This window comes from Rhodococcus sp. IEGM 1241, assembly GCF_033142365.1.
GTDB classification, from domain to species: Bacteria; Actinomycetota; Actinomycetes; order Mycobacteriales; family Mycobacteriaceae; genus Rhodococcus_F; species Rhodococcus_F erythropolis.
Map to the genome: position 1 here is coordinate 1816276 of NZ_JAWLSE010000001.1, position 113563 is coordinate 1929838.

Annotated in this window: 117 protein-coding genes and 1 tRNA gene (1 of these 118 cut by a window edge); 74 read left to right on the forward strand and 44 right to left on the reverse strand. The window is 62.9% G+C overall.

Translation table 11 applies throughout. The features are described from left to right. From R4P70_RS08730 to R4P70_RS08740, 3 genes are all read left to right on the forward strand, one after another. Positions 1-25, forward strand: partial view of an amidase gene (locus R4P70_RS08730; RefSeq protein ID WP_019744590.1) — the end only. The gene continues 1409 nt to the left of window position 1, outside the view; 25 of the gene's 1434 nt are visible here — the last part of the coding sequence; its start codon lies beyond the left edge, outside the window; its stop codon occupies positions 23-25. Positions 26-51: 26 nt separating this feature from the next. Then, complete coding sequence (locus R4P70_RS08735) at positions 52-768, forward strand: helix-turn-helix transcriptional regulator (protein WP_029255852.1); 717 nt, start codon at positions 52-54, stop codon at positions 766-768. A 275-nt stretch (positions 769-1043) separates the two neighbouring features. Continuing rightward, positions 1044-2411, forward strand: coding sequence for a PhoH family protein (locus R4P70_RS08740; protein ID WP_003945274.1), 1368 nt, complete (start codon positions 1044-1046; stop codon positions 2409-2411). 60 nt (positions 2412-2471) lie between these two features. On the opposite strand, the gene R4P70_RS08745 is transcribed toward R4P70_RS08740, so the two are convergent. The 5 genes from R4P70_RS08745 to R4P70_RS08765 form a co-directional block, all read right to left on the reverse strand. Then, the gene (locus R4P70_RS08745; RefSeq protein WP_317830679.1) at positions 2472-2876 is read right to left on the reverse strand and encodes a carboxymuconolactone decarboxylase family protein; all 405 of its coding nucleotides are present in this window, start codon (positions 2874-2876) and stop codon (positions 2472-2474) included. Between the two features lie 30 nt (positions 2877-2906). Then, positions 2907-3332, reverse strand: a complete 426-nt coding sequence (locus R4P70_RS08750) for a limonene-1,2-epoxide hydrolase family protein (protein ID WP_019744587.1) — start codon at positions 3330-3332, stop codon at positions 2907-2909. Positions 3333-3349: 17 nt separating this feature from the next. After that, a complete protein-coding gene (locus R4P70_RS08755; RefSeq protein WP_317830680.1) occupies positions 3350-4963 on the reverse strand; it encodes a serine hydrolase domain-containing protein in 1614 nt (537 codons plus the stop codon). Between the two features lie 97 nt (positions 4964-5060). Further along, complete coding sequence (locus R4P70_RS08760) at positions 5061-6632, reverse strand: MFS transporter (RefSeq protein ID WP_019744585.1); 1572 nt, start codon at positions 6630-6632, stop codon at positions 5061-5063. Between the two features lie 97 nt (positions 6633-6729). Beyond that, the gene (locus R4P70_RS08765) at positions 6730-7296 is read right to left on the reverse strand and encodes a TetR/AcrR family transcriptional regulator (RefSeq protein WP_003945239.1); all 567 of its coding nucleotides are present in this window, start codon (positions 7294-7296) and stop codon (positions 6730-6732) included. 340 nt (positions 7297-7636) lie between these two features. On the opposite strand from R4P70_RS08765, the gene R4P70_RS08770 reads away from it, so the two are divergent. Continuing rightward, positions 7637-8092 (forward strand): nitroreductase family deazaflavin-dependent oxidoreductase, encoded by a 456-nt coding sequence (locus R4P70_RS08770; RefSeq protein ID WP_317830681.1) that lies wholly within the window; start codon positions 7637-7639, stop codon positions 8090-8092. A 59-nt stretch (positions 8093-8151) separates the two neighbouring features. Continuing rightward, the gene (locus R4P70_RS08775; RefSeq protein WP_019744583.1) at positions 8152-8871 is read left to right on the forward strand and encodes an NADPH-dependent F420 reductase; all 720 of its coding nucleotides are present in this window, start codon (positions 8152-8154) and stop codon (positions 8869-8871) included. A 49-nt stretch (positions 8872-8920) separates the two neighbouring features. Here the strand turns inward: R4P70_RS08775 and R4P70_RS08780 are convergent, their stop codons facing one another. Both R4P70_RS08780 and glpX read right to left on the reverse strand, forming a co-directional pair. After that, entirely contained in the window at positions 8921-10324 is a 1404-nt protein-coding gene (locus R4P70_RS08780; protein WP_317830682.1) for a class II fumarate hydratase, read from the reverse strand. A gap of 101 nt (positions 10325-10425) precedes the next feature. Then, positions 10426-11460 carry a class II fructose-bisphosphatase gene (gene glpX / locus R4P70_RS08785; protein ID WP_019744581.1) on the reverse strand — a complete coding sequence of 345 codons (1035 nt, stop codon included), beginning with the start codon at positions 11458-11460 and terminating at the stop codon, positions 10426-10428. Positions 11461-11640: 180 nt separating this feature from the next. On the opposite strand from glpX, the gene R4P70_RS08790 reads away from it, so the two are divergent. Further along, positions 11641-12210: a DUF4245 domain-containing protein gene (locus R4P70_RS08790; protein ID WP_029255848.1), complete on the forward strand. Its 570-nt coding sequence runs from the start codon at positions 11641-11643 to the stop codon at positions 12208-12210. Positions 12211-12231: 21 nt separating this feature from the next. Here R4P70_RS08790 and R4P70_RS08795 read toward each other — a convergent pair whose 3' ends face one another. The 3 genes from R4P70_RS08795 to R4P70_RS08805 are packed head-to-tail and all read right to left on the reverse strand — an operon-like array spanning position 12232 to position 14308. Further along, a complete protein-coding gene (locus R4P70_RS08795) occupies positions 12232-12450 on the reverse strand; it encodes an exodeoxyribonuclease VII small subunit (protein ID WP_003945276.1) in 219 nt (72 codons plus the stop codon). Further along, complete coding sequence (gene xseA, locus R4P70_RS08800; RefSeq protein ID WP_003945258.1) at positions 12447-13712, reverse strand: exodeoxyribonuclease VII large subunit; 1266 nt, start codon at positions 13710-13712, stop codon at positions 12447-12449. The genes R4P70_RS08795 and xseA overlap by 4 nt, the downstream gene beginning before the upstream one ends. Next, the gene (locus R4P70_RS08805; protein WP_139148472.1) at positions 13709-14308 is read right to left on the reverse strand and encodes a lipid droplet-associated protein; all 600 of its coding nucleotides are present in this window, start codon (positions 14306-14308) and stop codon (positions 13709-13711) included. Before R4P70_RS08805 ends, xseA begins: the two co-directional genes overlap by 4 nt. A 153-nt stretch (positions 14309-14461) precedes the next feature. Here R4P70_RS08805 and R4P70_RS08810 point away from each other — a divergent pair, with 153 nt between their 5' ends. Beyond that, a complete protein-coding gene (locus R4P70_RS08810; protein WP_317830683.1) occupies positions 14462-15475 on the forward strand; it encodes a 4-hydroxy-3-methylbut-2-enyl diphosphate reductase in 1014 nt (337 codons plus the stop codon). Between the two features lie 67 nt (positions 15476-15542). Here R4P70_RS08810 and R4P70_RS08815 read toward each other — a convergent pair whose 3' ends face one another. Beyond that, the gene (locus R4P70_RS08815) at positions 15543-16499 is read right to left on the reverse strand and encodes a DUF6542 domain-containing protein (protein ID WP_317830684.1); all 957 of its coding nucleotides are present in this window, start codon (positions 16497-16499) and stop codon (positions 15543-15545) included. 217 nt (positions 16500-16716) lie between these two features. Here R4P70_RS08815 and R4P70_RS08820 point away from each other — a divergent pair, with 217 nt between their 5' ends. After that, entirely contained in the window at positions 16717-17892 is a 1176-nt protein-coding gene (locus tag R4P70_RS08820) for an exonuclease SbcCD subunit D (protein WP_317830685.1), read from the forward strand. Continuing rightward, positions 17889-20867, forward strand: a complete 2979-nt coding sequence (locus tag R4P70_RS08825; RefSeq protein WP_317830686.1) for an SMC family ATPase — start codon at positions 17889-17891, stop codon at positions 20865-20867. The genes R4P70_RS08820 and R4P70_RS08825 overlap by 4 nt, the downstream gene beginning before the upstream one ends. Here R4P70_RS08825 and R4P70_RS08830 read toward each other — a convergent pair whose 3' ends face one another. Beyond that, positions 20868-22061 carry an AI-2E family transporter gene (locus R4P70_RS08830; RefSeq protein ID WP_003945249.1) on the reverse strand — a complete coding sequence of 398 codons (1194 nt, stop codon included), beginning with the start codon at positions 22059-22061 and terminating at the stop codon, positions 20868-20870. A gap of 152 nt (positions 22062-22213) precedes the next feature. On the opposite strand from R4P70_RS08830, the gene R4P70_RS08835 reads away from it, so the two are divergent. Continuing rightward, a complete protein-coding gene (locus R4P70_RS08835; protein WP_019744573.1) occupies positions 22214-22618 on the forward strand; it encodes a hypothetical protein in 405 nt (134 codons plus the stop codon). Between the two features lie 6 nt (positions 22619-22624). Here the strand turns inward: R4P70_RS08835 and R4P70_RS08840 are convergent, their stop codons facing one another. The 3 genes from R4P70_RS08840 to R4P70_RS08850 form a co-directional block, all read right to left on the reverse strand. Continuing rightward, positions 22625-22825: a YbdD/YjiX family protein gene (locus tag R4P70_RS08840; RefSeq protein WP_019744572.1), complete on the reverse strand. Its 201-nt coding sequence runs from the start codon at positions 22823-22825 to the stop codon at positions 22625-22627. 2 nt (positions 22826-22827) lie between these two features. Further along, positions 22828-25110, reverse strand: coding sequence for a carbon starvation CstA family protein (locus tag R4P70_RS08845; RefSeq protein WP_019744571.1), 2283 nt, complete (start codon positions 25108-25110; stop codon positions 22828-22830). Positions 25111-25221: 111 nt separating this feature from the next. After that, positions 25222-26799: an FMN-binding glutamate synthase family protein gene (locus R4P70_RS08850; RefSeq protein WP_024487321.1), complete on the reverse strand. Its 1578-nt coding sequence runs from the start codon at positions 26797-26799 to the stop codon at positions 25222-25224. A gap of 89 nt (positions 26800-26888) precedes the next feature. On the opposite strand from R4P70_RS08850, the gene R4P70_RS08855 reads away from it, so the two are divergent. Together R4P70_RS08855 and ychF are read left to right on the forward strand one after the other, a co-directional pair. Beyond that, the gene (locus R4P70_RS08855) at positions 26889-27392 is read left to right on the forward strand and encodes a CD225/dispanin family protein (RefSeq protein ID WP_317830687.1); all 504 of its coding nucleotides are present in this window, start codon (positions 26889-26891) and stop codon (positions 27390-27392) included. Positions 27393-27462: 70 nt separating this feature from the next. Then, complete coding sequence (gene ychF, locus R4P70_RS08860) at positions 27463-28542, forward strand: redox-regulated ATPase YchF (RefSeq protein WP_019744568.1); 1080 nt, start codon at positions 27463-27465, stop codon at positions 28540-28542. Positions 28543-28558: 16 nt separating this feature from the next. Here ychF and R4P70_RS08865 read toward each other — a convergent pair whose 3' ends face one another. Next, on the reverse strand, positions 28559-29521 hold the full coding sequence (locus R4P70_RS08865; RefSeq protein ID WP_024487319.1) for a pseudouridine synthase: 963 nt from the start codon (positions 29519-29521) through the stop codon (positions 28559-28561). A gap of 188 nt (positions 29522-29709) precedes the next feature. On the opposite strand from R4P70_RS08865, the gene R4P70_RS08870 reads away from it, so the two are divergent. Next, positions 29710-29782: transfer RNA gene (locus R4P70_RS08870), tRNA-His, on the forward strand. A 307-nt stretch (positions 29783-30089) separates the two neighbouring features. On the opposite strand, the gene R4P70_RS08875 is transcribed toward R4P70_RS08870, so the two are convergent. Together R4P70_RS08875 and R4P70_RS08880 are read right to left on the reverse strand one after the other, a co-directional pair. After that, positions 30090-31154: a glycerophosphodiester phosphodiesterase family protein gene (locus R4P70_RS08875; RefSeq protein ID WP_317830688.1), complete on the reverse strand. Its 1065-nt coding sequence runs from the start codon at positions 31152-31154 to the stop codon at positions 30090-30092. A 95-nt stretch (positions 31155-31249) separates the two neighbouring features. Next, positions 31250-32119, reverse strand: coding sequence for a PE-PPE domain-containing protein (locus R4P70_RS08880; RefSeq protein WP_259121101.1), 870 nt, complete (start codon positions 32117-32119; stop codon positions 31250-31252). Positions 32120-32226: 107 nt separating this feature from the next. On the opposite strand from R4P70_RS08880, the gene R4P70_RS08885 reads away from it, so the two are divergent. The 7 genes from R4P70_RS08885 to R4P70_RS08915 all read left to right on the forward strand — a co-directional run bounded on the left by R4P70_RS08885 (position 32227) and on the right by R4P70_RS08915 (position 36900). Further along, positions 32227-33192 carry an L-lactate dehydrogenase gene (locus R4P70_RS08885; protein WP_317830689.1) on the forward strand — a complete coding sequence of 322 codons (966 nt, stop codon included), beginning with the start codon at positions 32227-32229 and terminating at the stop codon, positions 33190-33192. A 40-nt stretch (positions 33193-33232) separates the two neighbouring features. Further along, on the forward strand, positions 33233-33619 hold the full coding sequence (locus tag R4P70_RS08890; RefSeq protein WP_019744552.1) for a phage holin family protein: 387 nt from the start codon (positions 33233-33235) through the stop codon (positions 33617-33619). Beyond that, complete coding sequence (locus tag R4P70_RS08895) at positions 33616-33981, forward strand: VOC family protein (RefSeq protein WP_019744551.1); 366 nt, start codon at positions 33616-33618, stop codon at positions 33979-33981. The genes R4P70_RS08890 and R4P70_RS08895 overlap by 4 nt, the downstream gene beginning before the upstream one ends. Before the next feature lie 75 nt (positions 33982-34056). Continuing rightward, positions 34057-34551, forward strand: a complete 495-nt coding sequence (locus R4P70_RS08900) for an SRPBCC family protein (protein WP_317558818.1) — start codon at positions 34057-34059, stop codon at positions 34549-34551. 32 nt (positions 34552-34583) lie between these two features. Beyond that, positions 34584-35912 carry a WS/DGAT domain-containing protein gene (locus R4P70_RS08905; RefSeq protein WP_317830690.1) on the forward strand — a complete coding sequence of 443 codons (1329 nt, stop codon included), beginning with the start codon at positions 34584-34586 and terminating at the stop codon, positions 35910-35912. Between the two features lie 20 nt (positions 35913-35932). After that, the gene (locus tag R4P70_RS08910) at positions 35933-36496 is read left to right on the forward strand and encodes a mismatch-specific DNA-glycosylase (RefSeq protein ID WP_019744548.1); all 564 of its coding nucleotides are present in this window, start codon (positions 35933-35935) and stop codon (positions 36494-36496) included. A 53-nt stretch (positions 36497-36549) separates the two neighbouring features. Next, positions 36550-36900, forward strand: coding sequence for a hypothetical protein (locus R4P70_RS08915; RefSeq protein WP_020908500.1), 351 nt, complete (start codon positions 36550-36552; stop codon positions 36898-36900). A gap of 60 nt (positions 36901-36960) precedes the next feature. Here R4P70_RS08915 and R4P70_RS08920 read toward each other — a convergent pair whose 3' ends face one another. Then, positions 36961-38658 carry a fumarate hydratase gene (locus tag R4P70_RS08920; protein WP_003945198.1) on the reverse strand — a complete coding sequence of 566 codons (1698 nt, stop codon included), beginning with the start codon at positions 38656-38658 and terminating at the stop codon, positions 36961-36963. 114 nt (positions 38659-38772) lie between these two features. Next, positions 38773-39894: a winged helix DNA-binding domain-containing protein gene (locus R4P70_RS08925; protein WP_317830691.1), complete on the reverse strand. Its 1122-nt coding sequence runs from the start codon at positions 39892-39894 to the stop codon at positions 38773-38775. Between the two features lie 271 nt (positions 39895-40165). Here R4P70_RS08925 and R4P70_RS08930 point away from each other — a divergent pair, with 271 nt between their 5' ends. The 8 genes from R4P70_RS08930 to R4P70_RS08965 all read left to right on the forward strand — a co-directional run bounded on the left by R4P70_RS08930 (position 40166) and on the right by R4P70_RS08965 (position 47527). Continuing rightward, complete coding sequence (locus R4P70_RS08930) at positions 40166-40291, forward strand: hypothetical protein (RefSeq protein ID WP_257898927.1); 126 nt, start codon at positions 40166-40168, stop codon at positions 40289-40291. 345 nt (positions 40292-40636) lie between these two features. Then, positions 40637-41641 (forward strand): alpha/beta hydrolase family protein, encoded by a 1005-nt coding sequence (locus R4P70_RS08935; protein ID WP_317830692.1) that lies wholly within the window; start codon positions 40637-40639, stop codon positions 41639-41641. Then, the gene (locus tag R4P70_RS08940; protein ID WP_317830693.1) at positions 41638-42624 is read left to right on the forward strand and encodes an alpha/beta hydrolase family protein; all 987 of its coding nucleotides are present in this window, start codon (positions 41638-41640) and stop codon (positions 42622-42624) included. Before R4P70_RS08935 ends, R4P70_RS08940 begins: the two co-directional genes overlap by 4 nt. A gap of 85 nt (positions 42625-42709) precedes the next feature. Further along, complete coding sequence (locus R4P70_RS08945) at positions 42710-43189, forward strand: VOC family protein (protein ID WP_007726307.1); 480 nt, start codon at positions 42710-42712, stop codon at positions 43187-43189. A 110-nt stretch (positions 43190-43299) separates the two neighbouring features. Next, positions 43300-44262 (forward strand): iron-siderophore ABC transporter substrate-binding protein, encoded by a 963-nt coding sequence (locus R4P70_RS08950; protein ID WP_411742460.1) that lies wholly within the window; start codon positions 43300-43302, stop codon positions 44260-44262. 153 nt (positions 44263-44415) lie between these two features. Further along, positions 44416-45114: a CPBP family intramembrane glutamic endopeptidase gene (locus tag R4P70_RS08955; protein WP_020908494.1), complete on the forward strand. Its 699-nt coding sequence runs from the start codon at positions 44416-44418 to the stop codon at positions 45112-45114. 69 nt (positions 45115-45183) lie between these two features. Further along, on the forward strand, positions 45184-46584 hold the full coding sequence (locus tag R4P70_RS08960; protein ID WP_151532300.1) for an amidohydrolase family protein: 1401 nt from the start codon (positions 45184-45186) through the stop codon (positions 46582-46584). Between the two features lies 1 nt (position 46585). Beyond that, positions 46586-47527, forward strand: a complete 942-nt coding sequence (locus R4P70_RS08965; protein WP_020970233.1) for an antibiotic biosynthesis monooxygenase — start codon at positions 46586-46588, stop codon at positions 47525-47527. Here R4P70_RS08965 and R4P70_RS08970 read toward each other — a convergent pair. After that, on the reverse strand, positions 47515-47745 hold the full coding sequence (locus tag R4P70_RS08970) for a PLD nuclease N-terminal domain-containing protein (protein ID WP_029536799.1): 231 nt from the start codon (positions 47743-47745) through the stop codon (positions 47515-47517). The two genes, R4P70_RS08965 and R4P70_RS08970, sit on opposite strands and share 13 nt — an antisense overlap. An 888-nt stretch (positions 47746-48633) precedes the next feature. Here R4P70_RS08970 and R4P70_RS08975 point away from each other — a divergent pair. Next, on the forward strand, positions 48634-49416 hold the full coding sequence (locus R4P70_RS08975) for a DUF1906 domain-containing protein (protein WP_020908491.1): 783 nt from the start codon (positions 48634-48636) through the stop codon (positions 49414-49416). On the opposite strand, the gene R4P70_RS08980 is transcribed toward R4P70_RS08975, so the two are convergent. Further along, positions 49403-49903, reverse strand: a complete 501-nt coding sequence (locus tag R4P70_RS08980; protein ID WP_007726289.1) for a nuclear transport factor 2 family protein — start codon at positions 49901-49903, stop codon at positions 49403-49405. The genes R4P70_RS08975 and R4P70_RS08980 overlap by 14 nt on opposite strands. Positions 49904-50138: 235 nt before the next feature. Next, positions 50139-51584, reverse strand: coding sequence for an MFS transporter (locus R4P70_RS08985; RefSeq protein WP_060939502.1), 1446 nt, complete (start codon positions 51582-51584; stop codon positions 50139-50141). An 86-nt stretch (positions 51585-51670) separates the two neighbouring features. On the opposite strand from R4P70_RS08985, the gene R4P70_RS08990 reads away from it, so the two are divergent. Further along, positions 51671-52129: a MarR family winged helix-turn-helix transcriptional regulator gene (locus tag R4P70_RS08990; RefSeq protein ID WP_078377383.1), complete on the forward strand. Its 459-nt coding sequence runs from the start codon at positions 51671-51673 to the stop codon at positions 52127-52129. Here R4P70_RS08990 and R4P70_RS08995 read toward each other — a convergent pair. The 3 genes from R4P70_RS08995 to R4P70_RS09005 form a co-directional block, all read right to left on the reverse strand. After that, positions 52120-52521, reverse strand: a complete 402-nt coding sequence (locus tag R4P70_RS08995; protein ID WP_020908488.1) for a hypothetical protein — start codon at positions 52519-52521, stop codon at positions 52120-52122. The two genes, R4P70_RS08990 and R4P70_RS08995, sit on opposite strands and share 10 nt — an antisense overlap. Before the next feature lie 78 nt (positions 52522-52599). Then, positions 52600-53343, reverse strand: coding sequence for a hypothetical protein (locus R4P70_RS09000; protein ID WP_029255827.1), 744 nt, complete (start codon positions 53341-53343; stop codon positions 52600-52602). A 271-nt stretch (positions 53344-53614) separates the two neighbouring features. Then, positions 53615-53917 (reverse strand): 4a-hydroxytetrahydrobiopterin dehydratase, encoded by a 303-nt coding sequence (locus R4P70_RS09005; protein WP_019744528.1) that lies wholly within the window; start codon positions 53915-53917, stop codon positions 53615-53617. Between the two features lie 16 nt (positions 53918-53933). Here R4P70_RS09005 and R4P70_RS09010 point away from each other — a divergent pair, with 16 nt between their 5' ends. Further along, positions 53934-54359, forward strand: coding sequence for a (deoxy)nucleoside triphosphate pyrophosphohydrolase (locus R4P70_RS09010; protein ID WP_024487314.1), 426 nt, complete (start codon positions 53934-53936; stop codon positions 54357-54359). Here R4P70_RS09010 and R4P70_RS09015 read toward each other — a convergent pair. Next, positions 54337-54513, reverse strand: a complete 177-nt coding sequence (locus tag R4P70_RS09015) for a hypothetical protein (RefSeq protein WP_019744526.1) — start codon at positions 54511-54513, stop codon at positions 54337-54339. The genes R4P70_RS09010 and R4P70_RS09015 overlap by 23 nt on opposite strands. 324 nt (positions 54514-54837) lie before the next feature. Between R4P70_RS09015 and typA the strand changes: the two genes are divergently transcribed. The 6 genes from typA to R4P70_RS09045 all read left to right on the forward strand — a co-directional run bounded on the left by typA (position 54838) and on the right by R4P70_RS09045 (position 61234). Next, complete coding sequence (gene typA / locus R4P70_RS09020) at positions 54838-56745, forward strand: translational GTPase TypA (RefSeq protein ID WP_019744525.1); 1908 nt, start codon at positions 54838-54840, stop codon at positions 56743-56745. Between the two features lie 151 nt (positions 56746-56896). Beyond that, on the forward strand, positions 56897-58681 hold the full coding sequence (locus R4P70_RS09025) for an ABC transporter family substrate-binding protein (RefSeq protein ID WP_019744524.1): 1785 nt from the start codon (positions 56897-56899) through the stop codon (positions 58679-58681). After that, complete coding sequence (gene mshB, locus R4P70_RS09030) at positions 58678-59562, forward strand: N-acetyl-1-D-myo-inositol-2-amino-2-deoxy-alpha-D-glucopyranoside deacetylase (RefSeq protein WP_308370933.1); 885 nt, start codon at positions 58678-58680, stop codon at positions 59560-59562. Before R4P70_RS09025 ends, mshB begins: the two co-directional genes overlap by 4 nt. A 107-nt stretch (positions 59563-59669) precedes the next feature. After that, entirely contained in the window at positions 59670-59828 is a 159-nt protein-coding gene (locus tag R4P70_RS09035) for a hypothetical protein (RefSeq protein WP_019744522.1), read from the forward strand. A gap of 92 nt (positions 59829-59920) precedes the next feature. Then, on the forward strand, positions 59921-60337 hold the full coding sequence (locus R4P70_RS09040; RefSeq protein ID WP_317830695.1) for a hypothetical protein: 417 nt from the start codon (positions 59921-59923) through the stop codon (positions 60335-60337). A 51-nt stretch (positions 60338-60388) separates the two neighbouring features. Then, positions 60389-61234: a uroporphyrinogen-III synthase gene (locus R4P70_RS09045; RefSeq protein WP_020908485.1), complete on the forward strand. Its 846-nt coding sequence runs from the start codon at positions 60389-60391 to the stop codon at positions 61232-61234. Here the strand turns inward: R4P70_RS09045 and R4P70_RS09050 are convergent. Next, on the reverse strand, positions 61194-62765 hold the full coding sequence (locus R4P70_RS09050) for a PH domain-containing protein (protein ID WP_021345012.1): 1572 nt from the start codon (positions 62763-62765) through the stop codon (positions 61194-61196). The genes R4P70_RS09045 and R4P70_RS09050 overlap by 41 nt on opposite strands. Then, complete coding sequence (locus R4P70_RS09055; protein WP_317830696.1) at positions 62762-63265, reverse strand: PH domain-containing protein; 504 nt, start codon at positions 63263-63265, stop codon at positions 62762-62764. The genes R4P70_RS09050 and R4P70_RS09055 overlap by 4 nt, the downstream gene beginning before the upstream one ends. Positions 63266-63347: 82 nt before the next feature. Here R4P70_RS09055 and R4P70_RS09060 point away from each other — a divergent pair, with 82 nt between their 5' ends. The 8 genes from R4P70_RS09060 (at position 63348) to R4P70_RS09095 (ending at position 72534) form a co-directional block, all read left to right on the forward strand. Continuing rightward, positions 63348-63536 carry a hypothetical protein gene (locus tag R4P70_RS09060; RefSeq protein ID WP_003945217.1) on the forward strand — a complete coding sequence of 63 codons (189 nt, stop codon included), beginning with the start codon at positions 63348-63350 and terminating at the stop codon, positions 63534-63536. 118 nt (positions 63537-63654) lie between these two features. After that, positions 63655-66213, forward strand: a complete 2559-nt coding sequence (locus R4P70_RS09065) for a bifunctional FO biosynthesis protein CofGH (protein ID WP_019744516.1) — start codon at positions 63655-63657, stop codon at positions 66211-66213. After that, positions 66213-66971 carry a hypothetical protein gene (locus tag R4P70_RS09070; RefSeq protein ID WP_020908480.1) on the forward strand — a complete coding sequence of 253 codons (759 nt, stop codon included), beginning with the start codon at positions 66213-66215 and terminating at the stop codon, positions 66969-66971. Before R4P70_RS09065 ends, R4P70_RS09070 begins: the two co-directional genes overlap by 1 nt. A gap of 145 nt (positions 66972-67116) precedes the next feature. Further along, positions 67117-67440: a ferredoxin gene (fdxA, locus tag R4P70_RS09075; RefSeq protein WP_003945248.1), complete on the forward strand. Its 324-nt coding sequence runs from the start codon at positions 67117-67119 to the stop codon at positions 67438-67440. 5 nt (positions 67441-67445) lie between these two features. Beyond that, complete coding sequence (dapC, locus tag R4P70_RS09080) at positions 67446-68549, forward strand: succinyldiaminopimelate transaminase (RefSeq protein WP_264613103.1); 1104 nt, start codon at positions 67446-67448, stop codon at positions 68547-68549. Between the two features lie 64 nt (positions 68550-68613). Next, positions 68614-69294 carry a rhomboid family intramembrane serine protease gene (locus R4P70_RS09085; protein ID WP_205906506.1) on the forward strand — a complete coding sequence of 227 codons (681 nt, stop codon included), beginning with the start codon at positions 68614-68616 and terminating at the stop codon, positions 69292-69294. A 12-nt stretch (positions 69295-69306) separates the two neighbouring features. Then, positions 69307-70719, forward strand: coding sequence for an acyl-CoA synthetase (locus R4P70_RS09090; RefSeq protein ID WP_317830743.1), 1413 nt, complete (start codon positions 69307-69309; stop codon positions 70717-70719). Positions 70720-70932: 213 nt separating this feature from the next. Next, positions 70933-72534: a substrate-binding and VWA domain-containing protein gene (locus R4P70_RS09095; protein WP_070385335.1), complete on the forward strand. Its 1602-nt coding sequence runs from the start codon at positions 70933-70935 to the stop codon at positions 72532-72534. A gap of 15 nt (positions 72535-72549) precedes the next feature. Here R4P70_RS09095 and R4P70_RS09100 read toward each other — a convergent pair whose 3' ends face one another. Then, a complete protein-coding gene (locus tag R4P70_RS09100) occupies positions 72550-73770 on the reverse strand; it encodes an HNH endonuclease (RefSeq protein WP_244891482.1) in 1221 nt (406 codons plus the stop codon). 197 nt (positions 73771-73967) lie between these two features. On the opposite strand from R4P70_RS09100, the gene R4P70_RS09105 reads away from it, so the two are divergent. Together R4P70_RS09105 and R4P70_RS09110 are read left to right on the forward strand one after the other, a co-directional pair. Further along, entirely contained in the window at positions 73968-74942 is a 975-nt protein-coding gene (locus R4P70_RS09105; RefSeq protein ID WP_317830697.1) for an ABC transporter ATP-binding protein, read from the forward strand. Then, positions 74942-75700, forward strand: coding sequence for an ABC transporter permease (locus tag R4P70_RS09110; RefSeq protein ID WP_029255815.1), 759 nt, complete (start codon positions 74942-74944; stop codon positions 75698-75700). The genes R4P70_RS09105 and R4P70_RS09110 overlap by 1 nt, the downstream gene beginning before the upstream one ends. Before the next feature lie 9 nt (positions 75701-75709). Here R4P70_RS09110 and R4P70_RS09115 read toward each other — a convergent pair whose 3' ends face one another. Both R4P70_RS09115 and dapD read right to left on the reverse strand, forming a co-directional pair. Beyond that, positions 75710-77092 (reverse strand): amino acid permease, encoded by a 1383-nt coding sequence (locus R4P70_RS09115; RefSeq protein ID WP_020908472.1) that lies wholly within the window; start codon positions 77090-77092, stop codon positions 75710-75712. Then, positions 77092-78045 carry a 2,3,4,5-tetrahydropyridine-2,6-dicarboxylate N-succinyltransferase gene (dapD, locus tag R4P70_RS09120; protein WP_317830698.1) on the reverse strand — a complete coding sequence of 318 codons (954 nt, stop codon included), beginning with the start codon at positions 78043-78045 and terminating at the stop codon, positions 77092-77094. The genes R4P70_RS09115 and dapD overlap by 1 nt, the downstream gene beginning before the upstream one ends. Before the next feature lie 49 nt (positions 78046-78094). Between dapD and dapE the strand changes: the two genes are divergently transcribed. From dapE to R4P70_RS09170, 10 genes are all read left to right on the forward strand, one after another. Next, positions 78095-79165 carry a succinyl-diaminopimelate desuccinylase gene (gene dapE / locus R4P70_RS09125; protein ID WP_021332795.1) on the forward strand — a complete coding sequence of 357 codons (1071 nt, stop codon included), beginning with the start codon at positions 78095-78097 and terminating at the stop codon, positions 79163-79165. 16 nt (positions 79166-79181) lie between these two features. Beyond that, the gene (locus tag R4P70_RS09130) at positions 79182-79985 is read left to right on the forward strand and encodes a TIGR00730 family Rossman fold protein (RefSeq protein WP_003945176.1); all 804 of its coding nucleotides are present in this window, start codon (positions 79182-79184) and stop codon (positions 79983-79985) included. Further along, positions 79979-80536, forward strand: a complete 558-nt coding sequence (locus R4P70_RS09135; RefSeq protein WP_317830699.1) for a TIGR00730 family Rossman fold protein — start codon at positions 79979-79981, stop codon at positions 80534-80536. The genes R4P70_RS09130 and R4P70_RS09135 overlap by 7 nt, the downstream gene beginning before the upstream one ends. A 112-nt stretch (positions 80537-80648) precedes the next feature. After that, a complete protein-coding gene (locus tag R4P70_RS09140; RefSeq protein ID WP_047889714.1) occupies positions 80649-82421 on the forward strand; it encodes a long-chain-acyl-CoA synthetase in 1773 nt (590 codons plus the stop codon). A 30-nt stretch (positions 82422-82451) separates the two neighbouring features. Continuing rightward, a complete protein-coding gene (gene folP, locus R4P70_RS09145; protein ID WP_317830700.1) occupies positions 82452-83351 on the forward strand; it encodes a dihydropteroate synthase in 900 nt (299 codons plus the stop codon). Further along, positions 83348-84289: a glucosyl-3-phosphoglycerate synthase gene (locus R4P70_RS09150; protein ID WP_019749363.1), complete on the forward strand. Its 942-nt coding sequence runs from the start codon at positions 83348-83350 to the stop codon at positions 84287-84289. Before folP ends, R4P70_RS09150 begins: the two co-directional genes overlap by 4 nt. A gap of 32 nt (positions 84290-84321) precedes the next feature. Beyond that, the gene (locus R4P70_RS09155) at positions 84322-84699 is read left to right on the forward strand and encodes a DivIVA domain-containing protein (protein WP_019749362.1); all 378 of its coding nucleotides are present in this window, start codon (positions 84322-84324) and stop codon (positions 84697-84699) included. After that, complete coding sequence (locus R4P70_RS09160) at positions 84699-85268, forward strand: DNA-3-methyladenine glycosylase I (protein ID WP_019749361.1); 570 nt, start codon at positions 84699-84701, stop codon at positions 85266-85268. Before R4P70_RS09155 ends, R4P70_RS09160 begins: the two co-directional genes overlap by 1 nt. Positions 85269-85419: 151 nt before the next feature. Beyond that, positions 85420-85587 carry a DUF3117 domain-containing protein gene (locus R4P70_RS09165; RefSeq protein WP_003945169.1) on the forward strand — a complete coding sequence of 56 codons (168 nt, stop codon included), beginning with the start codon at positions 85420-85422 and terminating at the stop codon, positions 85585-85587. Between the two features lie 115 nt (positions 85588-85702). Then, positions 85703-86542 carry a putative RNA methyltransferase gene (locus tag R4P70_RS09170; RefSeq protein WP_070386684.1) on the forward strand — a complete coding sequence of 280 codons (840 nt, stop codon included), beginning with the start codon at positions 85703-85705 and terminating at the stop codon, positions 86540-86542. Positions 86543-86548: 6 nt separating this feature from the next. Here the strand turns inward: R4P70_RS09170 and glgA are convergent, their stop codons facing one another. Then, positions 86549-87721, reverse strand: coding sequence for a glycogen synthase (gene glgA / locus R4P70_RS09175; protein ID WP_070386685.1), 1173 nt, complete (start codon positions 87719-87721; stop codon positions 86549-86551). A gap of 132 nt (positions 87722-87853) precedes the next feature. Between glgA and glgC the strand changes: the two genes are divergently transcribed. Further along, positions 87854-89068, forward strand: a complete 1215-nt coding sequence (glgC, locus tag R4P70_RS09180) for a glucose-1-phosphate adenylyltransferase (RefSeq protein ID WP_003945185.1) — start codon at positions 87854-87856, stop codon at positions 89066-89068. Here the strand turns inward: glgC and R4P70_RS09185 are convergent. Further along, complete coding sequence (locus R4P70_RS09185) at positions 89065-89700, reverse strand: O-methyltransferase (RefSeq protein WP_007736091.1); 636 nt, start codon at positions 89698-89700, stop codon at positions 89065-89067. The genes glgC and R4P70_RS09185 overlap by 4 nt on opposite strands. A gap of 330 nt (positions 89701-90030) precedes the next feature. Between R4P70_RS09185 and sigE the strand changes: the two genes are divergently transcribed. The 4 genes from sigE to tatB all read left to right on the forward strand — a co-directional run bounded on the left by sigE (position 90031) and on the right by tatB (position 93082). Further along, positions 90031-90627, forward strand: a complete 597-nt coding sequence (sigE, locus tag R4P70_RS09190) for an RNA polymerase sigma factor SigE (protein ID WP_029255812.1) — start codon at positions 90031-90033, stop codon at positions 90625-90627. A gap of 52 nt (positions 90628-90679) precedes the next feature. After that, complete coding sequence (locus tag R4P70_RS09195; RefSeq protein ID WP_020970204.1) at positions 90680-91039, forward strand: hypothetical protein; 360 nt, start codon at positions 90680-90682, stop codon at positions 91037-91039. A 97-nt stretch (positions 91040-91136) separates the two neighbouring features. Beyond that, positions 91137-92615 (forward strand): S1C family serine protease, encoded by a 1479-nt coding sequence (locus R4P70_RS09200; protein ID WP_047889716.1) that lies wholly within the window; start codon positions 91137-91139, stop codon positions 92613-92615. Between the two features lie 74 nt (positions 92616-92689). Next, positions 92690-93082 (forward strand): Sec-independent protein translocase protein TatB, encoded by a 393-nt coding sequence (gene tatB, locus R4P70_RS09205; protein WP_003945177.1) that lies wholly within the window; start codon positions 92690-92692, stop codon positions 93080-93082. A gap of 63 nt (positions 93083-93145) precedes the next feature. Here tatB and R4P70_RS09210 read toward each other — a convergent pair whose 3' ends face one another. The 5 genes from R4P70_RS09210 to R4P70_RS09230 form a co-directional block, all read right to left on the reverse strand. Then, entirely contained in the window at positions 93146-94282 is a 1137-nt protein-coding gene (locus tag R4P70_RS09210; protein WP_003945178.1) for an Mrp/NBP35 family ATP-binding protein, read from the reverse strand. 24 nt (positions 94283-94306) lie between these two features. Continuing rightward, positions 94307-95170, reverse strand: a complete 864-nt coding sequence (locus R4P70_RS09215) for a lytic transglycosylase domain-containing protein (RefSeq protein WP_003945171.1) — start codon at positions 95168-95170, stop codon at positions 94307-94309. 145 nt (positions 95171-95315) lie between these two features. Next, a complete protein-coding gene (locus R4P70_RS09220; RefSeq protein WP_317830701.1) occupies positions 95316-96710 on the reverse strand; it encodes a lytic transglycosylase domain-containing protein in 1395 nt (464 codons plus the stop codon). Between the two features lie 130 nt (positions 96711-96840). Further along, positions 96841-97383 carry a DUF1003 domain-containing protein gene (locus R4P70_RS09225; protein WP_003945067.1) on the reverse strand — a complete coding sequence of 181 codons (543 nt, stop codon included), beginning with the start codon at positions 97381-97383 and terminating at the stop codon, positions 96841-96843. After that, a complete protein-coding gene (locus R4P70_RS09230) occupies positions 97380-98666 on the reverse strand; it encodes a magnesium transporter MgtE N-terminal domain-containing protein (RefSeq protein WP_019749352.1) in 1287 nt (428 codons plus the stop codon). The genes R4P70_RS09225 and R4P70_RS09230 overlap by 4 nt, the downstream gene beginning before the upstream one ends. A gap of 72 nt (positions 98667-98738) precedes the next feature. On the opposite strand from R4P70_RS09230, the gene R4P70_RS09235 reads away from it, so the two are divergent. The 6 genes from R4P70_RS09235 to R4P70_RS09260 all read left to right on the forward strand — a co-directional run bounded on the left by R4P70_RS09235 (position 98739) and on the right by R4P70_RS09260 (position 104834). Next, positions 98739-99701, forward strand: coding sequence for an HpcH/HpaI aldolase/citrate lyase family protein (locus R4P70_RS09235; protein WP_020908461.1), 963 nt, complete (start codon positions 98739-98741; stop codon positions 99699-99701). Between the two features lie 106 nt (positions 99702-99807). Then, positions 99808-100302, forward strand: a complete 495-nt coding sequence (locus tag R4P70_RS09240; protein ID WP_003945065.1) for a general stress protein — start codon at positions 99808-99810, stop codon at positions 100300-100302. 226 nt (positions 100303-100528) lie between these two features. Continuing rightward, positions 100529-101866 (forward strand): ABC transporter substrate-binding protein, encoded by a 1338-nt coding sequence (locus R4P70_RS09245; protein ID WP_317830744.1) that lies wholly within the window; start codon positions 100529-100531, stop codon positions 101864-101866. Between the two features lie 80 nt (positions 101867-101946). Next, on the forward strand, positions 101947-102828 hold the full coding sequence (locus R4P70_RS09250) for a carbohydrate ABC transporter permease (protein ID WP_044480569.1): 882 nt from the start codon (positions 101947-101949) through the stop codon (positions 102826-102828). Between the two features lies 1 nt (position 102829). Next, complete coding sequence (locus tag R4P70_RS09255) at positions 102830-103660, forward strand: carbohydrate ABC transporter permease (RefSeq protein ID WP_019749348.1); 831 nt, start codon at positions 102830-102832, stop codon at positions 103658-103660. A gap of 4 nt (positions 103661-103664) precedes the next feature. Continuing rightward, positions 103665-104834 (forward strand): ABC transporter ATP-binding protein, encoded by a 1170-nt coding sequence (locus R4P70_RS09260; protein WP_019749347.1) that lies wholly within the window; start codon positions 103665-103667, stop codon positions 104832-104834. 3 nt (positions 104835-104837) lie between these two features. Here the strand turns inward: R4P70_RS09260 and R4P70_RS09265 are convergent, their stop codons facing one another. Then, the gene (locus R4P70_RS09265; RefSeq protein ID WP_007736112.1) at positions 104838-105074 is read right to left on the reverse strand and encodes a hypothetical protein; all 237 of its coding nucleotides are present in this window, start codon (positions 105072-105074) and stop codon (positions 104838-104840) included. Positions 105075-105200: 126 nt separating this feature from the next. On the opposite strand from R4P70_RS09265, the gene R4P70_RS09270 reads away from it, so the two are divergent. Next, complete coding sequence (locus R4P70_RS09270) at positions 105201-106454, forward strand: sensor histidine kinase (RefSeq protein ID WP_317830702.1); 1254 nt, start codon at positions 105201-105203, stop codon at positions 106452-106454. 23 nt (positions 106455-106477) lie between these two features. Continuing rightward, positions 106478-107584: a winged helix DNA-binding domain-containing protein gene (locus R4P70_RS09275; protein ID WP_080910906.1), complete on the forward strand. Its 1107-nt coding sequence runs from the start codon at positions 106478-106480 to the stop codon at positions 107582-107584. On the opposite strand, the gene R4P70_RS09280 is transcribed toward R4P70_RS09275, so the two are convergent. Both R4P70_RS09280 and R4P70_RS09285 read right to left on the reverse strand, forming a co-directional pair. After that, positions 107577-108440 carry a hypothetical protein gene (locus tag R4P70_RS09280; RefSeq protein WP_003945080.1) on the reverse strand — a complete coding sequence of 288 codons (864 nt, stop codon included), beginning with the start codon at positions 108438-108440 and terminating at the stop codon, positions 107577-107579. The two genes, R4P70_RS09275 and R4P70_RS09280, sit on opposite strands and share 8 nt — an antisense overlap. Further along, complete coding sequence (locus R4P70_RS09285) at positions 108430-109128, reverse strand: metallophosphoesterase (protein WP_097388158.1); 699 nt, start codon at positions 109126-109128, stop codon at positions 108430-108432. The genes R4P70_RS09280 and R4P70_RS09285 overlap by 11 nt, the downstream gene beginning before the upstream one ends. Before the next feature lie 71 nt (positions 109129-109199). Between R4P70_RS09285 and R4P70_RS09290 the strand changes: the two genes are divergently transcribed. After that, positions 109200-109784, forward strand: coding sequence for a suppressor of fused domain protein (locus tag R4P70_RS09290; protein WP_019749342.1), 585 nt, complete (start codon positions 109200-109202; stop codon positions 109782-109784). Positions 109785-109809: 25 nt separating this feature from the next. Here the strand turns inward: R4P70_RS09290 and R4P70_RS09295 are convergent, their stop codons facing one another. Next, positions 109810-110256, reverse strand: a complete 447-nt coding sequence (locus R4P70_RS09295) for an SRPBCC family protein (protein WP_007736117.1) — start codon at positions 110254-110256, stop codon at positions 109810-109812. Between the two features lie 133 nt (positions 110257-110389). Then, entirely contained in the window at positions 110390-111460 is a 1071-nt protein-coding gene (locus tag R4P70_RS09300) for a magnesium and cobalt transport protein CorA (protein ID WP_019749341.1), read from the reverse strand. Between the two features lie 169 nt (positions 111461-111629). Here R4P70_RS09300 and R4P70_RS09305 point away from each other — a divergent pair, with 169 nt between their 5' ends. From R4P70_RS09305 to R4P70_RS09315, 3 genes are read left to right on the forward strand one after another with little or no spacing between them, the layout of a single operon-like run. Next, positions 111630-112484: a PHP domain-containing protein gene (locus R4P70_RS09305; protein ID WP_020908451.1), complete on the forward strand. Its 855-nt coding sequence runs from the start codon at positions 111630-111632 to the stop codon at positions 112482-112484. Then, entirely contained in the window at positions 112481-113095 is a 615-nt protein-coding gene (locus tag R4P70_RS09310; protein ID WP_164490628.1) for a MarC family protein, read from the forward strand. The genes R4P70_RS09305 and R4P70_RS09310 overlap by 4 nt, the downstream gene beginning before the upstream one ends. A 3-nt stretch (positions 113096-113098) precedes the next feature. Next, positions 113099-113473, forward strand: a complete 375-nt coding sequence (locus R4P70_RS09315; RefSeq protein ID WP_020908450.1) for a hypothetical protein — start codon at positions 113099-113101, stop codon at positions 113471-113473. Positions 113474-113563 lie beyond the last annotated feature (90 nt).

Consider the following 113563-nt stretch of genomic DNA (forward strand, 5'->3'; position numbering starts at 1 on the left):
GGCCGATTCACTGGTGGTGGCCTAGCTCACACGATTGGCTAGATTGGTGTGATGACGTCTGTACTGCCTGATCGCGGCGCTGGACCTGACATGTTCGCGCCGCGATCGCCGGCGGCCGGGGCGTACGGCATTCTCGGCCTGTGCGCCGAAGAACTCCGCACACGTGGACTCGCGTACTCGGCTGCGGCGGTCACGTACCGGGACCCGTCGAGCGGACGGCATCGGGCTCTGGCGAGTTCCGGATACGACGCCAGGGTGCTCGAGTTCCTGCTCGACGACTTCGTCGCCGATCGCAATCTCTTCGGCATCATTCGCGAGGCTTCGGGCGTGCCAGTGTTCTGGCAGGACGTGCCACGATTCGAGCAGGTCGAGATGGTTACCGATGTTCTGCGGCCGTCCGGGTACGCCGAGGGTGCGTCGGTCGCATTGGGGTTCTCCGGCCGTGAGGTGACCGGATTGCTGCACATGAGCTTCGCGGATTCCGGCGTCGTCGATCGCGTGCGCGAGGTGGTGGCGGCGTCCAGCGCGGCCTGCTCGCGCGTCGTGGGGGACCAGGTGGCGCTCGATCGTGTCCATCTGAGCCCACGGGAGATCCAAGTACTGCAATTGGTGGCCAGGGGCGCGGGCAATGTCGAGATCGCCGAGGAGTTGTTCGTCAGCCGTCGCACCGTCGCCACCCACCTCGAGAACATCTTCGTCAAGACCGGAACCAATTCGCGGGTTCAGGCAGCGGTGCGCGCCGCGAAGTGGGGTCTGATCGAGTCCTGAGTGACGCTGAATCACACGAGTGGCATTTTGTTACCTGGCGTTCACCAGATGTGCGGCTCGTTCCGTGGCGCGAGTGTCCGATCCGCAGTACCGTCGGCAGTAACGAGTAACCAGAAGTTACTTGTGCGGGAGGTTCTGATCGTGACTGAAACACTCAGTACGAGAGGGCCGGCGCCCGGCCCTTGTTTCAGCTGACACAGCGTCACCTGACACCAGAGCCGTCCGGCCCAGCGAGCTGAGTTTGCGCGGGTGCCGCGCAGACCTAGGAGCCCAACGTGACTGCATCACGCTCCGTCTCTGCCCACTCGGCCCGGGCTGATCTATCAGCCGGGAATCATTCGGGAGATGCACTTCGCACGTACGTCTTGGATACCTCGGTACTACTGTCCGATCCATGGGCTGTCACTCGATTCGCCGAACACCACGTGGTACTGCCACTGGTCGTGATCAGCGAACTCGAAGGCAAGCGACACCACCACGAACTGGGATGGTTCGCCCGAGAATCGCTCCGCATGCTCGACGATCTCCGGATCGAATACAGCCGCCTCGACCGTCCGGTACCGATCGGCACCGAGAACGGGACACTGCAGGTCGAACTCAATCACACCGACCCTGCGGTCCTACCCGTCGGATTCCGCACGGACAGTAACGATTCGAGGATTCTGGCGTGCGCGCTGAACCTCGCGGCGGAGGGCAAGGACGTAGTCCTCGTCAGTAAGGACATACCGCTTCGTGTGAAGGCAGGCGCGGTGGGACTACCTGCCGACGAGTACCACGCTCACGACGTCGTGCCATCCGGATGGACGGGCATGACCGAGCTGGACGTCGCCTCGACGGACATCGACGAGCTGTTCAACGAGGGTTTCCTGGACCTTGACGAAGCACGAGATCTGCCGTGTCACACGGGTCTTCGTCTGCTCGGTGGCTCGTCGAGCGCCCTCGGTCGGGTGACTCCCGACAAGCGCATTCAGTTGGTGCGTGGTGAGCGTGAGGCTTTCGGGCTGCACGGCCGCTCCGCCGAGCAGCGCATTGCGCTCGATCTCCTCATGGATGAGAGCATCGGCATCATCTCTCTCGGCGGCAAGGCAGGCACCGGTAAGTCGGCCTTGGCTCTGACAGCAGGTTTGGAAGCCGTTCTCGAGCGCCGCACCCAGCGCAAGGTCGTCGTCTTCCGTCCGCTGTATGCCGTTGGCGGACAAGAACTCGGCTACCTTCCCGGTAGTGAGAGCGAGAAGATGGGCCCGTGGGCTCAGGCCGTTTTCGACACTCTCGACGGGTTGGCTTCGCCAGAGGTTCTCGAAGAGGTTCTCGCCCGCGGAATGCTGGAAGTGCTGCCGCTGACGCACATTCGCGGTCGGTCGCTGCACGATTCGTTCGTGATCGTCGACGAAGCGCAGTCACTCGAACGAAATGTTCTGCTGACAGTGCTTTCTCGTCTGGGAACCGGCTCGCGGGTGGTTCTCACGCACGACGTCGCGCAGCGTGACAACCTGCGAGTGGGTAGGCACGACGGAGTTGCGGCCGTCATCGAGAAGCTCAAGGGGCACCCGCTTTTTGCGCACATCACACTCACGCGCAGTGAGCGGTCGCCGATCGCCGAGTTGGTGACCGACATGCTCGAGGAGTTCGGCCCTACTTCCTGAGAAGCGATCTCCCCGTGCGGACTTCGGTCTGCACGGGGAGATTCTTGGGTTTTCAGTAGTTCAGTTTTGCAGCGGTCCGAGTTCGTTGTCGAGAACTCCCTGCACCACACGCATTGCCGCCAGCCCCGCCGGTGCGCCGCAGTACGCGCTCGCGTGGATCACGGTTTCGACGATCTCGGTGCGCGTCAAGCCGTTTCGTAGTGCTCCGCGTACGTGGCCTTTGAGTTCGTTCTCCGCGCGCAGCGCGATCAGCATCCCCAGATTGATCAGACTGCGGCTGCGGCGATCGAGTCCGGGACGCGTCCATACCGAACCCCAGACGTTGGCCGTCACGAAGTTCTGCAGTTCTTCGCTGTCGGTGCCGCGGGTGCGCTCGAAGGCGGCGTCGACAAAATCGGCCCCCATGACTTCGGTGCGCACAGCCAAGCCGGCGTCGAAGGAGTCAGGCGTGGTGTTCTCGGGCATGGCAGGTTCGCTCGCTTTCGGCAGGTGATTTCAGGCCGGAGCAAGCCTACTTCGTGTCCCGCTCCCGACGACTGCACGGCCGACCGCGGTCACCACACCCCACGCGACGTCTCGCAGACTGAAGTAGTCACGCCAGACGGAGACCTTGCCGTCGCGCAGTTCGAAAGTTCCGCACACCCAGAATTCGATGCGCAGCGGCCCGACGGTCAGGATGTCGGTGCGTTCGGTGAGCACCGTGGACTCGTCGCCGACGATGTGGTGCATCTCCGCCTCGAATTTCAGTGAAGGCTTGGTTACCAGACGAAGCGCTCGCACGACGGTCTTCTTGCCTCGCAGAGTGGGGAGCGAGACGTTCTGCCAGACGATGTCGTCTGTCATCAATTCCGCTGCTGCGTCCACGTCGAAATCGGTGAGGGCCGCGAACATTGCGTTCACCGTGGCTGTCGAACTACTCATGGGGTGTCCTTGGCTGATTATTCGGCCGGTGTTGCCCGGATGAAGGTACCGAGATGATCGTGATCGAAGTACTCCAAGGTTAGCGAGTTTCCGTCGAAGGTGGCCTTCGAGACCGTCCCGGCCGGTGCGTTCTCGCCGCTGAGCGGGAACGTGAAGGTGTTTCCGTCCCAGTGGGTCAGCGGATACGTCACCGCCGCGGGACCCATCATCAAGGTCAGCGCACCGTTCTGCTGCGTCACGAGTGCGGGACCCCAGTACGGGTTGCCGTAGTCGCCGGTCAATTGGTTTGTCGGTGGGGCAGGAGCGGGGGAGGTCGGCGGTGTCTTCCCGGCAAGTTCGCCCTCGGGATCGGCTTGTGAGGCAAACGCCGCTTCGTACAGCGGGCGCCACTCGCGGGTGATCTTCCCGAACTGCACCAGATCGGCGAACTCGGCGGTCAAGGTCTCCGCGACGCCGGTGGGCGTGCCGTTGGTCAGAACGACGATGCCGACGTCAGCGGAGGGAATCGTCACGAAATTCGTCCCGGCTCCGACCAGGAAAGCGCCGGAGTGGCTGGCGGTGACACGGCCAGCGGCGCTGTCGGAAACGTTGAACCCGTAGCCGTAGAAGCCGGAGCGTTCCCCGATTTCCTGCGCGTGGCGCGAGACGATCTCCGGGTTCACTGCGGGCACGAGCGCATCCGTCTGAACGACCTGCTGCCCCTGATACTGACCGCCGGACAGCACCATGTCCAACCACTTGGCCATGTCGTTCGCCGAGGAGCTGACTCCACCGGCGGGGGATTGGGCGTCGGCGTCCCGAACCGGGCCTACCTTGTACTTTCCGTCTTCGAGGATGTGGCCCACTGTTCGATTTTCTCGGGCCTGGTAATCGGCGAACCGCGAAGACGTCGATGTCATACCGAGCGGGCCGTAGATCGTGTTCTGCGACAGCGTTTCCCAATCGGTGCCCGCCGCAGCTGCAACGGCCTCAGCGCCGGCTGTGACGCCGAAGTTCGTGTACTCGTATGTGATTCGGAATGGATTGAGCGGTAGTTGGCGAAGCTTCTCGAGCACCTGGGCCCGGTTGTAGCCCAGGTCCTCCAGCCCGTCGCCGGCGTGGTCCGGTAATCCCGACCGATGCGTGTAGAGATCGGAGATCGTGAGGTGGTCGGTCACCCACGGATCGCCAAGCGCAAACCCCGGCAGTTTCGAGATCACCGGAGTGTCCCAGTCGACGGTCCCGATTCCGACTTCGTGGGCGACCACCGTGGCTCCTACCGATTTCGACACCGATGCCAGTTGGAACACGGTGTCGGCATCGACGGTGGCGCTCTTACCCAACTCGCGAACTCCGAATCCCTTTGCATACACAGTCTTACCGCCGTGCACCACGGCCACAGCCATGCCGGGAACACCCGAACTTGCCATGAGATCGTTCGCGAGGCCGTCGAGCTTTCCGACCGCGTCGTCGATTTGCCCGTCCGGGATCGGCACCCCGGCGTCGAGACCGGGGCTGGCGTCGCTGACGACCGGCCCGGGCGCTGAGGTGGTGTCTGAATCGGACGAGCATCCGGCGAGCAGGGCGACCGTCAGTACTACCGGAACCGCCGCAGCCGACAGTCGCGAGCTGTTTCTACTGGTGATGGACACGAGATTCTCCCTAGCAGGGCTGTCGTCGGTACCACTCGGTCAATCCAGTATCGGGGAACGGCGGGCTGAGATACGGACAAATCGGGAAACCTTGTAGCTACTTCGGGGTCTTGGTCGCCAGACTGCCGAGAATGGAGCCTTCTGTGACCGGCTTCCATGGGAGCAACAACGCGACCAGCAGCGCGGTGATCAGTGCTGCGCCGACCGTGAAGTACGACGCGATGGCGAAGCCTTCCAGGCACGCGGTCTTCATCGTGTAGATCAGACTGTCCTTCTGCTGCTCGAAGAGCGGACTGATGTCGCGCGAACGGATCTCGATGACGCTGAGCACCGACTCACGAGCGAAGCCCTTCTCCTGTGCCGACATCACGGCGTCGGGAATGGCGTCGACGATCGGAGCCACCTTTGACGTGTAATACGAGGCGACGATCGAGCCGATGACGGCGACGCCCAGGGTCCCACCGAGCTCACGCGTCGTGTCGTTGACTGCCGAGCCTGCGCCGGCTTCGTCGAGGGGCACCGAGGACATGATGGAGTCGGTAGCCGGTCCCTGGACAATTGCGAGGCCCAGACCCATGAGAACCATCGAGATCACGACGGGTCCGAGGTAGGGCGTCTCGACGGTCGTCTGGCCGGCCAGGAACATGCCGCCGCTGAGGACGAGGAGGCCGAACACCATCACTGCGGTCGTGCCGAGTTTCTGTGCCGCCAAGGTGGCAACTGGGGCGCCCACCGCAACAGCGGCGGCGAAAGGCAAAGAGTGGATGCCGAATTCGAGTGGCGAGTATTCGCGAACGCCCTGGAAGTACTGCGTGATCAGGAACAAGAACCCGAACATGCTGAAGTAGCTGACCGCAATAGCCAAGGCGGGGAATGAAAACCGCCGGATTCGGAAGAGATTCATGTTCAGGATCGGCGCGTCGGTGCGCAGTTCCCATGCGACGAATGCCGCCAACAACACTGTCGCAGAGAGGTATCCCGTGATGCTGAATGCCGACACCCATCCGCGATGGGGTGCGTCGATGATGGTCCACACCAGAATGACGATGCCGAGGAGCGACAAGATTGTTCCGACGAAATCGAATCGGCCGACGTGAAGCGCCTTCGATTCCGGAACAACCAGCAGCACACCGACGATGACCAGCAACGCAGCCGGAACGTTCATCCAGAACACCGAGTGCCAGGAGAAGTGCTCGAGAAGCCAACCGCCTGCCGTCGGGCCGATGGCAATCGCGAAGCCGGCCATTGCGGTCCAGGCGGCGATGGCGATGGCTCGTTCTCTGGCGTCGGTGAAGATGTTCGTGATCATGGCCAGGGTGGCCGGAAAGACCGCTGCGGCAAAGACGCCCATGGCAGCGCGCGCCATGATCACCTGTTCGAGGTTGGAAGCCAACGCGCCGACGAGCGACATCGCGCCGACGCCGATCAGACCGATGATCATCACTCGGCGGCGTCCGAAGCGGTCACCCAGGTGGCCGAAAGTGAGTAGGAACCCGGCGAAGGTCAACGTGTACGCGTCGACGATCCATTGCAGGTCACTGACGCTGGCGAACAGGTCGACGCTCATCGTCGGCAGTGCGACGTTGACCACTGTGTTGTCCAGCACGACAAGGAGTTCGGCGAGGCAGATGAAGATCAGCGCAGTGAATCGACGGGACTTGGTCATCATGGGCGCCGAGGGCGCCGGTGCAAGTGTGTGAGACATGTTTGTACGCCATCTCTGCTCCTGCGCGGACGGCAGCAGCGGTTGGAAGTAGAGGGGTTGGTCAGCTCGGGGCCGAGACCAGAGCCTTGAGGTGCGCGCCGATCCGATCGAGAGGCGCGGTGGTGTGCTGAGCTTTTGCCATCAGAGTCGCGCCTTCGATCGACGCGATCACGACGGTTGCCCACTGTGCTGCAGTCTCGGACGGCTGTCCCTGCTGCCAGAAGAACGATGTGAGAAGCGATTCCCACGAGGTGAAGGATTCGCCCGCAGCAGTTAATGCCGCCGGCGTCGACGCGCCCTCCACCGCCGCGGCTGCGACCGGACAGGAGGAGGTGAAATCGCTCTCTACCAAGCTGTTTCGAAATATTGTGACAACCGCGTCGATGATCTCCGGTGGGGAAGACTGAGCGATCATCGAACTGATGGCGGCGCTGACGCCTCGGCCGAAGTAGGCAACTGCTTCGCCGGCCAGCTGTCCTTTGCCTTCGGGAAAGTAGTGGTACACCGACCCGCGGGGAGCTCCCGAGCGTTCGACGATCTCGGTGAGCGAGGTCGTCGCGATCCCGTGTTCACGGAAGGCATTGATGGCGCCGACCAGCATCAGAGTGCGGGAATCGGAGTCGGCCATCCCGCCATCGTATGCAATCGCAGAGCTGTTCGATTCATCTGGTGCCGCTGATTCTCTTGGTACTCCCCACTTGCGACGCGCTGCGGCGATCGGACAACGCGTCTGCGGGCCGGTCATGGCAACGAGGTGTCTCGAGGTGTGTTCATCACTGCCTCCCAGTATGTCGATCGGTATAGGAACGAATCTGAGACTAGATGTAACCGACAGACACAGTCAAGTGTTGTGTGCAGGTAGTGGGTATTGATCGATATTCATGGTGGCAAAACTCCCGGATCAGTGGTTATATCGTGCGGTATAGAGCTGTTGCTTCGAGCGCCAGCTCCGGAGGAGAGGAAACGGCATGCCGGTACCGACGTCAGTTGCACGAAAACGAAGAATCGAAGTCGCAGTCGGGAAGTATTTCGCCAATCCGCTGGTCACCGGATTGAATCGGATCGGTTTGATGCCGTCGTTGATGACCGAGATCGAGACGGTTGGACGCCGAACCGGTCTGACCCGCCGAGTGCCCGTTGCGATCACCTACGACAGCGACGAGGCGTGGGTCATCGCGCAGCACGGCATCGACAGGGGTTGGGGCGCCAATATCTCTGCGACGCCGAAGGTTCGGATCCGTCGCCGCGGCGAGTGGGTGGACGGACAGGCCCAGATCATGCCGGACGACGACGTCCCGGCGCGGGTGAAGACATTCACGTCGGGGAAGTTCAGATCGGCGCTGACGGCCTCTGCCTTTCGCGGATTGCAGACCGATCCGGTCAGTGTTCGCATCAGGCTCGAACTCGATCCGTCAACCGATTGAATCAACGGGAGTTGAAGTAGTCGGTACGGAATGACCCGGTGCGTTCTCGTCGTTGACGAATGCAGCGGTGGCGCGATCGCCACTGCACACGACGAAGGAGCAGGGTCATGCGCATCGGAATCATCGGAGCCGGTCAGATCGGTGGCACGCTCACACGTAGGCTCGCTGCGCTCGGTCACGACGTGCGCGTCTCGAATTCGCGGACACCGGACACCCTTGCAGAACTGGAAGCGGAGACGGGCGCGAAGGCAGTCCGCAGCACCGAGGCCGCCGAGGGCGCCGAGTTGGTCATCGTGAGCATTCCGCAGAAGAACGTGGTCGATCTACCGGCGGGGATCCTCAGCGGTGCGGTCGCCGGTGCCCCGGTCATCGAGACCAACAACTACTACCCGCAACAGCGTGACGGTCTGATCTCGGCCATCGAGGACGGACAGACCGAAAGCGGATGGGTGCAGGAGCGCCTGGGTGTACCGGTATTCAAGGCGTTCAACGGAATCTGGTGGAAGCATCTCCTCGAGAAGGGGCTTCCCGAAGGTGCAGAGGGGCGCATTGCGCTACCCATCGCCGGCGACGACGACGCGAACAAGCAGGTCGTGTTCGATCTGATCAATCAGTTGGGCTTCGATCCTGTCGATGCGGGAACGATCGACGATTCCTGGCGTCAGCAGCCGGGAACTCCGGTGTACGGCAAGGACTTCGATCGTGAAGCGACGTTGAAGGCATTGGCCGAGGCGAGCCCCGATCGCACCGACGAATGGCGCGCAACCACTACGGTGTAGGGAAAAGAGTGGCGGTTTCCGAAGTGGAAACCGCCACTCTGTTGTTTGTTCAGTCCTTGACCTTCGCCATCGCCAGAACGTCGAGACGCTTGTCGAGTTCTTCCTCGCACAGCTTGTCCGGGACGAGTCCGCGCTCGATGACGACCTGGCGGATCGTCTTCTTCTCTTTGAGCGCCTGCTTCGCGACGGCCGCGGCTTCCTCGTAACCGATCGCCGAGTTGAGGGGCGTCACGATCGACGGTGACGATTCGGCGAGTGTCTTGAGGTGCTCCTCGTGCGCGACCAGTCCGCTGACACACTTGTCGGCGAACAGTCGAGAGACGTTGGCCAGCAAGGTGAACGACTCCAGCAGGTTGCGTGCCATGACCGGGATGTAGACGTTGAGTTCGAACGCTCCGGCAGCGCCGCCCCACGCGATGGCGGCGTCGTTTCCGATCACCTGAGCCGCAACCTGAGTGGTTGCCTCGGGCAGGACCGGGTTCACCTTGCCGGGCATGATCGAGCTACCCGGCTGCAGATCGGGGAGTGCGATCTCGCCGAGTCCGGTCAGCGGACCCGATCCCATCCACCGAATGTCGTTGGCAATCTTCGTCAGTGAGACTGCGATGGTCCGCAGCGCGCCCGATGCCTCGACCAGTCCGTCACGCGCGGCCTGTGCTTCGAAGCTGTTCTTCGCCGGAGTCAGCGCGTCGACGCCTGTCGACTTGACCAGCTCGGCAACAACTTTGGGGCCGAATCCATCCGGAGCATTGAGACCGGTGCCGACTGCTGTTCCGCCGATCGGCAACTCGCCGAGGCGGGGGAGTGTTGCGTTGACGCGCTCGATACCGGCCTCGATCTGACGTGCGTAGCCACCGAACTCCTGACCGAGCGTGACCGGCACAGCGTCCATCAGGTGGGTGCGTCCGGATTTGACGACGGTCTTCCACTCGGACGCCTTCGTGGCAAGCGCAGCATGCAGATGTTCCAGTGCCGGAACAAGATCGGTGACCGCTGCTTCGGTAGCTGCGACGTGCGTGGCGGTGGGGAAGGTGTCGTTGGAGGACTGCGACATGTTGACGTGATCATTGGGGTGTACGTCCACGCCCGCGGCCTTCGCGATGGACGCGATGACCTCGTTGGCGTTCATGTTCGAGCTGGTTCCCGAGCCGGTCTGGAAGACGTCGATGGGGAACTGATCGTCGTGCTTGCCTTCGGCGATCTCGTTCGCGGCGGCGATGATTGCGTCGGCCTTGTCCGCGTCGAGCAGTCCGAGGTCCTTGTTGACCTGCGCACACGCTGCTTTCAGCAAGCCCATTGCGCGGATCTGGGTGCGCTCGAGTGGGCGCCCGCTGATCGGGAAGTTCTCGACTGCACGCTGGGTCTGTGCCCGCCACAGCGCGTCGATGGGCACCCGAACTTCGCCCATGGTGTCGTGTTCGATTCGGAACTGTTGATCGTTGCTCTCCGTCATGGCTCCACATTGCCACTTTTGGAGGGCGGGTAGGGGACTACGTCCCCCGTGAGCGGTTAAGGAGTGCAGGGACTCCCTAACCGCTCACGGGGCGGAGCCGATCAGAACGTCGGGGGAACCGCGCCCTCTTCGCCGTCGAAGTCGACGGAGCTGTACTCACGCAGCTTCTCGAGACGGTGGTACGCGTCGATCATGCGAACGGTGCCGGACTTGCTACGCATCACGATGGACTGCGTGCTGGCGCCGCCACCGTAGTAGCGGACACCGCGCAGCAGGTCACCATCGGTGACGCCCGTGGCGCAGAAGAATACGTTCTCGCCGGAGACGAGATCTTCGGTGGTCAGGATCCGATCGAGATCATGACCGGCGTCGATGGCCTTCTGGCGCTCTTCGTCGTCGGTGGGTGCGAGCTTGCCCTGCAGCGATCCACCCATGCAGCGCATGGCTGCTGCGGCGATGATGCCCTCAGGCGTTCCGCCGATGCCGACGAGCATGTCGGTGCCGGACTCGGGACGCGCTGCGGCGATGGCGCCGGCAACGTCACCGTCGGAGATCAGACGGATACGAGCGCCGGTGTCGCGCACGTCCTGGATCAGCTGGTTGTGACGCGGGCGGTCCAGGATGCAGATCGTGATGTCGGAGACCGACGCCTTCTTGACCTTGGCGACGCGCTTGATGTTCTCGGCGATCGGTGCGCTGATGTCGATGACATCTGCAGCATCCGGTCCGACAGCGATCTTCTCCATGTAGAACACGGCCGAGGGATCGAACATCGCGCCGCGCTCGGCAACAGCCAGAACGGAGATCGCGTTGGGCATGCCCTTGGACATCAAGGTGGTGCCGTCGACCGGGTCGACGGCGAAGTCACAGTCGGGGCCGTCGCCGTTTCCGACCTCTTCGCCGTTGAACAGCATCGGCGCTTCGTCCTTCTCGCCCTCACCGATGACGACGATGCCGCGCATCGAGACGGAGGAGACGAGCTGACGCATAGCGTCGACGGCTGCTCCGTCGCCGCCTTCCTTGTCGCCGCGGCCTACCCAGCGGCCGGCAGCCATAGCACCGGCTTCGGTGACTCGGACCAATTCGAGTGCGAGGTTACGGTCCGGGGTCTCACGATGAGTGCTGCTGGCCGTCATGTGCGGTGCCTCCTGGCGCGGTCGCGGTCGACGGGGTGTGTCGACGCAGTGGTTTCTTCAGGCGTCATTGTCCCAGATGGGAGCGGCTACGTGCGCTGTCGGGTCGCTGCTGCGACGTTTTGTCTCGCTCGAAGGGGACCGGGAATCGTATCTACTGCGCAGTACCTGGATACTGGGGGTGTGGCATCGAAGAAACCCCGCATTCTCGAAGACAACAAAGACATGGTCTGGTCTCTCGTACCGTTGGTGCTGTTCTGCATCATCATTGCGGGCATCGCCAGCCAGTGCACGTTCAGTCCTGGCGGCCCGACGCAGGGGCCTATCCCGAGCGTCGACGTGGACGCTGCTCTGAACTACGACGCGAAGGAACTCGGATTTCCCATCCGTAATCCCGGTGTTCCGGACGGGTGGACCCCGAACTCCGGCAGTCGCAAAATCATCTCCGGCGACGGTGGCGGAGATTCGAGCACTGTGGGATTCATCACGACCAGTGGTCGCTACATTCAGCTGACTCAGAGCAACGCCGAGGAATTCCCGTTGGTGTCACACGTTGCCGGTGGACAGCGATTCGCGACCGGAGTCGAGACCGTCGGTGCCGATACGTGGAACGTCTTCGGCGGCGAAGGTGTCGAGTCGATCTGGGTCACGGACGTCGGGGATGTTCGCCTGTTGCTCACGGGCGCGGCGACGCCGGACGAGTTCCGGATTCTTGCCGAGAAGGTCGGCGCAGCGCAGCCGATCACGCCATAGGATTTCCGGTCGGAGCGGACGTTACTCGTCCGCTTCGGCCAGAGCCTTTTCGACGCGAGCCCTGGCGCCGGCCAAATGCTCTTCACAGCGCTTGGCCAACGCTTCGCCTCGCTCCCACAGTGAGAGTGACGCGTCGAGGTCCAGGCCGCCCTGTTCGAGAATCTTCACGACGCTCACCAATTCGTCGCGGGCTGCTTCGTAGCCGAGTTCGTTGATGTCGGTGTCGGTGGCGTTGCTCATTTTTCTCTTCCCATCACTGCGGCGCGAACGGCGCCGTCTGCAAGTCGAACTCGAATCTGGGTTCCGGGTGGCGCGTCCTCGACCGAGCGCAGAACCTCCGGATCGCCGTCGGCGACAACACGTTGCACGACTGCGTACCCGCGGGCCAGCGTCGCGGCGGGGCCGAGAGTGGTGAGCCGGGCGCGCAGATGCTCGATCGTTCGGGACTCGGAGTCGATCAACCGAGTCACATCGCGTCGCCCGGCGGCCTGGAGCCTTTCGACCTCTTCGGCGCGACGGTCCACCGCGAGCAGCGGTGATGCCATGACCGGTCGAGTGCGCAACTGTTCGATCAGATGAGACTCACGCTTGACCCAACTGCGCAGTGCCGCAGCGCTGCGGTCACGAAGATCGGCAACCAGAGCAGCTTCCGCAACCGCGTCGGGTACGACGCGCTTGGCCGCGTCGGTGGGTGTGGCTGCGCGCAGGTCGGCGACGTGGTCACTGAGCGGGCTGTCCGGCTCGTGGCCGATGGCACTGACGATCGGCGTCGTGCAGGCCACGATGGCGCGGCACAGCGCCTCGTCGGAGAACGGCAGGAGATCCTCGACGCTACCGCCGCCGCGAGCGAGGATGATGACGTCGACTACCGGGTTGGCGTCGAGTTCCTTCAGCGCTTCGATGATCTGGGGAACAGCAGTCGGGCCCTGCACGGCGGTGTTACGCACCGCGATAGCCACTGCGGGCCAACGACGGTGGGCGACCGAGACGACATCCTTTTCGGCCGCGCTGGCTCGGCCCGTGATCAGGCCGATCGTGCCGGGCAGAAACGGAAGAGGCCGTTTGAGTCTCGGATCGAACAAGCCCTCCGCGGCGAGCAAGGCGCGCAGTCTCTCGATGCGGGCCAGCAGCTCACCGATACCCACGGCGCGAATCTCGGTGACACGCAACGACACCGTTCCGCGTCCGGTGTAGAACGAGAGCTTGCCGAACATCACGACACGCGAGCCCTCGGTCAACGGCACCGGAGAGTTGTGCAACAACTGTGGTGAGCATGTGATCGACAGCGACATGTCTGCCGACGGATCACGCAGAACGAGAAAGGCCGTTCGGGTACCGGGGCGTGCATTGATCTGTGTGATCTGACCTTCGACCCAGATGCTGCCGAGTCGATCGATCCAGCCGGCGACCTTGGCGGAAACCGTGCGGACCGGCCACGGCTGTTCAGCGCTGCTGGCGCCGGACGATCGCTGCGATGAAGCGGGGGGCGTTGCGGAAGTCACTTTGCCTTGGCTGTGGTGATGCGGTTGGTGAGCATGGTCTGGAACGGTGCGCGGGCGAGCGTCGCATTCTCGTAGTCCAGGACGGCGGTCAGCTCGTCGATGCTGAGCGTCCGGATGCGCGCACGGAGCTGTGCGAGTGTGAGGTTGGGGTAGTCGAGTTCGGTGACGATCTCGGGCTCATCGGCAGGTCCGTCCGTCGTAGCTGCCGCGGATTCGGACTCGGCGCCGGGTGCGGGCTCCTCGATGGGGGCAGTCGGCTCGAGCGAGTAGAGCGCGAAGCGTCCGGCGTTGGTCGGGGTGTCAGCGGTGGTCGCGCCGGTGGTCGACGCCGAGTCCGCGGGAGCGTCGGCGTCCTCGTCGAAGACCGCCCACTCGGGCTGTTCGTCCTCGGAAGACCAGTTGATCAGTGCAAATGCCTGATCGCCCTTGATCGCCAACGAGGTGATCGACTGCTGCACGCGCATGCTTGTCTGCAGCATCTGGCTCACGGCGGTCATCGGCAGGGCGACAGCGGTGGTGGGCAACTTCTTTGCCTCTTCCATCGCGGTGACGGCGAGTCCCGCGGCAACGCGCGCCACGAACGGTGGTCGGATCATTCCCACAGCTTGCCGCAAAGCTCCGACAATCGGTAGCCGACTTGCCTGTGACGGCCGTACTCGTTTACTTCGGAACCTTCGATCGGAGCCCGAAACCGAGGTGTTCACGTTTGCCGGAGTGTCTCACGTTCGAGGTGCCAGTAGGCTGGTCACATGTCTTCGGCTGTTCCTCTCAATCTCGGTATCGCGCACTCGGCTGATTCGCCGTCCACCCGCAAGGGCAGCGCCAAGCGCGTGCTCCTCGCCGAGCCTCGCGGCTACTGCGCCGGCGTCGACCGCGCGGTCGAGACCGTCGAGAAGGCGCTCGAGAAGCACGGCGCACCCATCTACGTGCGTAAGGAGATCGTCCACAATCGCCACGTCGTCGAGACGCTCGAAGATCAAGGCGTGATCTTCGTCGACGAAACCGACGAGGTTCCGGAAGGATCACTCCTCGTGTTCTCGGCGCACGGTGTGTCTCCGGCCGTCCACGACTCGGCCGCCGAGCGGAACCTGCGCACGATCGACGCTACGTGCCCCCTGGTCACGAAGGTGCACCAGGAAGCAAAGCGATTCGCTCGCGACGATTACGACATTCTCCTCATCGGCCACGAAGGCCACGAGGAGGTCGAGGGCACCGCAGGTGAGGCTCCCGATCACGTCACCATCGTCGACGGCCCGGATTCGGTCGAGGCGGTCACGGTTCGTGACGAGTCGAAGGTCATCTGGCTTTCCCAGACCACACTGAGCGTCGACGAGACGATGCAGACTGTCGCGCGCCTGCGTGAGCGCTTCCCCAATCTGCAGGACCCGCCGTCCGACGACATCTGCTACGCCACGCAGAACCGTCAGGTCGCGGTCAAGGCGATGGCTCCCGAGTGCGATCTCGTGATCGTGGTGGGTTCGCGGAACTCGTCTAACTCGGTTCGCCTGGTCGAGGTCGCGCTTGGTGCAGGCGCTGCTGCGTCGTACCTGGTCGACTACGCCCGTGAGGTCGATCTCGCGTGGCTCGAGGGTGTCCAGACCGTCGGCATCACGTCGGGCGCATCAGTGCCCGAGGTGCTCGTGCGCGGCGTGATCGAACTTCTTGCCGAGCATGGATACAACGACGTTCAGCCCGTCACCACAGCCAACGAGACCTTGGTGTTCGCTCTTCCCCGTGAATTGCGAGCAGCGCGCACGTCCTAGAACAAGAAAATGCGGGGCACCTTCCATCTGGAAGGTGCCCCGCATTTTTTGCTGCTGGGCTCGTCTGTCAGGGCTCTTCGCGATCGCGGTACCGAACTCGCGGCGGCGGATACGCCGGAAGATCGACTCCGGGTGGGCGGCGCCGAGGGGGCAGCGGCGGCGATACGTCGTCACCCGAAGCGAAGAAGGGCTCCATCCGCTCCTCACGCCTGGGCGACGGACTGGGCTCGGGCGCCCGGCGGCGACCGTACGACGGGTAGTCGTCGTCTGCTGTCGGTCTGCTGTCCGGCTGAGGGCGACGCGTAGGCGGTTGGTGCGTGCGATCGACCCTGGGTGGCAGTGGGCTTCTCCGGGGCGGCAGCGGGCGATCGTCTTCGATCGGTTCGCGGCTGGGAGCGCTTCGGTAAGCGGGCTGTTCGTCCACCTCGGGGGCGCGGCGACGCGGGGGCCCGGGGACGGGCGCGTCCGAGACTCTGCGGCGACGCCCGGTCTCGGGTGCGGATTGTTCTCGCGTGGCAGCCGCAGAGGATTCTCGAGTGGCGGTCGCCGAGCGGCGGGAGCGGGTCGAGCGCGCAGGCCCGGTGGGACGCTGATTGAGCAGGAAGTACCGGAAACCGCCGATTATCAGCACGACGACGGTTGCGGCCAACATGATCGGAAAGCGGTTGACCAACGGGTACGCGATGTTGATCGCGATGTCGCGCAGTGCGGTGCTGTTGTCCTTGCCGATGAGCGTGTGCCCGATCGGCACCGCAGCGAAGAGCAGCAACGGAGGTTGGGCCATCGCGGTGAAGAGAGCCTTGTTCGAAGCGGCAACCACAGCGAAGAGACAGCCCAGGAAGTAGAACGTCGAGAACACCGCGGTGAGCTCGCCGCCGCCTCCAGTTGCATCGATCAGTACGCCGACGGCGGTGACACCGGCAGCAAGCAGGATCACTCCCCACCAGGGCAGGCCGGGGACGGTCACGATGAGCGATCGCTTGTCCAGCGGTACCCCGGAGCGAGCACGTTGGGTTGCAGACACATAACGACATTAGCGGTTCTTGCGTTGTCGGCCGTGTTTGTGCGGGTCGTGGCTGGCGCATTTATCGACGCGATGGCGCGATGGTTTCGGGTTCTTCGCCAAACGAACCGGACGGATTGTGTGCAGGGTCACCGGACGCTCGTGGGTTGAGGCACACCGTCGAAGCCGTCAGCGTGGGAGATCGGCAGTGTCGGTGGGCTGCTCTACCGTCGGATTCATGAAGATTCTGCACACCTCCGATTGGCACATAGGTCGCACCTTTCACGGCGTCGATCTGTTGGCCGATCAGGCTAGTGTGCTCGGTTCCATCGCGGATTCCGTCCGCGAACACGGTGTTGACGTCGTGGTCGTGCCCGGTGACATCTACGACCGCTCAATTCCCAGTTCCGACGCGGTCGCGGTGTGCAATCGAGGCTTCGAGGCAATCCGGGCGGCCGGAGCGGTCATTGTCGCCACGTCCGGCAACCACGATTCCGCGGTGCGGCTCGGTGCCGGGGCGTCCTTTGCAGCTGCCGGCGGATTGCATTTGATCACCCGAGTCGGCCAGATCGGTACTCCGGTGATGCTCAGTGATCAGTTCGGACCTGTCGCGTTTTACGGGATTCCTTATCTCGAGCCGGAGATCACGCGCGTCGAGTTGGACGTGCCCCGGGCTCGTACTCATTCCGACATCCTCGGTGCGGCAATGTCGCGTGTTCGGCGAGACCTCGCCGAACGAACAGCTACCGATCCGTCGACTCGGTCGGTACTGCTCGCGCATGCCTTTGTCGTGGGCGGTGAGGCGTCTGAATCGGAACGCTCCATTTCGGTCGGCGGAGTGGAGACTGTCGCAGTGGGCGAGTTTGCCGGTGTCGACTACGTTGCGCTGGGGCATCTGCATTCGCCCCAGATGCTCTCGGAGCGCGTCCGCTACTCAGGTTCACCGTTGCCGTATTCGTTCGGTGAGCGCAGCCACCGCAAGGCTGCTCTTTTGATCGAACTCGACGCAGCCGGTCTGTCGTCGGTGCAGCGCCTCGATCTTCCGGTGATTCGAGGGCTGAGCCAGGTGACGGGAACTCTCGAGGAACTTCTCACCGAGTCGAAGTACGCCGATTCCGAGCAGTGCTACGTCTCCGCTTTGCTCACTGATCCGGTTCGTCCCGTCGATGCCATGAGGCAGCTCCAGGCACGCTTCCCCTTTGCCGTTCACCTCGAATGGCAAAGGCCGGAAGGACAATCGGATCTCAAGTATCGCGACGCGGTACGGGGTCGAACCGACATGGAGATCGCCCGTGGCTTTGTCTCGGCCGTGCGTAGTGACCCGTCCGGGCGGGAGGTCACGTTGATGGCCGAAGCGCTCAGCGCTGCCGCGCGCGCCGAGGAGTCCACGGTAGAACTGAGTGAAACCGCGTGAGGCTTCACAAACTCGAAGTCAGCTCTTTCGGGCCCTTTGCCGACACTGTCGAGGTCGACTTCGACCGATTGGGTGCAGACGGGCTGTTCCTTCTGCACGGCGACACCGGTGCAGGCAAGACCACGATCCTCGACGCGGTTTCCTTTGCCCTGTACGGGCGGGTTCCGGGTGCGCGCAACGAGGGCAAACGGCTACTGTCCGATCATGCGCCTGCCGGTTCGGTGCCGCGCGTGGAACTCGAAGCGACCATCAGTGGTCGCAGAATCAAACTTGTTCGTAGTCCAGAGTATTCGCGCCCGAAGAAGCGTGGCACCGGTTCGATCACGGAGAACGCAAAGGCCACACTGACGTGGTTGGACGGCCGCGGCGAAAACCTTTCGCGCATCCCTGACATCGGTGACGAGATCAACCGCCTCATGGGCATGAGCGCTGATCAGTTCTTCCAGGTGGTGCTCTTGCCGCAGGGTGAGTTCGCCAAATTCTTGCGTGCCGAGAGCGACGAGCGAGGCAAACTGCTCGAGCGTCTGTTCGACACCAAACGGTTTGTCTCCGTCGAGGCATGGTTCGACGCCAAACGAAAGGCAAGTGCGACCGCGCTCGCGGCCAGGGAGCAATCCGTGCGGCTGCTGCTCGCGAAGGTCGAGACAGCTGCGGGACTCGAGGTGGGCGCCGAGGCACACCCACTGGAATGGTCGCGCAAACTCCTCGCCGAGGCTCAGGACACCCGCGATGCAAGTCTCGCGGAGCTGGTGACCGCGAAAGATGCAGCAGCCGAGGCTAATCGGGTTCTGTCGGCGGCGCAGCGAACCGCAGATCTGGTAGCTCGCCGTAATCGTGCGACCGCTGAACTCGCAGCATTCAATACGGGCGCCTCCCAAAGAGCTGTGATCGGCGCCGAACTCGAGACCGCCAAGCGTGCACTACCGGTGGCCGCTGTCGCCGGCGATGTGGACGCTGCCGGCTTGCATCTCGCTGCCGCACTCGAATCGATGACCACAGCGATGTCGACCTACTCCGCACTCGACGGTCCGGAGATTTTCGTGCCGGAGGTGTGGCCACCCACCGACGATGAGCGTCAACGCGTCGTAGCTCGGATCCGGACCTGGCGTGACGAGATCGTTCGCCTGGACGCAATGGCGGAGGACGCTCGCCGAGTCGATGCGGCAGAAGCCGAGATCGAGAAACTCGGAGTTCGGCGAGACACTCTGTCCGAGCGCATCGATGCCATCGCGGTTGAACGCACACAACTGCCAGAACTGGTGCGCTCGGCCGGCCAACGACTGGAGGATGCGCAACGCGCTCACGCGGCTCTGCCTGGCCTCGAGGCTGCACTCGTAAAAGCGTCGGATGCTGCGACAGCGGCCCATGAAATCGTTTCTCTGCGTGCACAAGCCGAGAAGATTCGTGTGCAGGTGTTGGATGCGCGCGACGCCCATCAGAGTGCTCGCGGGCGCTGGCTCGACCTCGTGCAAAAGCGTATCGAGGGCATGGCGGCGGAGTTGGCGAGTTCACTCGCGCCCGGTGACCCATGCCAGGTGTGTGGTTCGCGTGAACACCCTGCGCTGGCTCAGTCGGATGTCGTCACGGTCACCGAACCCGATCTGGAAGCCGCGTCAGCGGCCGAGCGTGCGGCCGAGAAAGCCCTCAGCAAGGTGGCCGATCGCCAGGTAACCGTCGAACGTGACATCGACCGGGTGATCGCGCGCGGCGGAGACGGCGATTCCGAAGAACTCGACAGGCTCCGCGCCGAGGCACGGAACGCCGTCGACGAGGCGACACACTCTGCCGGTCAGGTTGGAGTGCTGGCACAAAAACTTGCGCAACTCAATGGGCGTGACACCGAACTACAACAGGAATCCGCTTCTCTGACAGCCGAATTGGCGGCACTTGCCGAGCGTAGGACGACTCTGTCAGCGACGGTCGAGCAGATTCGAACGGCGATCGTTGCTGCGGTGGGAGAAGATTCGACCATCGCTGCTCGGCGCTCACGGTTCGAAGGCCTTGCCTCCGCTGCCACGGCGGCGTCCGAAATGCGCGACGACGCCGTTCGTGCGCAGGCCCGATCGGCGGAACTGTCGGCCAAACTGGCCGCTGCGGCGGCCGCTGCCGGATTCGATTCGGTCGAGGCTGCGATCGGAGGGGTGAGAGCGCCTGCCCGAATCGCGGCGATCGAAACGGAACTCGCCAAGGCGCGTGACCTCGAGGTTGCCGCCCGGACTGTCCTCGACGACCCCGAAGTTGTTGCGGTGGGTGAAGTCGAGACCGTCGACGTGGACGGACCTCGCGGCCTCGCGCTTCAGCGCGCCGAGGTAGTGAACGCGGCTGTTGCGGCCGCTTCCCTGGCCGAGAACCGTGTGTCGGATCTCGAACGGTTCAGCGGACAACTCGAGAAGGCCTACGAGGCGGTTGCACCTGAGCGTGAACTGCACGACGAACTCGCTGCCCTGGCAGACGTGATCGCCGGCAAAGGTCAGAACAGTCGCAAGATGTCGCTGCGAGCGTATGTGCTCGCTTCGCGGTTGGAAGAGATCGCCGTGTCGGCATCGGTTCGTCTGCAGCGGATGTCCGGGGGACGGTACGAGTTCGTGCACAGTGACGAGGCAGGATCTCGGGGTCGCCGCGGCGGTCTGGGACTCGACATCCGGGACGACTTCACGGGCGTCGTTCGCTCGGCGAAGACCCTCTCGGGCGGTGAATCGTTCTTGGCGTCATTGTCTTTGGCGCTCGGACTCGCCGATGTGGTTGCGGCGGAGTCCGGCGGAATCGTTCTCGACACGATGTTCATCGACGAAGGATTCGGCACCCTCGACGCCGACACCCTCGACTCGGTGATGGCTGTGTTGGACGAGCTTCGCGACGGAGGACGAGTGGTGGGCATCGTCAGTCACGTGGACGAGATGAGGCAGCGAATCCCGAGTCGCCTGCACGTCATTCGCGGACGGGCAGGCTCCTCGGTAAAGGTAATCGCGGGCTGATCAGGCCTTTTTATTCTCTACCTCTGACTCGGCGTCGTCGTCTTGATCTTCGAGGATGTCCGAGGCATCGCCGGCGGGCATCGGCTCGTTGTCGCTTGCGCGTTCGTCGATCTGCTCTCCGATGTAGCGGATGACAACTGCTGCAACAGCGGCGACGGGCACTGCGAGGAAGGCGCCGACGATGCCGTACAGCGAGCTACCGGCGGCCACGGCAAGCAGCACGATAACGGCGTGGAGTTTCATCGACTTGCTCTGCAGCACAGGCTGAAGGACATTTCCTTCGATCTGCTGAACGGCCAGGATGATGATCAGGACGATGATGGCGGTGGTTAGGCCGTTTGCCACCAACGCAACCAACACGGCCAGGGCGCCGGCGACAAACGCACCGACGATCGGTATGAATCCACCGATGAACGTCAGAATTGCCAGCACCGGTGCCAGCGGGACCCCGAGGATGAGCAATCCGGCGCCGATGAAGACCGCGTCGATCAGGCTCACCAGTGCTTGAGTCCTGATGAATCCGCCGAGCGTGTCCCACATGCGGGTGAGAACCTCTTCGAGATGCCGACCGGCGCGGCCGCCGCCGACAGCGTGCAGCCAGGGGATGAACCTCGGTCCGTCCTTGATGAAGAAGAAGGCGAGAATCAGGACCAAACCGAGCGTGACCAACAACGAGCTCGCCGTGCTCACACCGCTGAAAACGCCTGAAGCGATGGCGGTTCCACTTTCCTGCACCTTCGTGATGACGGCATGGACTGCGTTGTCGATCTGGTCGTCCTTCAGATTCAGTGGCGGACCCTGGAGCCAGTCCTGAACCTGATTGATGCCCTCGGTGGTCTTGTTCGCGAGCTCGGGGGCCTGGCTGACCACTGACGGAACGATGCCTGCGATCACACCGGCCAAGATTCCGATCGAGAGGACCAGGGTGATGCCGGCTGCCGCGGCCGGTGGCATACCGCGCTTGATCATTCCGCGGGTCGGCGGCCACATGACTGTCGCAACGACGATTGCCAGAGCCACCGGCAGGATGATGACCCAGAGCTTTTCGATCAGCCAACCGAAAATCCAGGCGCCCAGCGAAATCGACGCCAACACCAACGACCACTTTGCGAGCCACATACCCCCTTGCCCGATGATCTCGCCGCGGTCGCGCTTTCGCACCCCTGCGGACGTCCCCTTGTCTTGCTCGCTCACTGATCGTCCTTTCCGTCGGCGCAGGGATCTCCTCGCCGATGTGCGAATCCGGTGATCTAGCTGAGCTGATCGTAACGACTGCATGCGATAACTCGTGTGTTGCGATGCAATTCTGTGTTTTGAAGCATGCCGACCGGACTAACATTTCCGTCATGAGAATCGCAGCAGCAGTCGGGGCAGCAGCAATCGTCGTTCTCGGGCTCACCGCGTGTAGCACCGAGGATCAGGACAACGCGCAGAACAAGATCAGCGAGGCAGTCACGAGCGGGCAACAGGCGCTCGAGACGGCGAAGCAGTCAGCGGGCAACGCCATCGACCAGGGCAAGACGGCGTTGTTCGTCGCCACCTTCCGTGGGGCTTACGCACCGTTGGCGGAGAACCGCGACGACGCAGACATCGAGGAGATCTTGACGACCACGTGCACGGAGGTCGCCAACGGCACGGACGAGGCGGAGGTCAAGTCCAAGATCACCGACCTGGCCGAGAACAACGGCAACAAGCCCACCGACGAGCAGGCCGGCCACATTTACGAACTCGCGAAGGCCACCTGCCCCTGACCGGATTCAGCAGCAGCGGGCGCCCGGGTTGGCGTCGGCTGCTGCATGCCGGCGGCGCCAGAACTCTCGTTCGCTGATCACCGGTGAGTCGGCGTGGTGGCGTCGGGTGTGCTCGACGTAGCGCTGATAGTCGAGATCACCCATCACCGAGCGAACCCACCACAGCGTTCCGCGGAACGCTGTGGTGAGTTTTGCAGTCATGGTCATGGTCAGTGCCCACCTCCGTGCGCGGCGCCGGGTGCTCGGACCTTCCCGGCTTTGATGAGCTCGTCCCATTCCTTTTGGATTTCCTTCTCCGCGGGCGTCGGAATGAAGCTTGCGGGACCGAAGATCTTCGACGGTTCCTCCGGGGACTCGGTGGTCGGCAGCCCACCCGCTCGGATTGCCTTGGCACATACGATGATCCCGGCGATGACGACGACAATCACCAGTGACGCGAAGATGATCGACAACGTGCCCTGGATGAAGGTGTTGCGAATGACGGCATCGATGGCCTCCGGAGTCTTCGCGGAACCGTGCGCCGTCTCGCCGGCAGCCTTCGCGTCCTTGAACACGTTGTGCTGAGCCCAGTACCCGATCGCGGGGTTGTCGGAGAAGATCTTCTGGTACGACGCGGTCATAGTCACGACCAGGTCCCACACCAATGGCACGCCGGGGATCCAGGCCCATTTGAACAGGCCCTTCTTCATGACGATCGTCATGACCACCGTCAGTGCGATCGCGGCCAGAAGTTGGTTGGCGATGCCGAAGAGCGGGAAGAGCGTGTTGATTCCGCCGAGTGGATCGGTGACACCCATGAGCAGGATCGCGCCCCACGCAGCGACCACGATCAGCGAGCACAGCCACGCACCGATGCGCCACGACGGGTCCTTGAACTTCTTTGCCGGACCGCCGAAGTTGCCGAGCGAGTCCGAGAGCATGAATCGAGCGACGCGAGTGCCGGCATCGATCGTGGTGAGGATGAAGAGAGCCTCGAACATGATCGCGAAGTGGTACCAGAACGATTTCAGCGAGTCGCCGCCGAAGACGTCGCTGAGCACTTCGGACATGCCGAACGCGAGCGTCGGGGCGCCGCCGGTTCTCGAGATGATCGATTCTTCCCCGACGGCCTCGGCTGCCTGCGTCAGCACGTCCGGTGTGATGGGGGCGGTGCCGAGGGGCAGATTGTTGACGTATTCGGCTGCGGTTTCCGGTGTTCCACCGGTCAGCGCCGCGGGAGCGTTGAGTGCGAAGTACAGGTGCTGATCGAGGATGCAGGCGGTGACCAGAGCCATGATCGCGACAAACGATTCGGTCAGCATGCCGCCGTACCCGATCATCTTGGTCTGGCTTTCCTTCTCTAGCAGCTTCGGCGTCGTGCCGGACGCGATCAGCGCGTGGAAGCCCGAGAGTGCGCCACAGGCAATGGTGATGAATAGAAACGGGAACAATGAACCGGCAAAGGCCGGGCCTTCGCCGTTGGAGGCGAACGGCGTCACTGCAGGCATGTTCAGCGCGGGTCGTGCGACCAGAATTCCGATGGCCAGCAATGCGATGGTGCCGACCTTCATGAACGTCGACAAGTAGTCGCGCGGTGCCAGGAGCAGCCAGACCGGCAGCACCGAAGCGGCGAATCCGTACGCGATCATCAGCCACGCAATGGTGACCTTCGAGAGTGTGAACCAGTCTGCGCCCCAACCGGTATCGGCTACCCAACCACCGGAGACGATGGCCAGGAGGAGTAGGACGACGCCGATCAGGGAGACTTCGGAAACCTTGCCCGGCCGCAGATACCGCAGGTACACGCCCATGAACAGGGCGATGGGGATGGTCATCGCGATCGAGAACACACCCCACGGGGACTCGGCGAGCGCATTGACGACCACAAGTCCGAGAACGGCGATGAGGATGATCATGATGACGAACACGCCGATCAATGCGGCGACGCCGCCGACGAGGCCGAGTTCTTCGCGGGCCATCTGACCGAGGCTGCGCCCGCGGCGCTTCGACGAGATCCACAGGACCATGAAGTCCTGCACCGCCCCGGCGAACACCACGCCGACGATGATCCAGATCGTTCCCGGAAGATATCCCATCTGCGCCGCCAGGACGGGTCCGACCAGGGGACCGGCACCGGCGATTGCCGCGAAGTGGTGACCGAACAGCACCCGACGGTCGGTGGGCATGTAGTCGGCGCCGTTCTCCATGATCTCGGCGGGAGTTGCGACGTCGTCGCGGGGCTTGACGATCTTGCGTTCGATCAACCGCGCATAGAAGCGGTAGGCGATCAGATAGGTACAGATTGCGGCCAACACGAACCACACGGCGCTGATGTGTTCACCGCGGACGATCGCAATCATGTACCAGGAGCCTGCGCCGACCAGTCCGAGAACGAGGAAGACGACGCGCGCAGTGGTGGAAATGGGTGTTTTGTCGATGACGCCGACAGGTGGCAGGTCAGGATCGGTTTTCAGGTACTCGACATTTGGTTCCGGCGCAGTCGTCAAGCTCATCGTCGAACTCCGTCCACTAGTGCAGTGTGGCCGCCGTCACAGCGGGCCATCTGTCACTGTAGGACCAGACGGGTGAATCCGCGCGATCTGTGGCGCGGGAGTCGACCGGCGTCAGAATCGGTGAGCGTCGGCGTCGATCCAATCGGTGAGCCAGCTCTGCGGCGGGGAGTCGAGCAGTTCGCCCGGCATCAGCCAGTCGAACAGGTCGGCATAGGTACGCGTGGTGAGACCGTCGACGCGGCGGTTGAGCATTCCCGGTTGCAGTTGGTCGAACGAATCGATGCCCATCGACGCGATCATCTGTTGTGCGCTGGCGACTGTTGCCTTCTGGAAGCGGTAGACGCGCTCGCTCTTGTCGGGGATGTCGAGTGCGCGGGTGCGTGCCGGATCCTGAGTGGCAACGCCGACCGGGCAGCGGTTTGTGTGGCACATCTGGGCCTGAATGCAGCCCACTGCGAACATCATTGCGCGGGCAGCCATCGTGAAGTCTGCGCCTTGGATGATGCGTTTGACGATGTCGGAACCGCTCGCCACCTTTCCGGAAGCGCCGACTTTCACGAGAGCGCGCAGACCGGTTCCCACCAAGGCGTTGTGCACGAGCATCAGGCCTTCGGTCAACGGCATGCCCATATGGTCCTCGAATTCCACCGGACCTGCGCCGGTGCCGCCTTCGGAACCGTCGACGATGATGAAGTCCGGCGTGATGCCGCGTTCGATCATCGCCTTGCAGATTCCGAGGAATTCACGACGCGAGCCGACGCACAGTTTCATACCGACTGGCTTGCCTCCCGACAGTTTTCGCAGGGTCGCGATGAAATCGACCAGTTCGACCGGAGTGCTGAACGCGGTGTGCGCGGGTGGCGAAATCACGGTCTGGCCGACGGGTACCCCGCGGGTTTCGGCGATTTCGGGGGAGACCTTGACTCCGGGAAGCACGCCACCCAACCCGGGTTTCGCACCTTGCGAGAGCTTGATCGAAATGGCCTTCACCTGATCGAGGCCGGCACGCTCGGCAAACCGGTCAGGATCGAATCGGCCGTCCTCGGTTCGGCATCCGAAGTATCCCGAGGCAATTTCCCAGATCAGATCGCCGCCGTGTTTGCGGTGATACGGACTGATCGCGCCTTCGCCGGTGTCGTGGGCGAAGCCGCCTTTGGCGGCGCCGGCGTTGAGGGCCTCGATTGCGTTGGCGGACAACGACCCAAAGCTCATCGCGGAGACGTTCAAGAGAGCGATGTCGTACGGCTTCGTGCAATCGCGTCCGCCGAGGCGAACTCGCGGAACGGTGTCGGGGGCGGTCCGTGCGCGAATCGAATGCGTCATGAACTCGTAGCCGATCGCATTGACGTCGCGCTCGGTCCCGAAGGGCTCTTCCGCCAGTGTTCCCTTTGCACGCTCGTAAACCAGATCTCGCGTTTCGCGATCGAATGGCATTCCATCGGTGGATGATTCGACGAAGTACTGCTGGATCTCCGGTCGAATCTTCTCGAGGAGGAATCGCGCGTGCCCCAGGACCGGATAGTTACGGAGGATGCTGTGGGACTTCTGAGTGAGGTCGTAGGTGCCCATCGCCGCCAGCGCGAGAGTGACGACAGCGATCACCCACCATCCGGGCGAGGCGACAATTGCGAGCGCGGCGGTGCCGAGACCCACTATCCATATCAAGAGCACGATCAGCATCCGAGTCACCTCGAGAGCGTAGGCGCCCACTGTGACACGGCAGCGGTAAGTCTCCACTAGGTTCTGCGATAGAGAACCGAATCCGACTCTTTGGGGGAATGATGACCGAACCGCAATATCCGACCGACCCGCAGGATCCGAAGGAGCAGCAGTATCCGGCGGGCCAGCAGTATTCAGCCGGTCAGCAATATTCAGCAGGCCAGGAGTATCCGACGGGCCAGCAGTACCCGACCGACCCGCAGTACTCAGCCGGACAGCAGTATCCGACCGGTCAGCAGTACAGCGCGACCCAGCAGTACAGCGCCGCACCCACGTACACGGCGCCTCAGTACGGTCCGCCGAAGTCCAACGCGGGATGGGCCGTCGCGTCGATCGTGTTCTTCTGGCCTATCGCGTTCGCCGCGTTCAACCATCTCCACGACATCTACCCGAAGTGGGCGATGGGCGATCACCAGGGCGCGCAGTACGCGTCCGAGCGGGTGAAGAAGCTCGGGCAGATCTCGCTCCTCATAGCCGTCATCTGCTGGGTGCTGTTCATCGCGTTCTACGTCATCTTCCTGGTTGCGATCGTGTCGTCCGTCGATTCGTATACCTACAACTGATCACCTGCCGCGACGTGACGGTGGGGCGAGTACCCGTCACGTCGCCGCGAGGCCGTAGAATCCACAGACCGTGAGCCTTACCCTCGGAATCGTCGGACTGCCCAACGTCGGCAAGTCCACCCTTTTCAATGCACTGACCAACAACGACGTGTTGGCAGCGAACTACCCGTTCGCGACCATCGAACCCAACGTCGGCCTGGTCGAGCTGCCCGATCCGCGGCTGCAGAAGCTCGCCGAGATCTTCGGCTCCGAGCGCATCCTCCCAGCGACCGTGTCGTTCGTCGACATCGCGGGAATCGTGAAGGGCGCGTCCGAGGGCGCAGGCCTTGGTAACAAGTTCCTGGCCAACATCCGTGAAGCGGACGCCATCTGCCAGGTAGTTCGCGTCTTTGCCGACGACGACGTCATCCACGTCGACGGCAAGGTCGACCCGGCCTCCGATATCGAGGTCATCGAGACCGAGCTCGTGATCGCGGACATGCAGACCTTGGAGAAGGCGCTCCCGCGTCTGGACAAGGAAGCTCGCAAGAACAAGGAGCTCAAGCCGGCCCACGACGAGGCACTGAAGGCTCAGGCTTTCCTCAACGAGGGCACGACGCTGTTCAGCGTCAAGGACAAGCTCGACTTCTCGCTGCTGCGTGAACTGAGCCTGCTCACCACCAAGCCCTTCCTGTACGTCTTCAACGCCGACGAGTCAGTGCTCACCGACGCAGCGAAGGTTGCGGAATTGCGCGCATCCGTCGCACCGGCCGACGCTGTGTTCCTCGACGCGAAGGTCGAGCAGGAACTCCTCGAGCTCGACGAGGAAGACCGCCAGGAAATGCTCGACTCGATCGGTCAGACCGAGCCGGGCCTGCACGCTCTCGCGCGCACCGGCTTCCACACCCTCGGACTGCAGACCTACCTGACGGCTGGTCCGAAGGAAGCTCGCGCCTGGACCATCCACAAGGGTGACACCGCACCCCAGGCTGCCGGCGTCATTCACACCGACTTCGAGCGCGGCTTCATCAAGGCTGAAATCGTGTCCTTCGATGACCTCGTCGAGGCGGGTTCCATGGCCGCAGCCAAGGCTGCAGGCAAGGTCCGCATGGAGGGTAAGGAATACGTCATGGCCGACGGCGATGTGGTGGAGTTCCGCTTCAACGTCTAAATCCGGCTTCTGGTCCTCACCCCACGGGCAACTCGCTGAGCGTCCGACGTGTCACAAACCGCCGCGCTCTCCCAGTCAACGGGTCGGTGAATTCGAGTTCCCGCGCGAGCAATTGGAGTGGGAGGGAATGATCGTCCGGGGCGTCGGGAAGCAGGTCGGGGTATCGCCGGTCGCCCAGGATCCCGGCGCCGAGAGCTGCCAGATGCACCCGTAACTGGTGCATCCGTCCGGACTGCGGACGTAGAACCGTGTGCAGCACAGCACGTCCGGAGGCGCTCACGCCCATCCCTCGCGCCTCGATCATGGTCTCGGAGTTGGGTTCACGGCTGTCGTCGACGACGACCCGCAACTCGCCGCGTCGAGCTTCGATGTGGTTGCGGTAAACGAGAGGGACGTCGAGCGCTGGCGCATCCTGGTCCCACCGGGACGGTCGCGCCGACACCGCCTCGTAGACCTTCGTGACCTGCCGCTTCTCGAACAGTGACTGGTACGCGCCGCGCGTCGCGGGGCGAGCTGAGAACATCACCACGCCTGCGGTGCCGCGGTCGAGTCTATGGATCGGGGTCAGATCTGGGTTGTCGAGGCGGACCCGCAGTCGGACGAGCGCCGACTCGCGCAGGTAACGCCCGCTGGGGGTGGTCGGGAGAAAATGTGGTTTGTCGATCACGACGAGATCGTCGTCGAGGTGCAGGATCTCCTCGCGGAACGGCACCGGGTCCTCCGCCGGTAACTCGCGGTAGTACCAGACGAACCGGTGCGCGCTGAGTTCTGTGCTCCGGCAGATCGACTGGCCGTCGATACCCACGAACTCGCCGTCGTCGAACCGCCGATACAGGTTTTCGGCGTCCAGATGGTCGAACTTGGCTACGACGTACTCGGCGATCGTCGTCCACGGCCCAGAGAGCGGGATGCGTAGGCGCGTCGGGCCAACCCCGTTCTTGACGGGCAGCGGTGGGGACATGGACACACAGGTAATCATCCCATCGACTGCTGGTCAGCGGTGATTCGGTGCGGCCTTGCCGGAGACGTCCCCGCGGGGACGTGGGGACCAACTCGGAGCGGTGATCACCAGAGATCGTCGAGTCGGAAAATCAGTAGCGCGGACCCCGGAAGGCTCCGTATGGTTTCGACACACACGATCGCAGTCGAAAAGCACTGCGGTCCATACCTTCTGTAGCTCAATTGGTGAGAGCACCCGACTGTGACTCGGGCGACGGCGGATCGTAACCGCCCAGAGGGACTAAGGCCTCAGCTCAGATACGGCTGAGGTCGGGCCTCTAGGCGCAGAGACCGGCAGCCCTTTGCCTGCACAGTTGTCGAACGAGCCTCAGCCGGTATTCCCTGAATCGCCGAACAGCATTCCAGTCACCCGCCATTTCCGCGTCGGCAAGTAGGTATTCGCAGTTGTCCAACTGATCCTTCAAAGACATCATCAGAATTCACCTCCGATCACCCGAGCAAGTACCTGTCCAGGATGCGTCCGGCGACACCCCGCGGACATCGGCCGAAGTACCTGTTCAGGTACCTGCTTTGGAATGAGGGCGAGGCTACTTCTTGACCGCAGGCGCTGGTAGCGGCATACCGCGCTCGGACAGGACGGCGCGGAGACGGTCGGGGTAATCGGTGATGATTCCGTCGACACCCAGGTCTATGAGGGCGTGCATGGTGGCGGGATCATCGACGGTCCACGGGATGACCTTCATGCCACGCGCATGTGCGCTCGCGATCATGTCGGCTGTCGGGTACAAGGCGAAGCCGGGGTCGCCGACCTTTCCACCCTGGGGAGTTCCTTGGACAGGGGAGTAGGCGGAGGCGCCGAAGGTTGCCACCGCCGAGATGCCGTCGCCACCGAAATCATCGATGTCCAGACCGCCGAGCCACGGTGACGCTCCGTCCTTGCCTACCTGGAGAAAGTCACCGTTGGTGAGCGCGACCACGGGCACACTCGGCGCGAGTTGACGGGTGAGCATGAGCGAGCCCCAGTCGAAGCTCTGAATGGTGACGCTGTCCAATAATCCGGCTGCCCGGATCGTATCGAGGACTACAGAGACGAACTGCTCACGCGGGGCGGTCTCGTGGGGCGCTCCCGCTTCCACCTTGGTCTCGATGTTGAGCTTGATTCCGGGTGCGTTGTACGACTTCACCAGAGCGAGCACTTCTTCGAGTGTCTGCATATTCGCTCCCGGAACATTTTGCTGCTCAGGGTATCCGGCAAGGGGGAGCGTGCCACAGTCCATGGTCTTGATCTGTTGCAGGCTCAGCGTGTTGACGAATTTGCCGACGTACGGGAACTCCGGGTCGCCGGTAGTGGCGGGCTCGGTGTCGAGGCATTTCTTGTTCGAGATCTTACGATCGTGCGTGACGACAGCGATCCCGTCTTCGGTGATCTGGGTATCGAGTTCCAGTGTGCTGACGCCCATTTCGAGAGCATTGGAGAACGCGGCCAGGCTGCTCTCCGTGTGCAGGCCGAGCCCGCCGCGGTGGGCTTGGACGTCGAACGTCGAAACCGGCTGGGGTGCTGAACTACCGAACGAACCGGACCAGTCGAGACTGCCGGTTGGCGATGCGCCGGCCGGGGTCGCCAGGGCGGTGAGGGGGAGTGCGACGGTCACGGCGGCACACGACAATATTCTGCTCAGTTGCATGAAAGGAACGTAAGGGCGTCGAATGGCTCGCCGGGGTTCGTTAGGTAAACTAACGGTAAAAGTCAGGCTGCGTGAACGCGCTGCTCGACGCCGTTTGCCTGGACCTTCATCCACGACGCCAGAAGCTCGCACCCGGTCAGTCCGCTCTCGTCGAGAGGTTCGATCGCGTAGCTGATGTGTCTACCGCCGCGAGGGTTCTCCAGCTGAAAGCGGTTCAGGTTCAACCGCGTCGGCAGATAGCCGAGGACTTCGAGGAACGCGGTACGAATGCGACGTAGATCGGTGCGCCACTGTTTTGGACTGAAACGAGTCTTCTGCGCATTCTGGAAAGCATTGCTACGAAGTAGTTCCCAAACTTTTTGTGCCCACACGCGTGCCTGGGAGAAGGACATCCAGCGCGTCAAGTCTGCGATGTCGCGAATGTAGCTGTCGTCGCTGGCATTACAGATCATGTCCTGTGGGTGCCCGATCCACTTGACCGGAATCCACGGCTGGACTTCGGGTCCGTCGCCGGCAACTCCGTGTCCCTCGCAACCTTCGATGACGCCGGTCGGTTGTTGTGGATCGGAGATCAGTCCGACTCCGATGATGTTGGCGCCGTTCAGCGTCGGAGAAGTCGTCGGAGAAGTCAATGTCGGAAGAGCCGCGCGGATCACGGTGCATCCCTGTGAGTATCCGATCAGCATGACTGGGCCGTCTGTCTCTGCGATTGCGGTCGAGAGGGCCTTCACACCCATCGCGGTGCTGTGCCGAAAGCTCAGGCCGCCGTCGGCGACCGGGCCGTACGACGCGGGATAGGCGACCCAGCGAGAATCGAATCGACTGTCGAGTTCGTCGGTGACGGCACTGAGGAGTCCGCGCACACGGGCGCCGTGGTCGCCGACGTGGGATTCGCCGGTGCCGCCAACTGCAAGAACGGTTACCTCAGCCATGCCAGCGATGATCCACGTCAATTCTGAGAGGCCGGCATCCAAACCCTGAGAAGAGGCTGGCAATCCGTTGTGCTGCGAAATCGTTATCGAGCGAGCACCATTTACCCATGACGACGCCGAATCGTTCATCCAGGCGAAAAGTGTCCGTTGTCGGTGCGGGAAGCGTCGGCACTGCGATTGCGTACGCGTGCTTGATACGCGGATCAGCCGACGCGCTCGCCCTCTACGACACCAACAGTGCAAAGGTCCGCGCCGAAGTTCTCGATCTCAACCACGGAACCCAGTTCACGCCGCCGTGCACCGTCGAGGGAGGTGATGACATCTCGGTCACCGCGGGATCCGACTTGGTCGTCGTCACCGCGGGCGCAAAACAGCATCCCGGCCAGTCGCGGCTCGAACTTGCCGCGGTGAACGTCAAGATTGCACAGACTCTGACCGAACAACTATTGGCGGTGTCACCGGACGCGGTTCTACTCTTCGTCACCAACCCGGTCGACGTGGCGACCTACGCAGCGATCCAGGCTGCGGGACCGTCGTACCGCAGCCGAATTTTCGGATCGGGGACGGTGCTCGACACGGCCCGATTGCGATTCCTGCTGGCCACCGAACTCGGAGTCGCGGTCGAGAACGTCCATGCCTTTATCGTCGGCGAGCACGGGGACTCCGAGATTCCGCTCTGGTCGAGCGCAACCATCGGCGGGGTGCCGGAAACCTCGTTCGTGGGACCGTCGGGCGGCGTCCTCGGCCCCGACTCACGCGCGAATGTCGCGAAGTCTGTGGTCGAGAGTGCCTACGAGATCATCGAAGGAAAGGGTGCGACCAACCTCGCCATCGGATTGTCGAGCGCATTCATCGCGGAAGTCGTGTTGCGGGACGAACAACGGGTTCTTCCGGTATCGACCTTGCAGACCGGTGTCCACGGACTCGATCGCGTTTGCCTGTCCCTTCCCACGATGGTCGGTCGTGCGGGTGCCGGTCGAGTCCTCGAGGTACCGCTTTCAGAAAAAGAGGCTTCGGGGCTCCGATCTTCGGCCCGTACATTGCGAGAGGTGCAGGAATCTCTGGGATTGTGAATATCTGTTCTGCTCGATATCCGACATATAGGATCAACAAATGATCAGCTTCCTGATTCGCGCCGCGATCTTCCTGGGTTCTGCCGCTGTCGGGCTTCTTGTTGCGTCGTTGATTCTTTCGGGCTTCTCGGCGCCCACATCCGGATTCATCGTTGCGGTCGTGATCTTTGCGATAGCGCAGTCGGTCCTGGCGCCGTTCATCGCGACAGTGGCAAAGCGCCACGCACCAGCATTTCTCGGCGGAATCGGATTGGTGTCGACGTTTGTCGCTCTGTTGGTGGCGTCGCTCTTCTCCAATCTGTCGATCTCCGGTGTCTCGACGTGGATTCTGGGAACAGTCGTCGTGTGGCTGGTAACAGCACTTGCGACGCTGGTGCTTCCGTTGTTGTTCGTGCGTAAGAAAGTTCAGGAGAAGAAGGCTCAGTGACGCGTCCGAACATCGGTATGGACTACTCAGTCTTGGACTGCCCGGATCCGGCTGCATTGGCCAACTTCTACGTCCAGGTCCTCGACTGGAAAAGCGTTCGGGACGAAGATGATTGGCACGTGATCGAAGGACCCGCCGGCGAGCGGCTCGCGTTTCAGCTTGCTCCGGATTTTGTTCCGGTCGACTGGCCGACATCCGGCGTCGGAATCCATCTGGATCTGCTCGTCGATTCTCTCGACCCCGCGGAGGCTTGGGTGATCAGCCTGGGTGCGCAGCGGGTGACCGGCATCCCGGAGCATCAGACTTTCCGCGTCTACCGCGACCCGGTCGGTCACCACTTCTGCCTGTGTCTGCGCGACTGAGTGTCGACTCGCCCCGATCTCGTCGACCGTGGATAATTCCGAACACTTGTCACGCCCGAGAATTGGAGATCGACGATGGCTTCGCAGAATTCCGACGAATTCCTGGTAGAACGTACGACGATCGTCAAGGCAGAAGCATCGGTCGTCTTCGCGTTGATCAACGATTTCCACCAGTGGACGCAGTGGTCGCCCTGGGAAGGTCTCGACCCGGCAATGCAGCGCACGTACGCGGGTCCTGACGCGGGCGTCGGGGCTTCGTACGCCTGGGCCGGAAACAAGAAGGCAGGCTCCGGTTCGATGGTGATAACCGAATCCGTCCCAGACGAACGCGTAGTTTTGGACCTGGCCTTCCTCAAGCCGTTCAAGGCACAGAACGTCACCACCTTTCTCATCTCTCCGAATGCCGGAGCCTCTCCCAATGCCGGTGAAGTTCAGGTGACGTGGAAGATGACTGGAAAGAAGAATCTGTTCTTCAAGATCTTCGGTTTCATCTTCAGCATGGACAAGCTTGTCGGAAAGGATTTCGAGAAGGGCCTGTCCCAGCTGAAAGCTGCTGCAGAAAAGAGCTGACAAGCCGGTGGTACCGTCTCCCGGTGTTACGGATGACGCCCACCGATGCCCAAACCTTCTGGATTTCGGAGAAGATCCCCAACGATCAACTACTGCTCTACTGTTTCGACGGGCAGAGCCAGTCGATCGACGAGCTACGACGCTCGGTGGTGGAAAGAGCGTCGCTCATTCCGGATCTCAATGTTCGGATTCGTGAATCACCGTGGCATCTCGACTATCCGCTCTGGGATCCCATGCCGGTCGATGCCTCGTTGGTGAGAGTGCAAGAGCTGCCGGATGACTCGTGGCCATCGTGTATTCACGGAATCGAGAAGCTTCTCGAAAACCACGTCGACCCGCGTGAGTCCCCGTGGACGCTTCACCTGTTCCACGGCGTCACCGGCGCGCCGCGTTGTAGCGGCCCGGCGCTGATCGCAGTTCTGCAGGTCGCTCATTCTCTCGCGGACGGTAAGCGGGCGTCGGCGATTGCTCGCCAGCTGTTCTCGCCGCAACCGCCCGCAAAGCAGAAGACGGACGTGCGGCCTAGCGGATCAGCCGAGATTCTGGGCGGCGCCGCCCTGCGCCTTCCGGGTCAACTTGTTTCGCTGTTCCGCGACGGACGGGCTGGGCACCGAGCGCAGTTACAGCTGCAGGCGGACACCGAATCGGGAGTTGTTGCGCCGCAGGCGGCGAGCCGTCCCAAGGTGCGCTCCAACATCCCGCCTGGACCTCACCGACTGGTGCGCATGGTCGTGCGGGACAGCGCAGATTTCCGTGGCGACGGCGTATCCGTCACAGTCGGAGCGATGACAGCCATCTCGGTAGCGATGGCGAATTACCTCACCGAGCGAGACGGCTCGGTACCGCCGGAACTGGGAGCTGAGGTGACCATCGCCAAGGCGGGTACACCCACGGCGCGCAACCACTTCCGCAATGCAGGTGTCGGACTGTTCCCGGACGTCGATGATCTTCGTGAGCGAGCCCAACGGATCAAGGAGTCGATGGACGAGCGTCGCGCACGGGCATCCCATCCGTCCAGCGCAGCGTCGGATCTCGCGCTGAACGCGGTTCCCGGCCCGCTGGTCCGTTGGGGCGTGCAGCAATACGATTTCACGGCAGTGCCCGACGAGGTCACCGGCAACACCGTGGTGTCGAGTGTCGCGCGCGGTGACGCGGATCTGGTGCTCGGAGGCGGCGTCGTTCGGTTCACAGCGGGCTTCCCGAGTTTGTCACCGGTCATGTCCTTGACCCACGGCGTACACGGGATCGGGGACACGGTGACGATCAGCATCACCAGCAGTCCGGCCTCGATCGCGGACATCGACGTGTACGAGCAGATGATGCACGACGCGATCGACGAGGTACGCGAAGCGCTGTCGTGACGGCCTGATGTACTGGCAGCATGGGATTCACGCGCGCCGAACTGGAATCGTTCCGAGACGCCGAGATCGAGGATCTGATCGGGCCGAATTGTCGTCTGTTGTTCGTCGGTATCAATCCGGGACTGTGGACGGCGGCGACCGGCGCGCATTTCGCCAGGCCGGGTAATCGGTTCTACCCGGCACTGCTGAGGGCAGGCATCATCGAGCGTCCGATCGATCCTTCCGCGGGTATGTCGGACGCCGATACGCAGCACCTGATCGATCGCGGCGTCGGTATCACCAATCTCGCCGTTCGCGCGACGGCCAGAGCCGACGAGTTGAATGCAGAGGAACTTGCCGCCGGAGGAGTGCGGGTGCGGGCAGTCGTGCGTTCGACCAAACCGAAAGTGGTTGCCTTCGCCGGAATCACCGCCTATCGCACTGCTTTCGCTGACAAACGAGCCAAAGCGGGGCGGCAAGATCAGCCTTTCGAAGATGCTGCTCTGTGGATCGTGCCCAATCCCAGTGGGCTGAACGCACACGAGACGGTGGATACGTTGGCCGCCAAATACCGTTCTGCTGCAGCCGAAGCCGGGATATTCTGACAGGAACTCTCAGTTCCGTTCGCCTGGAACGAAGTACGGGATAGAGTGATCGTATGTCTGTTCTTTACAACATCTTTGTAGTGATTCACCTACTCGGTATGGCTGCCCTGGTCGGTAGCTACTTCACCGTCCTCAAGGCTCCTTCGATCACCGAGGTCATGGTGTGGGGTGCCAGGATGCAGTTCGTGTCCGGCCTGATCATCGTCGGCTTGGGCGAAGGCGCGCTGGACAAGAACTACATTCACGCGAAAATCGCTGTGAAGCTGGTGCTTTCGCTGGTGATCGTGGCGCTGGCCGAGATCACCCGGGCGAAGCAGAAGAAGGGGCAACCCAATCCGAATCTGGTGCACGTCGTCGGCGGGTTGTCGATCGTAACCGTATTCGTGGCCGCGCTCTGGACCTGACAAAGACACAAAAGAGCCCCGGCGATCGAAACTCGCCGGGGCTCTTTGCTGTTGACGCGTCTACAGGCCCGGACGCTTACCGATCGTCAGGGTCACTTCACCGGTGTGGGCGAAGAAGTCGTTGCCCTTGTCGTCGACGACGATGAACGCGGGGAAGTCCTCGACGTCGATCTTCCAGACGGCTTCCATACCCAGTTCGGCGTACTCGAGGATGTCGACCTTCTTGATGCAGTCGAGTGCCAGGCGAGCCGCCGGTCCACCGATCGATCCGAGGTAGAAACCTCCGTGGGTGTTGCAGGCGTCGGTAACCTGCTTGGAACGGTTTCCCTTGGCCAGCATGATCATCGAGCCACCGGCGGCCTGGAACTGCTCGACGTACGAGTCCATACGGCCGGCCGTGGTCGGGCCGAACGAACCGGACGCCATACCGTCGGGCGTCTTGGCTGGGCCGGCGTAGTACACCGGGTGATCCTTGAGGTACTGCGGCATCTCTTCACCTGCGTCGAGACGCTCTTTGATCTTGGCGTGCGCGATGTCGCGTGCCACGACGAGCGGACCGGTGAGCGACAGACGAGTCTTCACCGGGTGCTTGGAAAGCTCGGCGAGGATCTCGGCCATCGGCTTGGTGAGGTCGATCTTGACCGCAGCACCCTTGCCGGTACCCGAAATGCCATCGGTCTCTTCGTCGAGCTGAGCGTCCGTGACCTCGGGCAGGAAACGGCCCGGGTTGAATTCGAGCTGTTCCAGGAACACGCCCTCCGGCGTGATTTTGGCCTTCGCCTGTCGATCGGCCGAGCACGACACCGCAATGGCGACGGGCAATGAAGCGCCGTGGCGGGGGAGTCGAACGACGCGGACGTCGTGGCAGAAGTACTTACCGCCGAACTGTGCGCCGATGCCGATCTTCTGCGTGAGCTCGAAGACCTTCTTCTCGAGTTCGTGATCGCGGAAGCCGCGGCCCGTAATGGCGCCTTCGGTGGGGAGCTCGTCGAGGTAGTGCGCGGACGCGTACTTGGCTGTCTTCATCGCGAACTCGGCCGACGTGCCGCCGACGACGATTGCGAGGTGGTACGGCGGGCAGGCTGCGGTGCCGAGTGAGCGGATTTTCGCCTCGAGGAACTGCATCATCGAGTCGGGGTTCAGGATCGCTTTGGTTTCCTGGTACAGGTAGGACTTGTTGGCGCTTCCGCCGCCCTTGGCCATGAAGAGGAACTTGTACGAGTTCTCATGTCCGGCAGCAGTATCGGCGTACAGCTCGATCTGCGCGGGCAAGTTATTGCCAGTGTTCTTCTCGTCCCACATCGTGATGGGGGCGTTCTGCGAGTAGCGCAGGTTCAGACGCGTGTATGCGTCGTAGACACCGCGGGCAATGGACTTCTCGTCGTCGCCGGGGGTGAGCACATGCTGTCCACGCTTGCCCATGACGATGGCGGTTCCGGTGTCCTGGCACATCGGCAGAACGCCGGCAGCGGCGATATTGGCGTTCTTGAGCAGGTCGAGCGCGACGAACTTGTCGTTGTTCGACGCTTCGGGATCGTCGAGGATGCTCGCGAGCTGCGTCAGGTGATCCGTGCGCAGGTAATGAGAGATGTCGTGCAGCGCCGTTTCGGTCAGCAAGCGCATCGCTTCCGGCTCGACCTGAAGGAAGGTGCGGCCGTCCGGTCCCTCGACTGTCGACACCCCTTCGGTGGTGAGCAATCGGTACTCGGTGGTGTCGTCACCGATCGGCAACAGGTCCTCATAGAGGAAGTCGGCCATCATCTCTCCTGAACAAGGGTGCGTGCGAAGGTCGCATTCAGGTTATCGTTGGGGGTTTCCTTCTCCGAATCGGGGCGGGTGTGAGCTGGAATTATCCGGATGCCACTGGCTCGATCAAGATACTTCGACCAGTTCGGAGAGCTCGACGCCGCGAAATTCGGCAAGTATTTCGGCCTGCTCGGCCACTGCTGCGCGGGCCGATCGTGACCACGTTCCCCACGGGGTGATCGCGACCTTCAGCTTCTTTCCGGATGCTCGTGGTCGCCACAATCCGGTGATCGTGCCACCGACCACCACCGTGCCCGGTCGCCCTAGGGTCGGCCACACTGTCTTCTGGGCGGTCGGATCGGGAACCAGGGTCTCCCGATCCTTGAGCTGTACATACGGATCGAAAGGCCCGAGCAAGCGCGTACTCGAATCGGTGGGGGAGCCGAACAAGTCTTCGCGGTCTTGTTCGAGAATCCACCGCTTCTCGCCGTTCACCTCGATCTCCTCGGCATCGACGGGCCAGTGGGCTTTGACGTCCTTGACCGGGGCATCGAGAAACGACGCGACGTGAGCAGGGGTGGCGGGGCCGTAGAAGTGCAGATACCCGCGGATCACGTCGAAGCGGGGATCGGCGTCTGAACCTGAGGCTGTGTACGGGCGTCGGCGCCAACCCGGAATGCGTTCGAGCACTGGGGGAGATGTGCCCGGCTGTAGCTCGAGGCCTGCCTGGAGTGCCGCGAGCCGGAACGGCATCTCGTACAGATGAGTGGCGTTGCACGGGCGGCAGAATCTCAAATAGGGCTCGGTGACCCGCGTGGTCAATTGCGCGGACATCTCGCCCTTGACGGTTGGTTTCGAGACGATGTCCCGCATCGCAGTAGCAACTGTTTGCAGGGCACTCAGCGTCGGGATGCCGGCGGCCTTCAGGGGCCGATTCGCGTCGTAAATGCGCTTGGCTGCATCAGCCTCGCTGAACGGCGACGTGGCGACGGCGATGGCAGGCAGGTCGCCCCGACGGTAATAGTGGGGAGCGCCGCGCAACGTCCAGGCAAGAGCGAGCTCAGTGACGTCGCCGCGGAGGCCGCGGATCCGCAGGGCCCAGGCGGCTCCGTCCGGTCCGGTGTTTTGAATCCCGAGATCGAGAATGCTGCAATCGCTGTGATCGGCGTCACCGGCAGTCGTTCGGTCGAGTTGATGGCGGTGCCACCGGAAATTAGCTACCTGCGTGAGGGAGGTTGCGCTAGACATGATTTCAGTTTACTGGTGGGTAACCAAAGGATTTGGGGTGGTTGATCCATACGGCGACAGGATTGGTCGAATTCGACCGATTGGCCGGAATTTTTTCAGTAGCAGACCTTATTAGTCGAAATAATGACCCCATTGTCAGAATCCTTTGCCAACTGGTCGTACGTATGATTACTGTTACCCACGTCACGGATACATTACAGATGTGACGCAGCTGTCACAGCACTGTCGGGTGCTTTCGGCAGCTGACCTCTGACCTCTCAAGGAGATTCACATGGGTTCGATGGAATCGATTCTCGCCGCTGCCCTCGGTGGCTTGGGCTCGTTGTTTGCTGCTGATGGTCTTCTCGAAACGTTCATGGGTTCGGTTGAGACCAACCTCGGTAGCTTCGGCGGCTAAAAGTCGGGCCTCTTAGGGGTCTGCATTCATCTGCTTCAGCTTGGCGTGCAAAGCGCCCACCAACATAGGAGTTCACATGGGTTCGCTCGACATCATCAAGATTCTGACCACGGGTTCGAGTGCGATTGGCACCGAGATCGTCAACCTGTTGACTTCGCTCAGCGGAGGAACCCCTCCGGCCTGATCGGAGGACTCTAGTTCCGAAAGGCTCACGCACTCGGTGCGTGAGCCTTTCCGTGTCGATCGGAACTAGGTCGACAGGATCGAGTTTTTCCGATCACGTCGGGTTTGCCTCTTTCAGCCGGTACCGTTCGAAAGGTTCCGCTGCCGAAGAGAGTGACCCGGATGATCGAGACTCGTGCTTTGCGAACGGTTTTCCGCGTCTTCGTGGCGTTGGCCACGGCAGTATGTGGGCTCCAGCTCCTCACGGCACCGGGTCACGCTCAGCCGGTGGACAGCAGGCTGGTCGACATCTCGGTGTACTCACCGTCGATGGGGCGCGACATTCCGTTGCAGGTCTTGCGGCCGGCTGATACCTCCACGCCCGCTCCGACGCTCTACCTACTCAATGGAGTGGACGGAGGCAAAGACGACGCGACGTGGTCGGTGCGGACCGATGCACCGAAGTTCTTCGCGGACAAGCACGTCAACGTGGTCACCCCTCTCGGTGGAGCATTCAGCTACTACACCGATTGGGAGCGGCCGGACCCCGGCCTCGCGGAATCCGGCAACAACAACGGGGTCAACATGTGGACCACGTTCCTGACGGAAGAACTACCGCCAGTCATTGATTCGACGTTCGGGACGACCGGCGATAACGCCCTGGCAGGCTTGTCGATGGCGGGCACGTCGGTACTGGATCTGGCTATGGCGGCGCCCGCGCTGTACAACAGTGTCGGGTCCTTCAGTGGGTGTGCGATGACGAGTCCAGGCATCGGTCAGGACTTCGTGAAACTCGTGGTCGCAGTGGGTGGTGGAAACGCGGAGAACATGTGGGGTCCGTACGATGGCCCGGGTTGGCCGGCTCACGATCCGGTTGTCAACGCGGACAAGCTACCTCGAATCCCGATGTACATCACTACCGCAACCGGGATTCCGGGTCCGTACGACACGCTTGCCGATCCACGGATCGGCAACGACGTCACAGATTTGGCGTTGCAGCTTGTTCTCGGTGGCGGAATCGAGGCGGCAACGCACTACTGCACCACCCAGCTTGCGGACAGGACGAACGCACTGGGTATGAACAATATTCGCTACAACTTCAAGCCGGCAGGAACGCATTCATGGGGATACTGGGAAGACGACTTACACGACTCGTGGCCGATGATCGCCGCGTCGCTCGGCGTGTGAGGCCCCAACGAGCAAGTCTTCGAAGCGTCGTTCTCGTCGGCGCGCTCGCCTTGATTTCACTACTTGCGTTGCCCTCGACCGCGCTCGCCGACGAGACCCCGAAGATAACGAGTGTCACCGAACTGTCTTCGCGCTTGGTTCTTCTCGACGTCGCGAGTCCCGCCATGGGGCGCACCATGCAGGTGAAAGTGCTGCTTCCTGCCGACCGCTCGGAACCGCGCGGAACGCTGTATCTCCTGGACGGCAATTCCGGGCAGATCGAAGAGAACAACTGGCTGGCTCCGGCTAACGGCGATATCGTCCCGTTCTTTGCCGACAAGAACGTGAACGTCGTACTCCCCATCGGTGGAACAGGCACCATGTACACCGATTGGCAGGAAGACCACCCGAAATTCGGTCGTCTGAAATGGGAGACGTTCCTGACGAAAGAGCTTCCCTCACTGATCGACACGAGGTTCGCAACCAACGGGCACAACGCAATCGGCGGGATCTCGATGGGCGCAGAGGCCGCGCTGATCCTGGCCCAACGCTCGGCCGGGTTGTACGACGCGGTCGCGGGCTACAGCGGCTGCTACACAACCGTCGGAGGATTCGGCAAGGCGTTGACCGATCTTGTGGTCATCAACGGAAATGCCCGTTCGGAGCAGATGTGGGGTCCGGCCGGCAGTGAGGCTTGGCAAGAGCACGACATTTTCGCCAATGCCGACAAGCTCCGCGGCACCAAGGTGTATCTCGCCTCGGGATCGGGACTACCAGGCCCGCACGAAACTCTCGATACTCCTGCCCTGGGCCGGGTACTGGTCGTTGGCGGGGTCATGGAACTGGGATCGAACCTGTGCACCGACCAGATCACGCAGGTGTTGCGCGATCGCGGAGTCGATGTCACCCGCAGCGCTCAACCGGTGGGGACGCACGGTTGGCCGTACTGGCGCGACGAACTCGTTCGTTCCTGGCCGATGCTCGACTCTGCGTTGTCGGCTTGAGTAATTCCTTGCGATGAGTTTCCGCTTCGGGCCGGGTCTATAACCCTGTACACCTGATTCGTAACCTCATCGACAAGGACAGAACATGCCTTCCATCACTCCCTGTTTGTGGTTCGACAACCAAGCAGAAGAAGCAGCGAACTTCTACATCTCGGTGTTCGGTTCCGGGCAGATCCTGGGAATCGAAAGATACGTCGAGGGATCGCCTTCCGGAATGCCGGCTGGATCGGTGATGACCGTCAGCTTCGAGCTCGGCGGTCAGCGATTCACCGGATTGAACGGCGGACCGATGTTCACGTTCTCGGAAGCAGTGTCATTCGAGATTCCGTGCGTCGATCAGGCTGAGGTCGATCACTACTGGTCCAGGCTGACTGAAGGTGGGGAAGAGGGCCCGTGCGGATGGGCCAAGGACAAGTTCGGATTGTCCTGGCAGGTAGTCCCGAATCGTCTTCTCGAACTGATGAAGGATCCGGATCGGGCCAAGGCACAACGCGCCACGGACGCGATGATGAAGATGAAGAAGATCGACATCGCAGAGCTCGAACGGGCCGCAGACGCGTCCTGAACACGATCTGGCCGATGGGCGACAGTCTTCGTTAGCTGATGCTAGCCTTCCCTAATTCTCGCTGGAGCGTTGGAGGAGTGCTGGTAACCATGCGAATCAAAGTCTCTCGAATGAAGATTGCAGTCACGGCCTTGGCGGCCTCGCTCGCCGTCGGCGGGCTTGCCGGCTGCAGCAGTGACAGCGCTGACGCACCCGCGGAGGCGGGAGCAACCGTCTCGACCATGTTCGGCGACGTCGAGGTCCCGGCCAACCCGCAGCGCGTCGTCGCGCTCGGTTGGTCGGACGCCGAGACGGCACTTGCCCTCGGAACACAGCCGGTCGGTGTCGCGGACTGGATGGCGTTCGGTGGCAAGGGTGTCGGACCCTGGATTGCGGACGAGTTCACCACGGACCCGAAGATCCTCGGAACGATGGACCTGAGCATCGAGGACGTCATTGCTCTCGACCCGGACCTGATTTTGTGGACGAGAAGCGACAACACGCAGGCCACCTACGACAAGCTCAGCGCCATCGCGCCGACGGTCGGGCCGCCCCCGGGTCTGGCCACTGCGTACGGGACGACGGTCGAGCAGCAGACCGAACTCGTCGCGAAGGCTCTCGGCAAGGAAGCAGAAGGAAAGGCGCTACTGTCCGGCCTCGACGCCAAGTTCGACGCTGCAATTGCCGCCAATCCGAGCTTTGCGGGTAAGACAGCGGCCGTCGGCGCCTACAGTTCCGACGGTTACGGCGCGTACGTACCCGGCGACGCACGCGCAGACTTCATGACCCGCCTCGGCTTCACGATCCCGACGGCGATCACCGAAAAAGCCACCGGCAACTTCTACATCCCGGTCGCCAACGAGAACCTGAACTTATTCGACGCGGATCTCACGGTGCTGTTTCCGATCTTCCTCGACAGCAGTGCGTTTGCGAACGATCCGCTACTGCGCGCAATCCCGTCGGCTCAGGAGGGACATCTGTTGATCCTCGATGACCCGGCACTCGTCAATGCGTTCTCGAGTGGCTCGGTACCGGGGTTGACCTACGCAATCGACAACGCCGTTCCGAAGTTTGCGAGCACGCTCGGCGCCTGATCAGAGGTGTTTCGGGACCTGCCCGTCACTGTGAGCGTGTTCGCAAACAGTGGCGGGCAGTTCTCATGCGTCAGTACACTGGAAAAAGTGAACTTTCAGCTAACGAGCGGCGGCCCAGTGGAGATCGCAACGACCGCTCCTCGTTTTCCGCGGATGCATGCATACGTGGATATCGCTGTTGTGATCGTGGTGCTGGTGGGAACCAATCTGATCGCGCATTTCACCACCGCCTGGGCAAGCATCGCGACGGTACCCATCTCTGCTCTCGTCCTGTTGGCGCTCACCAAGCGCCGGGGAATGGGATGGGCGGAATTGGGGCTCTCACCTCGCGATCTCCGGCGGGGTTCGAAGTACGCCCTTGCCGCTGTCGGCCTGGTCCTGACCGTTGTCGCCGTCGGCGCGTTGCTTCCGCTTACACGCCCCTTCTTCATGGCGGATCGCTACGCCACAATTTCCGGCGCGATCATCGCGTCGATGATCGTGATCCCGCTGCAGACCGTCATTCCCGAAGAGTTGGCTTTCCGTGGCGTCCTGCACGGCACGTTGAACCGGGTCAGTGGATTCCGCGGCGTCGCCGCTGCCGGTTCTCTAATGTTCGGACTGTGGCACATCGCGTCGTCGATGGGTTTGACCAGCGGTAACGAAGGTCTGTCCGGCTTTCTCGGTACCGGAGTCGTCGGCCAGGTCGCCGGTATCCTCGGAGCTGTTCTCGCCACCGCTGCGGCCGGTCTCGTATTCACCTGGCTTCGTCATCGCAGCGGCAGTCTCATTGCGCCGATTGCTCTGCATTGGTCGTTGAACGGTGCAGGTGCGCTGGCTGCGGCTCTTGTTTGGCATGCAACTCTTGCTTGATCCCAATATCTGACAAAAAGGACAGCATTCGCCGCGCGGCGCCGGGTAGTTTTGTGCTTTGCTCAGTAAGTGACGCACCTTCATCGAGGCCATGTCTTCCACATTTCCGGTCGTCCGACGGTTGAGGATGCGGCGCAGTCGCTCGTCTCGATCCCCGACGGCGTCTTGGCGATCGACGATGCCGGAACGATCGTCTACTGCGGAGAATTCGAATCGCTCCCCGGAGACCTCGCGGGCGGCGAAATTCACGATCATCGACCGGGTTTCCTGCTGCCCGGATTCGTCGATGCCCACATTCATTTCCCGCAGACCTACGCCGGCGATGCGTACGGCGGCGGCCAACTACTCGAGTGGCTCGACCTGTGCGTCTTTCCCTCCGAATCGAGATTCGCTGATCCGGAGTTCGCCCAGCACGCTGCCGAGGCCTTCTGCGCTCGCCGAATCGCGACGGGAACCACGGCCGCGATGGTGTTCGGATCGGCCTTCCCGCACGCGCAGGACGCCCTGTTCTCCGAAACTCTGAATCGCGGCCTTCGAGTGGTCAGCGGCCGCGGGATTCAGACCACCGGCCCGGCGTCCGCTGCCGCGCTGATCACCTCGGAAGAGGACGCGATCAGACTCACCCGCGAGGAGATCGACAAGTGGCACGCGGCCGACACCGGCGACGTGAACACCGCACTCATTCACGTTGCAGTGGTTCCTCGCTTCTCCCTCGCGGTGACAACACGGACGCTGAAAGACTTGGGGGAGTTGTACGACTCCGTCCGTGACCGGGGCGTCTACTTCCACAGTCACCTCAATGAGAACAATCGGCCCGGAACCGGCGAGGTCGCAACCACACTTGCCGAGTACGAGGTCGAGACCTATCTCGACACGTACGACGGCAAGTTCCTCCCCGGCTCACAGGTCGGCGGAAAGAGCTTTCTGGGTCCGCGCGCGATACTCGCGCACTCGGTGCACTGCCAGGACTCCGAACTCGCACGAATGGCCGAGACCGGAACCTCGATCGCACATTGCCCGACGTCCCAGCAGTTTCTCGGCTCAGGCACCATGCCGTGGAAGCGAACCGTTGCGTCAGGGGTCAACATCGCGATCGGATCGGACTTCGGCGGCGGCGACGAGTGCCTGCTCACCCGAGTCCTCGGCGACGCCTTCAAGGTTCATATCTCCGAAGCCGGCGACGACGGAGTGTCGATGCACCCCGCCGAACTGCTGTTCACCGGAACCCTCGCCGGTGCTCGGGCTCTGGACATGGAGAACCGGATCGGCAACTTCGACGAGGGCAAAGAGGCCGACTTCCTGGTGATCGATCCCTCCGGGTGGCCGCCGCTCGCCGGGCTCGTCAACCACGGAACGCGTTCGGATGATCCGATACTCGCCCGCGACCAGACGCTCTTCGGGCTCCTGATGGCGATGCGCGAGCCCGCGATTGCGCACGTATACGTGCAAGGGCGCCAGGTGTCGGGCTGACGTGTCGGCAACCGCCATCACCGGGTATCACCGAACGAGTTCGGGATTCCGAGCGTGGGTCGAGCGTGCGGCCGAGACCGCCGGTCGATTCGACGGCTACCTGAGCTGTGGCATCAGTGATCAACCGGAACCGGTGTCGCACGGCATGTCTGTCACATTCGACAGTGCCGACGATCTTCACCGTTGGCTGGAGTCGAGTGATCGCCGCGATCTCGAAAGAGCCGCTGCGGCAACGGGAATTCTGGCACAGACGAGTGATCTGGTCCTCGTCGACGGAGTTCTGCCGCCGCCCGGTATCGGCGTGTACGACCACGTCGTCGTCGTGGGCAAGGAGAACGAGTTTCTGCGAACGCAACGCCACCTCATCGATCTCAGTTCGCGATTTTCCGGCTACGAGTCGGTGATGTTGTTGCGGTCGGTCACCGACTCCACCCAGTGGAAGTCCGTCCTTCGGTTCCGGACCGAGCAGCAATTGGCGGAGTGGATGGCGTCGCCCGAAAGGGCCGCGGCACTGCCGAAACTGCGAGCCGAGTTGGCCGAGGACTTCACTGAGACCACGCGGTCGACACCGTTCGGCACCATTCTGCGCACGGAGAACGGGCAGACCCGTGCGACGCCGAATTGGAAAACGGCGATGATCATCCTGCTCGTTCTCTATCCGACAGTGATGACGCTGTCACGATTTCTCGGTCCGCTGCTCGACGGAATCGGAGCGCCGCCGTGGCTGTCGATGTGGTTGAGCCAGATAGTCAGCGTCGGCGCCATGACCTGGTTCCTGATGCCGACGGTCACCAGGTGGTTCCGCCACTGGCTCGACCCGGTCGACGGCGCCGTTCCCCGCACCAACTGGCGCGGTGTCGCAGCGGTAATTGCGGTGTACGTCGTGACTCTGACGCTCTTCGCCTCCGTGAAGTGGCTGCAGTTCTGGGACTACTTCGACTGAATCCGGCCTCGGCGGAAGTAGGTGAGCGGTCCGAAGAAGTTGACGAAGATGATCGCCGCCCACTTCTTCTTACTGCCATTGACCGTATTGGCAGGGCGTCGCGCCAGGTCTGTCCACGCGGCGATCGCCAACAGAGACTGAATCGTTGCGAGCAGGGCGGCGACGCGGCGCTGCGCGGGTGACAGCTCACTCCAGGATTTCTTTTTTGTGAGGTTCATGAACTCCACTGTGCCCTCGAACGTCCGATTGGTGTCGAGATAGGGCTGCTATCGGTGCCTGGAGTTCCGCAAATCGGTGTGAATAGCGTCACCATGATGACCGCTAGGTACGGTCCCGCGGTCAGTCGGGATGGTCGTTTTCGGCGTAAAGATCTCGCTAACTCGAACTGTGGCTGAATGTTTGCGCCCGGACTAAGCTCGCGTGGCCACATTGCCGCGGGGGATTTGGCCAATCTGCTGGTACGCGCTCTAGCGGGAGCAACGCCCTCTCTGTTAAGTAAGGCTTGCCAATCTTGTGGTCCGCCTACAGGTTTGATGCTGCGAGATAGCTGTTATCGGGAACGATGTTCGGAATACGTCAATAAATCGTCCGTAGGTGACAGTTTGATCACTGCCGGTGGGCGTCACCTGTGTGTATGTCCGTGTCCCGAAGGGGTCGAAATGTAACGTCCCGGACACATTTGGTGTCGCGGAAGTAACGGAAGACCTCTACTCTTATCGCCAGCAGCCACTCACGTGGCGGCAATCCTCTGGACCGTATCTTCGACAGGAGCACATCGCATGAGCAGCGCAGAATTCTCGGATGCCTTCACCTTCCTCAACGACTTCTTCAGCAACGCGTCTGATCTCTTCAGCGCTCTGAGCTTCTTCACCTCGCTCAGCTGATAGCTTCCGGCCGCTAGGCCGACTCAGTGGCCCCCGAAGACGATGTCTTCGGGGGCCACTGTTGTCTGTCTGACTATCTGTCTAACGTCCAATTTGGTGACAATGTGAGCATTGTTGGCCAAGTGCATGGCGGGGTTGATGTGACTGTGGTGGAATGCGAGCGAAAGAAGATAGCTTGCCTGCCCGCCACTTCCAGCGGGACACGCCGATGATCGGAGCTTTGTGCACGTCTCGCGAAGAAACCTCTTCAAGTACGCAGCTGCTGGATCGGCAGCTGCCGGACTCGCTGCATTGAGCGGTACGACGTCGGTGGCCAATGCCGGTTCACTAGGGACCCTGCTCGATTACGCCGCCGGTGTGCCGTCCGCTCAGGCAATCAAGGCCGCCGGGTATGCAGGCGCCATTCGATATGTCTCGGACAGGCGCCCGGGAGCCGATTGGATGGTCGGTAAGCCCGTACTGGCGCGGGAAACCGACGCGTTGACGGCGGCCGGACTCCAAGTCGTTTCCTGCTATCAATTCGGCAAGGGCGGAACGGCGGACTGGCGCGGGGCTCGCGAGGCAGGCAAGCGTCATGCTTCCCGTGGCCTCGAACTACATGCTGCGGCCGGTGGGCCGTCCGGTCGGCCGATTTACGCGTCGATCGACGACAACCCGACCAGTACCGAAATCACCACCCTGATCGCGCCGTACCTCGAGGGGTGGGCCTCGGTCGTCGGCAACGGAGCACTCGGTATCTACGGAAACACTCGCGTGATCGACGCAATGATCAGCGCCGGCGTCGGAACCTGGTTCTGGCAGCACAACTGGGGGTCGCCCGCAGGATATGTGCACCCGAGGGCAAACCTGCACCAGTTCGAGATCGACAAGCGCAAGGTCGACGGCGTGGGCGTGGATCTGAACTCGATCCTCACTCGCGACTACGGCCAGTGGTCGTTGGCCGGTGCGGTCGGTCCGGTCCAGCCCGTCGGATCCTCGTTGCCGACAGGATCTATCGCACCATAGCGCCGAATTTGGCGAGCCAGGCTTTGGCGTCATCGGGGAGGGTGCCCGCCGCTTCGGCGGCGAGGCACCATGCTTTTGCCATCGACAGGAAGTTCATCGGGTTGTAGGCGTCTTCTTCGCGAGACCACAATCCGTTGCCGGCGTAATGCAGGATCGTGATGTTGGCGGCTCCGTGCTTGGATCCGTCGCCCGGATCCTCCATCGGGTTGTCGATCTCGCACACGATCCATCCGCGCTGCTCGTCGACGACGAACCAGTTGGCCGGGAATTCGGTCATGCGGTGCCCCGGGAACTCTGTCATTGTGCGAGTGACCCACTTGCGTACAGCCTCTCGGCCATTGAGGGTGCCGAAAGCGTGTTCCACGTAGACGACGTCCTCGGTGAACATGTCCGCGAAGGCGTTCCAATCGCCGGAACGAGTGCACTCGACAACGGTGTTCTGGTACCCCGCGAAGGCGTCTTCGAGTTCGGTACGCGTCCAGGTCATGAAAGGCTCCTCGGGTAGTGGTCGCCTCAAATTAGAACACGTTGCAGAATTGATTGTCGGCGATTCGATGCAGACGAGTTCTGCGGTACCGTCGTTGACGGGTCGGGGACCCAATATGTGAGAGGGCAACGCGTGGATACCATCATCAGTTTCATCTACACACTTTTGTCGAAGTTGCAGACTGGCAGCATCGAAGGCTCTTCGGAGAAGTGAGTCCTCTGCCGGGTTGATTCCCTTACGTGACTTTCTGTTTGGGAATCAATCCGGCGAACACCATCGTCACAACGGCGGCTGCGATGGAAATCAGGAACGTGGCACGAAACGCCTCGAACGAGGGGATCACTGCGGTGCCGACGGTGATGGTCATTCCGGCCAGAACGACGCTCACGATCGCGGCAGACGTCGATGTGCCGATCGATCGCATCAAGGAGTTCAGTCCATTTGCGGCCGCAGATTCCGTGATGGGCACAGCGCCCATGATGAGGGCGGGCATCGCCGAGTACGCCAGTCCGACGCCTGCGCCGATGATCATTCCGGCAGCGGAGACCTGCCACACGCTCGAAACCGTGAAATACGCAAAGGTGTAACCCAATCCGATTATCAGCGCGCCAAGCATCAGCGTGATTCGCGGGCCTTGCCACGCCGAAATTCGAGCGGACACAGGTGAGAGTGCCATCATGACGAGTCCACCGGGAGCCAGCGCGAGTCCTGCTGCGACCATGGACAATCCGAGTCCGTAGCCGGTGGATGTCGGTGCCATGAGGAGTTGGGGGAGCGTCAAAGAGTGGCCGTACATGGCAAATCCGACGGCGATCGACGCGAAGTTGGTGAAGAGAACCTGCGGCCGGGCCGATACTCGGAGGTCCACTAGAGGTGCGTTGCGTCGAAGCTCCCACCATCCCCAAACCAGGAAGCTGAGGGCGGACACGCCCAAGAGTCCGAGCGTTTTTGCGTCGCCCCATCCCCAAGTCCCGCCTTTGGTGATGGGCAGCAGCAGAGTGATCAGGCCGACTGTGAGGCCGAGGGCTCCGACGAAGTCGAAACGGCCCGGGCGTCGTACCGTTGATTCGGGAATGACGAACGCAACAAGTGCGACGCAGATCAATCCGAGTGCCGCCGCAGTGACGAAGAGGAAGTGCCAGTTGGCATGCTGAGCGATCACCGCGGCGATGGGCAATCCGATCGCACCACCGACGCCGAGGGTGGCGCTCATGACCGCCATTGCCCCGGCTACCTTTTTCGGCGGCAGTACATCGCGAATGATGGCTATGCCCAATGGAATCGCCCCGATAGATGCTCCTTGAAGTGCACGTCCGATAATGAGCACCACGAGTGAAGGTGCGATCGCGCAGATGGCCGAGCCTAGAACGACCAATCCGAGGCTGACGAGCAGCATTCGCTTCTTGCCGAACATGTCGCCGAGCCGCCCGCTGATCGGCGTGATCACCGCGGCAGCGAGGAGTGTTGCGGTGACCGCCCACGAGGTGTCGGTGGGGGTGGAATTCAGTAGGTGAGGCAACTGCGGGATGATCGGGACTACCAGTGTCTGCATCAGCGCGACGACGATTCCGCACAGCCCGAGGACTGTGAGCACGGGACCCGAAGGTGCGTAGTTCGTGACCGTGGTTTTCTTGTCCGGGGATTTCTCGTCGACGTTCGACGAATCTGCGTGCACGGACATGCGGCTCCCGCCATGGATTGTTCTGATTTGGTGCGTTCGCCCCAATGTGCACGCTACACATCGTGTGTATTCTGCACAATATGAGTATGGATCGAGAACCCGAACTGGTGAACATCGAGTACGAGTTGACCCTGCTCTCGCGTTACCACGCGCTGGCTCAAAGAGCCGAACTTCTTCTGGACCGGTCCGCGTATCTGTTGCTCGGACGACTGGAATTGCAGCAGCCCATGAGCCTCAAGGAACTCTCTTGTGCTTTCTCGCTCGACATTTCGACCATCAACCGGCAGATCGGCGCTCTGAGGCGGCAGGGTCTGGTGGAGCGGGTGGAGGATCCGGACGGTGGGCTGGCTCGAAAAGTTCGGCCGACGGCGCAGGGTCTGGCGAAACTCCGTGCAGACCGCGCACATTCGACAGCAGGAGTCGCAAAGGCGCTGCGTGAGTGGACGCCGGAGCAGCGCTTCGCGCTCGGTGACCTACTGCGGCAATTCAATACCTCGGTCGAGTCCTTGGAAGGCCGCGAATGGCCGCGACCGAATCAGGTCTGAGAGTGCGAGACGGACCGCAGTGATCGGTCCGGATCGCTCGAATCCGATTCCGGCGCAATGACAACAAGTTTCGGATGTTCCTCGGGGGCGGTGTGATTTCCCCGCCAGGAAAGCAGTGACCAGCGTGAGAGACCGGACAGTGCCGACCCGAGGCTGGCGAACGAGCCCGAACTCAGCACCGATGCCGTAGACCCGATGCTCCCGATCGAAAGGAAAGAGCCGACGCTACCGATCGAGAGAATCGAGTATGCCGATCCGATCGAGAGAATGGACGCCTCGGATCGGATGGACAGTATCGATCGACTCGACTTGTGAGACCGTATCGACTGGTCGTCTGGGCTCGATGCCTTGTCTGGACGGCCATTCGTGATGTCCACTCGTAGATGTCCCATCTATCGGGTCTATCACGGTGATCGGAGATGCAAAAGGGACCCGCCGAAATTCGGCGGGTCCCTTTCACAAGACTTCGATCAAGCGACCGCGAACATACCCACGGTCGGGAGGAAGCTGCAGGTGATGCGATCTGCGCCTTCCGGCTGGGTGGTCAGCGAACCGCTGATCACCGAGAGGACACGTCCCGGACCCGTATCGGCAATAGCCGACAAGGTGGCGGGACCATCCGGGTTGATGCGCGACGCGTTGGTCAGGTTCTGAGTGGCGCTGCGCTGGTTGTCGATGTTGACCCAAGTCACGGTCATCGGCACCGGCTGGTCGTCGACGGCAGGAGCTGTTCCGAGAGCGGTGAAGACGAACCCGGCCTGACCGGCAGCGGGGCCGGGAGGGGGCAGGTGAGCCGGGCCCGGAACAGCAAGCGCGGTTCCGACCGAATCGGCGGTGGCCGAGATGCAGCCCTTGCCAAGCGTCGGGTAGAGGAACTGCGCGATGACGGGGGCGTTCTCGTTCGGGATTTCCGGTCCGCCGCCGCCGCTGCCGTCGAGGAAGGTGATGACCTTCTCGAGGGTGGCTTTGATCTCGGGCGGGATGCCGGGGGAGTTCAGGATCGCGCGAGCTTGGTCGAGCAACGCTTGCTGCGGGCCGCCGGCGACGTCAGCCGGACCTGCAGCGGCGCCGATGATGGCGGGCGCAAACGATGCGAGGAACTCGATCGGCACACTTTCGGGTGCGGGCGGTGCTGCCGGATCGGCCATTGCCTGTGCCGGCAATGCCAGTCCTGCTACTGCGGCAATAGCGACGGCGGTGAACGCCTTTCGCATACCTCGGGTTCGAAGCACTGTTTCCCCATCCTTAGTCATACCGCGCGGGCGCCTAGGCGAGCTCCGCGTTTGACGGCTCGAGGGGTCACTCTATGTACAGAGCCCCCGGGTTGTACAGCTGTTCAGTTGCTGAGCAGCTACGCACCGGGGGGAGTCTATGGCATGACCGGCCTCGATCGTGATTTACGGCGACCATACCTGTGACTGAAGTGATCTATGTGAAAGTTGATGCAACTGTTACGTCAGATTGCGAGGTTTGTTCACTCGGAGATCAGGCGAAACGGACCGAATCGTCGACGAGTACGTCAATTCGACGGGCAAGGTCGAAGTCCAGTTCCGTGAGACCGCCCGCCGAGTGTGTCGAAAGCGTGTACGTGACCTTTCGCCAGCGAACGTCGATGTCAGGATGATGATCTGCGGCCTCGGCGACTGCCGCGATGCGTTGAAGAAGCGCGATCGCATCCGGGAAAGTCGCGGAATCGACGGTACGAGTGATCGAGCCTGGCGACAGCTGCCAGGCCGGCAGTTCGTCGAGAGCGCTTTGGATCGCGGAGTCGGACAACAAAGTGGCCATACTCCATCATGGTGCGATGAGTGATGTGCCTGCAAGGGATCGCGAAGTTGTCGCCGGTGCGATCTTCCGCGGGGGAAGGCTGCTTCTCGCGCAGCGGACGAGTCCGCCGGCGTTGGCCGGTCGCTGGGAACTGCCGGGCGGGAAGGTCGAGGAGTTCGAAACGCCGCAGGCTGCGTTGGCCCGCGAGTTGCGCGAGGAGCTTGCGGTAGAGGTTCGATGCGGAACAAGAATCGGCGTCGACGTGCAACTGTCGGCCGGGTTGGTCCTGCGGGCGTACCGGGCGGAGTTGGTGTCCGGCGAACCGGTCGCGCTCGACCACGCTCAGTTGGCATGGGTCGATGCCGAAGAACTCTTGTCGATGGATCTGGTCGACAACGATCGAGCCTGGATCCCCGAATTGCTCGAGGAGTTGAGGGCGCTTACGCCGCGCGGGCCTTCTTGAGACCGGCTTTCAGTTCCTTCTTGGATGCGCCCTCGTTCTCGAGCTTCTTCATCCGCATGATGACAACGGGGCACTTGATGCACCGTGTCTTCTTCCGGCAGCACTTCTTTTTCGGCTTGAGCTTCGAGACCTTGCTTGCCTTGATTTTTCCCATGTGACGCTGCGGCTTTCCTGTTTCACTACGGCGGAGAGCCCGCTCTTGGAACGAGGTTAGCGTACCCTTAAACACCCTGTTTCTCCAGGTCGTAATCCTACTCGCTTCAGCGTGGTGCAGATCACTATTGGCTGGTGGGGGCGGTGATAGAGGCCGCACAATGCAGGAGTATCCGCTCGGAGCGAGTAGTATTTACTAGGCCGCGGTGCCTATTCAGGCGATTCGTGCCCTGATTCGGATCACACACTCGTGCAGCGGCCACCAGAAGAGCCGTGCGACTTGACTTTCGCGTGGCCGAATCAACTCAGCCAGGAGAGCCATCGCGTGACCACCACCAGCTTCCGTAACGTTGCCATCGTCGCACACGTCGACCACGGCAAGACCACCCTCGTCGACGCCATGCTTCGTCAGTCCGGCGCGTTCGAGGAGCGCGCCGAGCTGGTCGATCGCGTCATGGACTCCGGCGACCTCGAACGCGAGAAGGGCATCACGATCCTCGCGAAGAACACCTCGGTGCACAAGCGCAACGAGGATGGTTCGGTCACCGTCATCAACGTCATCGACACCCCGGGCCACGCCGATTTCGGTGGCGAGGTCGAGCGCGGTCTGTCCATGGTCGACGGCGTCGTCCTGCTCGTCGATGCGTCCGAGGGCCCGCTTCCGCAGACGCGTTTCGTGCTGCGTAAGGCACTTGCTGCCTCACTGCCCGTCATCTTGGTTGTCAACAAGACCGATCGTCCCGATGCTCGCATCGAAGAGGTTGTCTCCGAGGCTCAGGACTTGCTCCTGGACCTCGCGTCCGATCTCTCCGACGAGGCCGCCGAAGCCGCCGAGCTTGCGCTCGGGCTGCCGGTTCTCTACGCCTCCGGCCGCGAGGGCAAGGCTTCGACGGTGCAGCCCGAGAACGGTCAGGCGCCCGACGCCGAGGACCTCACCGCTCTGTTCCAGGTTCTGATGGAGTACGTCCCGGCCCCCAAGGGCACGGTCGACGCGCCGCTTCAGGCTCACGTCACCAACCTCGACGCGTCGGCATTCCTCGGTCGCCTCGCGCTGGTTCGCATCCACAACGGCGAGCTGCGCAAGGGCCAGACCGTGTCCTGGTGCCGCGAGGTCGACGGCGAGCCCGTCATCACCAAGACCAAGATCACCGAACTGCTCACCACCATCGGTGTCGAGCGTGTTCCCGCCGAGGTTGCGCTTGCCGGCGATATCTGCGCTGTTGCGGGCTTCCCGGACATCATGATCGGCGACACGCTTGCCGACCTCGACAACCCGGTTGCGCTGCCTCGCATCACTGTCGATCAGCCGGCTATCTCGGTCACGATCGGTACCAACACCTCACCGCTGGTCGGCCGCGTCAAGGGTCACAAGCTCACCTCGCGCATGGTCAAGGCTCGCCTGGACCAGGAGCTGGTCGGTAACGTCTCGCTCAAGGTCCTCGACATCGGACGTCCCGATGCGTGGGAGGTCCAGGGTCGTGGAGAGCTCGCGCTCGCCATCCTCGTCGAGCAGATGCGTCGCGAAGGCTTCGAACTGACCGTCGGAAAGCCGCAGGTGGTCACTCAGACTGTCGACGGTAAGATCCACGAGCCTTTCGAAGAGCTGACCATCGACAGCCCCGAGGAGTACCTCGGTGCCATCACTCAGCTTCTGGCAAACCGCAAGGGCAAGATGGTTCAGATGTCGAACCACGGTCAGGGCTGGGTTCGTATGGAGTTCATCGTTCCTTCGCGTGGTCTTATCGGCTTCCGTACGGAATTCCTCACGGATACCCGCGGAACCGGCATCGCCAACGCCGTCTTCGACGGGTACGGCCCCTGGGCCGGCGAGATTCGTGCACGCCACACCGGTTCTCTCGTGTCGGACCGTTCCGGCACGGTGACGCCGTTCGCCATGATCCAGCTGGCTGACCGCGGAACCTTCTTCGTCGAGCCCGGCGCAGACACCTACGAGGGTCACGTCGTCGGTATCAATCCCCGTCAGGAAGACCTCGACATCAACGTCACCCGCGAGAAGAAGCTGACCAACATGCGTCAGTCGTCCGCAGACGTGATGGAGACCCTCGCGAAGCCCATCAAGCTCGAGCTCGAAGCGGCCATGGAATTCTGCTCCGGCGACGAGTGCGTCGAGGTCACCCCCGAGGACGTCCGCGTCCGCAAGGTGCATCTCAATGCAACCGAGCGCGCTCGCGAGCGTTCGCGTAGCAAGTCTCGCGACAAGGCTGCTCTGTAGTCTTTCGTCGGTTACCACCTGACAGGCGGATGTGCCTTTCAGCCGAGTTTTCGGCGGAAAGGTACATTCGCCTTCATGGTTTCCGGGCGAAAGTTCTGCCCGGAAATCGAGTGCGAAGGGGCGACGCGGCCCCGTACGGAAGGAATTGTCTGTGGCCTCAGGACGTCGCTACCTGGCGTTGGCAGTGGCAGTGACGGCGTTGTCGCTGACCGCGTGTACGGCCGATCCGCCGCCTCCGGTCGAGAGCACCGAAACCGTCAAGCCCACACCGACTCCGGTTGTTCCGGCGATGAAGCAGGTCACTGTGGCGATCGACGAGGTGGGAGGCGGATTCAACCCGCACCTGCTCGCGGATCAGTCGCCGGTCAACTCCGCAGTCGGCAACCTCGTGTTGCCCAGTGCGTTTCGCCCGATCAATTCGCCGACGCAGCCTGGTGCGACGGAGTGGGCGATCGACGATTCTTTTCTCGTTTCGGCTGAAGTGACGTCAGAGGCTCCGTTCACTATTCGCTACCAACTGCGCAACGAAGCTCAATGGTCGGACGGCGCTCCCATTGCGGCAGAGGATTTTCGCTATCTCTGGCAGCAGATGATCTCGGTTCCCGGTGTGGTCAATCCCGCGGGCTATCAGATGATCGACGATGTGAACTCGTCCGGCGGTGGCAAGACGGTCAACGTCGTGATGCGTGCGCCGTATCCGGCGTGGCGAGAGTTGTTCACCGATATTCTTCCGTCCCACCTGATCAAGGACACTCCCGGCGGTTTCAGCACCGGTTTGAGTGAGGGGATTCCGGTGTCTGGAGCCCACTTTCACGTGCGCTCGGTCGACCGTGGTCGAGACGAAATCGTGCTGGAACGCAACGACCGATTCTGGGGCAAGCCTTCAGATCCGGATCAGATAGTTCTGCGACGCGGAGGAACGGCTTCGCAGTTGGCGGATGCACTGCGTACCGACGATGCTCAAGTGGCGCAAGTTCATTCGGGTAGTGCCACGGATATTCAGCTTTCTGCAATCCCGGGTGTCAGTACGGCATTCTCTTACGTTCCGCGCACTCTCGATATCAACGTCAATGGGCGCAGTAAGAACTTCGCGGACGTTCGGGTGCGTAAAGGTGTTCTGGGACTGCTCGATCCGGACCTGCTCGCCGTAGTGGCGGCCGGGAGTGAATCGGCGTCGGCCCCGGTGAAAGCTCAGATCCTCGCTCCGTCGGATCCGGGATATGCGCCAACCGCGCCGCCGAAACCGACGAGAGAGCAGGCGCTGGGCGAGCTGACCGCAGCCGGCTACTTGACAGCGCCGCCCACCGGAATCGTCACTGGCACTGGAACGGTCGGATCGATCGTCCGGGACGGCGCTCAGTTGACCCTGCTGATCGGCGCTCCCGAAAACGACGACATCGCGATCGCCGTGGCAAACACCGCTGCCGACGAATTGCGTGACGTGGGGATCCTGGCGACCGTCGAATCGGTGCCGCCGGAGGAGCTCTACGGCGAGGATCTGACCACAGGACGCGTCGACATGATCGTCGGTTGGAGCCGAGCAGGCGCTGACACCGCAACTTCGCTGGCCTCCCGGTTCAGTTGCCCGACAGCACCTTCCACTCCTGCGACAGGTTCGGCGGTGCCCACACCGACGCCGTCGCAGTCTCCGGAGCCTGTCCGAACGACAAGCGTCGAGGCTCCGAGCAACCTGTCCGGGCTGTGTGATCCGGCGTTGCAAGGTCGGATCGACGAAGCGCTCAGTGGCATCGGGGATCTCGGGTCGTTGATCGCCGATGCGGAACCCAAGCTGTGGGATCTTGCGGCGGTTTTGCCGATCGTGCAGAGCCGAGCGCTGGTTGCAGTCGGGACCGGAGTCGAGGGCGTGGTCCTCGACGGGCCGGTGCAGGTGGGGATATTCGGAAACGCTACGGACTGGGTGAGGGTGGCAAAGTGACCGCGTCGGCGAAGCGACTTCTGTTGGTGCACGCACATCCGGACGACGAAACGATCACCACCGGTGGCACCATCGCGCGTTACGCGTCCGAAGGCGCCGACGTCACGGTCCTCACCTGCACGTTGGGGGAGGAAGGCGAAGTGATCGGTGACGCGTGGGCAGGGCTCGTGGGTGCCGAGGCCGATCAACTCGGGGGCTACCGGATCGCGGAACTGAACGCTGCTTTGTCGGCTTTGGGCAGTGCCGCTCCTCGCTTCCTCGCCGGTGCCGGTCGGTATCGCGACTCCGGAATGATCGGCACACCTTCGGCCGCCAATCCCCGTGCTTTTGTCAATGCTCGACTCGACGAGGCAGTCGGCGCGGTGGTTGCCGTTATTCGTGAGATTCGGCCGCACGTCGTGATCACTTACGACCCCAACGGAGGCTACGGGCACCCGGATCACATCCAGGCACACGCGATCACGACAGCGGCCGTGGAAGCTGCAGCAACGGCCGCATATCCCGAGGCCGGCGAGCCGTGGTCGACTCCGAAGTTCTACTGGACCGTGACCGAGCGCAGCGGACTCGAACGCGGCATCGCGGCGATTTCCGAGTTCCCGGAGAATTGGCGTCTGCCCGAGCCCGGTGAATTGCCGAGCGTCGAGGACGCAGACGTGACGACGGCAATCGATGTTCGAGGCGTCATCGATGCGAAGGCGAGGGCATTGAGCGCCCACGCCACTCAGGTGACGGTAGCCCCGAGTGGAGCCGAGTTCGCGTTGTCGAACAACGTAGTCCAACCGATCCTGACGGTCGAGCATTTCGTATTGGCCGCCGGCACGCTCGGTCCGGTGGGTGAGGACGGTCGCGAGCGCGATCTGTTCGGCGGGCTGCACAGCTGACCTGGGCGTCGGCTCACAGGCATTGCGATCGACGCCGTAGTGGTGTGTGATGCGTGTCACCGGATGGGTGGTCCTTTCGGTAACAGCAAAGCCTGGGGGCTGAAGAAATGTACAACTGGGACCTGCAGAACCAGATCGTCGCCTTCGTCGATTCGTTGCGTCCGATGGCCGGTTACTACCACGACATGTATTACGGATCGCTCTACGCATTTGCAGATCAGCAAAGTCATCTGCTGACGCTGCTCGGGTTCCCGCCGGTTCCCTGATCGACTTCGTGCTTTTCGGGCGCGAGCCGGGGTGCTTGTCGGGAGGGACCCCGCGCTCGCGCGTTGGCCGTCGATAGACCACTATCAAAACCATGATCACGGCCGAGAACAACACAGACGCTTCGACAGAAACGTCGCTGTCGTGGCTCGACCCCATCATCCTCGGTGTCCTGATTTTCGACGGGTTCTTATGCGCGGTGTTGTCCGTCCTGTTCTTGCCGACTCATCTCGGTACGACGGCATTTCCGATCAGCATTCTCGTTGCAGCGACCGCGAACCTCGTATTGGTGATCGCCGCCCGCACGGTTACGACGCCGGGTATGGCCGCATTGCCGCTCGCCGGTTGGATCGTCGGGTTCTTGGTGTGCATAGTCGGCGGTCCGGGCGGCGACGTGCTGGTGCTCTCGTCCCCTCTGACGTTCTTACTGCTGGTCGGCGCAATCGCTCCGGCCGCGGTTTTCCTCTTCAAAGTAGCGATCAACAGGCTTGCCACCCTCAGTTCGCAATAGTTCTCGGCGCGCGCGTAGGAAAGTGACCCATCCATAAGGGACACTCAGCCTGTGGCTGAAGATGATCTGGCGGGCGCGACTATCGCCTTGACCGCAGAACGGCGTGTCGAAGAATTTGCGACGCTCCTCGAACGTCGAGGCGCGGAGATCGTGCGGACACCGGTGATCCATGTGCTGCCGTTGGTGGACGATCGGGACCTGCGCACTCAGACGTCCGCGTTGATTGCCGATCCGCCGGAATTGGTCGTGATCAGCACCGGAATCGGCTTTCGGGGTTGGCTCGACGCCGTCGCGTCGTGGGGTTTGACCGACGAGTTCCTCGGAGCTCTGGCCCGGACGCGGATCATCGCCCGCGGCCCCAAGGCGACGGGCGCCATCCGGGGCGCCGGACTGCGTGAGGAATGGTCGCCTTCGGGTGAGTCGTCCGAGGAAGTTCTGGAACACCTCGGAAGCGAGGGAGTGGCAGGCTTACGCGTCGCGGTCCAGTTGCACGGCACCATCACCGAATGGGAGCCGTTGACGGACCTGAGCGCCTCCCTCGCCGACATCGGCGCGGTTGTCACCCCGGTGTCGGTCTATCGGTGGATCCGGCCGCCGGATCAGTCGCCAGTCCGCGCGTTGGTCGCTGCAGTTCGTTCCGGTGCAATCGACGCGCTGACCTTCACCAGTGCCCCCGCGGTCTCCTCGATGCTCAGCACGGCAAAAGAGATGGGCGAGCTGGAGCGGTTCGTCGCAGCTATGCGCGGACCGGTACCGACCTACTGCGTCGGACCGGTGACGGCCGCCCCGCTGGAACTTCTCGGTGTTCCGACCATCCAGCCGGAGCGATCGCGTCTCGGTTCGCTGGCGAGGCTCATCATCGACGACCTGCCCAAACGTCGCCACCGCCCGGAGTGACGGCTTCGATCAATGCCCACGCGTTCTCGGCGGGGAGATCGATCACCTCGTAGCTTCCGGTGCCTGCTGGCGTCGCGGCGATGACGGTTGCCACGCCTGCGCGTCGCTGGAAGAACGTCTCGCGCACTGTCCATCCGATGACACCTTCGGATTCGAGGCTGTGACGCTGGCGATCGAGCGAGCCGCTTCGGGTGATCAACCATCCCGGCAGGACTGCGTGGCCGAGGCCGTTGTATCGGTCGTAGGCGAGGGCAGCGCCAGCGATGGCGAGTACGGCGACCCCGAACCACGCGTAGATCGGTACATCCAGACCAGAAGCCGCGCACGCCACGCAGACCAGAAACGCCACAGTCGCGAGAAACAGTGCCCTGGTGTACCGGCGACGCCGCGCGGCCGGGCCGTGCGGGATCAGCGGGGCGGACGCCTGACGTGAATCACCGATCACGGTAGCCATCACTCGCTCGGCTTCCCTCCGTGGCCCCTGCGGGAGCAGCAGCGAAGATTCCTTCTTCTCCGCGCTGACCCCGGTCATGATGGCGTCGAGCCGCGCGCCGCGGGCCAATCGCAGTAGAAGCGGTTCCTTGAGCGTCGTGCCGCGGAGGCGGGCGCGGTCGAGTGTGGTTTGCCGAGTTTTCAACAGGCCGTGACTGACATGCAGGATGCGGCCGTTGTCGGTGAGTTTCATGTTGCCGAACGCGATCAGGTACTGGACGCAGGCGAGTGCACTCGACAGCACCAGCAGCACGACGAGTGCGATGACGACCATCAGCGCGATGCCGAGGCTCTCGAGTGAGTCGAAGCTGTCGCTTACTGCCGACGATTTCGCGACGGCAGTGCCGATGCCGTATTGGAACGAGATGCCGATGATCGCTGCGATGATGGCGATTCCGGTGAACGAAAATGGAGCGTAGCGAACCCAACTGGGCTCCCAGTGACCGATCTCGGTGTCGACCGGTTCGGCGATGTTCTCGACCGGTGTGCCCGGGGTTTCCAGTCGCCGTGCCTGTTGCGCGCCGGCCAACAGCGCGGCACGTAGGTCCGGAACCAGGGCAGTCGAGAGGGCATTGAGTTCGAACTTGTTCGAATCGTGGCCGATCCCGGCGCGCTGGCCGGTCCCGATGCGCACGATCGACAGCCCGAGCAGTCGGTGCATGACCCCGGCCTCGACGTCGACGGATCGGATGCGGCTACGCGGGACAGAGAGCAGCTTTTTCTGGAATACCCCGGTGCGCAGTTGAACGTGAACGGGCCCGATTCGGTACGTGGTGGTGAAGTACCGCAACAGACCGAAGACGACGAGCAGAGTGACGACGCCGAGTCCCCACCAGTGGTTTCCGGATTGGCTGCCGAGAACTACCGAGACTAGTAGGACCGGGAGCAGTTTGACGACTTCGTTGACGGGGTGGACCAGAAGCATGCGGCGGTCGAGGCGGAGCCAGGGCTGTTCCTCCTCGGCTGCCTCGGCAGCTGCCGTTTCCGCCTCGACCGGGATTTCGATCGCGGTCGGGTCGCCCAACTGCTTCTCGTTCACGTTGCGTCTCCCACGTTGGTGCCCGCGATCTCCGTCAGTTGGGCCACTGTGCGGTCGGCGATTTCCTGGTCGAGCGCGGAGATCTTCACAGCCCCGGCCGACGACGCCGTAGTGACGGTCACGGTTGCCAGACCCAACATGCGGTCGATCGGTCCGCGTTCGGTGTCCACGGTCTGCACGCGCGATATCGGTGCGATCCGTCGTTCCTGGGTGAACCACCCCGTGCGTGTGTACACCGCAGTGTCACTGATTTCCCATCTGTGGACGCGATACCGCCACGCCGGAACCATCAGAATGTAGGTGGCCGCGAATAGGGCGGTGACTGCGAAGACCAGGCCCACCACCCAGGACGGGATTCCGGGTATCAAGACGGCACAGACGATTTCGGCGACGATGACGGGTACCCAGAACAGCGAGGCAGTGATTGCCCACAGCCTCGGGGCTTTGGCGCTGGGTCGCCATAACGGGTCGGCCATGGTCAGCGGTTGCGGGGCAGTCATGGGCACTACTTTGGTCGAGTGAGGGGCGATCTGTCGACATCGGCCCTATCGTGGAGTGTGGCGACTGCGAAGGGAGCACGTGATGACCGAACAAGATGCGACATTCGACCCGGAGGCTCCGGAATCAGATGCGCTCGAACAATCGACACCCGTAGATCCGAACGCCCCCGAAGAACCCGATCTGACCGACATTCCACTCGACGCGCCAGTGGCTGACGTGGTGGATCAACGAGTCGAGGTCGCGGTCGACGACGACTACCGGCCGTCGTGATCGAGGCCGTGTCGGGGCGGTAAGGCCTCCTACTTCTGGCACCGGGTGGCACTAGTCGTCCCGCATGGCGCATGATCGCTAGGTGAACCGAACTGGTGATGACTCCGGCAAACCCACCATGCTTCCGATGCCAGGTATTTCCGCGTCCGCCTCGTCCAGTCCGTCGCCCGGCCCGTCAGCGTCGGCGATGCGGCGAGTTCTCCGTCGCGCACGCGATGGAGCGACCCTGAACGTCGACGAGGCGGCAACGCTGCTGCAGGCGCGGGGAACCGATCTGACCGATCTGTGTTCCTCGGCAGCCAAGGTTCGCGATGCGGGTCTGCTGGCAGCGGGTCGGCCGAACACCGTGACGTATTCGCGGAAGGTTTTCATTCCGCTGACCCGTCTGTGCCAGGACAAGTGCCACTACTGCACATTCGTCACGGTGCCCGGGAAACTGCGTGCCGCTGGGCACGGCATGTTCCTGGAGCCGGACGAGGTTTTGGACATCGCTCGGGCAGGCGCCGAATTGGGCTGCAAGGAAGCGTTGTTCACGCTGGGTGATCGCCCCGAGGCTCGCTGGCCGGAAGCAAAGCAGTGGCTGGACGAACGCGGCTACGACTCCACCCTCGACTACGTGCGGGCGATGTCGATCCGGGTACTCGAGGAGACCGGACTGCTCCCGCACCTCAATCCCGGTGTGATGAGCTGGCAGGAACTCTCGCGGCTCAAGCCCGTTGCTCCGTCGATGGGCATGATGCTCGAGACGACCGCAACCCGCCTGTTCACCGACAAGGGCGAATGCCACTACGGCAGCCCGGACAAGGACCCGGCGGTTCGGCTACGCACCCTGACCGACGCAGGCCGACTGAACATCCCGTTCACCACGGGAATTCTTGTGGGCATCGGGGAGAACTTCCTCGAGCGTGCCGAATCGATCATGGCGATACGCAAGTCGCAGAAGGCGTTCGGGCACATCCAGGAAGTGATCATCCAGAACTTCCTGGCCAAACCTGATACCGCGATGCGCGATACCCCTGATGCAGGACTCGACGAGTTTCTCGCGGCCATCGCCGTCGCACGCCTGCTGCTCGGGCCGACGATGCGGATTCAGAGTCCGCCGAATCTCGTCTCGAACAGCGAGTGCCTCGCGCTGCTCGGCGCCGGTGTGGACGACTGGGGCGGGGTGTCACCGTTGACCCCCGATCACGTCAACCCGGAGCGTCCGTGGCCGAATCTCGAGACCTTGGCGGAGATCAGCGCCGAAGGCGGCTTCACCCTGACCGAACGCACTGCGGCTCAGCCGGCATATGTCCTGGCCGGGGCTCCGTGGATCGATCCGCGCATTGCGGGCCACGTGCAGGCACTGGCGGACCCCAAAACCGGCCTCGCCCGGCCCGACACCAAACCGGTGGGTCGACCGTGGCAGGAACCGGACGAGTCGTGGGAATCGAGCGGACGCGTCGATCTCAATACCGAGATCGATACAGACGGGCGCAACACCGAGACCCGCAGTGACCTGGGCAGTGCGTTCGGCGACTGGGAGACCGTGCGCGAACAGGTACTCGAGCTCAGTGCTCCGATTCGCGTCGACACCGATCTGCTGGCTGCGCTGCGCAGTGCCGAACGCGACCCGGCCGGATGCTCCGACGACGAGTACCTGGCCCTTGCCACGGCGGAGGGCCCGGGCCTGGAAGCTGTTGTGGCACTGGCGGATGCGCTACGCAAGGACGCCGTCGGCGAGGACGTCACCTACGTGGTGAACCGAAACATCAACTTCACCAACATTTGCTACACGGGCTGCCGGTTCTGTGCATTCGCGCAGCGCAAGGGCGACGCTGACGCGTTCACGCTGTCGGCAGAGCAGGTCGCCGACCGTGCGTGGGAAGCGCACGTCGCCGGCGCGACCGAGGTGTGCATGCAGGGCGGTATCGATCCAGAACTTCCCGTCACCGGTTACGCCGACCTGGTCCGGGCCGTCAAGAAGCGCGTGCCGTCGATGCACGTCCACGCGTTCTCGCCGATGGAGATCGTCAACGGTGCATCGCGCAGCGGTGAAAGCATCAGGGATTGGCTGACCGCTCTGCGTGAGGCGGGCCTGGACACCATTCCCGGTACGGCAGCGGAGATCCTCGACGACGAGGTGCGCTGGATCCTCACCAAGGGCAAACTGCCGACGGCGGAGTGGATCGAAGTGGTCACCACGGCCCACGAGGTGGGGCTGCGATCGAGTTCGACGATGATGTACGGGCATGTCGATCAGCCGCACCACTGGGTCGGGCACCTGAATGTTCTTCGCGGAATTCAGGACCGTACAGGTGGATTCACGGAGTTCGTGCTGCTGCCGTTCGTTCACCAGAGCGCACCGCTGTACCTGGCGGGCGCTTCACGGCCAGGGCCGACCAACCGGGACAACCGCGCTGCGCATGCACTGGCACGCATCATGCTGCACGGTCGTATCCCCAACATCCAGACTAGCTGGGTCAAGCTCGGGATCACCGGAACACAGATGATGCTCAACGGCGGAGCCAACGACCTCGGTGGGACGCTGATGGAGGAGACGATCTCGCGGATGGCTGGCTCCGAACACGGGTCCGAGAAGACCGTCGCAGAACTGCGCGCCATCGCCGAGGGAATCGGACGTCCGGCACGCGAACGAACCACCACACATGCACGACGCGAAGGAGCGATTGCCTGATGGCTGACGTACTGGGGGACCGCAAGGTCGTCGAGGTTCTCGATCGAGCGGTGTGGGGGATCAACCCGGTTCTCGATCTCGCCTACAGTGATCCGCTCGGTATCAAGCGTCGGACCTTCGAGCCGACCGATCCCGAGCGAAATGCCGCAGCGATGGTGTTGGACGCGGCGGCCTGGGTCCTCGACGTCGTCAAGTTCCCCGGGACGGCGGCGTGGTCGGTGATGACCGACGAGCAGCGCTCGAAGTGGTGGACGACCCGGTTGGGTGCACTCAACACCGTTGCCGTCGCGTTCCCCGGCATCTTCGGCGTCCTCCTCAATCGGCTGCCGATCCAGGACCTCTTGGCATTCGCGAATCAGGCCGTTGTGCTCGTTGCGGTTGCCCGTGAACACGGAGTGACGGAGCGGGATCAGCAGGTGGACCTCCTGGCGTCGGTGCTGTGCCGGCGTGAGACCAAGTCCCGAGATCTGCTCGCCGGTGAGGATTTCGCCGAAAAGTCGGTCAGCGGTGCCGACGAGACCTGGCGCCCGTTCGCGCTCATCGGCACCTTGTGGCGCACGTCGAAGACTTTTCGTGCCATCACTGACGAGTTGCACAAGCGGCCGTCGCGGACAAAACCGTACGAGATTTTCGGCAAGATTCCGGTGGTCGGCGTCGTGGCGGATTATCTCGGTGAGCGCGGCGCTTTGGTCCGCGCTGCTGCTGCGGGGGAGAAGTGGATCGCGATTCGGTCGAGGAACATCACCGCAGTAGGCTGAAATGTGTTACCCCCGCCTGCTCAGAGTCGGTTGGCAGGGGGATAATAGGCTGTTCCGCGGTACGTGAGAGTCGTATCGGATTTTCGGCCCCTTGCAACTGCGTGTTGCGGCGGCGATGCACGACAGGAAGGCAGGGAGATCGGCAGTGACCTACACGATTGCTGAACCGTGTGTAGATGTGATGGACAAGGCGTGCATCGAAGAATGCCCTGTCGACTGCATCTACGAGGGTGGACGCATGCTTTACATCCACCCCGACGAGTGTGTCGACTGCGGCGCGTGTGAGCCTGTCTGTCCCGTCGAAGCCATCTTCTACGAAGACGACGTCCCGGACCAGTGGAACGCGTACATCAGCACCAACGTCGATTTCTTCGACGATCTCGGTTCGCCGGGTGGAGCGGCCAAGCTCGGCAAGGTCGACTACGACACGCCGTTCATCAAGGCGCTGCCTCCCATGGGTGAGGAATAGAGATCTTGTCTCGTACTCCGGTGGCCACTGGGCTTCCTGATTTTCCGTGGGATTCGCTCGCCGACGTCACGGCGACGGCGCACTCTCATCCCGACGGCATCGTGAACCTGTCCGTGGGAACGCCGGTTGATCCCGTTGATCCGGTGATCCAGGAGGCTTTGTCCTCTGTTGCCGAGATACCCGGATATCCGACGACGCACGGCACGCTCGCACTTCGCGAGGCCGTAGCGGAGTCACTCGATCGCCGTTACAACATTCCCGACGTCGATCCGGCAGCGGTCCTGCCGGCGATCGGCACGAAGGAAATGATCGCGTGGCTGCCGACATTGCTAGGTCTCGGAGCCGACGATCTGGTGGTCATTCCGGAGTTGGCATACCCGACGTACGAGGTCGCGGCGAAGCTGGCAGGCGCTCGCGTCCTGCGCGCCGACGGCTTGAACAAGCTCGGTCCCGAGTCGGCGGCGATGATCTTCGTGAACTCGCCGTCGAACCCCACCGGCAAAGTGCTCGGCCTCGAGCACTTGCAGAAGGTCGTGGCCTGGGCGCGCGAGCGGGGCGCGATCGTCGTCTCCGACGAGTGCTACCTCGGATTGACGTGGGAAGCGGATGCGCTCTCCATTCTCGATCCCCGGGTCAACGACGGCGATCTGACCGGTTTGCTTGCGGTCCACTCGCTTTCGAAGACGTCCAATCTCGCGAGCTATCGCGCCGGGTTCGTCACCGGTGATCCGGCTCTGGTGTCGGAACTGCTCGAGGTGCGAAAGCACGCGGGCATGATCCTGCCGCTGCCGATCCAGGCAGCGATGACCGCAGCCTTGGGCGACGACCAACACGAGAACATCCAGCGCGAGCGGTACCGCGAGCGTCGCAGTGTGTTGATCGAAGCTGTTCGAGGCGCGGGATTCACCGTCGACAACTCCGAGGCGGGTCTGTACCTCTGGGCGACGCGCGGCGAGGAATGTCGAGCGACGGTCAGTTGGTTCGCCGATCGTGGGATCCTCGTTGCCCCCGGTGAGTTCTACGGACCGAGCGGTAGCAAGCACGTGCGGATCGCGCTCACTGCAACAGACGAACGAATCGCCGCGGCAGCAAAGCGCCTCTCCGCCTGAACTGCGTGCTTTCCCAGGTGTCAGGTTCCCTGATGTCGGTATCGGTCCGATGTAAGGTCGCGCTGTGACCACCTCAGGGGCCGGCGGCTTGGACGCGGTACTGATTTTTGCTGTCGTTGTTGCCTCGGTTGCACTGATGCTTGTGTGGTTGAAAAGTCGTCGAGTTTTCGGAGAGTTCCCACTCTCGGCAGCTCTCCTCTGGCTGATGGTTGCAGTGCCGTCCATCCTGCAGGCGCTGATACCAGGACTACTCGAGATGTTTCGTCGTGATCCCGCATTGATTCGCGACGGTCAATGGTGGCGCATTCTGACCTCCGTGCTCGTCCAGGACGGAGGGGTCGCAGGAACCGTCACCAATCTCGTGACGCTGGCCGTGGTTGCACCGCCTGCGTTTCGGCTCTGGGGCGCCGCACGTGGCTGGGCTCTGTTCCTGTTCGGTCAACTGTTGTTCGGTTTGCTCACCACCGCAGTCTTTCCGTCGACCGGCGCAGGTAACTCCGGTGCCACACTTGCTCTGGCAGCGGCGGCCGCCGGGATCGGTGTTCTGGTGCGCCCGCGAATGCCTGAGATTGTTCTGACGGCCGTGATTGTCGTCGGCGGCGCAACCCTGGTGACGGTCGACGATGCGCACGGATTCGCCGTTCTTTCCGGGGCGCTCTTGGGGGCGGCGCTGGTGACGCTGTTCCCTCCGCACTCGATAGATGCGCGTCGGGCAGGAGAAAGTTTGCGACCTTCGGCGCTGTGAGATGCTGTCGTGGTGCTGCTGAGATCACTGAACCCCCTTGCTGTCGCCCGCGGTGACGACCTCGACGACGCCGTGACGATCGGTGACACGGTTCTCTCGCGGAGTGCCATTCTCGGTGCCGCGACCTCGGTCGCGGAACGAGTGGCGCAGGCCGATCGGGTTGCCGTATTGGCAACTCCCACAGCAAAAACGATTCTCGCCGTCGTCGGAGCATTGATTGCCGGTGTCACCGTTGTGCCGGTCCCGCCGGACTCGGGGAAGGCTGAGCGGGAGCACATTCTGCGTGACTCGGGTGCTCAGGCGTGGCTCGGTGAAACGGACGACCACTGCGACACTCTGCCGGTAGTTCCCGTCCGGTTGCACGCTCGCTCGTGGCACAGCTATCCCGAACCGGCACCGCAGTCCACAGCATTCGTCCTGTACACGTCCGGTACCACTGGCCCACCGAAGGGCGTTCTGCTCAGTCGCTCGGCCATCGCAGCCGGGATCGACGCGCTTGCCGAGGCCTGGGACTGGACGTGGCGAGACACGCTCGTCCACGGGCTTCCGCTCTTCCACGTGCACGGACTGATCCTCGGAATCCTCGGCCCCCTCCGGATCGGCAGCCGGGTGATCCACACCGTCAAGCCGACGCCGGAAAATTACGCCCGGGCGAAAGGCTCCCTCTACTTCGGTGTTCCCACCGTCTGGTCGCGTATCGCCGAAGACGAAGAAGCTGCCCGCGCGTTGTCCGGTGCCCGACTTCTGGTTTCCGGTAGTGCGCCGCTTCCTGTGCCTGTCTTCGAAAAGCTACGGGACCGAACAGGATTGACGCCGATCGAGCGTTACGGCATGAGTGAGACGATGCTGACTTTGAGCACACGTTTCGACGGCGAGCGACGCCCAGGGTGGGTCGGCGTGCCGCTGCGCGGAGTCGAGACTCGTCTTCGTGACGAGAAGGGCAACGACGTGCCACACGACGGCGAGAGTATCGGCGGTCTACAGATACGTGGGCCGATGCTTTTCGACGGCTACTTGAACCGTCCAGACGCAACCGCCGAGTCCTGGACGGAGGACGGCTACTTCAAGACCGGTGATGTCGCCGTCATCGACGAGGGTGGGTTCCACCGAATCGTCGGCCGCGAATCCATCGACTTGATCAAAACCGGTGGATTCAGAGTCGGCGCCGGCGAGATCGAGACCGCCATCCTCGGGCACCCTTCGGTGTCCGAAGTTGCGGTGATCGGTGTCCCCGACGCCGATCTGGGTCAGCGGATCATCGCCGTCGTAGTCCGTAAGCCCGGGAGCCCCGAGGTCACCGAAGCTGAATTGGTCGAGTTGGTCGGGGCTGAGTTGTCGGCGCACAAGCGTCCCCGTGAGGTTCGCTTCGCCGAGACTCTGCCGCGTAACGCGATGGGCAAGGTCCAGAAGCGCGAGCTCTTCTGAGAAGAGCGGTTTGCTGAAAAGTCGCTGTGACGCTTGAAGGTTCGTGACTTCGGTCGGACTGTCCCGGAATATGGGCTCGTCGGTTCTCCGACGATTCAGCGCTAGTTGGAATTTCTGTGTTCTTGGCTACACTACCGCCCGGTAGGGATAGCTCCAGTCGCACGCATGCCGTCGGTATGTCCTAGTGCGAGTGGCCTCGGAAGGGCAGATTTCATGGCGGGCGGACGGCATTCGAGTCCTGACAGCGGGCGGTCGATCGGGTTCTACGCAGTGGGTGGGTTGGTTGCCGTCGCGGTAGTCGCTACCGGGGTGGTGGTCTTCAAGGCAACACAGTCCGATTCCTGCGAGAGCGTCGACGAGTACTCGCTGGCAGCAGATCCTGCGATCGCGCCTGCAGTCACGGAGATCCTCGCAGAATCGTCGCCGGAGCAGACAGGCTGTTCGCGGATCACAGTCACCTCTGCGTTGCCAGGCGACGTAGCGGGAACCCTGGGTAAGGGCGTGGACGCACCGGACATGTGGATACCGGATTCGACAGCGTGGGTCGGCAAAGCTGCACTGACGGCCAAGGGACCGGTTGCTGCCGCCGGCGGTTCGATCGCCACCTCGCCTGTCGTCCTCGCCTCCGGCGGTGGCGAGCAGTTTGCCAGTTGGCTCACGGCGCTTCAGGTTCCCGATCTCGCGCTGGGCAATCCGTTGTTCACCGGGGTTGCGTCGGCGCCCATTCTCGGAGCCCTCGCGGAGACCGGGGCCACCTCCGAATCGGTTCGAGCGGCCCTGGTACCCCATGCCCAAGCAGAGAGCGTTCGTACCGAAGATCAGCCGGTAGGGCAGAAGATGCTCACCGAATTGGTCAGCTCCGGCAAGGTCGGTGTTTCGACCGAGCAACAGGTCGTCGAGTTCACGAAAGCCGAGTCGAAGATTTCCGCGACAGTACCGGCGACTGGAACCATGATCATGGATTACCCCCTGGTGGTCAGTGCCTCGGCGCCGGATCGGCACTACGCGGCAGCGAAGAAGAGTGACGCCATCGCCGACCTGTTGCACAGTGAATCTGCTCAGGAAGTGCTGACACGCAGCGGTTTCCGTACTTCCGGCGGTGGAGCTGTCGAAGGTGGAGTTGGTGACGTGACGGCCTTGACGGTCTCCGAACAGTCGGTGGCCGATCAAACGCTGGGCGCTTGGGCTCTGATGGCCAAGCCGATCCGGACACTCGTTGCGATCGACGTGTCTGCGTCGATGGACTACCCGGCAGCAGGCGGCAAGACGCGCATGCAGTTGACCACTGCTGCCGCTCTCGCCGGCAATCAGGTCTTCCCGGACAGTGTCGCTGCCGGTCTCTGGGCGTTCTCCCAAGGTATGAACGGAACCCAGGACTTTCAGGAATTAGTGCCGATCAGGCGCTACGACACCATCGTCGACGGCATGACTCAGCGAAAGTTGATGGCTGATCAGGCGAACCGTCTCACCGAACTCAAGCGTGGCGCCACCGGTTTGTATGACACGACTCTGGCCGCCTTCCGTAAGGTGCAGGAATCGTACGATCCGCGAGCGGTCAACAGCGTCATCATCTTGACCGACGGTGCCAACGAAGATCCCGACAGCATCAGCCGTGAACAGCTGCTCGATGTTCTTGCACGCGAGCAGGATCCGGCGCGTCCGGTCATCATCGTCACCATCGGCATCACCGATGACGCCGATGCGGCGGCACTCGCCGATATCTCCCGCGTGACGGGCGGTTCGACGTACATCGCTCGAGACCCCTCGGAGATTTCCGAGGTGTTTGTGAACGCACTGGCTCACCGAGGATCGTGAGCCACGCCGAGGACCTCAGGCCGCGTCGGGACCGGCCCAGGGCGTCGGAAGTGGCGGAGCCTCAGACGAATATCGGTGCCCGGTAGGCGTCGTCGTGGTGAAGGTGTGCCGGGTACCTGGTACAGGTTCGGCCGACCAGTCCGAGCCCTGTTTCGCGTAGTTGCATGCCGCGCACAGCCCGGCACCGTTGGCTGCGCTGGTGAGGCCACCCCTCGAGTGATCGCGAATGTGGTCGCGGTGGCGAACCGGCGCGTCGCACCACGGAGTGCGGCAGCTTCGATCCCGGAGTTCGATCAATCGTGCCAACCCCTTCGGGAAGGTTCTCGCGGTGGATTCCATTGCGGTCAGTGCTCCCGTATCGGGGCGTGCGTAGAGCTTTCGAACCGTTGTCATGGTTTCGGAGTCCTCGCCGGACAAGGTGATCCATTCACGTGCGATGGCTGCTGGAACAGGTCCGTACCCGTGGACGTGGGCAGGATCGGTACCGTCGCCCAGTAGCGACTGGTCGGAGACAACCAGATTTACGGTGACGGGTGTCGGTGTGGCGCGGCCGATTCCGGTGACCCGCTCCACCAGGAGATCAGCCATGATTTGAGCTCGCGTGCGCTTGTCCCCGCCGGCAAGTACGGAATCTGCATCGCGGCCGAGCGTGGCATATACGGCGGTACCCGCGGCAGCGGGAAGTAACACATTGAGCCAGCACATCGTGTCGGGCGCAGGCCGTGACGTCACACGTCTGTCTCTTACGGCTTTGCGTGCTCGTCTGGCAACACTGTCGGCGTCTATTTCCGCAGTGCGTGCGCGGATTCTTTCTGTCAGTTGGTGGGTGCCACATCCGTCCAAGATTGCAGCGTCGCAGCAGAACTCGCGATCCAATGCAGCGCGATCCTGGACTGTGAGACACGCAGTTTCACGCATGAGAATTGTCGCTTGATGCTCACTGATGGAGCCACGGACGAGTAGTCGAAGTGTGTGCGGCATCTCGTCGTTCAGTGCGCGGGCCAGGTTGAGATGCTGAGTTCCGAACCATGCCGACTCTCGCCGTGCGAGGGCAATCTGCGCGTTGATTCCACGGCCCTGGTACGAGCGCAGAACTCCCCGTTCGCCGCGGTCCTTGCGGGTTACCGTGTCGAGATCGGCAGCCAGCAAAGCCTGGGCCCCAGCGCAACTGGCCTTCAGCTCTTCCAGTGCGCGTAGTAGATCCACGCGAGCTGCGTTGTCGATGGAACGATCCATGCTGACGAGTGACGCTCGGAATTGTCCGATCGTTTCTTCGGATAGCGCCTGTTCAGATACTTGCGTCGTCACTTTTACCCCCCGGTAGTGTCGAACATACATTCGATACTAGCGCCGACAGTGAACGCACGCAACGGCTTTCTGCGTTGGCGTCCGAAAGTTCCGACAGTTCGGTTTTTCATGGTTGACTGGTCCTCATGATCGAGTTGAGGGGATTGACCAAGGTTTACGGGCCGACGAAAGCGGTGGACGATTTGTCGTTCACGGTCAAGCCGGGCATCGTGACGGGCTTCCTGGGCCCGAACGGTGCGGGTAAGTCGACGACGATGCGGATGATCCTGGGTTTGGATCAGCCGACGTCGGGTGCGGCGTTGATCGACGGCAAGCCGTACCGCGAGCTCAAGACACCGCTGCGGACTGTCGGCGCGTTGTTGGATGCGAAGTGGGTGCACCCCAATCGCAGTGCGCGGGCGCATCTGCAGTGGATGGCTGCTTCGAACGGGATCCCGAAGTCCCGCGTCGACGAGGTGCTCGGGTTGGTCGGATTGTCCGAGGTAGCGGGCAAGAAGGCCGGCGGGTTCTCGCTCGGTATGTCGCAGCGTCTCGGGTTGGCGGGTGCGTTGTTGGGTGATCCGAAGGTGTTGTTGCTCGACGAGCCGGTCAACGGTCTCGATCCGGAGGGCATCGTCTGGATTCGTAAGTTCATGCAGCGGTTGGCGGCCGAGGGCCGCACGGTGTTGGTGTCGAGTCACCTTCTCTCGGAGATGGCGTTGACGGCGGAGCAGTTGGTGGTGATCGGCCGGGGTCGGTTGATCTCGGATTCGACGGTCGCGGAGTTCGTGGATCGCTCGTCGGAGTCGACGGTGCGCGTGCGCAGCCCACAATTGGACGCTCTCCATGCCGCATTGACTGCCCACGGACTGACTGTCCGCGAGGAGCACACGGGATCGGAGCCGGTGTTGGTGGTCGTGGATTCGACCACTGATGTGATCGGCGGTCTGGCTGGTTCGCAGGGAATCGTGTTGCACGAGTTGGCGTCTGTGCAGGGATCGCTCGAGGATGCGTTCATGAAGTTGACCGGAGACGATGTCCAGTACCACGCATCCGGTATCGATCCGGGTGCCGGAGCCCACCACACAAACACACAGCACGCTATGGGAGGTGCACTGTAATGGCTGTTCTCAGTGCTGAACGTATCAAGATCACCACGACCAAGTCGCCGCTGTGGTGCACGATCATCATCATCGTGCTCGGGCTGGGACTCGCCACAGCTTTCGGACTCAGCGCCAAGTCGTCGCTCAGCAGCCCCAACGGTGCAATGATGCCGACAGTGTCGGGGGCACTCAGTGGAGTGACCGGCTTCGGTGTGTTGGTTCTGATGATCATGGCGGCTCTCGCGATCACCAGCGAATATCGCTTCGGGACCATCCGCACCACCTTCCAGGCAGTTCCGAACCGCGCTTCGGTGCTCATCGCCAAAGCGGGCCTCATAGGTGGTTTCGGAGCGGTACTGACTCTCGTATTGTCATTCGGCGCTTTCGCTCTCACGAAGGCCACATCAGGTGACGCCGGAAGATTCCTGACTCTGTCGGGCGACGATAACTGGCGGGTCGTCTACGGAACACCGATCTACGCGTTCTTCTGCGTAGTTCTAGCCGTAGGAGTGGGCGCGTTGCTCCGGCAGTCTGCAGGTGCGATCGCATTACTGCTGTTGTGGCCCTTGCTGATCGAGAATCTTTTCAACCTGTTCGGAAGTATCGGCGAGAAGATCATGCCGTTCCTGCCGTTCATGAACGCCAACAACTTTCTCGGTTCCGGCGGTAGCGTCGACTTCCACTGGGGACCCTGGGGCAGCCTGGTCTACTTCGCCCTCTTCGTGCTCGTCGTATTCGGCCTCAGCATCGTCGTCGTGAACAGGCGGGATGCATAGGCACACGGATCAGGCGGGCTGATTCTGCTTACGCCAGCGGGCGTTCAGGAAACCCAATGCCGCGATCACCAGGAACAACACGGTGGTCGAGATCAACTGTGCACGGGCATCGGCGTCGAAGAGCATGAGGACGACGAAGACGCCGAGCATCGCGAGAGTCGCGTAGCTCAGATACGGGAACAGCCACATACGAACTGTCAGCTTGCCCGACGCTTCGAGTTGTTTACGCAGTCGCAGATGCGAGACGACGATGAAGATCCAGATGACGAGCAGCGCGGCGCCGACTGCGTTGAGCAGGATGCCGAGCAGGTCGTCGGGGAGCAGCCAGTTGAGCAGGACGCTGACGAAGCCGAAGAACACCGACAGCAGAACGGCATTGGTCGGAACTCCGGTGCTCGACAGTTTCGCCATGAAAGCGGGTCCGTCGCCGCGGCGCGAAAGTGAGAACGCCATCCGGGAGGTGCCGTAGATGTTGGCGTTGAAGGCGGAAAGCAACGCCACCACTACGACGAGTTCCATGAACCCGGCAACACCCGGAATGTTCGCCTTGTTCAAGACGGCCACAAACGGGCCGCTCTCGAGTTCGGGGTCGTTCCAGGGCAGCACCAGAACCATGATGGAGATGGCACCGATGTAGAAGACGCTGATGCGCCACACCACGGAGCGGACAGCGACGGCGATGGAGCGTTCCGGATTCTCGGATTCGGCTGCGGCGATGGTGACGATCTCGATCCCACCGAAGGCGAACGCCACGACGAGCAGTCCTGCAGCAATGCCAGACAACCCATTGGGCATGAAGCCGCCCTGCCCGAACAGATTGCTAGTACCGACCGGATCGGTATCGGGGAGGATGCCGAACACCAGCAGGACGCCGATGACGAGGAAGGCGATGATGACGGTGACTTTGATTGCGGCGAACCAGAACTCGAACTCACCGAAGTTGCTGACCTTCGCCAGGTTCACCACGGCGAAGAACACCACGAAGACCAGGGCGACAACCCATTGCGGGATCGACGGCACCCAGTCGTTCACTATCGCCGAGGCTCCGGTGATCTCGGCGCCCAGCACCATGATGAGCATGAACCAGTAGAGCCAGCCCATCACGAAGCCGGCCCACTCGCCGATCCCCAGGCGCGCGTAGTGAGAGAAGGAACCGCTCGCCGGGATCGCAGCTCCCATCTCACCGAGCATGCGCATCACGAACACCACGACGGCGCCCGCAAGGATGTAGGAGATCAGGACGGCCGGGCCGGCCTTGGCGATACCGACGCCGGTTCCGAGGAACAGGCCGGCGCCGATGGCCGAGCCCAGGCCCATCATCGTCAGATGGCGGACCTTGAGACCGTGGCCGAGAGCAGTGGTTGTTCCGTCGGAGACGTCGGTGTCAGTCATCAGTCGTTGGCGTGCAAAGCAGCGTTCAGTTCGACGCCGGTGCCCTTCCACGGCACGACCTCGACGGCACCCGAGACCGAGTTACGACGGAAGAGAAGGTTCGACTTGCCGCTGAGTTCCTTGGCCTTGACGACGGTGCCGTCCGGGCCGGTGACCTTGGTGCCCGCGGTGACATAGAGGCCCGCTTCGAGGACGCAGTCGTCGCCGAGCGAAATGCCGAGGCCGGCGTTTGCGCCGAGGAGGCAGCGCTTGCCGAGGGAGATGGTTTCCTTGCCGCCGCCGGAGAGGGTGCCCATGATCGAGGCGCCGCCGCCAACATCGGATCCGTCGTCGACGACGACGCCCGCGGAGATGCGGCCTTCGACCATCGAGTTACCGAGGGTGCCGGCGTTGAAGTTGACGAAGCCTTCGTGCATGACGGTCGTTCCGCTGGCGAGGTGCGCACCGAGTCGGACACGGTCCGCGTCACCGATACGCACTCCGGACGGCACGACGTAGTCGACCATGCGGGGGAACTTGTCGACGCTGAACACGGTCACGACGCCGCGGATGCGCAGACGCGAGCGAACTTGCTCGAAGCCTTCGACGGCGCACGGGCCGAAGCTGGTCCACACGACGTTGCTGAGCAGGCCGAACTGGCCGTCGAGGTTGACGCCGTGGGGTGCGACGAGACGGTGCGAGAGGAGGTGGAGGCGCAGGTAGACGTCGTGTGCGTCGACCGGTGCCTTGGAGAGATCGGCGATGGTGGTGCGGACGACGACCTGCGAGACCTCGCGAGCGTCGTCAGTGCCTGCCAGCAGTGCAAGATCGGAAGGAATGTCTGTTCCCTCGACGTTCTCGGTACCGGTCTTGTCGAATGTTCCCAGCTCCGGTGCCGGGAACCAGGTGTCGAGGACGGTTCCGTCCGCGGTCACGTTGGCGATACCTACTGCTGTTGCTCCCTGTGCGCTCACGGGACTAGAGATTACTGGGTGGTGGGTGCACCGGCCTAGGCTGGTGCGTGTGAGCATCCTCGATCTTGCTTCGGACCCCATCGACTTGACGGCCGCCCTGGTCGACATCCCCAGCGTCTCGCACGACGAATCCGTCATCGCGCAGGCCGTCGAGGATGCGCTGCGTGAGCAGACTTCGGGCTTCGAGATCATCCGCAACGGCAACGCCGTGTTGGCGCGGACCTCGCGTGGTTTGCCCAGTCGCGTCATGCTCGCCGGACATCTGGATACGGTGCCCATCGCGGACAATGTCCCTTCGCGGCGTGACGGCGACATCCTGCACGGCTGCGGGACCGTGGACATGAAGTCGGGCGATGCGGTCTTTCTGCACCTGGCGGCCACCATCGAGAACCTGGCCCACGATCTGACCCTGGTTTTCTACGACTGCGAAGAGATCGCCGCAACCTTCAACGGCCTGGGACGGATCGAACGCGAGATCCCGGAATGGCTCGCGGCCGACGTCGCAATTCTCGGTGAGCCGACGGCCGGTTTCATCGAGGCCGGGTGCCAGGGCACGATGCGGGTTCGGTTGACGGCTTCGGGAACTCGCGCACATTCGGCCAGGTCCTGGCTGGGGGACAACGCCATTCACAAGTTCGGCGGTGCGTTGGAGCGGTTGTCGAGTTACCAGCCGCGCTCGGTCGACATCGACGGTTGCGGCTACCGCGAAGGTTTGTCGGCGGTGCGGATTTCTGGCGGGGTCGCCGGAAACGTCGTCCCGGACGAAGCCGAGATGGACGTCAATTTCCGATTCGCGCCCGATCGCAGCGAGGCGCAAGCCGAGTCGCACGTGCGCGAAGTGTTCGACGGCCTGGGCCTCGGATTCGAGGTCACCGACTCCTCGCCCGGCGCGCTGCCTGGCTTGGCGAACCCGTCCGCTGCCGCCCTGATCGAGGCGGCCGGTGGTCAGTTCCGCGCGAAGTACGGGTGGACCGACGTGTCCAGGTTCTCGGCGCTCGGCATTCCTGCCGTGAACTACGGACCGGGTGATCCGAACCTCGCACACAAGCGCGACGAGCACGTTCCGGTGCAGCAGATCACCGACGTCGCGGCCGTGCTGAGGAAGTATCTGTCGGCCTGACCGTTAGCCTTGCCGCATGGCACCAGAGAAGAATTCGGCTTCGAAGAAGCAGAGCTCGTCGATCAAGCACCGCGGGCCCGTTCAGCTTCGACGCAAGCGCAAGGACGAGAAGACCACGACCGATCAGCGCTTGCTCGACAAGCGCGGACCCACGGACTGGGTACACACCGATCCGTGGCGTGTGCTGCGTATCCAGAGCGAATTCATCGAAGGTTTCGGCGCACTCGCCGAGGTCCCGCGTGCGGTGACGGTGTTCGGTTCGGCCCGCACCACGGTCGATCATCCCGAGTATCAATCCGGCCGTGAGCTGGGAACGGCGTTGGCCGAAGCCGGATACGCTGTCATCACCGGCGGTGGACCGGGAGTCATGGAAGCTGCCAACCGCGGTTGCAGCGAGGCCGGCGGATACTCGATCGGTCTGGGCATCGAGCTGCCGTTCGAGCAGGGACTCAACGAGTGGGTGGATCTCGGAATCAACTTCCGGTACTTCTTCGCACGCAAGACGATGTTCGTGAAGTACTCCCAGGCATTCATCTGCCTGCCGGGTGGCTTCGGAACACTCGACGAGCTGTTCGAGGCACTGACCCTGGTGCAGACCCACAAAGTCACGCGCTTCCCGATCGTCCTGTTCGGTACCGAGTACTGGTCCGGACTCGTCGACTGGATCCGCGGCACCCTCGAGCGCGACGGAAAGATTTCCGAAGGTGACGTGAACTTGCTGCACGTCACCGACAGTGTGGAAGAAGCAGTACGAATCGTCCTCAACGCCGACAAGGGCGTCGACGAGGCCGCAGATCTGGGGAAAGAAGAAGAATGGTGACCGATTCCGGCAAGAAGTACTCGATCTGCGTCTACTGCGCGTCCGGTCCGGTGGACGAATCGTTCCTGGCGTTGGCGTCAGAAGTGGGAACCGCGATCGGTCGACGCGGATGGCAGTTGGTCTCGGGCGGTGGCAACGTCTCGATGATGGGCGCTGTCGCCGAGTCCGCTCGCGCGGCGGGCGCATGGACCGTCGGCGTCATTCCGAAGGCCCTGGTGCACAAGGAAGTAGCCGACGTCGATGCCGACGAGCTGATCGTCACGGACACCATGCGCGAGCGCAAGAAGCTGATGGAAGATCACGCCGACGCGTTCATCACGCTGCCGGGCGGAATCGGGACGCTGGAAGAGCTGTTCGAGACGTGGACCGCCGGCTACCTCGGAATGCACGAGAAACCAGTGGTGATGCTCGATCCCGTCGGGCACTTCACCGGCCTGCTCGAGTGGTTGAACAAGCTCGACGGGACCGGCTTCGTCGGGCGTCAGGCGTTGGTCACTCTGTTGGTGCGGACGGACGTCGAGGCTGCGCTCGACGCGTGCGTCAGATCCTGATCAGACGCCTGCGTGAAACCCTGACCTGGGGCATGGCGGGCTTTATTACCGTGAAGTAAGGTGGCCGCAGACTGGGCGGCCGAATGGGCGCCGGATACGTGTTAGGGGAGCCATGAGTTCGGAAGCCCGTTCGACCGTCGGCCTGCTGGATCTGGCGGCAAAACTGCCGTCGATGATCACTGAGGTGCCGATCCTGGCGCGGGGGGCCGCCGGGCTCACCCGCAAGCCTTCGGCCAAGGAATCGATCGGGTTGATCTTCCAGAAGGCCGCGCACGCGCACCCGTCGCGCCCGTTCATCCGGTTCGAGGGCCACGCGACCAGTTACGCGGAGGCCAACGAACTGGTGAACCGCTACGCCGACGTCCTCCGCGGACGAGGAGTCGACCGCGGAGACGTCGTCGGAGTGCTGGCAAAGAACACCCCCGAAGCCCTGCTGATCGCGTTGGCCGCCGTCAAACTCGGCGCGGCAGCGGGCATGCTGAACTACAACCAGCGCGACGACGTTCTGGCACACAGCCTTACGCTGCTCGACGCGCGCGTCCTGGTGGTCGCCGACGAGTGCGAAGAGGCCCTCGAATCCTTGCCGGCGGGGTTTACCGGACCGAAGCAACTTCTCGTCAGTGAACTCGCGGATCTGGCGAAGACGGCTGATGCCGCCAACCCCGCGGTCACCGCCGAGGTGCTCGCGAAGGAGAAGGCGTTCTACATCTTCACCTCGGGTACCACGGGAATGCCCAAGGCCAGCTTGATGACTCACTTCCGTTGGCTGAAGTCGATGTCGGGCCTCGGGTTGATGGGCGTGCGCTTGCGCGGCTCGGACACTCTGTACTGCTGCCTGCCGCTCTACCACAACAACGCGTTGACGGTCTCGCTGTCCTCGGTGCTCGCGTCCGGTGCGACAATCGCGATCGGACGTCAGTTCTCCGCCTCGCGGTTCTGGGACGACATCGCACTCAACAAGGCGACCGCGTTCACCTACATCGGCGAACTGTGCCGCTATCTGCTCAACCAACCGGTCAAGCCGACCGACAGCGACAATGCTGTTCGGCTGATGGTGGGTAACGGTCTGCGCCCGGAGATCTGGGCCGAATTCACCCAGCGCTTCGGCATTCCCCGCGTCGCCGAGTTCTACGGTGCGAGCGAATGCAACATCGCGTTCGTCAACGCACTCAACGTCGACAAGACGGCCGGGATCTGTCCGTTGCCGCACGCCGTCGTCGAGTTCGACGAGGACACCGGAAAAGCGTTGCGTGGAGCCGACGGTCGCCTTCGCAAGGTGTCCACGGGTCAGGTCGGGCTCCTGCTGTCGAAGGTCACCGACCGAGCGCCTTTCGACGGTTACACCGACGAAGCCGCGAGCAACAGCAAGCTGGTGCGCGGCGGATTCAAGAACGACGACACCTGGTTCGATACCGGAGACCTGGTGCGCAAGCAGGGATGGGGCCACGTCGCCTTCGTCGACCGTCTTGGCGACACCTTCCGTTGGAAGGGCGAGAACGTTGCCACCACGGAGGTCGAGGGCGCACTGAGTTCGCACCCGGCCGTCGAGGAAGCGGTTGTCTACGGCGTCGAGATTCCGGGCACCGACGGTCGCGCGGGCATGGCGGCGGTGAAGCTACGGGACGGTCAGAGTTTCGAGGGCAGCGAAGTCGCGGCTCACCTCTACGGCAAGCTCCCCAACTACGCGGTCCCGCTGTTCATCCGCATCGTCGACTCACTCGAACACACCAGCACTTTCAAGTCGCGCAAGGTGGAATTGCGCAACGAGGGTTACGACGTCGGCGCCGACACTCTGCACGTTCTCGAAGGCCGCGAGGGTGGTTATGTGGACTCGTACGACGAATACGTCGGAAAGGTCGCGGCAGGCTCGGTACCCAAGGGCTAGACCGAGTTCCGTCATGCCAGTATGAGTGGCATGTCTTCACTCTCCGGTTCTACCGCGCAGCCAGGTCCGGCGCCCACCCTGTGTGGGCGTCCGGTCGCGGTCGACCGTGCACTGGTGATGGCGATCGTCAACCGCACTCCCGATTCCTTCTACGACCAGGGCGCGACGTTCTCGGATTCGGCAGCGATGGCCGCCGTCGACAGGGCCGTCGACGAGGGCGCCGATCTGGTGGACATCGGGGGAGTGAAAGCCGGGCCAGGTGACCTCGTCGACGCCGACGAGGAGGTCAGGCGAGTCGTTCCGTTTGTCGCCGCGATCAGAGCCAAGTACCCCGAGCTGATCATCAGCGTCGACACCTGGCGGAGCGGCGTCGCGAGGTTGGCACGCGACGAAGGCGCCGACCTGATCAATGACACGTGGGCGGGTGCGGATCCGGAACTCGTTGTGGTTGCCGCCGAGACTGGTGCCGGGATCGTCTGCTCGCACACGGGTGGCGCGGTTCCGCGCACCCGCCCGCACCGTGTCCGCTACGACGACGTCGTCACAGATGTGGTCACCGAGGTCGTGTCGGCGGCAGAACGCGCCCTGGCACTCGGAGTGCCGCGTGACGCGATTCTGATCGATCCCACTCACGATTTCGGTAAGAACACCTTCCACGGGCTCGAGTTGTTGCGAAAAGTGGACGTTCTTGTAAACACCGGGTGGCCAGTGCTGATGGCGCTGAGCAATAAGGACTTCATCGGGGAGACTCTTGGTGTGGAGCTTTCCGAGAGGTTGGAGGGAACATTGGCAGCGACAGCAATGGCCGCGGCTGGCGGCGCCCGGGTGTTCCGTGTTCACGAGGTGGCGTCCACCCGTCGAGTAGTCGACATGGTGGCCGCGATCCAAGGACGCCGTGCCCCGGTACGTACGGTTCGAGGTCTGGCATGAGCATCACCGGTGCGGGCCCGACCCGCGTATGGGCAGAAGCCAACAGTTGGGACCATCCGAGTTGGACGGTCGCCGAACTCGAACGGGCGAAGGGTGGCCGAACCGTCTCGGTGGTGTTGCCCGCGCTCAACGAAGAGGACACCGTTGCTGCGGTGGTCGACACCATTCATCCGTTGCTCGGTGGTTTGGTCGACGAGTTGATCGTTCTCGATTCCGGTTCGACCGACCGTACCGCCGAGCGTGCTCGCGCGGCGGGGGCGACGGTGATCAGTCGTGAGAGCGCAGTCCCGTCCATCCCGCCGACCGCGGGCAAGGGTGAGGTGCTGTGGCGTTCGGTCGCCGCAACGACCGGCGATCTGATCGCATTCGTCGACTCCGATCTCATCAATCCCGATCCGGCGTTCGTGCCCAAACTGCTGGGGCCGCTGCTCACGGTGGACGGCATCCATCTGGTGAAGGGCTACTACCGCCGTCCGCTGCGCGTGAGCGGCACGGAGGACGCCAACGGCGGCGGACGAGTCACGGAATTGGTTGCGCGGCCCATGTTGGCTGCGCTGCGGCCCGAACTCACGTCGGTACTGCAACCATTGGGCGGTGAATACGCGGGCACCCGTGAGCTGCTGTCGGCTGTTCCGTTTGCGCCCGGCTACGGCGTCGAGATCGGCCTTCTGCTCGACACGTACGACACGTTGGGGCTGGCGGCGATCGGTCAGGTCAATCTCGGTGTGCGCAAGCATCGCAACCGGCCGCTCGCCGACCTCGGCGTGATGAGCCGGCAGATCATCGGAACGATGCTCCGGCGGTGCGGGATCGAGGATTCGGGTGCCGGGTTGACCCAATTCCTGGTCGACGGCGATTCTTTCGTGCCCGAGACCACTGAGGTTTCGCTACTCGATCGACCCCCGATGAATTCGATAGTGCGCACCGCGGGGGTCTGACCGCTCACACTCGGGTATGGGAGTATCGGTTCATGATGACGATCCTCCTGTACCTGATTGTCATGGCACTGGTCGGCGCGATGATCTTCCTCGCCGCCAGCGCTGTGTTCGGGCGCTCGGAAGAGCTGCCGCCGCTGCCTCCTGGCACGACGGCGACCGTACTCCCGGCAGAGGACGTCACCGGGGCGGATGTCGACGCTCTTCGTTTTCAGCAGGTGTTGCGTGGATACAAGGCGAGTGAAGTGGATTGGGCCCTGCATCGCCTCGGGTTGGAAATCGATTCTCTGCGTGCGCAACTGGGCCGTGACGAGAAGTCCGAGGTTCTGGTGAAGGCGGATGCTCCGGCCAAGGCCGAAGCAACGCAGGAGGCGCCTGAGACCGAATCCGAAGCGAAGGATTCCCAGGGCTGATGGCAGACGGACTGGTTCGGTGCGGCTGGGTGGTCGAGACGCCCGGTGACTCGCTGTACCGCGACTATCACGACGAGGAGTGGGGGCGTCCGCTGCACGGGCGCGACGAACTGTTCGAGCGGCTCGCCCTCGAAGCATTCCAATCGGGGCTTTCTTGGATCACGATTCTGCGCAAACGCGAGGCGTTCCGCGAAGCCTTCGACGGGTTCGATCCGGACAAGGTCGCAGCGTACGGAGTTGCGGATGTGGAGAGATTGCTCTCCGATGCCGCGATCGTCCGCAATCGCGCGAAGATCGAGGCGACGATTTCCAACGCCCGAGTGCTCGTGAATTCACCCGATCTGGACCTCGATTCGTTACTCTGGTCGTTCTCGCCGCCTCGACGCACCAGACGACTGACATCAATTGCAGAGGTTCCGGCGGTCACTCCGGAGTCGACTGCCATGGCTAAGGAACTCAAGCGACGCGGGTTCAAGTTTGTGGGTCCTACCACGGCTTATGCGCTCATGCAGGCTACCGGAATGGTCGACGATCACGTGGCTGATTGCTGGGTTCCGGCGCAGGTGTGACGGTCGACTGAACACCCCTAAATGTGACTCAGATTCCCGGTTCCTGCATCCATAGGGAACAATGGAGGGTACGAGCCTCGCTGATTGTTGGCGGGGCGCACCGTTAGTCGAGGCGCAGAGCAATGCAGCGCAGATCTGGAGGGAGCAGAGGATGGCGGCCATGAAGCCCCGGACCGGGGACGGTCCCCTCGAAGCAACCAAAGAGGGACGAGGAATCGTCATGCGGGTTCCACTCGAGGGTGGCGGACGCCTCGTCGTCGAGCTGACCCCGGATGAAGCTGCAGCGCTCGGTGTGGAACTCACGAACGTCACCAGCTAGTCGGGTCCAGGTTGTAGCAGTACGAACAACAGCACGTGATTGCACGCAGGCTCCGTATCCGTTTCGGTACGGGGCCTGAAGTGTGCGCACCGCCGGTAGCCGAAAGGACGGATCAATGCTTGCCGCCGTGGTCGATCTACTGTCCTGCCCGCAGTGCGCCGCAGAGCTGGAATTGGTGGACGGCGCCGCCGAGTGCGATCGCGGACATCGATTCGACGTCGCTCGCCAGGGTTACGTGAGCCTGATCAGTGGCGGTGCCACGAAGTTCACCGGCGACAGTGCCGAGATGATCGCCGCGCGTGCACGACTTCTCGGCGCCGGCCACTTCGGCCCGCTGATGGATGCCGTTTCCCGGGCCTGCGCGACGACGGCAGGGGCGGATCCTGCGCGGATCGTCGAAATCGGTGCAGGCACAGGACAATACCTCGCACACGTCGTGGATTCGCTGCCTGATTCTCGGGCAATAGCCTTGGACGTGTCCAAGTTCGCGGCACGGCGAGCGGCGAAGATCCACGAAAGGATCGGCTCGATCGTCGCGGACGTCTGGCAACCACTTCCGATTCGAGACGGAGCGCTCTCCCACGTGCTCTGTGTGTTCGCTCCACGCAACGGTCCGCAGTCCCATCGAGTTCTCGCCGATGACGGCGTTCTGGTGGTCCTGACGCCCACCGACAGGCATCTGCGCGAGCTGATCGACATTCTCGAGATGGTCAAGGTCGACGATCGCAAGGTGGAACGTCTCGAATCGTCGATGGCCGGCTTGTTCGAGCGCGTGAGCAGCGACGAGGTCGAGTTCACGATGTCACTCTCACACCAGGACGTCCTCGACTTGGTGGGGATGGGACCGTCGGCGAGGCACCTGACGCCCGCCGATCTGGCTGCCGCCGTGGCGAAGCTGCCGCAGCCGAGCACCGTCACCGCGTCGGCGACGGTCTCGACCTATCGCAAGATCTGACGCGGATCAGCGTCTCGTGACGGCGTCCGCGTAGACCTCGAGCGTCTGCTTGGCGATTTCGGCCCAGGAGAACTCGTCGATCGCACGGATTCTGCCCGCACGACCCATCGCGTCGGCGCCTTCTCGGTCGGCGACAACGGCATTGACGGTGGCAGCGAGTGATTCCTCGAATGCGTTCGGCTCGTAGGCGTTGTAGTGCACGAGTCGTCCGGTGACGCCGTCGGCGACCACCTCGGGGATACCGCCGACATCGGAAGCGACCACGGCGGTCTCACACGCCATGGCTTCGAGATTGACGATTCCGAGGGGCTCGTACACCGAAGGACAGACGAATACCGTTGCTGCCGAGAGTATTTCCCTGATCTGCTCGGTTGGGAGCATCTCGCGCACCCAGTAGACATTGCCCCGATGTCTGGCGAGTTCGGCCACTGCCTTCTCCGTTTCGGCGGCGATCTCCGGCGTATCGGGAGCGCCGGCGCACAGCACGAGCTGAATCTCCGGGTCGAAGTGGTGTGCTGCCGCGACGAGGTGCCCGACGCCCTTCTGCCTCGTGATCCGTCCGACAAAGGCCACGATGGGTTTTGCGGGGTCGACGCCGATCGACGCGAGTGCGGACGGCGCTCCCGGCGCAGATCCCCCGGGATGCCATACCTCGGTGTCGATTCCGTTGCGCACTACGTGAACGCGACTCGGATCGACGGCGGGGTACGCGTCGAGGACGTCGAGTCGCATACCTGAACTGACGGCGATGATCGCGTCTGCGTGCTCGACGGCGTTGCGTTCGGACCACGACGAGATCCGATAGCCGCCGCCTAGCTGTTCGGCCTTCCACGGGCGTCTGGGCTCGAGTGAGTGCGCGGTGAGGATGTGCGGCACGTCGTAGAGAGCCGACGCGAGATGTCCGGCCAGTCCGGTGTACCAGGTGTGGGAGTGGACGATGTCGACACCGGCCGCGGCGTCCGCCATCCGCAACTCGGTGGAGAGCGTCGTCAAGGCTGGGTTGGATCCGGCGAGAGCGGGGTCGGGAGAGTGGACGATCGCGCCTTCGCGCGGGGCGCCCATGCAGTGCACGTCGACCTCGCACAACCGCTTCATCTGAGCGACGAGCTCGGTTACGTGTACTCCTGCGCCGCCGTAGATCTCCGGCGGGTATTCCTTGGTCATCATTGCGACTCGCACGCGCTAAACCTAACCGCCCGTGGTCGATCCGGCTACCGATCGCGTCATCCCCGACCGTTCGGAGGGGGACACGATCGGACCTCTCGGACTGCTTCGCTAGCGGGAGTTCACCAGTGCGGATAGGTTAGCGGTGTGAGAAGCCAGCCGCATGTGCTTGGAATCGTGCTCGCCGGGGGCGAGGGCAAACGCTTGTATCCGCTGACCGCGGACAGAGCGAAGCCCGCAGTGCCCTTCGGAGGTGCATATCGACTTATCGACTTCGTGTTGAGCAACCTTGTCAACGCGGGATATCTGCGTATTTGTGTGTTGACGCAATACAAGTCACATTCACTCGACCGTCACATTTCGCAGACGTGGCGATTGTCCGGGTTCGCGGGTGAGTACATCACTCCGGTCCCGGCCCAGCAGCGGCTCGGGCCGCGCTGGTACACCGGCAGCGCCGACGCAATCCTGCAGTCGCTCAATCTCGTTTACGACGAGGACCCCGAGTACATCGTGGTTTTCGGTGCCGACCACGTGTACCGGATGGATCCGGAACAGATGGTGCAGCACCACATCGAATCCGGGGCAGGCGTGACGGTCGCGGGTATTCGTGTACCGCGAAGTGAGGCTTTCGCTTTCGGCTGCATCGACAGTGACGAGTCCGGACGCATCACGCAGTTCCTGGAAAAGCCCGCCCATCCTCCCGGCACACCGGACGACCCAAATTCCACGTTCGCGTCCATGGGTAACTATGTGTTCACCACCAAAGTGCTCGTGGACGCCATCCGGGCTGATTCCGAGAACTCCGATTCCGACCACGACATGGGCGGAGACATCATTCCCGCCTTGGTCGCGGCGGGTGAGGCGTCGGTCTACGACTTCAAGGACAACGTCGTTCCCGGCGCTACCGATCGAGACCGCGGTTACTGGCGTGACGTCGGTACCCTCGACGCCTTCTACGACGCTCACATGGACCTCGTGTCGGTGCACCCGATCTTCAATCTCTACAACCGTCGCTGGCCCATCCGCGGCGCCACCGAGAATCTTGCGCCCGCCAAGTTCGTGAAGGGCGGACTCGCTCAGGAATCAGTGGTCGGTGCGGGGTCGATCCTGTCCGCGGCGACCGTGCGCAATTCGGTACTCAGTTCCAACGTGATGATCGAGGACGGTGCGACCGTCGAGGGCAGCGTGCTGATGCCGGGTGTGCGCATCGGCAAGGGCGCCGTCGTGCGGCGCGCGATCCTCGACAAGAACGTCGTGGTCGGTGACGGCGAAATCATCGGCGTCGATCTCGAACGTGACCGCGAACGATTTGCCGTCAGTCAGGGTGGCGTCGTCGCCATCGGTAAGGGCGTCTGGATCTAGAGCTTGCTCGCGCAGAGGAGGCCGTCGCCGAGGGGGAGGAGGACTCGAATGAGTCGCTCGTCCTCGGTCACGGCCTTTGCTGCTTCTCGGACCGCAACCGTTGTCGCGTCGCGAGCGGAGCTGTCGGCAACGCGGCCGTCGGCCAGGGCGTTGTGCAGAACGATGACACCGCCGGAGCGCAGCAGGCGGACACCTTCGCGGACGTAGTGGGGGTGGTCGATCGCGGCGCAGTCGACGAACACCAGGTCGTAGCCGCCGTCCGCGAGCCGGGGAAGTACGTCGAGAGCCCGTCCGTTGATCAGGCGAGTGCGTGCCGGAGCGATTCCGCTTTCGCGGAAGGTCAGCTTGGCCGCCCGCTGGTGTTCGGGCTCACTGTCGATCGTGGTCAGGACGCCGTCGTCGCGCATGCCGTGCAGAAGCCACAGGCTGCTCACGCCGGCTCCGGTACCCACCTCGACGGCCGTCTTCGCGTCGAGCATCCTCGCGAACATCGCGAGCGTCGCACCGACGGCGGGCGTCACCGGATGGGCTCCGAGATCCAGCGCTCGATCTCGCGCCGCGGTCAAAATCTCGTCCTCGGAAACTACGTCCTCGACGTGGCGGAGTATCTGTTCGGCGTGGGTCACGCTCATGAGGTTATCGGGCGGTTCGGATTGTCGCTGCAAGGCGCGCAGTCACCAGGATTCTCAGGAATCCCTCAGGCTCCTCATATGGCGTGCACACCGCGATGAGAAAAGGTGTATACATCGCCGGATCGAAGATCGCACGGCGGTATCGATTTTTACCAAGTTGGTCTTTCGCAGCTCGGTGATCGGGAACAAATCACAGCAACGGCTGGTTCTCCCGGATATCGCGCATTACGTGATTCGGACAACGCGGTGATCGAACTACGCGATCCCGAGCAGGAGGATCAACTTATTTACCAGGTCAACGACGAGCCTCGCCCTCGAGAGTCGGAAGTTTTGACGACGGAATCGGCTGTGGATTCCGAATTGATCGGCACTGCTGTGTTCGATGCAACTGGTGAGAAGTCCTCCATGCCGTCTTGGGACGAACTCGTGCGTCAGCACGGTGACCGGGTGTACCGCCTGGCCTACCGGTTGTCAGGCGATGCCCAGGACGCCGAGGACTTGACGCAGGACACCTTCATTCGGGTGTTCCGCTCGCTCTCCGATTATCAGCCCGGAACTTTCGAGGGCTGGTTGCACCGCATCACCACAAACTTGTTCCTCGACATGGTTCGCCGACGCAACCGCATCCGTATGGAAGCGCTGCCCGAGGACTACGACCGCGTTCCCTCACCCGGTCCGGACCCCGAGCAGATCTACCACGACGCGCGCCTCGACGCAGGTCTGCAGGCCGCACTCGACTCACTCGCACCTGAATTTCGCGCCGCTGTTGTGCTCTGTGACATCGAAGGTCTGTCGTACGAGGAAATCGGTGCCACACTGGGAGTGAAGCTCGGAACGGTTCGTAGCCGTATCCATCGTGGGCGACAGGCGATTCGTGATCATCTGGCAGCGCAGCGCGCAGCCGAATCCGAACTCGTCGGTTTCTGACGGTCGGGTTCGAGCTACAGAGCGGGACGTGGTCAATCACCTGGAGGGACGAATGACGGAGGCGCGGGCACATCGCCAGTTCGGTTCGACCGAACATCTGGCCAGCGAGGCAATCGCTGCCTACGTCGACGGAGAACTCCGAATGCAGGCCTACTTGCGGGCCTCGCATCACATCTCGATCTGCGCCGAGTGCGCTGCGGCCGTCGATGCTCAGCAGCAGGCACGTGGTGCGCTGCGTCGAAGCGGCGAGATGACGATGCCGTTGTCCCTGGTTGGACTTCTCAGTCAGATTCCCTCGTGCAACAGTCCGACCACCGGACCCAATTCGGAAAACGCCGACGGTTCCGTCGGCAATCAGCCCGCAGGCTTTTCCACCATCAGCAAGCGGTTGTCCCGTCGCTGGCGCAAATGACACCGCGCGCTGGCGCAAATGACGCCGCGCGCCAGCTTCCCGGCACGGATCAGTGATACTGGACAACGTGACTGACGGAAAGAGGGGGCATTCCGGAGTGAGCTCGGATTCTTCGGCAAGCGGTTCGGCGGATCGACCGGCAGATGCGCCGGTGCTCGATCCTCGGCCGGTGTACCGACCTCAGATCGATCCGGCCTCGCGCCAGGTGTTCGGTCGACCGAGTGGAGTCGAGGGCTCGTTCACTCCGATTGCCACGCGATCGACCCCGTCTTCCGATGTCGTGATCGGGAATCCGGACCCAGTTCTGGCCGAAGCGTTCGGTCGACCCGCTGACGCCACCGAGTCGATCGGTCGCGATCCCGAGGCGTCGGCGAACAACACACCCGACGAAGAACCCCCGCGTGATCCGTGGCGCGATCCTGAATCCGAGGTCTCGCTGGGCAAGCCTGCAGAGTCCGAGGCGCCGGTGCAGTTGCCTCCCGCCCAGAAGCTCGACGTGCGTGAGCTGCTGTTCGGTCGCAAGGTCGCCCCCTCGGCACTGGCCGCGCTCGCGGGCATGGCACTTGTCATCGCCCTTGTCGGCGGCTTGCTCGCCACTGTCATCACCGCCGATCGCAGTTCACTCACCAGCTCACGTGTCACGCTCGTTCAATCCGGCGGCGGTGAACAGCCGGAGTCGCAGGTGGCGAAGGTCGCCGACGCAGTGTTGCCTTCCGTGGTGTCGATTCAGGTCGCCGTCGGTGACCAGGGCAGTACGGGTTCCGGTGTGGTCATCGACGGCGCCGGATACATCGTCACCAACAACCACGTGATCTCCTCGGCCGTACCGCCTGCTCAGGACGCGAAGATCCAGGTGATCTTCTCCGACGGAACCAAGACCGACGCCCAGATCGTCGGACGTGACGTCAAGACAGACCTCGCGGTGCTCAAGGTGTCGGCCAACAATCTGACGGTCGCTCAGCTCGGAAAATCCGAGGATGTTCAGGTCGGCGACGACGTCGTCGCCGTCGGCTCACCGCTCGGATTGAGCAAGACCGTCACCCGCGGGATCGTCAGTGCGCTGAACCGGCCTCTGCGTTTGTCGGGTGAAGGCACCGACACCAACGCCGTCATCGACGCCGTCCAGACCGATGCGGCGATCAACCACGGCAACTCGGGTGGTGCACTCGTCGACGACGAAGCCCGCGTCATCGGTATCAACACGGCCATGCTCAGCGAGTCCGGTGGTTCGGTCGGGCTCGGCTTCGCGATCCCGATCGATACGGTCACCGAGGTGGCGCAGACCATCATTCGCGACGGCAAGGTTCATCACCCCGACATCGGCGTGAATGCCCGCACCGCGGTCAACGACGCGACCAGCGGTGCTGCGGTGGCCAACGTCCGCGACGGCAGCCCAGCTCAACGTGCGGGGATCGTCGAGGGTGACGTCATCGTCAAGGTCGGTGACCGACCGGTGACGAGTGCCGACGAACTGGTGGTTGCGGTCAACGCGACGACCGTCGATCAGCCGGTCAACGTCCAGTTGATCCGCGACGGACGGCAGGTCGACATTTCGGTCACGCCGGTGTCCGACTGATCGGACCCTGCGATCTTCCTGTGAGGTTGATCCGGACATGCGCGCACCGAGCGAGCACACAGTAGGCTGACCCTGTGTTTGGCAACATCGGTTGGGGCGAGTTCATGATCCTCCTCGTAGCGGCTCTGGTCATCTTGGGACCTGAGCGGCTTCCTGGTGCGGTCTCCTGGGTCACGAAGTCCCTGAGGCAGGTGCGCGAATATGCTTCGGGCGCTTCCAATCAGCTCAAGGAAGAACTGGGCACCGATTTCGAGGATCTGCGTAAACCACTCGCAGATCTGAACAAGCTGCGCGGAATGACGCCGCGCGCTGTGATCACCCAGCACCTTCTCGACGGCGACGACTCCATCTTCACGGGCAACTTCGACAAGAAGCCGCAGAGCGGAGTGCAGGAGCCGAAGACGCTGTCGAAGGACAAGCCACTCACCGCGGGCGAACGTCCTCCTGTGGACTTCGACGCAACCTAGATTCGACATACGAAAGGGCGCCTCTCACCGATCGGTGACAGGCGCCCTTTCGCATGCGGGGTTCTACAAGTTGCGAACCGTATTGATACCGAGCGACATTCCGGCCAGCCCGCGCTGACGGACGGCCAACTTGTCGGCGATGTCCTTGAGTGCGATGGCCGCGGGTGAATCGGGAGCGCTGAGGACGATCGGCGTCCCGGCGTCGCCTGCCTCGCGGACGGACGGGTCCAGCGGAATCTGTCCGAGAAGCGGAACCTTGGCGCCGACGGCCTTCGTGAGGCGATCGGAGACGGTCTGCCCGCCGCCTTCGCCGAAGACGTCCATGCGGGTGCCGTCGGGAAGTTCGAGCCACGACATGTTCTCGACGACGCCGGCGACGCGCTGGCGGGTCTGCAGGGCGATGGCGCCCGCTCGCTCGGCGACCTCGGCAGCGGCCTGCTGCGGTGTGGTGACGACCAGGATCTCGGCGCTCGGGATGAGCTGAGCCACCGAGATGGCGATGTCACCGGTGCCGGGCGGCAGATCGAGCAGCAGCACGTCCAGATCGCCCCAGAACACGTCGGCGAGGAACTGCTGGAGTGCGCGGTGAAGCATCGGTCCGCGCCAGACGACAGGAGTGTTGCCCTGGGTGAACTGCGCGATGGAAATCATCTTCACGTCGTGTGCAACCGGCGGCATGATCATGCGCTCGACCTGAGTGGGCTTGGCGTCGGTGCCGAGCATGCGGGGGATCGAGTGACCGTAGATATCCGCGTCGAGTACGCCGACAGACAGTCCGCGCGCGGCCATTGCTGCCGCGAGATTGACTGTCACACTGGACTTTCCGACGCCACCCTTGCCGGAGGCTACGGCGTAGACGCGGGTGAGTGAACCCGGCTGGGCGAACGGGATGACGGGTTCGGCGGAATCGCCGCGAAGCGACTTGCGGAGCTCGGTCCGCTGAGCGTCGTCCATGACGTCGAGTTCGACGCGGATCGCACCGACCCCGGCGACGTCGGCGACGGCCTTGGTGACGCGTTCGGTGATCTCGGTGCGCATCGGGCAACCGGCGGTCGTGAGATAGATGCCGATGTCGACGCTGTTGTCACTGGAGAGGGAGATCCCCTTGACCATCCCCAGCTCGGTGATGGGTTTGCGGATCTCTGGGTCCAGAACTCGCGCGAGCGCGGAGCGAACGTCGGACTCGGTCAGTACAGACATGACTCCATGGTAAGTCCAGGTAGGTCAGTGGATGCGCGGCAGGTCCGATGCGGCGGGCACGATGCCGGTGGAGTACCCGAGCGACCAGGCCAGAACGTTGGCAACGTAGGCGGCCGAGTTGTTGTAGCGGTGGATCGCGGAGGCAACCTGGGTGACGTCCTGCATGTTGAGTCCGCCGTCGCACAGGTACTTGCCGGTGGTCAGTGCGGAGTCGAAAAGGTTCTGGGGGTCGGCGATTCCGTCACCGTTGCCGTCGCCGGCGTACTGGTTCCAGGTGGACGGGATGAACTGCATCGGGCCGACCGCGCGGTCGTAGACGGTGTCGCCGTCGAGGGCGCCGCCGTCGGTGTCCATGATGACGGCCTGGCCGGGAAGGCTGCCGTTGAGTGGCAGGCCGATCACGGGCTTGTAGAGGTTGCCGTTCGCGTCGGCGTCCTTGCCGTCGTTGGCGTGGCCGGATTCGACGCGGCCGATACCGGCCAGGAGTGTCCAGTGCATGTTGCAGTTGGGCTTCTCGACGGCGAGGATCCGCTCGGCGTTCTGGTATGCGGCGACGCTCACGCTCGGGATTCCGAGTGCGCCCTCGGCCATGGAGGCTGGGAGCGGGGGAGTCGCCTGCACGGGAGCCAACGGCGCGGGTTCCGGCGCGGGGGCGGGAGCAGGCTCGGCGATTGCTTCGACGGCGGGCAGAATCTGCGCTTGCGGTTCCTGCGTGGCTTGCGCGGCAGTGTCCACCGTTTCGGCGGAGCTGGTGTTGAAGAACGGAACCTTGGGAGCGGCGCCGGCCGTGTTGGCTGCGGTGACGAGTCCGATAGGGATGAGTCCGGTGAGCGCGATGACCGAATTTCGACGGATGTGCGAATCTGTCTTCTTGCTGTGCCGACCCACTGTGTATGCCTCCTGAACCTCCGCGAGGAGGTTTTCCGTTCAACTGACGGAGTCGAGGCTACCTGATTTGTTGCGCTTCCGTTATTCAACCGTGATCTGGAAGGGCAGTTTGGGGCATATGCACTGTTCTTTCGTGATTTTTTGGTTACAGAGCGGGCATGCCGGGAAGGCCCGGGAAGAACGGCGCGAATGCCGGAGCCGGGGCCGGTTCCGGTGCGGGGGCCGGTGCGGGTGACGGAGCGGGCTCAGGCGACGGGGCAGCCGGCGGCGAAGATTCCGCGGGCGCTGCGTCGGTGGTGGCGGCTACTGCCATTCCTGGGACCGTGCACGGCAGAAGGATGCCGTCCTGTAAGGCGTCGAGTGCTGCTGGATCCGGAAGGATCACGCACATGTCGTCGGGCCAGCGCCATCCCTCAGCCGTCAGAATCGGCCAGACGAGACCCCGTGAGGTGAGGACGGGGAGCGGGATGATCGGACCGGGAGCCGCGTTCCGGGCGGCGTTGGGTCCCGGAGTGGGGCTGGTCGGCGTTACTCCCGGCGGGATCAGTGCCTGGATCTCGGGTGAGAGCGCGGGCATGTCGGGCAGGCCTGGGAAGAGAGGGGGGGTGGTGGTCGGAGTCGTCGACGCAGATTCCTTGTCGCCTGCCGCCGGGTCGGTAGCTGCAGCAGCGGCGAGAACGGCCGAAGCGGCGGAGTCTGCCGAGGCGGCGGCGTTGATCGCCGAGCTGCCGGTGTTGATGCCGGTGGTGTACGGGAGCTGACCGGAAGGAATGACACCGTTCTTGTATGCCGTCGACCACATGATCACGTTTGCCGCGTAGGCGGCCGAGTTGTTGTACCGCAGAACAGCTTTGGTCTCCTGGGCGACATCGCGCAGGTTGAGTCCGCCGCTGCAGAGGTACTTCGCTGCCGAGAGCGCCGCATCGAAGACGTTGTTGGGGTCCTTGATTCCGTCCCCGTTGCCGTCGCTGGCATAACCGGCCCAGGTGGCCGGAATGAACTGCATCGGCCCGACAGCGCGGTCGTGGGTCGGGTCTCCGTCGATCGCTCCCTTGTCGGTGTCCCGAATGACTTCGTTGCCTGCCAGCCGTCCGTCGAGGACAGGGCCGAGGATCGGGGTGACCGTCGTACCCACCGACGTCGTCTTGCCGCCGTTGGCGTGACCGGATTCGATGCGTCCGATGCCGGCCAGGAGATGCCAAGGGATGCCGCAGCCCGGCGCCTCGGTCATCATCACCAGTTCGGCGGATCGGTACGCGTTCAGAACGATCTCGGGGATGCCCAGAGAAGTGAGGACGACGGCCGCAGCGTTGGGCGCTGCCGGAGCGCCGGCGACCGTATCGCTGGGTGGGGCCGATCGTTGCGTTCGGACGGTGCGGGGCGTCGGGAGGAAGTCGACAGAGTCCGGCTGCGCAACGGAGGCGGAGCCTGCGAGGGCAATGGGGACCTGCGACCCGCCGGATGGTGCGCTTCCGGCCGTGAGGGCTGCTGGACCTGTTACGACAAGCAGTCCCCCCACCAGTGTGGATGCTGCAATCATTCCGCGTACTCGCACGATTCCCCTTTGCTGGTGCTCCCGCCTCGGAGTACCCACCGTGATAATCCATCCTGCTGTGACTTACGTTACATATCGGTCACGGTGCGTGCAGCAAAACTCAGCGAACGCTCAGCTAGTTGTGACTTTGTTTCGCAGTATTCGAGTCACGGTGCTTCTTCTTCGGGGTCGGTTCGCCGTCGGCGGCAAGGATCGACTTGATCTCCTCGAGCTCCCGCCGCAGGTAGTCGCGGGTGGCGACCTCGCCGACGGCGATGCGCAGCGCCGCGAGTTCGCGAGCGAGGAATTCAGTGTCCGCTTTGGTTTGCTCGGCGCGTGAGCGGTCCTCCTCGAGCGAGACCCGGTCGCGATTCTCCTGACGATTCTGGGCCAGGAGGATCAGCGGCGCCGCGTAGGCAGCCTGGGTGGAGAAGGCGAGGTTGAGCAGGATGAACGGATACGGGTCCCACTGCAGAGCCACCGCGAACACGTTGATCAGGATCCAGACGATCACGATGATCGTCTGGATCGCGAGATAACGCCCGGTACCGAGGAAGCGGGCGATGCGTTCACTGACGCGTCCGACAGCTTCGACGTCGAAATCGAGATTGAACCGGCGGCTTCCGCGAGGCGTTTCCAGTCGTTGCCGTGCGGTCGTGCTCGACGCCCGTTCGCTCATCGGAGTAGTTCCTCGTCGTCGGAGTAATCCTCACGCCAGTCTTCCGGCAGGAGGTGATCGAGCACGTCGTCGACTGTCACGGCCCCGATCAGGTGGTTCTCGTCGTCCACGACCGGCCCGCACACCAAGTTGTAGGTCGCGAAGTATCGGGTGACCGACGCCAGCGAGTCGTCCGGCGCCAACCGGGGCATGTCGGTGTCGAGTATTCCGCCCACAAGGCTGGCGGGAGGCTCGCGGAGAAGCTTCTGCAAGTGGACGCAGCCGAGATACCGCCCGGTCGGAGTCGCCGTCGGCGGACGTACGACGAAGACCATGCTCGACAGCGCCGGGGTCACGTCGTAGTTGCGGGCGCGGGCAAGGGCCTCGGCGACGGTCGTCGAGGCCGTCAGTACCACCGGTTCGGGCGTCATCAGACCACCGGCAGTGTCCGGGGAGTGCTCGAGCAGGCGTCGAACAGGTTCGGAATCCTGCGGGTCCATCAACTGCAACAGTGATTCGGCTTCGGTCTCGGGCAGCTCGCCCAACAGGTCGGCGGCGTCGTCGGGATCCATCGCTTCGAGTAGATCGGCGGCACGTTCGACTTCCAGGTGCATCAGCAGATCGGTCTGGTCGTCCGCCGGCAGTTCCTGCACGACGTCGGCGAGGCGTTCGTCGTCGAGCGCCACGGCCAGTTCGTGGCGGCGCTTCTCCGGCAGTTCGCGCATGGCGTTGGCCACATCGGCGGGTCGCATCCCTTCGTACTGCAGAAGGAGGTGAGCTACGCCCTGGCCGGGGAGCGAGAGATCGCTCTGGGTGAGGCCGGCGACGTGCTGCCAGTCGACGATGTGAATCGCCGCGCGTCGACCGAGGCGTCCGCGATGGCCGCGAACCGCGACCTTCGAGACGACCCAGTCTCGCGTTCGCGTCGATTCGATCCCGAGGTCGACGACTATCGTGTCGACGCCGTGAAGCTCCTCGAGTTCCGGGTCGTCCACGCGCACATGCGAATCGAGTACCTGCGCCAGCGCGAGTACTTCACCCGGCCGCTGGTTGAAGCGCCGCAAACTGACGTTGCCCGTGGTCAGGGTGACCGCACTCGGCTCGATGGCTGTCACGCGGAGCATCGGAACGAAAATGCGTTTGCGCGTGAACATTTCGATCACCAGACCGAGAACCCGCGGTTGCTGGCGTCCGATACGGACCGTGATGACGACGTCGCGCACACGACCGATCGATTCGCCGTCCGGGCCGAGTACAACCAGGCCGGCAAGCCTGGCTGCAAATACCTTGCCTGCTGCTGCCATGATTGCAAGGCTAATTCGTCCAGCGTCAAAATCTGCAACGGCGCCACCGAAAATCGAGAAGGGCAGTCCGCAATGACTTCACGCAACCGTTCCCGTCGATCGGTATTGGCAGTTCCCGGCAGCAGTCGGAAGATGATCGACAAGGCGAAGGGATTGCCCGCCGACGAGATCTTCCTCGACCTCGAAGACGCGGTGGCGCCGTTGGCGAAGCAGGCGGCACGAGAGTCGATCGGCGACGCGCTGGCCGAGGACGGGTGGGGCAAACAGGTCAAGGTCGTCCGGGTCAACGACTGGACCACCGAATGGACGTATGCCGACGTAGTGGAGGTGGTCGGCCGCGCCGGAGCGCATCTGGACGCCATTCTGCTGCCCAAGGTTCCCGACGCGAGTCACGTCCAGGCACTCGATTTGTTGTTGACGCAGGTCGAGAAGGCCAACGGTCTCGAGGTCGGCAAGATCGGAATCGAGCCGCAGATCGAGAACGCGATCGGCTTGACCAACATCGACGCGATCGCCACCGCGAGTCCCCGCGTCGAGGCACTCGTGTTCGGCCCGGCCGACTTCATGGCGAGCTTGAACATGCGAACTCTGGTCGTCGGTGAGCAACCGGACGGCTACGACCGCGGTGACGCGTATCACCACATCTTGATGACCATCTTGATGGCCGCACGTGCACACGGCGTCCAGGCGATCGACGGTCCGTACCTCCAGATTCGCGACGTCGAGGCTTTCACTCGGTCGGCGGCGCGGACGGCAGCGCTCGGCTTCGACGGCAAGTGGGTTCTGCATCCCACGCAGATCGAGGCGGCCAACGAGGTGTTCAGTCCGCGCCAATCCGATTACGACCGTGCAGAACTCATCTTGGACGCGTACGCGTTCCACACCTCGGCCGCCGGAGGAGGGCGGGGCGCCGTCATGCTCGGCGACGAGATGATCGACGAGGCGAGTCGCAAGATGGCACTGGTGATTTCGGCCAAGGGCCGCGCCGCGGGGATGACGCGCACGTCGGAATTCACGCCGCCCGAACACGCCTGACGCTCGCATAGCCGAACGAATCAGGTCTGTAAAGGGCACAATAGGGGTAGATGTACTTGCGTCATCCGCGCGGATGACGTGCCCGAAAAGAGGAGCGCAGCCAGCCATGTCCAATCCGCTCGGTCAATCGTCGAATGGGTCGCGCCGTGGAGCGTTGCCGACACCGCCTTCGGGATGGCCCATCGGGTCGTACCCCACCTACGCCGAGGCGCAGCGCGCAGTCGATTACCTCTCCGATCAAGAATTCCCGGTTCAGGACGTCACGATCGTCGGCGTGAACCTGATGCAGGTCGAGCGCGTTCTCGGCCGGTTGACGTGGGCCAAGGTGATCGGTGGTGGCATCGTCTCCGGTGCCTGGCTCGGTGTCTTCTTCGGCCTGGTGCTCGGAATCGTCACCGGCGGGTTCCTCGCTCCGCTGATCGCGGGCATCGTGGGCGGCATCATCTTCGGTGTCATCTCCACGACCATCCCGTACGCCGCGACGCGTGGGCAGCGGGACTTCGCCTCGACGATGCAGTTGGTCGCCGGACGTTACGACGTACTGTGTGAGCCCAAGACGGCGGAGTCTGCGCGCGACCTGCTCGCCAAGCTCGCCATCTGACATTCTCGCTCGGGCTGCCAACTTGTGTGATCTCGGTTACTTTATGTACACGCGGGCGAGGCAGTACTCCTTCCCGTGACCGTTTGCCGGACAAGGAAATAGGTCCCTTCTCCGGGAAAAGTGCCGATGTGTGGTGCGTCGGCCAGCCGAATCGACTGTGCCGTCTCGCCGCCCGAGGAGGACGGCTGTGCAGAACAAGAGATTGCAGGCGGGGCAGAAGAAGAAATTGAGGGTGGGGCTGCTCAGCGCGGCGACATTGTTGTTGGCGCCCTTGCTCAGTGCGTGTGGATCAGACAATGACGACGGCGTGGTGCTGTCCTTCTACACCGCCGCCGACGGCGCCGAGCAGTATGCGGAGGCCGCCGCCAATTGCTCGGCGGCGTCGAACGGCGCGTACCGGGTCGAGCAGAAAACTCTGCCCAAGGGTGCCGACGACCAGCGACTTCAGTTGGCCCGGCGTCTGACCGGTAATGACAAGTCGCTCGATCTGATGACGCTCGACGTGGTGTGGACTGCCGAATTCGCCGAAGCCGGATGGGCATTGCCGCTTCCTGACGACGTGGCGTCCGAGGTCAGCAACGGGACTCTCGAGGGTCCGCTGGAGTCGGCGAAGTGGCAGGACCAGCTCTATGCGGCACCATTGAACACCAACACCCAATTGCTCTGGTATCGAAAGGATTTGATGCCGGACGGGCAACCACCCCAAACCTGGGATCAGATGATCGACATCTCCGAAGGCCTGGCCGCGGAGGGGCGCCCCAGCTGGATCGGTGTGCAGGGCAAGCAGTACGAAGGATTGATGGTCTGGTTCAACACCCTTCTCGCCAGTGCCGGCGGATCGGTGGTGGGGCCGGACGGAACAACCGTGACGGTGGCCGACGGTGATGCTGCCCAGCAGGCGCTGACCGTCATGAAGCGCGTCGCTACCGCGAAGGGTGCGGATCCCTCGATCTCGCAGGGGGATGAAGCGTCGTCGCGACTGGGTATGGAGAGCGGCAAATCTGCCTTCCAGGTCAACTGGCCGTTCGTGCTGCCCGGCATCATGGAGAACGCCGAGAAGGGCGATCTGCCGTACATCGACGACAAGGGCAACGTCACCAGTGAGAACACCGGAAACACGGTGCTCACGGTGAACGGAGAACGGAATTTCCTTGCCGCTCCGTATCCCTCGGTGATCGAGGGTAAGCCGGCCGAGGTCACGATCGGTGGCTTCAACGTAGCGGTGGCCAAGACCAGCCAGCATCCGGACCTCGCGTTCGAGGCGCTCACCTGTCTGCGTAACGAGGAGAATCAGCGCAACAACGCGGTAGCCGGTGGCGTTCCGCCGACTCTCGAGAGCCTGTACGACGACCCGGCGTTCCAGGAGGCGTACCCGGCGTGGCGTGAGGTTCGCGACAGCCTGGACACCGCTTCGGTTCGTCCGGTTTCTCCTGCCTATCAGAGTATTTCGACGCTCATCACTGCCACGCTGAACCCTGTTGGAAACATCGATCCGGAATCGACCGTGAACGATCTTGCCGAGCAGGTACGTAAGGCAGTCAATTCCGAGGGGTTGATTCCGTGACGATCGACAGCGAAAATTCGGGAGCTGCACCAACAGTCGCGACGCCCTCGCCGGAGCCGAAGCACTCCGCGAAGTCGAAGATGTCGGACGGAAAGGCGGCCGAGCGTCGCCTCGGTCTCTGGCTGGTGGCCCCGGCCGCGATTCTCATGATCGCGGTGACCGCATATCCGGTGGTCTACGCCGTTTGGCTGAGTTTGCAGCGCTACGACCTGCGCTTCCCGGATCAACGAAAGTTCGTGTGGTTCGACAACTACGTGTCGGTGCTGACCGACGGTTACTGGTGGCAAGCGTTCGCGGTGACGACGTCGATCACTGTCGTCTCGGTCGTCATCGAGTTCGTTCTCGGACTGACCATCGCACTGGTGATGCACCGAACGATCGTGGGTAAGGGGCTCGTCCGCACCGTTGTGCTCATCCCGTACGGCATCGTCACCGTCGCGGCGGCATACAGCTGGTACTACGCGTGGACGCCGGGGACCGGCTACCTCGCCAATCTCCTGCCCGACGGCAGTGCGCCGCTCACCGACCAGATCCCGTCGCTCGCGATCATCGTCCTTGCCGAGGTCTGGAAGACGACGCCGTTCATGGCGCTGCTCCTGCTGGCCGGCTTGGCGCTCGTGCCCGATGACCTTCTCAAGGCGGCTCAGGTGGACGGCGCCGGCGCGTGGACCCGGTTGGTACGCATCATCCTTCCGCTGATGAAGCCCGCCATCCTCGTCGCTCTGCTGTTCCGGACACTCGACGCATTCCGCATCTTCGACAACATCTACGTGCTGACGAAGGGAGCGAACGACACCGGGTCGGTGTCGATTCTGGGTTACGACAATCTGTTCAAGGCATTCAACCTGGGCATCGGATCCGCGATCAGCGTGCTGATCTTCGTGTGTGTGGCCGTGATCGCGTTCATCTTCATCAAACTTTTCGGTGCTTCGGCTCCCGGATCCGATACGGAAGGACGCTGACATGACCGTGACTCCCAGACTCAAGATCAGCTGGTCCGTCGTCAACCTTCTGGTCTTGCTGTACGCGCTGGTTCCCGTCCTGTGGATCGCCAGCCTGTCCTTCAAACCGGCCGGAACGATCAAGGACGGCAAGTTCATTCCGGAGAAGTGGACCCTGGACAACTACCGAGGAATCTTCGACACCAGCGCCTTCACCAGTGCTCTGATCAACTCCATCGGTATCGGACTCATCTCGACGGTCATCGCCGTGGTGATCGGGACCATGGCGGCGTACGCCATTGCGCGCCTGGATTTTCCGGGCAAGAAGCTGCTGGTGGGTGTTGCACTGCTGATCGCGATGTTCCCGCAGATTTCATTGGTGAGCCCGTTGTTCGACATCGAACGACGGCTCGGACTCTTCGACACCTGGGCCGGACTCATCTTGCCGTACATCACCTTTGCGTTGCCGTTGGCGATCTATACGCTCTCGGCGTTCTTCAAAGAGATTCCGTGGGAACTCGAGAAGGCGGCTCAGATGGACGGCGCGACGCCGGGTCAGGCGTTCCGGAAGGTGGTGGCTCCACTGGCCGCGCCCGGTATCGTCACTGCGGGCATCTTGGTTTTCATCTTCTGCTGGAACGATCTGTTGTTCGCGATCTCGTTGACGTCGACCGAACGCTCCATCACCGCCCCTGCGGCCATCGCGAACTTCACCGGCGCTTCACAATTCGAGGAGCCCACCGGGTCGATCGCCGCGGCCGCCATGGTCATCACCATTCCGATCATCATCTTTGTTCTGTTCTTCCAACGTCGTATCGTGGCCGGGCTTACTTCCGGCGCAGTGAAGGGATAAGCCTGTGGCCGAGATCGTGCTGGACAAGGTGACCAAGCTGTACCCGGACGGAGCCAAGGCGGTCAGTGATGTCGACATCACCATCGCCGACGGAGAATTCATCATTCTCGTGGGCCCCTCCGGTTGTGGAAAATCCACGACTCTCAACATGATTGCCGGGCTGGAAGACATTTCGACCGGTGAGTTGCGGATCGCGGGTGAACGCGTCAACGAACGCGCCCCCAAGGACCGCGACATCGCGATGGTGTTCCAGTCGTATGCTCTGTATCCGCACATGACGGTGCGCCAGAACATCGCGTTCCCGTTGACCTTGGCGAAGATGTCCAAGGACGAGATCAACGCCAAGGTCGACGACGCGGCGCGGGTCCTCGACCTCACCCAGCATCTCGATCGCAAACCGGCGAACCTGTCGGGCGGTCAGCGTCAGCGTGTCGCGATGGGACGCGCAATCGTGCGCAGCCCGAAGGCGTTTCTCATGGACGAGCCGCTTTCCAACCTGGACGCCAAACTGCGCGTGCAGATGAGGACGGAGATCGCCCGTCTGCAGCAGCGACTGGGTACGACAACGATTTACGTGACCCACGACCAGACCGAGGCGATGACGCTCGGCGATCGGGTAGTCGTGCTGCGCGGCGGAATCGTGCAACAGATCGGTGCGCCGCAGGAACTCTACGATCGTCCGAACAATCTGTTCGTGGCGGGGTTCATCGGGTCCCCGTCCATGAACTTCTTCCCCGGACAGTTGACGGCGGACGGCGTCAGCACGCCGATCGGCGATGTTCGCCTGCCCGCGGCGGCGCAGTCGAAGATCTCGGGCAGCGGCTCGGGCAAGGACGTCGTGGTCGGTATCAGGCCGGAACATTTCGAGGACGTGGCGCTGGTCGATGCAGCGCAGAAGCCGCACGGTGGGACGTTCACCGTCGACGTCGACGTGCTGGAATCGATGGGTTCCGACAAGTACGCGTATTTCCTCGCTGGTGGCCCCGCCGTCAATTCTCGTGAACTCGAGGAACTCGCCGCCGATTCGGGAACGGCCGTCGCTGGTGGCGGTCAACTGGTTGCCAGGCTCTCGTCCGAGTCCACCGTGGCCCAGGGCAGGTCTATCGATCTGTGGTTCGATCCCGCCAAGATCGCAGTGTTCGACGGCGGTACGGGAGCCAATCTGCTGCTGTGACCGTTACCCGGGCAAGGTGACCGAATACGTCGCGCCCCAGGGGAGCGGTACCTGTTCGGGGCCGGGCGCTGCGTCGGCTGGCTCGGGTAGGGGGACCAGGCGGCCGAATTGTTCGTGATGGGTGGAGGCCGGGGCGGCTTGCGCTGTCCCGGCGACCACGGCGATCGGCGCCGCTGCCAGGGCGCCGGCGACGGCAAATCGAGTGGCGATGCGGCGCTTGCTTGCTCGGGTCGAGATCATGAGCACTCCTGCGTGGTTTCGAGGTTCGGTGAATGCTGTGCCATTCACGGTATTGCGGGTTGATTGTGAAATCTCGTGTGCGAAGCTCATTCACAGGGAACTGGGATGGGCGGCACAGGAGGACAGATGAACGAATCCTCGGTACGAACCGAGCACCTGCCCGGCGGCCCGGACCTCGAACGGATCATGCGCGAACACGCCTACCGCGGTGCGTACCTCCAACTGACGGTGCGCGGCGCTCTGGTGCTGTTCATCGCCCTGACACTGATCTTCGTCCCGCCGATGAACGACGCGGGATGGTGTTTCGCGATTCTGGGCGCCTATGCCCTCTGGTCGGCAGCCGTGGCGCTGTGGATCCGCAAAGGCGGCACCGGCCCGGTGACAATGATCTGGCTCGGCTTGTTCGTCGACCTCGCCGTGCTCGCAACTCTGACATTGCTGACCGGTCTCGCAGCCGAGCAGAGTTGGACCGCCGACATCTTGAGCAACGGGCTCTTCGTCATTCCGGTACTTGCGTGTACGCAACTGCGGACGGACGTGTGTGTCGGCGTCGTTGCCTGCACGATCGGTGTGTTTTTTGCTTCCAGTTGGGCAACGATGACTTCGAATTCCGAGCCGTGGCCGTCGATCCTGCTGAGTACCATGGCCTTGGCCGGGGTGGGTGCGGGCGCAATCGGATTGACTCGGATTCAAAGATCACGAGTGTTGACCATCGGGCAGCTCGTCGGGCATCGCACGAGCCTTCTGGCCGAACTCATGGGGCTCGAGCAGCGTGAGCGCACAGAACTGTCCGAGCAATTGCACGACGGGGCGCTCCAGTACGTTCTCGCGGCGCGGATGGATCTCGACGAATTGGCAGGCAGTGCGGAACCCGTCGCATTGGCGCGAGCTGGGAAAGCGCTCGGTGAAGCGACAACGCTGCTGAGATCGTCCGTCTCGGAACTGCATCCCACAGTTCTCGTCCACGTTGGCCTTGCCCGCGCGATCGGGGACCTCGCGCGCTCGGCGCAGGGACGCGGCGGAGTGGTGGTCCACGTCGACACTTCGGGCTGGAACGACGATTTACGCACGTCTGCCGACGAGGTCTTGTTCGGCGCCACTCGAGAGCTTCTGGGCAACGTCGTCAAACATGCCGGCGCGCAGAACGTCCGGATCGAGCTTGCACGACTGGACCACCGTGCGGTGCTCGTGGTCTCGGACGACGGTCGGGGGATCAGCGCCGATCGGATTGCCGAACGACGGGCCGCCGGGCACATCGGACTGCTCTCGCACGAACTGCGTGTGGTTGCCGCTGGTGGCTCGTTCTCGGTCGGACCGGGTGAAGAGTCCGGAACCCTCGCGCGAGTCGAGATACCGTTCGAGATCGTCACCGCCCCCTGACCACGATCGTTGAGGAGTTGTCGATGGCTGCACTGATCACCGATCGCGAGCTCAACCTGGCGACTCTGGCGCGGCAGTTCCTGCTGCGGCGGGCCGAGGTCAGCGCGTTGGATGCGATCGAGCACCTGGCAGGTCTGCAGGCCCAGGCGCCGAATCCGCCCTACCTGGCACTGTGGGCGCGGCTGAAGAACTTTGCGGCAGAAGACCTCTCCACCCTTGTCGAGAAGCGCCAGGTGGTGCGGCTGGTTGCCATGCGGGGCACGGTCTTTGCTCTCTCGGCCGCCGATGCGGGTCCCTTCCGTGCCACGGTTCAGACGATCATGGAACGCGACCTCCACACCAACAGCACTCAGCGTGCGGCGCTCACCGGGTTGGATCTCGACGCGCTGGCGCAGGCGGGGCGTGACCTGGTAGCGGACGGGCCGCTTACTCAGATGCAGATGAGACCGATACTGGCAGAGCGCTTTCCCGGCCACGCGGCCGAGGGACTGGCGCACGGAGTTCGAGGGCTTCTGCCGATGGTGCAGGTCCCACCGCGAGGTCTGTGGGGACGATCCGGAGCGCCGGCACTGACGACCTTGGAGAATTGGCTTGGCGCAGAGGTGAGTTCAACTCCAGATCCCGACGCGATGGTGCTGCGCTATCTGGCTGCCTTCGGGCCCGCCAGCGTGAAGGATGCGCAAGCGTGGTCGGGGCTTACGAGACTCGCCGAAGTCTTCGAGAGGCTACGTCCCGGCCTGATCACCTTTGTCAACGCGAAAGGGGCCGAGGTTTTCGACCTGCCGGATGCGCCACGACCGACCTCCGGAACACCGCCGGTCAGAATCCTTGCTCCGTTCGACAACATCCTGCTCTCGCACGCCGACCGCTCGCGAATCATGGACGAGCAGTATCGAACTCGCGTCTTCACCGTCAACGGCATCATCAAGCCCGCCATCCTGGTGCGCGGAAAGGTGGTGGGATTCGCGACGGTGACGCCGGCCAAGGAGACCGTCGAGTTGAGCGCGACTCTGTTTGCGCAGCAACCGAAGACCGCGCTCGCGTCCATCGAGAAAGAAGCGCGTTCGTTGCTGAAGTTCATGCACCCGAAGATCCCGACCCGAGAGGTGCGGTTCGCTGTCGCTACGTAGCGGGCTTGTGCTTTCGCGGTGCTCGATCGCGTAGTTCGGCCACGATCTCGTCATTCCACATGTGCCGCCGCACCAGTCGGTACCGCTCCCGGGCGATCCACAAGTACGCCTCGGCGTCGGTGTGCTCGGGCAACATGTCGGCGCCCCGCAGCATTCGCACGACGGGGAGAAACTCCTCGCCGAACCAGCGCCGGGCGACCGTGTCTCGGCCGAGGAACTCGCCCTTTTCCTGCATGAGCCGAAAACCCCACGCCTCCACGCACTCACTGAGTTCGGCGTACTCCCACGGGTCGGTGACCTGGACAGCTTCGCGTTGCGAGCCCTGCAGCGGAACGCGAGTGAGGAAGAGTCGGCGATGGTCCTTGATGAGCAGATCGGCGCGCTGAGTGATGCCTTCCGGCGAGATGCGCGTGATGATCTCGGTGACGTACGCGTCGATTGTCTTCTGGTGCATCGCACACGCAATGGACACTCGGTGGTGTCCGTCGATCACGAAATGCATGGAGCCGACACGGTACAACTGAACGGGTGGCACCGATTCGCCGCGTCGTTGCGCCACCGCAAGTCGCTCCCAACGAGCGCGCGAATGAGTGGACGTCGGACGGAAGTACCTGTCGAAATCACCTGTGCGGTCGACACTTCCGACTATCGATTCGATGGTGACGACCTGTAGACCCAGAGACTTCTCACCAACCTTGCCGAGCGCTGCGACAACCTCGTCGAACGGCAGGATCGCGTTGACGTCGTCCGGTTCGCGTCGTAGCCAACTGACCAGACGGGCAACGTCGGCGCGTCGACGCTGACGAGCGAAGTCGTTTTCCGCGTCGGCTGTGGGAAATCCGGTGTCACGAGCCATGTCGGCGCCTCACGATCGTCGGCGGAGTACCTGGGGAAAACTCCATCAGCGTGAAGCCGACGGTATTGAGCACGATAGTCCGGCCTACCTCCAGATCGAGAGGTGTTCGCCCGTGCGGGTGGATGTGTCCGTGAATCATGACCGTCGGATCGAGGGTGCGGATCAAGGGGGTGAAGCATTCGAACCCACGATGTGGCCGATCCTCGGCGTCGCCGACACCGCGGGCGGGGCTGTGGGTGAGCAGCACATCCACGCCCGCCCGGCCGCCGGGAAGCCGCGATTGCCAGGCGTTTCGCCAGGTGAGCGAGCGGGCGCGTCGGCTCTGCTGGCGCTCGGACCACTGATTGGGACCCGTGTTGTATCGGATGGAACCACCGAGGCCCGCGATCCGCAGACCGGCGACGGTCACGATGCGTCCGTCGGCGTTGACTGCGCCGGTCGGGCCGGGCCACTGCGCCGGCATACCTGCCCGCATCCAACCGGATCTCTTGTTCGAATATCCGGACAGATCGACGTCGTGGTTTCCGGGAACGAACACGCACGGCGCATTCAGTTGGTCAGACAGGTACTCCAGATACGCAAACGGCAGGTCGCCCGCGCCGAGGATCACGTCGACTCCGAGTGAACGAACTTGACTGCTCCACAGGAATTCGACGGTCTCGTCGCTGACAGCGAGAACGGAGACCATTTCGACGACGCTACCGCCACCGCGAGGTATCTGCGCTGCGAACCTCGCGGGCACGGTGTTTAGATGGACGAGTGTCAGACAGCGTCGTATCTTCCGTCCGGGCCCATCTCGTCAGCAGCATCGAGGGGCCGGACCCCACCGCGGCCTCAGTGACGTTCCTCGGTGTCGAACCGCTGGACGTGCTGCGTTTCGAATCACCCGACGGCCTGGTCCGCTACGTCACACTGGGGTGCTCGCGTCATCCGATGGGCGACCCCAACGAACTGGTCGCAGACCCCACACGCGGTCCTCGCGCCGAGTTGGTGCTCACCCTGCGCGGTGGCACGGGTGTCGCGTCGGGTGTGGCCAGGACGCTCGCGGTGCTGGCTGCGGCGCCGTCCGTCGAAGGCGTCGTGCTGCTCGAGGACGCACTGTTGGACCTGGGCGAGCCGCTGTGGAAGGACACTGCGTTCACGGCGGTGCTTCTCGGTGACAGCGGGATCGCCGACCTGACGCTGCCGGAGCCGTTCGATCCGGTGCGCTTCCTTGGCGTGGTCCCCCTGACCGGTACCGAAGCCGCCTGGGTGCGTCTGCGCGGCGCGGAGGCCCTGCGGGAAGCGTGGACCGAGGCGGGGATCGACATTCGCGATCCGCACCGTTCCGCTGCCTCGCTCTAGCTGCGCCGGCGCTTTGTCCGTCAGATCATTCGGCGTGCACGAGGATGTCCGCCAAGTTCTCGAGACTTACCCGAACGGTCCGTGAAAATGCTTTCGTCACGATCGGGTCGGCCATCTTGCCGAATACGCCGCCGAGTCCGCTTTCGCTGTCGAGTCGGTAGGTGACCCGAGTGCCGTCACCGACTTCTTCGCATGTCGTGGTCTGCGAGAAGCTGACCGGACTTTCGACGGACGTCGATTTCGACGATCTCGGTGGGTCGTACTCGGTGAATTCGGATGTCCACTCGAGACGCTTGCCCAGGATTCTCGAGACACCGTGCCAACGGCTTCCCACGCCCATCGGGCCGTCGGTGATCTGTTTGCACTCGACCATCGAATTCTCCCAGTTGGGCCAGTTCTCGGCGACGGCGATGTACTCCCAGACGTCCTTGGGTGGCAACGCGATCTCTACAGACTGCTCGACTGTAGGCATGGTTGTTCCTCCATCTCTCCTGGATCTGAATTTGCTTGTCGCAAAATGAATTTCGGGAACGGAATGAAAATGCGTACCCATATCCATTGTCCGCCTGCGACGGTGGCAAGTACAGGGAGTCAGCGTGCGAGGTTCACAGCCAGTTGTTGCGACGGAAGAGAAAGAACAAGCCGACACACACCGACGCGATGAGGAACAGGATGGACTGATAGCCGTACTTGTAACCGAGTTCCGGCATGTTCTCGAAGTTCATTCCGTAGATACCGGCAACGCCCGTCGGCACGGCGGCGATAGCGACCCAAGCCGAGATCTTGCGCATGTCGGTGTTCTGTTGCACCGCGATCTTCGCGAGTGCGGCATCGACCAGAGAGCTCAACACCTCGTCGTATTCCGAGATACGTTCGGCCACGATCGTGTGGTGATCCCTTACGTCACGGAAGTATCGCCGGATCTCCTTCGGGACGAGGCCGCCCGCGGGCTGGGTCAGCTGGAGCAGTGGCAATCCGAGTGGAGTGACCGAGCGTCGTAGTTCGACGATTTCACGTTTGAGCAGGTAGATATGCTCGACGGCAACGGTGTTCCGCGGGTTGAACACCAACTCTTCCATGCTGTCGACGTCCTGCTCGACGAGTTGAATGACGGAGAGATAGCTGTCGACGACGTGGTCGGTGATCGCGTGCAGCACCGCGAACGGGCCCATGGCGAGACGCTCGGGATTCTGCTCGAGTGACTTGCGCACGCTTGCCAGTTCGGAGTGATCCCCGTGCCGGACGGTCACCACGAAGTCGGGACCGACGAACACCATGATCTCGCCGGTTTCGACGATCTCGCTCGCCGTCGCCACGGACTCGTGCGGTACGTAGACGACCGTGCGCAGCACCAGGAACATGACGTCGTCGTAGCGTTCGAGTTTCGGGCGCTCGTGTGCATGGACGGCATCCTCGACCATCAACTCGTGGAGTCCGAAAGTTGCTGCGACATCTTGCATCTGGCCTTCGTCGGGTGCATGCATGCCCACCCAGACGAACGCGTTGTCTCGACTACGGACCTCGGCCAACGCGGCGCGGTGCGTGTACTTGCCCGGCAACCGCACGCCGTCCACGTAGACCGCGCAGTCGACGATCGCGCGGGCTGCCGGAACGGGGATCTTGGGCGCATCGGCTTGCGTCGATTTGCCGTTCGACCAATTCGGCAGTGACGGCATGGTTGGCACGCTCGCTCCTTCTCGGTCTGTAGTGCAGTGGAACGGCAGGGGAACGGCACTGCAGCGACACGTGATCGAATTGCGCTGCCGCTGCGGCGTAATCGTACGTCAGCTTCCGGCTCGCCCACCGGAGCGCGATGAAGTTGCCGATTGCTGACACACTGGAACAGTGCGAATAGACCTTCACACCCACTCCAACGCATCGGACGGCACCGATACCCCGGCTGCCCTCATGCGCGCCGCAGCCGACGCCGGACTCGACGTCGTCGCCATCACCGATCACGACACGACTTCGGGCTGGGCCGAGGCGGCGCACGCCTTGCCGGCCGGCGTCAGCCTGGTTCGTGGGATGGAGATGTCGTGCGAAGGTCGAGGTGAGCGTGGTTGGCCGGTCGCTGTTCATCTTCTGGCGTACCTGTTCGATCCGACGCATCCCGAATTCGCCAAGGAACGTGAGCGACTGCGCGCCGAACGCGTCGAACGTATCCGGGTGATGACGACCATGATGGCGCGCGACGGTCTGCCCGTCGATCCCGATCAGATCTTGGCTGACGCCGGTCCGTCCGTCGGACGCCCGCACGTCGCAGCGGCCTTGATGCGAGCGGGAGTGGTGTCGAGCATCAGTGAGGCTTTCTCCGACCTGTTGTCCAGTCGAGGGCGATACGACGTTCCCAAGTACGACACTCCGCTCGAGTACGCCGTCGAACTGGTGGCAGCGGCCGGGGGAGTAACTGTCCTTGCGCATGGACGTGCCCGTTCGCGCGGCGGATTGCTTGCGCTCGACCACATCCGTGATCTGGCCGATCTGGGTCTCGGGGGTCTCGAAGTCGATCACCCGGACCATCGCAGCGACGATCGTGACGTCCTGCGCCGCCTGGCCGTCGACCTGGGCTTGGCAGTCACCGGATCCTCGGACTACCACGGCGAGAACAAGACGATCGGACTCGGCGACGAGCTCACGGACGAGGCCGAGTTCGACAAACTCGTCTCGGCTGCCACCGGCGTGGAGGTACTTGGGCGCTGATGCTCGACACCACGCTCTACCTCACCGTGTTCATCACGCTGTTCGTGATCATGGACCCGCCCGGAGTCATCCCGGTGTTCTTGTCACTGGTCGGCCGCAAGAGCCGTGAAGATCGCAACCGAGCGGCATGGCAGGCCCCCGCCGTCTCCCTTGCGGTCATCTCGGTCTTTGCCATCGGCGGTCAGGCGATACTCAACTACCTTCACATCGGCATTCCGGCGTTGCAGGGCGCAGGCGGATTACTGCTGCTTCTCATCGCACTCGAACTGCTGACCGGGAAGGCCTCCAACCGTCCGCAGGGAGCCGACGACGTCAACGTCGCACTCGTTCCTCTGGGAACGCCGATGATGGCCGGTCCCGGTGCAATTGCGGCTGTCATCGTCTTTGTCGCCCAGGCCGATGGTGAAGCGGCGTCGTATCTGGCGATCGCGTTGGCGATTCTGTCCATCCACCTCGTGCTGTTCGTGGTCCTGCGCTTCTCGACGGCACTGATCCGGATACTGGGTGAGGGTGGCATCAGCCTGCTGGCACGCATCGCCGGTCTTTTGCTCGCCGCCATCGCAGTTCAACTCATTGCGGAATCAGTCCGCGGATTCGTCGCGGGAGCGTAAGAGATGACATACGACGACAGGTACGAGGACGACTACCGGTACCAGGATTATCAGGACTATCAGTACGAAGACGATTACGACTATCCCGCCGACAAACGACAATGGCTGCTGGTTCGCGCTCTACGCGCCCTGAGCGGCACCGTGGCGGCCGGAATCGTGGTCTTGACACTCGTCATCATCGGTTCGGCATATCTGGGCGGCAACCGCGGATTCCCGGGTCCGGGAACAACGTCGATCACCGCGCACATTGCGGCCTCGGTGGTTGCTTTGGCCGCGCAGATCTGGTGCGACCGCAGGCGGGGTATCGCGGCGGTTGCCGGATCGGTGGTCGTGCTCGTGGTGGCGGGGCTGTTGTTGGTGACGCAGTGGTGGGGATGACTGGGTGGGAATGACGGCTCGGGTTCGAGTGTGGTGAGGAATCCGACCGCTTGGAGGATTTGATTGTGATCCGACTCTGGTGGCAAACTG

Bases quoted from the DNA above. Each gene is read 5' to 3' on its own strand.
- R4P70_RS08735 (WP_029255852.1), top strand. From the start codon at position 52: ATGACGTCTGTACTGCCTGATCGCGGCGCTGGACCTGACATGTTCGCG.
- R4P70_RS08745 (WP_317830679.1), bottom strand. From the start codon at position 2,876: ATGCCCGAGAACACCACGCCTGACTCCTTCGACGCCGGCTTGGCTGTG.
- R4P70_RS08750 (WP_019744587.1), bottom strand. From the start codon at position 3,332: ATGAGTAGTTCGACAGCCACGGTGAACGCAATGTTCGCGGCCCTCACC.
- R4P70_RS08760 (WP_019744585.1), bottom strand. From the start codon at position 6,632: ATGATGACCAAGTCCCGTCGATTCACTGCGCTGATCTTCATCTGCCTC.
- R4P70_RS08765 (WP_003945239.1), bottom strand. From the start codon at position 7,296: ATGGCCGACTCCGATTCCCGCACTCTGATGCTGGTCGGCGCCATCAAT.
- R4P70_RS08770 (WP_317830681.1), top strand. From the start codon at position 7,637: ATGCCGGTACCGACGTCAGTTGCACGAAAACGAAGAATCGAAGTCGCA.
- R4P70_RS08775 (WP_019744583.1), top strand. From the start codon at position 8,152: ATGCAGCGGTGGCGCGATCGCCACTGCACACGACGAAGGAGCAGGGTC.
- R4P70_RS08780 (WP_317830682.1), bottom strand. From the start codon at position 10,324: ATGACGGAGAGCAACGATCAACAGTTCCGAATCGAACACGACACCATG.
- glpX (WP_019744581.1), bottom strand. From the start codon at position 11,460: ATGACGGCCAGCAGCACTCATCGTGAGACCCCGGACCGTAACCTCGCA.
- R4P70_RS08795 (WP_003945276.1), bottom strand. From the start codon at position 12,450: ATGAGCAACGCCACCGACACCGACATCAACGAACTCGGCTACGAAGCA.
- R4P70_RS08805 (WP_139148472.1), bottom strand. From the start codon at position 14,308: ATGATCCGACCACCGTTCGTGGCGCGCGTTGCCGCGGGACTCGCCGTC.
- R4P70_RS08810 (WP_317830683.1), top strand. From the start codon at position 14,462: ATGTCTTCGGCTGTTCCTCTCAATCTCGGTATCGCGCACTCGGCTGAT.
- R4P70_RS08820 (WP_317830685.1), top strand. From the start codon at position 16,717: ATGAAGATTCTGCACACCTCCGATTGGCACATAGGTCGCACCTTTCAC.
- R4P70_RS08835 (WP_019744573.1), top strand. From the start codon at position 22,214: ATGAGAATCGCAGCAGCAGTCGGGGCAGCAGCAATCGTCGTTCTCGGG.
- R4P70_RS08840 (WP_019744572.1), bottom strand. From the start codon at position 22,825: ATGACCATGACTGCAAAACTCACCACAGCGTTCCGCGGAACGCTGTGG.
- R4P70_RS08845 (WP_019744571.1), bottom strand. From the start codon at position 25,110: ATGAGCTTGACGACTGCGCCGGAACCAAATGTCGAGTACCTGAAAACC.
- R4P70_RS08855 (WP_317830687.1), top strand. From the start codon at position 26,889: ATGATGACCGAACCGCAATATCCGACCGACCCGCAGGATCCGAAGGAG.
- R4P70_RS08865 (WP_024487319.1), bottom strand. From the start codon at position 29,521: ATGATTACCTGTGTGTCCATGTCCCCACCGCTGCCCGTCAAGAACGGG.
- R4P70_RS08880 (WP_259121101.1), bottom strand. From the start codon at position 32,119: ATGGCTGAGGTAACCGTTCTTGCAGTTGGCGGCACCGGCGAATCCCAC.
- R4P70_RS08885 (WP_317830689.1), top strand. From the start codon at position 32,227: ATGACGACGCCGAATCGTTCATCCAGGCGAAAAGTGTCCGTTGTCGGT.
- R4P70_RS08890 (WP_019744552.1), top strand. From the start codon at position 33,233: ATGATCAGCTTCCTGATTCGCGCCGCGATCTTCCTGGGTTCTGCCGCT.
- R4P70_RS08900 (WP_317558818.1), top strand. From the start codon at position 34,057: ATGGCTTCGCAGAATTCCGACGAATTCCTGGTAGAACGTACGACGATC.
- R4P70_RS08905 (WP_317830690.1), top strand. From the start codon at position 34,584: ATGACGCCCACCGATGCCCAAACCTTCTGGATTTCGGAGAAGATCCCC.
- R4P70_RS08910 (WP_019744548.1), top strand. From the start codon at position 35,933: ATGGGATTCACGCGCGCCGAACTGGAATCGTTCCGAGACGCCGAGATC.
- R4P70_RS08915 (WP_020908500.1), top strand. From the start codon at position 36,550: ATGTCTGTTCTTTACAACATCTTTGTAGTGATTCACCTACTCGGTATG.
- R4P70_RS08920 (WP_003945198.1), bottom strand. From the start codon at position 38,658: ATGGCCGACTTCCTCTATGAGGACCTGTTGCCGATCGGTGACGACACC.
- R4P70_RS08925 (WP_317830691.1), bottom strand. From the start codon at position 39,894: ATGTCTAGCGCAACCTCCCTCACGCAGGTAGCTAATTTCCGGTGGCAC.
- R4P70_RS08930 (WP_257898927.1), top strand. From the start codon at position 40,166: ATGGGTTCGATGGAATCGATTCTCGCCGCTGCCCTCGGTGGCTTGGGC.
- R4P70_RS08935 (WP_317830692.1), top strand. From the start codon at position 40,637: ATGATCGAGACTCGTGCTTTGCGAACGGTTTTCCGCGTCTTCGTGGCG.
- R4P70_RS08945 (WP_007726307.1), top strand. From the start codon at position 42,710: ATGCCTTCCATCACTCCCTGTTTGTGGTTCGACAACCAAGCAGAAGAA.
- R4P70_RS08950 (WP_411742460.1), top strand. From the start codon at position 43,300: ATGAAGATTGCAGTCACGGCCTTGGCGGCCTCGCTCGCCGTCGGCGGG.
- R4P70_RS08955 (WP_020908494.1), top strand. From the start codon at position 44,416: ATGCATGCATACGTGGATATCGCTGTTGTGATCGTGGTGCTGGTGGGA.
- R4P70_RS08970 (WP_029536799.1), bottom strand. From the start codon at position 47,745: ATGAACCTCACAAAAAAGAAATCCTGGAGTGAGCTGTCACCCGCGCAG.
- R4P70_RS08980 (WP_007726289.1), bottom strand. From the start codon at position 49,903: ATGACCTGGACGCGTACCGAACTCGAAGACGCCTTCGCGGGGTACCAG.
- R4P70_RS08985 (WP_060939502.1), bottom strand. From the start codon at position 51,584: ATGTCCGTGCACGCAGATTCGTCGAACGTCGACGAGAAATCCCCGGAC.
- R4P70_RS08990 (WP_078377383.1), top strand. From the start codon at position 51,671: ATGGATCGAGAACCCGAACTGGTGAACATCGAGTACGAGTTGACCCTG.
- R4P70_RS08995 (WP_020908488.1), bottom strand. From the start codon at position 52,521: ATGGGACATCTACGAGTGGACATCACGAATGGCCGTCCAGACAAGGCA.
- R4P70_RS09000 (WP_029255827.1), bottom strand. From the start codon at position 53,343: ATGCGAAAGGCGTTCACCGCCGTCGCTATTGCCGCAGTAGCAGGACTG.
- R4P70_RS09005 (WP_019744528.1), bottom strand. From the start codon at position 53,917: ATGGCCACTTTGTTGTCCGACTCCGCGATCCAAAGCGCTCTCGACGAA.
- R4P70_RS09010 (WP_024487314.1), top strand. From the start codon at position 53,934: ATGAGTGATGTGCCTGCAAGGGATCGCGAAGTTGTCGCCGGTGCGATC.
- R4P70_RS09015 (WP_019744526.1), bottom strand. From the start codon at position 54,513: ATGGGAAAAATCAAGGCAAGCAAGGTCTCGAAGCTCAAGCCGAAAAAG.
- R4P70_RS09035 (WP_019744522.1), top strand. From the start codon at position 59,670: ATGTACAACTGGGACCTGCAGAACCAGATCGTCGCCTTCGTCGATTCG.
- R4P70_RS09040 (WP_317830695.1), top strand. From the start codon at position 59,921: ATGATCACGGCCGAGAACAACACAGACGCTTCGACAGAAACGTCGCTG.
- R4P70_RS09055 (WP_317830696.1), bottom strand. From the start codon at position 63,265: ATGACTGCCCCGCAACCGCTGACCATGGCCGACCCGTTATGGCGACCC.
- R4P70_RS09060 (WP_003945217.1), top strand. From the start codon at position 63,348: ATGACCGAACAAGATGCGACATTCGACCCGGAGGCTCCGGAATCAGAT.
- R4P70_RS09065 (WP_019744516.1), top strand. From the start codon at position 63,655: ATGCTTCCGATGCCAGGTATTTCCGCGTCCGCCTCGTCCAGTCCGTCG.
- R4P70_RS09070 (WP_020908480.1), top strand. From the start codon at position 66,213: ATGGCTGACGTACTGGGGGACCGCAAGGTCGTCGAGGTTCTCGATCGA.
- R4P70_RS09095 (WP_070385335.1), top strand. From the start codon at position 70,933: ATGGCGGGCGGACGGCATTCGAGTCCTGACAGCGGGCGGTCGATCGGG.
- R4P70_RS09100 (WP_244891482.1), bottom strand. From the start codon at position 73,770: ATGGATCGTTCCATCGACAACGCAGCTCGCGTGGATCTACTACGCGCA.
- R4P70_RS09105 (WP_317830697.1), top strand. From the start codon at position 73,968: ATGATCGAGTTGAGGGGATTGACCAAGGTTTACGGGCCGACGAAAGCG.
- R4P70_RS09110 (WP_029255815.1), top strand. From the start codon at position 74,942: ATGGCTGTTCTCAGTGCTGAACGTATCAAGATCACCACGACCAAGTCG.
- R4P70_RS09115 (WP_020908472.1), bottom strand. From the start codon at position 77,092: ATGACTGACACCGACGTCTCCGACGGAACAACCACTGCTCTCGGCCAC.
- R4P70_RS09130 (WP_003945176.1), top strand. From the start codon at position 79,182: ATGGCACCAGAGAAGAATTCGGCTTCGAAGAAGCAGAGCTCGTCGATC.
- R4P70_RS09135 (WP_317830699.1), top strand. From the start codon at position 79,979: ATGGTGACCGATTCCGGCAAGAAGTACTCGATCTGCGTCTACTGCGCG.
- R4P70_RS09140 (WP_047889714.1), top strand. From the start codon at position 80,649: ATGAGTTCGGAAGCCCGTTCGACCGTCGGCCTGCTGGATCTGGCGGCA.
- folP (WP_317830700.1), top strand. From the start codon at position 82,452: ATGTCTTCACTCTCCGGTTCTACCGCGCAGCCAGGTCCGGCGCCCACC.
- R4P70_RS09150 (WP_019749363.1), top strand. From the start codon at position 83,348: ATGAGCATCACCGGTGCGGGCCCGACCCGCGTATGGGCAGAAGCCAAC.
- R4P70_RS09155 (WP_019749362.1), top strand. From the start codon at position 84,322: ATGATGACGATCCTCCTGTACCTGATTGTCATGGCACTGGTCGGCGCG.
- R4P70_RS09160 (WP_019749361.1), top strand. From the start codon at position 84,699: ATGGCAGACGGACTGGTTCGGTGCGGCTGGGTGGTCGAGACGCCCGGT.
- R4P70_RS09165 (WP_003945169.1), top strand. From the start codon at position 85,420: ATGGCGGCCATGAAGCCCCGGACCGGGGACGGTCCCCTCGAAGCAACC.
- R4P70_RS09170 (WP_070386684.1), top strand. From the start codon at position 85,703: ATGCTTGCCGCCGTGGTCGATCTACTGTCCTGCCCGCAGTGCGCCGCA.
- R4P70_RS09185 (WP_007736091.1), bottom strand. From the start codon at position 89,700: ATGAGCGTGACCCACGCCGAACAGATACTCCGCCACGTCGAGGACGTA.
- R4P70_RS09195 (WP_020970204.1), top strand. From the start codon at position 90,680: ATGACGGAGGCGCGGGCACATCGCCAGTTCGGTTCGACCGAACATCTG.
- R4P70_RS09210 (WP_003945178.1), bottom strand. From the start codon at position 94,282: ATGTCTGTACTGACCGAGTCCGACGTTCGCTCCGCGCTCGCGCGAGTT.
- R4P70_RS09220 (WP_317830701.1), bottom strand. From the start codon at position 96,710: ATGATTGCAGCATCCACACTGGTGGGGGGACTGCTTGTCGTAACAGGT.
- R4P70_RS09225 (WP_003945067.1), bottom strand. From the start codon at position 97,383: ATGAGCGAACGGGCGTCGAGCACGACCGCACGGCAACGACTGGAAACG.
- R4P70_RS09230 (WP_019749352.1), bottom strand. From the start codon at position 98,666: ATGGCAGCAGCAGGCAAGGTATTTGCAGCCAGGCTTGCCGGCCTGGTT.
- R4P70_RS09235 (WP_020908461.1), top strand. From the start codon at position 98,739: ATGACTTCACGCAACCGTTCCCGTCGATCGGTATTGGCAGTTCCCGGC.
- R4P70_RS09240 (WP_003945065.1), top strand. From the start codon at position 99,808: ATGTCCAATCCGCTCGGTCAATCGTCGAATGGGTCGCGCCGTGGAGCG.
- R4P70_RS09250 (WP_044480569.1), top strand. From the start codon at position 101,947: ATGTCGGACGGAAAGGCGGCCGAGCGTCGCCTCGGTCTCTGGCTGGTG.
- R4P70_RS09255 (WP_019749348.1), top strand. From the start codon at position 102,830: ATGACCGTGACTCCCAGACTCAAGATCAGCTGGTCCGTCGTCAACCTT.
- R4P70_RS09265 (WP_007736112.1), bottom strand. From the start codon at position 105,074: ATGATCTCGACCCGAGCAAGCAAGCGCCGCATCGCCACTCGATTTGCC.
- R4P70_RS09270 (WP_317830702.1), top strand. From the start codon at position 105,201: ATGAACGAATCCTCGGTACGAACCGAGCACCTGCCCGGCGGCCCGGAC.
- R4P70_RS09275 (WP_080910906.1), top strand. From the start codon at position 106,478: ATGGCTGCACTGATCACCGATCGCGAGCTCAACCTGGCGACTCTGGCG.
- R4P70_RS09280 (WP_003945080.1), bottom strand. From the start codon at position 108,440: ATGGCTCGTGACACCGGATTTCCCACAGCCGACGCGGAAAACGACTTC.
- R4P70_RS09285 (WP_097388158.1), bottom strand. From the start codon at position 109,128: ATGGTCTCCGTTCTCGCTGTCAGCGACGAGACCGTCGAATTCCTGTGG.
- R4P70_RS09295 (WP_007736117.1), bottom strand. From the start codon at position 110,256: ATGCCTACAGTCGAGCAGTCTGTAGAGATCGCGTTGCCACCCAAGGAC.
- R4P70_RS09300 (WP_019749341.1), bottom strand. From the start codon at position 111,460: ATGCCGTCACTGCCGAATTGGTCGAACGGCAAATCGACGCAAGCCGAT.
- R4P70_RS09315 (WP_020908450.1), top strand. From the start codon at position 113,099: ATGACATACGACGACAGGTACGAGGACGACTACCGGTACCAGGATTAT.